Origin of the sequence: Alloalcanivorax marinus, assembly GCF_016906305.1 — a bacterium.
Taxonomy (GTDB): Bacteria; Pseudomonadota; Gammaproteobacteria; order Pseudomonadales; family Alcanivoracaceae; genus Alloalcanivorax; species Alloalcanivorax marinus.
In genome coordinates, this window is record NZ_JADDOL010000010.1 from 1 (window position 1) to 112,593 (window position 112,593).

Annotated in this window: 114 protein-coding genes (1 of these 114 only partly in view); 25 read left to right on the forward strand and 89 right to left on the reverse strand. The window is 64.8% G+C overall.

What is annotated here, in order from left to right; translation table 11 throughout:
* Positions 1-262: 262 nt before the first annotated feature.
* The 4 genes from IM760_RS10095 to ilvC form a co-directional block, all read right to left on the reverse strand.
* Positions 263-862 carry a protein-methionine-sulfoxide reductase heme-binding subunit MsrQ gene (locus IM760_RS10095; protein WP_204428861.1) on the reverse strand — a complete coding sequence of 200 codons (600 nt, stop codon included), beginning with the start codon at positions 860-862 and terminating at the stop codon, positions 263-265.
* A complete protein-coding gene (msrP, locus tag IM760_RS10100; RefSeq protein WP_204428863.1) occupies positions 862-1,857 on the reverse strand; it encodes a protein-methionine-sulfoxide reductase catalytic subunit MsrP in 996 nt (331 codons plus the stop codon). Before msrP ends, IM760_RS10095 begins: the two co-directional genes overlap by 1 nt.
* A gap of 68 nt (positions 1,858-1,925) precedes the next feature.
* A complete protein-coding gene (gene pssA, locus IM760_RS10105) occupies positions 1,926-2,726 on the reverse strand; it encodes a CDP-diacylglycerol--serine O-phosphatidyltransferase (protein ID WP_204428865.1) in 801 nt (266 codons plus the stop codon).
* Positions 2,727-2,838: 112 nt separating this feature from the next.
* Positions 2,839-3,855 (reverse strand): ketol-acid reductoisomerase, encoded by a 1,017-nt coding sequence (gene ilvC, locus IM760_RS10110; protein WP_138770868.1) that lies wholly within the window; start codon positions 3,853-3,855, stop codon positions 2,839-2,841.
* 124 nt (positions 3,856-3,979) lie between these two features.
* On the opposite strand from ilvC, the gene ilvY reads away from it, so the two are divergent.
* Positions 3,980-4,864, forward strand: a complete 885-nt coding sequence (gene ilvY, locus IM760_RS10115) for an HTH-type transcriptional activator IlvY (RefSeq protein ID WP_204428867.1) — start codon at positions 3,980-3,982, stop codon at positions 4,862-4,864.
* A gap of 9 nt (positions 4,865-4,873) precedes the next feature.
* Here ilvY and IM760_RS10120 read toward each other — a convergent pair whose 3' ends face one another.
* From IM760_RS10120 to IM760_RS10175, 12 genes are all read right to left on the reverse strand, one after another.
* On the reverse strand, positions 4,874-5,668 hold the full coding sequence (locus tag IM760_RS10120) for a formyl transferase (protein WP_204428869.1): 795 nt from the start codon (positions 5,666-5,668) through the stop codon (positions 4,874-4,876).
* Positions 5,665-6,264: a sugar transferase gene (locus IM760_RS10125; RefSeq protein ID WP_204428871.1), complete on the reverse strand. Its 600-nt coding sequence runs from the start codon at positions 6,262-6,264 to the stop codon at positions 5,665-5,667. The genes IM760_RS10120 and IM760_RS10125 overlap by 4 nt, the downstream gene beginning before the upstream one ends.
* Positions 6,257-7,522 carry a glycosyltransferase family 4 protein gene (locus tag IM760_RS10130; protein ID WP_204428873.1) on the reverse strand — a complete coding sequence of 422 codons (1,266 nt, stop codon included), beginning with the start codon at positions 7,520-7,522 and terminating at the stop codon, positions 6,257-6,259. The genes IM760_RS10125 and IM760_RS10130 overlap by 8 nt, the downstream gene beginning before the upstream one ends.
* Entirely contained in the window at positions 7,519-9,396 is a 1,878-nt protein-coding gene (locus IM760_RS10135; RefSeq protein ID WP_204428875.1) for a heparinase II/III domain-containing protein, read from the reverse strand. Before IM760_RS10135 ends, IM760_RS10130 begins: the two co-directional genes overlap by 4 nt.
* Entirely contained in the window at positions 9,393-10,361 is a 969-nt protein-coding gene (locus tag IM760_RS10140; RefSeq protein ID WP_204428877.1) for a sulfotransferase family protein, read from the reverse strand. The genes IM760_RS10135 and IM760_RS10140 overlap by 4 nt, the downstream gene beginning before the upstream one ends.
* Positions 10,362-10,382: 21 nt before the next feature.
* On the reverse strand, positions 10,383-11,696 hold the full coding sequence (locus tag IM760_RS10145; protein ID WP_204428884.1) for a lipopolysaccharide biosynthesis protein: 1,314 nt from the start codon (positions 11,694-11,696) through the stop codon (positions 10,383-10,385).
* 25 nt (positions 11,697-11,721) lie between these two features.
* A complete protein-coding gene (wecC, locus tag IM760_RS10150; RefSeq protein WP_204428886.1) occupies positions 11,722-13,020 on the reverse strand; it encodes a UDP-N-acetyl-D-mannosamine dehydrogenase in 1,299 nt (432 codons plus the stop codon).
* Between the two features lie 18 nt (positions 13,021-13,038).
* Entirely contained in the window at positions 13,039-15,153 is a 2,115-nt protein-coding gene (locus IM760_RS10155) for a bi-domain-containing oxidoreductase (RefSeq protein ID WP_204428888.1), read from the reverse strand.
* Positions 15,150-16,211: a glycosyltransferase gene (locus tag IM760_RS10160; RefSeq protein WP_204428890.1), complete on the reverse strand. Its 1,062-nt coding sequence runs from the start codon at positions 16,209-16,211 to the stop codon at positions 15,150-15,152. The genes IM760_RS10155 and IM760_RS10160 overlap by 4 nt, the downstream gene beginning before the upstream one ends.
* A gap of 56 nt (positions 16,212-16,267) precedes the next feature.
* Complete coding sequence (gene wecB / locus IM760_RS10165; protein ID WP_204429072.1) at positions 16,268-17,338, reverse strand: non-hydrolyzing UDP-N-acetylglucosamine 2-epimerase; 1,071 nt, start codon at positions 17,336-17,338, stop codon at positions 16,268-16,270.
* 184 nt (positions 17,339-17,522) lie between these two features.
* On the reverse strand, positions 17,523-18,014 hold the full coding sequence (gene ilvN, locus IM760_RS10170; RefSeq protein WP_138770860.1) for an acetolactate synthase small subunit: 492 nt from the start codon (positions 18,012-18,014) through the stop codon (positions 17,523-17,525).
* Positions 18,014-19,738: an acetolactate synthase 3 large subunit gene (locus IM760_RS10175; protein WP_204428891.1), complete on the reverse strand. Its 1,725-nt coding sequence runs from the start codon at positions 19,736-19,738 to the stop codon at positions 18,014-18,016. Before IM760_RS10175 ends, ilvN begins: the two co-directional genes overlap by 1 nt.
* A 446-nt stretch (positions 19,739-20,184) precedes the next feature.
* On the opposite strand from IM760_RS10175, the gene IM760_RS10180 reads away from it, so the two are divergent.
* Positions 20,185-20,655, forward strand: a complete 471-nt coding sequence (locus IM760_RS10180) for a DUF4124 domain-containing protein (RefSeq protein ID WP_204428892.1) — start codon at positions 20,185-20,187, stop codon at positions 20,653-20,655.
* A 6-nt stretch (positions 20,656-20,661) separates the two neighbouring features.
* The gene (locus IM760_RS10185; RefSeq protein ID WP_204428893.1) at positions 20,662-21,795 is read left to right on the forward strand and encodes a sterol desaturase family protein; all 1,134 of its coding nucleotides are present in this window, start codon (positions 20,662-20,664) and stop codon (positions 21,793-21,795) included.
* Between the two features lie 78 nt (positions 21,796-21,873).
* Here IM760_RS10185 and clpB read toward each other — a convergent pair whose 3' ends face one another.
* The 3 genes from clpB to rluD all read right to left on the reverse strand — a co-directional run bounded on the left by clpB (position 21,874) and on the right by rluD (position 26,343).
* Positions 21,874-24,480, reverse strand: a complete 2,607-nt coding sequence (gene clpB / locus IM760_RS10190) for an ATP-dependent chaperone ClpB (RefSeq protein ID WP_204428894.1) — start codon at positions 24,478-24,480, stop codon at positions 21,874-21,876.
* A gap of 145 nt (positions 24,481-24,625) precedes the next feature.
* On the reverse strand, positions 24,626-25,375 hold the full coding sequence (pgeF, locus tag IM760_RS10195; RefSeq protein ID WP_204428901.1) for a peptidoglycan editing factor PgeF: 750 nt from the start codon (positions 25,373-25,375) through the stop codon (positions 24,626-24,628).
* Complete coding sequence (rluD, locus tag IM760_RS10200; protein WP_204428902.1) at positions 25,372-26,343, reverse strand: 23S rRNA pseudouridine(1911/1915/1917) synthase RluD; 972 nt, start codon at positions 26,341-26,343, stop codon at positions 25,372-25,374. The genes pgeF and rluD overlap by 4 nt, the downstream gene beginning before the upstream one ends.
* 57 nt (positions 26,344-26,400) lie before the next feature.
* On the opposite strand from rluD, the gene IM760_RS10205 reads away from it, so the two are divergent.
* A complete protein-coding gene (locus IM760_RS10205; protein WP_204428904.1) occupies positions 26,401-27,219 on the forward strand; it encodes an outer membrane protein assembly factor BamD in 819 nt (272 codons plus the stop codon).
* Here IM760_RS10205 and IM760_RS10210 read toward each other — a convergent pair whose 3' ends face one another.
* Positions 27,220-28,845: an NAD+ synthase gene (locus IM760_RS10210; RefSeq protein WP_204428906.1), complete on the reverse strand. Its 1,626-nt coding sequence runs from the start codon at positions 28,843-28,845 to the stop codon at positions 27,220-27,222.
* 92 nt (positions 28,846-28,937) lie between these two features.
* Here IM760_RS10210 and IM760_RS10215 point away from each other — a divergent pair, with 92 nt between their 5' ends.
* The 3 genes from IM760_RS10215 to IM760_RS10225 are packed head-to-tail and all read left to right on the forward strand — an operon-like array spanning position 28,938 to position 32,132.
* On the forward strand, positions 28,938-29,201 hold the full coding sequence (locus IM760_RS10215) for a PP0621 family protein (protein WP_204428907.1): 264 nt from the start codon (positions 28,938-28,940) through the stop codon (positions 29,199-29,201).
* On the forward strand, positions 29,191-30,738 hold the full coding sequence (locus IM760_RS10220; protein ID WP_204428908.1) for a sensor histidine kinase: 1,548 nt from the start codon (positions 29,191-29,193) through the stop codon (positions 30,736-30,738). Before IM760_RS10215 ends, IM760_RS10220 begins: the two co-directional genes overlap by 11 nt.
* Positions 30,739-30,740: 2 nt before the next feature.
* Complete coding sequence (locus IM760_RS10225; RefSeq protein WP_204428909.1) at positions 30,741-32,132, forward strand: sigma-54-dependent transcriptional regulator; 1,392 nt, start codon at positions 30,741-30,743, stop codon at positions 32,130-32,132.
* Here the strand turns inward: IM760_RS10225 and IM760_RS10230 are convergent.
* Positions 32,096-33,181 (reverse strand): NAD(P)/FAD-dependent oxidoreductase, encoded by a 1,086-nt coding sequence (locus IM760_RS10230; protein WP_204428910.1) that lies wholly within the window; start codon positions 33,179-33,181, stop codon positions 32,096-32,098. The genes IM760_RS10225 and IM760_RS10230 overlap by 37 nt on opposite strands.
* Before the next feature lie 207 nt (positions 33,182-33,388).
* Between IM760_RS10230 and IM760_RS10235 the strand changes: the two genes are divergently transcribed.
* Complete coding sequence (locus tag IM760_RS10235) at positions 33,389-33,883, forward strand: GspH/FimT family pseudopilin (RefSeq protein WP_204428911.1); 495 nt, start codon at positions 33,389-33,391, stop codon at positions 33,881-33,883.
* Positions 33,884-33,887: 4 nt separating this feature from the next.
* Here IM760_RS10235 and IM760_RS10240 read toward each other — a convergent pair whose 3' ends face one another.
* The 12 genes from IM760_RS10240 to murJ all read right to left on the reverse strand — a co-directional run bounded on the left by IM760_RS10240 (position 33,888) and on the right by murJ (position 47,184).
* Positions 33,888-34,319: a type IV pilin protein gene (locus IM760_RS10240; protein WP_204428912.1), complete on the reverse strand. Its 432-nt coding sequence runs from the start codon at positions 34,317-34,319 to the stop codon at positions 33,888-33,890.
* Positions 34,316-37,282 carry a pilus assembly protein gene (locus IM760_RS10245; RefSeq protein WP_204428913.1) on the reverse strand — a complete coding sequence of 989 codons (2,967 nt, stop codon included), beginning with the start codon at positions 37,280-37,282 and terminating at the stop codon, positions 34,316-34,318. The genes IM760_RS10240 and IM760_RS10245 overlap by 4 nt, the downstream gene beginning before the upstream one ends.
* 11 nt (positions 37,283-37,293) lie before the next feature.
* Positions 37,294-37,839 (reverse strand): pilus assembly PilX family protein, encoded by a 546-nt coding sequence (locus tag IM760_RS10250; RefSeq protein WP_204428915.1) that lies wholly within the window; start codon positions 37,837-37,839, stop codon positions 37,294-37,296.
* Entirely contained in the window at positions 37,836-38,585 is a 750-nt protein-coding gene (locus IM760_RS10255; protein ID WP_204429073.1) for a PilW family protein, read from the reverse strand. The genes IM760_RS10250 and IM760_RS10255 overlap by 4 nt, the downstream gene beginning before the upstream one ends.
* Entirely contained in the window at positions 38,582-39,085 is a 504-nt protein-coding gene (pilV, locus tag IM760_RS10260) for a type IV pilus modification protein PilV (RefSeq protein WP_239549745.1), read from the reverse strand. Before pilV ends, IM760_RS10255 begins: the two co-directional genes overlap by 4 nt.
* A gap of 31 nt (positions 39,086-39,116) precedes the next feature.
* On the reverse strand, positions 39,117-39,581 hold the full coding sequence (locus tag IM760_RS10265) for a GspH/FimT family pseudopilin (RefSeq protein ID WP_338021392.1): 465 nt from the start codon (positions 39,579-39,581) through the stop codon (positions 39,117-39,119).
* Positions 39,582-39,757: 176 nt separating this feature from the next.
* The gene (ispH, locus tag IM760_RS10270; RefSeq protein WP_204428928.1) at positions 39,758-40,693 is read right to left on the reverse strand and encodes a 4-hydroxy-3-methylbut-2-enyl diphosphate reductase; all 936 of its coding nucleotides are present in this window, start codon (positions 40,691-40,693) and stop codon (positions 39,758-39,760) included.
* A 99-nt stretch (positions 40,694-40,792) separates the two neighbouring features.
* Positions 40,793-41,263, reverse strand: a complete 471-nt coding sequence (locus tag IM760_RS10275) for an FKBP-type peptidyl-prolyl cis-trans isomerase (protein WP_204428929.1) — start codon at positions 41,261-41,263, stop codon at positions 40,793-40,795.
* The gene (gene lspA / locus IM760_RS10280) at positions 41,256-41,798 is read right to left on the reverse strand and encodes a signal peptidase II (protein WP_204428930.1); all 543 of its coding nucleotides are present in this window, start codon (positions 41,796-41,798) and stop codon (positions 41,256-41,258) included. Before lspA ends, IM760_RS10275 begins: the two co-directional genes overlap by 8 nt.
* Positions 41,791-44,604: an isoleucine--tRNA ligase gene (gene ileS, locus IM760_RS10285; protein WP_204428938.1), complete on the reverse strand. Its 2,814-nt coding sequence runs from the start codon at positions 44,602-44,604 to the stop codon at positions 41,791-41,793. The genes lspA and ileS overlap by 8 nt, the downstream gene beginning before the upstream one ends.
* Positions 44,601-45,539 carry a bifunctional riboflavin kinase/FAD synthetase gene (gene ribF, locus IM760_RS10290; RefSeq protein ID WP_204428939.1) on the reverse strand — a complete coding sequence of 313 codons (939 nt, stop codon included), beginning with the start codon at positions 45,537-45,539 and terminating at the stop codon, positions 44,601-44,603. Before ribF ends, ileS begins: the two co-directional genes overlap by 4 nt.
* Before the next feature lie 70 nt (positions 45,540-45,609).
* Positions 45,610-47,184, reverse strand: a complete 1,575-nt coding sequence (gene murJ / locus IM760_RS10295) for a murein biosynthesis integral membrane protein MurJ (RefSeq protein WP_204428940.1) — start codon at positions 47,182-47,184, stop codon at positions 45,610-45,612.
* A gap of 273 nt (positions 47,185-47,457) precedes the next feature.
* On the opposite strand from murJ, the gene rpsT reads away from it, so the two are divergent.
* Positions 47,458-47,724 carry a 30S ribosomal protein S20 gene (gene rpsT / locus IM760_RS10300; RefSeq protein WP_138770834.1) on the forward strand — a complete coding sequence of 89 codons (267 nt, stop codon included), beginning with the start codon at positions 47,458-47,460 and terminating at the stop codon, positions 47,722-47,724.
* Positions 47,725-47,818: 94 nt separating this feature from the next.
* Here rpsT and proB read toward each other — a convergent pair whose 3' ends face one another.
* The 4 genes from proB to rplU form a co-directional block, all read right to left on the reverse strand.
* Complete coding sequence (proB, locus tag IM760_RS10305) at positions 47,819-48,919, reverse strand: glutamate 5-kinase (RefSeq protein ID WP_239549746.1); 1,101 nt, start codon at positions 48,917-48,919, stop codon at positions 47,819-47,821.
* Positions 48,909-50,090 carry an Obg family GTPase CgtA gene (gene cgtA, locus IM760_RS10310; RefSeq protein ID WP_204428941.1) on the reverse strand — a complete coding sequence of 394 codons (1,182 nt, stop codon included), beginning with the start codon at positions 50,088-50,090 and terminating at the stop codon, positions 48,909-48,911. The genes proB and cgtA overlap by 11 nt, the downstream gene beginning before the upstream one ends.
* Positions 50,091-50,193: 103 nt before the next feature.
* Positions 50,194-50,454, reverse strand: coding sequence for a 50S ribosomal protein L27 (gene rpmA / locus IM760_RS10315; protein WP_203105717.1), 261 nt, complete (start codon positions 50,452-50,454; stop codon positions 50,194-50,196).
* Positions 50,455-50,481: 27 nt separating this feature from the next.
* A complete protein-coding gene (rplU, locus tag IM760_RS10320; RefSeq protein ID WP_203105718.1) occupies positions 50,482-50,793 on the reverse strand; it encodes a 50S ribosomal protein L21 in 312 nt (103 codons plus the stop codon).
* Positions 50,794-51,019: 226 nt separating this feature from the next.
* Here rplU and IM760_RS10325 point away from each other — a divergent pair, with 226 nt between their 5' ends.
* Together IM760_RS10325 and IM760_RS10330 are read left to right on the forward strand one after the other, a co-directional pair.
* On the forward strand, positions 51,020-51,991 hold the full coding sequence (locus IM760_RS10325) for a polyprenyl synthetase family protein (RefSeq protein WP_204428942.1): 972 nt from the start codon (positions 51,020-51,022) through the stop codon (positions 51,989-51,991).
* Positions 51,992-52,025: 34 nt separating this feature from the next.
* The gene (locus IM760_RS10330; RefSeq protein WP_204428943.1) at positions 52,026-52,619 is read left to right on the forward strand and encodes a YajG family lipoprotein; all 594 of its coding nucleotides are present in this window, start codon (positions 52,026-52,028) and stop codon (positions 52,617-52,619) included.
* Positions 52,620-52,637: 18 nt separating this feature from the next.
* Here IM760_RS10330 and IM760_RS10335 read toward each other — a convergent pair whose 3' ends face one another.
* Positions 52,638-52,826, reverse strand: a complete 189-nt coding sequence (locus tag IM760_RS10335) for a CPXCG motif-containing cysteine-rich protein (RefSeq protein ID WP_204428944.1) — start codon at positions 52,824-52,826, stop codon at positions 52,638-52,640.
* Positions 52,827-52,839: 13 nt separating this feature from the next.
* Complete coding sequence (locus tag IM760_RS10340; RefSeq protein ID WP_204428946.1) at positions 52,840-53,241, reverse strand: HIT domain-containing protein; 402 nt, start codon at positions 53,239-53,241, stop codon at positions 52,840-52,842.
* A 212-nt stretch (positions 53,242-53,453) separates the two neighbouring features.
* Between IM760_RS10340 and IM760_RS10345 the strand changes: the two genes are divergently transcribed.
* Entirely contained in the window at positions 53,454-53,843 is a 390-nt protein-coding gene (locus IM760_RS10345; protein ID WP_204428948.1) for an MAPEG family protein, read from the forward strand.
* On the opposite strand, the gene IM760_RS10350 is transcribed toward IM760_RS10345, so the two are convergent.
* The gene (locus IM760_RS10350) at positions 53,834-54,847 is read right to left on the reverse strand and encodes an AraC family transcriptional regulator (protein WP_204428950.1); all 1,014 of its coding nucleotides are present in this window, start codon (positions 54,845-54,847) and stop codon (positions 53,834-53,836) included. The two genes, IM760_RS10345 and IM760_RS10350, sit on opposite strands and share 10 nt — an antisense overlap.
* Positions 54,848-55,152: 305 nt before the next feature.
* On the opposite strand from IM760_RS10350, the gene IM760_RS10355 reads away from it, so the two are divergent.
* Complete coding sequence (locus tag IM760_RS10355) at positions 55,153-55,353, forward strand: hypothetical protein (RefSeq protein ID WP_204429077.1); 201 nt, start codon at positions 55,153-55,155, stop codon at positions 55,351-55,353.
* A 65-nt stretch (positions 55,354-55,418) separates the two neighbouring features.
* Here IM760_RS10355 and IM760_RS10360 read toward each other — a convergent pair whose 3' ends face one another.
* Entirely contained in the window at positions 55,419-55,799 is a 381-nt protein-coding gene (locus IM760_RS10360; RefSeq protein ID WP_204428952.1) for a hypothetical protein, read from the reverse strand.
* A gap of 291 nt (positions 55,800-56,090) precedes the next feature.
* Here IM760_RS10360 and IM760_RS10365 point away from each other — a divergent pair, with 291 nt between their 5' ends.
* Together IM760_RS10365 and IM760_RS10370 are read left to right on the forward strand one after the other, a co-directional pair.
* A complete protein-coding gene (locus tag IM760_RS10365; RefSeq protein WP_204428954.1) occupies positions 56,091-56,516 on the forward strand; it encodes a hypothetical protein in 426 nt (141 codons plus the stop codon).
* Positions 56,517-56,626: 110 nt separating this feature from the next.
* Entirely contained in the window at positions 56,627-57,949 is a 1,323-nt protein-coding gene (locus IM760_RS10370) for an ABC1 kinase family protein (RefSeq protein ID WP_204428955.1), read from the forward strand.
* An 81-nt stretch (positions 57,950-58,030) separates the two neighbouring features.
* On the opposite strand, the gene IM760_RS10375 is transcribed toward IM760_RS10370, so the two are convergent.
* Positions 58,031-58,582: a porin family protein gene (locus IM760_RS10375; protein ID WP_204428956.1), complete on the reverse strand. Its 552-nt coding sequence runs from the start codon at positions 58,580-58,582 to the stop codon at positions 58,031-58,033.
* Positions 58,583-58,716: 134 nt separating this feature from the next.
* On the opposite strand from IM760_RS10375, the gene IM760_RS10380 reads away from it, so the two are divergent.
* Positions 58,717-61,137, forward strand: coding sequence for a hybrid sensor histidine kinase/response regulator (locus tag IM760_RS10380; protein WP_204428957.1), 2,421 nt, complete (start codon positions 58,717-58,719; stop codon positions 61,135-61,137).
* Here the strand turns inward: IM760_RS10380 and IM760_RS10385 are convergent.
* The 4 genes from IM760_RS10385 to IM760_RS10400 all read right to left on the reverse strand — a co-directional run bounded on the left by IM760_RS10385 (position 61,103) and on the right by IM760_RS10400 (position 64,517).
* Complete coding sequence (locus IM760_RS10385; protein ID WP_204428963.1) at positions 61,103-62,458, reverse strand: VWA domain-containing protein; 1,356 nt, start codon at positions 62,456-62,458, stop codon at positions 61,103-61,105. The two genes, IM760_RS10380 and IM760_RS10385, sit on opposite strands and share 35 nt — an antisense overlap.
* Positions 62,459-62,461: 3 nt before the next feature.
* On the reverse strand, positions 62,462-63,391 hold the full coding sequence (locus tag IM760_RS10390; RefSeq protein ID WP_204428965.1) for an AAA family ATPase: 930 nt from the start codon (positions 63,389-63,391) through the stop codon (positions 62,462-62,464).
* A 25-nt stretch (positions 63,392-63,416) separates the two neighbouring features.
* On the reverse strand, positions 63,417-63,767 hold the full coding sequence (locus IM760_RS10395) for a putative quinol monooxygenase (protein WP_204428967.1): 351 nt from the start codon (positions 63,765-63,767) through the stop codon (positions 63,417-63,419).
* Positions 63,768-63,830: 63 nt separating this feature from the next.
* Positions 63,831-64,517, reverse strand: coding sequence for a nitroreductase (locus tag IM760_RS10400; protein WP_204428969.1), 687 nt, complete (start codon positions 64,515-64,517; stop codon positions 63,831-63,833).
* A 180-nt stretch (positions 64,518-64,697) separates the two neighbouring features.
* Between IM760_RS10400 and IM760_RS10405 the strand changes: the two genes are divergently transcribed.
* Entirely contained in the window at positions 64,698-66,704 is a 2,007-nt protein-coding gene (locus tag IM760_RS10405; protein ID WP_204428971.1) for an SDR family oxidoreductase, read from the forward strand.
* Positions 66,705-66,834: 130 nt separating this feature from the next.
* Here IM760_RS10405 and IM760_RS10410 read toward each other — a convergent pair whose 3' ends face one another.
* On the reverse strand, positions 66,835-67,830 hold the full coding sequence (locus IM760_RS10410) for an alpha/beta fold hydrolase (RefSeq protein WP_204428973.1): 996 nt from the start codon (positions 67,828-67,830) through the stop codon (positions 66,835-66,837).
* 95 nt (positions 67,831-67,925) lie between these two features.
* Here IM760_RS10410 and IM760_RS10415 point away from each other — a divergent pair, with 95 nt between their 5' ends.
* Positions 67,926-69,449 (forward strand): adenylate/guanylate cyclase domain-containing protein, encoded by a 1,524-nt coding sequence (locus IM760_RS10415; RefSeq protein ID WP_262730212.1) that lies wholly within the window; start codon positions 67,926-67,928, stop codon positions 69,447-69,449.
* The gene (locus IM760_RS10420; protein WP_204428975.1) at positions 69,436-70,476 is read left to right on the forward strand and encodes a tetratricopeptide repeat protein; all 1,041 of its coding nucleotides are present in this window, start codon (positions 69,436-69,438) and stop codon (positions 70,474-70,476) included. The genes IM760_RS10415 and IM760_RS10420 overlap by 14 nt, the downstream gene beginning before the upstream one ends.
* A gap of 48 nt (positions 70,477-70,524) precedes the next feature.
* Here IM760_RS10420 and gspD read toward each other — a convergent pair whose 3' ends face one another.
* From gspD to IM760_RS10445, 5 genes are all read right to left on the reverse strand, one after another.
* Positions 70,525-72,672 carry a type II secretion system secretin GspD gene (gene gspD / locus IM760_RS10425; protein WP_204428977.1) on the reverse strand — a complete coding sequence of 716 codons (2,148 nt, stop codon included), beginning with the start codon at positions 72,670-72,672 and terminating at the stop codon, positions 70,525-70,527.
* A 7-nt stretch (positions 72,673-72,679) separates the two neighbouring features.
* Positions 72,680-73,483 carry a type II secretion system protein GspC gene (gspC, locus tag IM760_RS10430; RefSeq protein ID WP_228233839.1) on the reverse strand — a complete coding sequence of 268 codons (804 nt, stop codon included), beginning with the start codon at positions 73,481-73,483 and terminating at the stop codon, positions 72,680-72,682.
* Positions 73,484-73,643: 160 nt separating this feature from the next.
* The gene (gene gspN, locus IM760_RS10435) at positions 73,644-74,366 is read right to left on the reverse strand and encodes a type II secretion system protein N (protein ID WP_204428987.1); all 723 of its coding nucleotides are present in this window, start codon (positions 74,364-74,366) and stop codon (positions 73,644-73,646) included.
* A 15-nt stretch (positions 74,367-74,381) separates the two neighbouring features.
* On the reverse strand, positions 74,382-74,909 hold the full coding sequence (gene ssb / locus IM760_RS10440; protein ID WP_204428989.1) for a single-stranded DNA-binding protein: 528 nt from the start codon (positions 74,907-74,909) through the stop codon (positions 74,382-74,384).
* A gap of 105 nt (positions 74,910-75,014) precedes the next feature.
* Positions 75,015-76,388 (reverse strand): MFS transporter, encoded by a 1,374-nt coding sequence (locus IM760_RS10445; RefSeq protein WP_204428991.1) that lies wholly within the window; start codon positions 76,386-76,388, stop codon positions 75,015-75,017.
* Between the two features lie 183 nt (positions 76,389-76,571).
* On the opposite strand from IM760_RS10445, the gene IM760_RS10450 reads away from it, so the two are divergent.
* The 3 genes from IM760_RS10450 (at position 76,572) to IM760_RS10460 (ending at position 80,679) form a co-directional block, all read left to right on the forward strand.
* Positions 76,572-77,219, forward strand: a complete 648-nt coding sequence (locus IM760_RS10450; RefSeq protein WP_204428993.1) for a LuxR C-terminal-related transcriptional regulator — start codon at positions 76,572-76,574, stop codon at positions 77,217-77,219.
* A 134-nt stretch (positions 77,220-77,353) separates the two neighbouring features.
* Positions 77,354-80,233: an excinuclease ABC subunit UvrA gene (uvrA, locus tag IM760_RS10455; RefSeq protein ID WP_204428999.1), complete on the forward strand. Its 2,880-nt coding sequence runs from the start codon at positions 77,354-77,356 to the stop codon at positions 80,231-80,233.
* A gap of 68 nt (positions 80,234-80,301) precedes the next feature.
* A complete protein-coding gene (locus IM760_RS10460) occupies positions 80,302-80,679 on the forward strand; it encodes a hypothetical protein (RefSeq protein WP_204429000.1) in 378 nt (125 codons plus the stop codon).
* Positions 80,680-80,692: 13 nt separating this feature from the next.
* On the opposite strand, the gene IM760_RS10465 is transcribed toward IM760_RS10460, so the two are convergent.
* From IM760_RS10465 to dauA, 3 genes are all read right to left on the reverse strand, one after another.
* Positions 80,693-81,160 carry a GyrI-like domain-containing protein gene (locus IM760_RS10465; protein WP_204429001.1) on the reverse strand — a complete coding sequence of 156 codons (468 nt, stop codon included), beginning with the start codon at positions 81,158-81,160 and terminating at the stop codon, positions 80,693-80,695.
* A 64-nt stretch (positions 81,161-81,224) separates the two neighbouring features.
* The gene (locus IM760_RS10470; RefSeq protein WP_204429002.1) at positions 81,225-81,761 is read right to left on the reverse strand and encodes a ferritin-like domain-containing protein; all 537 of its coding nucleotides are present in this window, start codon (positions 81,759-81,761) and stop codon (positions 81,225-81,227) included.
* A gap of 112 nt (positions 81,762-81,873) precedes the next feature.
* Positions 81,874-83,586, reverse strand: a complete 1,713-nt coding sequence (gene dauA, locus IM760_RS10475) for a C4-dicarboxylic acid transporter DauA (protein WP_204429007.1) — start codon at positions 83,584-83,586, stop codon at positions 81,874-81,876.
* A 135-nt stretch (positions 83,587-83,721) separates the two neighbouring features.
* Between dauA and IM760_RS10480 the strand changes: the two genes are divergently transcribed.
* From IM760_RS10480 to ahpF, 3 genes are all read left to right on the forward strand, one after another.
* Positions 83,722-83,922 (forward strand): CopG family transcriptional regulator, encoded by a 201-nt coding sequence (locus IM760_RS10480; RefSeq protein WP_204429009.1) that lies wholly within the window; start codon positions 83,722-83,724, stop codon positions 83,920-83,922.
* A 121-nt stretch (positions 83,923-84,043) separates the two neighbouring features.
* On the forward strand, positions 84,044-84,607 hold the full coding sequence (gene ahpC, locus IM760_RS10485) for an alkyl hydroperoxide reductase subunit C (protein ID WP_204429010.1): 564 nt from the start codon (positions 84,044-84,046) through the stop codon (positions 84,605-84,607).
* A 92-nt stretch (positions 84,608-84,699) separates the two neighbouring features.
* Positions 84,700-86,274 carry an alkyl hydroperoxide reductase subunit F gene (gene ahpF, locus IM760_RS10490; RefSeq protein WP_204429011.1) on the forward strand — a complete coding sequence of 525 codons (1,575 nt, stop codon included), beginning with the start codon at positions 84,700-84,702 and terminating at the stop codon, positions 86,272-86,274.
* A 198-nt stretch (positions 86,275-86,472) separates the two neighbouring features.
* Here ahpF and rplQ read toward each other — a convergent pair whose 3' ends face one another.
* From rplQ to rpoB, 34 genes are all read right to left on the reverse strand, one after another.
* The gene (gene rplQ / locus IM760_RS10495; RefSeq protein WP_204429012.1) at positions 86,473-86,856 is read right to left on the reverse strand and encodes a 50S ribosomal protein L17; all 384 of its coding nucleotides are present in this window, start codon (positions 86,854-86,856) and stop codon (positions 86,473-86,475) included.
* A 20-nt stretch (positions 86,857-86,876) separates the two neighbouring features.
* Positions 86,877-87,884 (reverse strand): DNA-directed RNA polymerase subunit alpha, encoded by a 1,008-nt coding sequence (locus tag IM760_RS10500; protein WP_204429013.1) that lies wholly within the window; start codon positions 87,882-87,884, stop codon positions 86,877-86,879.
* Between the two features lie 20 nt (positions 87,885-87,904).
* The gene (gene rpsD / locus IM760_RS10505) at positions 87,905-88,531 is read right to left on the reverse strand and encodes a 30S ribosomal protein S4 (protein ID WP_204429016.1); all 627 of its coding nucleotides are present in this window, start codon (positions 88,529-88,531) and stop codon (positions 87,905-87,907) included.
* Positions 88,532-88,547: 16 nt separating this feature from the next.
* Positions 88,548-88,946, reverse strand: a complete 399-nt coding sequence (gene rpsK, locus IM760_RS10510; RefSeq protein WP_014996090.1) for a 30S ribosomal protein S11 — start codon at positions 88,944-88,946, stop codon at positions 88,548-88,550.
* A gap of 22 nt (positions 88,947-88,968) precedes the next feature.
* Positions 88,969-89,325, reverse strand: coding sequence for a 30S ribosomal protein S13 (gene rpsM / locus IM760_RS10515; RefSeq protein ID WP_138770794.1), 357 nt, complete (start codon positions 89,323-89,325; stop codon positions 88,969-88,971).
* A gap of 124 nt (positions 89,326-89,449) precedes the next feature.
* On the reverse strand, positions 89,450-89,566 hold the full coding sequence (rpmJ, locus tag IM760_RS10520; RefSeq protein WP_008928865.1) for a 50S ribosomal protein L36: 117 nt from the start codon (positions 89,564-89,566) through the stop codon (positions 89,450-89,452).
* 36 nt (positions 89,567-89,602) lie between these two features.
* Entirely contained in the window at positions 89,603-90,982 is a 1,380-nt protein-coding gene (gene secY, locus IM760_RS10525) for a preprotein translocase subunit SecY (protein WP_204429017.1), read from the reverse strand.
* An 11-nt stretch (positions 90,983-90,993) separates the two neighbouring features.
* A complete protein-coding gene (gene rplO / locus IM760_RS10530; RefSeq protein WP_204429018.1) occupies positions 90,994-91,428 on the reverse strand; it encodes a 50S ribosomal protein L15 in 435 nt (144 codons plus the stop codon).
* 3 nt (positions 91,429-91,431) lie between these two features.
* The gene (gene rpmD, locus IM760_RS10535; RefSeq protein ID WP_203101496.1) at positions 91,432-91,614 is read right to left on the reverse strand and encodes a 50S ribosomal protein L30; all 183 of its coding nucleotides are present in this window, start codon (positions 91,612-91,614) and stop codon (positions 91,432-91,434) included.
* 24 nt (positions 91,615-91,638) lie between these two features.
* Positions 91,639-92,136 (reverse strand): 30S ribosomal protein S5, encoded by a 498-nt coding sequence (gene rpsE, locus IM760_RS10540; protein WP_067612765.1) that lies wholly within the window; start codon positions 92,134-92,136, stop codon positions 91,639-91,641.
* Positions 92,137-92,148: 12 nt separating this feature from the next.
* A complete protein-coding gene (gene rplR / locus IM760_RS10545; protein ID WP_204429019.1) occupies positions 92,149-92,499 on the reverse strand; it encodes a 50S ribosomal protein L18 in 351 nt (116 codons plus the stop codon).
* Between the two features lie 17 nt (positions 92,500-92,516).
* Entirely contained in the window at positions 92,517-93,050 is a 534-nt protein-coding gene (rplF, locus tag IM760_RS10550) for a 50S ribosomal protein L6 (protein WP_204429020.1), read from the reverse strand.
* A gap of 31 nt (positions 93,051-93,081) precedes the next feature.
* Positions 93,082-93,474 (reverse strand): 30S ribosomal protein S8, encoded by a 393-nt coding sequence (gene rpsH / locus IM760_RS10555; protein WP_204429028.1) that lies wholly within the window; start codon positions 93,472-93,474, stop codon positions 93,082-93,084.
* A gap of 26 nt (positions 93,475-93,500) precedes the next feature.
* A complete protein-coding gene (gene rpsN / locus IM760_RS10560) occupies positions 93,501-93,806 on the reverse strand; it encodes a 30S ribosomal protein S14 (protein ID WP_161385833.1) in 306 nt (101 codons plus the stop codon).
* An 11-nt stretch (positions 93,807-93,817) separates the two neighbouring features.
* Positions 93,818-94,357 carry a 50S ribosomal protein L5 gene (gene rplE / locus IM760_RS10565; RefSeq protein WP_204429033.1) on the reverse strand — a complete coding sequence of 180 codons (540 nt, stop codon included), beginning with the start codon at positions 94,355-94,357 and terminating at the stop codon, positions 93,818-93,820.
* 13 nt (positions 94,358-94,370) lie between these two features.
* Positions 94,371-94,685 carry a 50S ribosomal protein L24 gene (gene rplX, locus IM760_RS10570; RefSeq protein WP_138770785.1) on the reverse strand — a complete coding sequence of 105 codons (315 nt, stop codon included), beginning with the start codon at positions 94,683-94,685 and terminating at the stop codon, positions 94,371-94,373.
* 15 nt (positions 94,686-94,700) lie between these two features.
* On the reverse strand, positions 94,701-95,069 hold the full coding sequence (gene rplN / locus IM760_RS10575; protein WP_138770784.1) for a 50S ribosomal protein L14: 369 nt from the start codon (positions 95,067-95,069) through the stop codon (positions 94,701-94,703).
* A gap of 49 nt (positions 95,070-95,118) precedes the next feature.
* Complete coding sequence (gene rpsQ, locus IM760_RS10580; RefSeq protein WP_204429034.1) at positions 95,119-95,388, reverse strand: 30S ribosomal protein S17; 270 nt, start codon at positions 95,386-95,388, stop codon at positions 95,119-95,121.
* 2 nt (positions 95,389-95,390) lie between these two features.
* Positions 95,391-95,582, reverse strand: coding sequence for a 50S ribosomal protein L29 (rpmC, locus tag IM760_RS10585; protein WP_138770782.1), 192 nt, complete (start codon positions 95,580-95,582; stop codon positions 95,391-95,393).
* A gap of 3 nt (positions 95,583-95,585) precedes the next feature.
* Positions 95,586-95,999, reverse strand: coding sequence for a 50S ribosomal protein L16 (gene rplP, locus IM760_RS10590; RefSeq protein WP_138770781.1), 414 nt, complete (start codon positions 95,997-95,999; stop codon positions 95,586-95,588).
* A 13-nt stretch (positions 96,000-96,012) separates the two neighbouring features.
* Positions 96,013-96,708, reverse strand: coding sequence for a 30S ribosomal protein S3 (gene rpsC, locus IM760_RS10595; RefSeq protein WP_138770780.1), 696 nt, complete (start codon positions 96,706-96,708; stop codon positions 96,013-96,015).
* 4 nt (positions 96,709-96,712) lie between these two features.
* The gene (rplV, locus tag IM760_RS10600) at positions 96,713-97,057 is read right to left on the reverse strand and encodes a 50S ribosomal protein L22 (protein ID WP_161385826.1); all 345 of its coding nucleotides are present in this window, start codon (positions 97,055-97,057) and stop codon (positions 96,713-96,715) included.
* 10 nt (positions 97,058-97,067) lie between these two features.
* Complete coding sequence (gene rpsS, locus IM760_RS10605; protein WP_204429035.1) at positions 97,068-97,343, reverse strand: 30S ribosomal protein S19; 276 nt, start codon at positions 97,341-97,343, stop codon at positions 97,068-97,070.
* A 22-nt stretch (positions 97,344-97,365) separates the two neighbouring features.
* On the reverse strand, positions 97,366-98,190 hold the full coding sequence (gene rplB / locus IM760_RS10610) for a 50S ribosomal protein L2 (RefSeq protein ID WP_204429039.1): 825 nt from the start codon (positions 98,188-98,190) through the stop codon (positions 97,366-97,368).
* 19 nt (positions 98,191-98,209) lie between these two features.
* The gene (gene rplW / locus IM760_RS10615; protein ID WP_204429041.1) at positions 98,210-98,506 is read right to left on the reverse strand and encodes a 50S ribosomal protein L23; all 297 of its coding nucleotides are present in this window, start codon (positions 98,504-98,506) and stop codon (positions 98,210-98,212) included.
* Positions 98,503-99,105, reverse strand: a complete 603-nt coding sequence (rplD, locus tag IM760_RS10620) for a 50S ribosomal protein L4 (RefSeq protein WP_204429043.1) — start codon at positions 99,103-99,105, stop codon at positions 98,503-98,505. Before rplD ends, rplW begins: the two co-directional genes overlap by 4 nt.
* 14 nt (positions 99,106-99,119) lie before the next feature.
* Complete coding sequence (rplC, locus tag IM760_RS10625) at positions 99,120-99,755, reverse strand: 50S ribosomal protein L3 (protein WP_204429045.1); 636 nt, start codon at positions 99,753-99,755, stop codon at positions 99,120-99,122.
* Positions 99,756-99,826: 71 nt separating this feature from the next.
* Complete coding sequence (gene rpsJ / locus IM760_RS10630) at positions 99,827-100,138, reverse strand: 30S ribosomal protein S10 (RefSeq protein WP_067612426.1); 312 nt, start codon at positions 100,136-100,138, stop codon at positions 99,827-99,829.
* A gap of 213 nt (positions 100,139-100,351) precedes the next feature.
* Positions 100,352-101,545: an elongation factor Tu gene (tuf, locus tag IM760_RS10635; RefSeq protein WP_204429047.1), complete on the reverse strand. Its 1,194-nt coding sequence runs from the start codon at positions 101,543-101,545 to the stop codon at positions 100,352-100,354.
* 32 nt (positions 101,546-101,577) lie between these two features.
* Positions 101,578-103,677: an elongation factor G gene (fusA, locus tag IM760_RS10640; protein WP_204429049.1), complete on the reverse strand. Its 2,100-nt coding sequence runs from the start codon at positions 103,675-103,677 to the stop codon at positions 101,578-101,580.
* A 78-nt stretch (positions 103,678-103,755) separates the two neighbouring features.
* Positions 103,756-104,226: a 30S ribosomal protein S7 gene (gene rpsG / locus IM760_RS10645; RefSeq protein ID WP_138770772.1), complete on the reverse strand. Its 471-nt coding sequence runs from the start codon at positions 104,224-104,226 to the stop codon at positions 103,756-103,758.
* Positions 104,227-104,348: 122 nt separating this feature from the next.
* A complete protein-coding gene (gene rpsL / locus IM760_RS10650; RefSeq protein WP_067606428.1) occupies positions 104,349-104,723 on the reverse strand; it encodes a 30S ribosomal protein S12 in 375 nt (124 codons plus the stop codon).
* Positions 104,724-104,893: 170 nt separating this feature from the next.
* A complete protein-coding gene (gene rpoC / locus IM760_RS10655; protein ID WP_204429051.1) occupies positions 104,894-109,093 on the reverse strand; it encodes a DNA-directed RNA polymerase subunit beta' in 4,200 nt (1,399 codons plus the stop codon).
* A gap of 103 nt (positions 109,094-109,196) precedes the next feature.
* A protein-coding gene (gene rpoB, locus IM760_RS10660) for a DNA-directed RNA polymerase subunit beta (RefSeq protein WP_204429053.1) crosses the window boundary here: on the reverse strand, positions 109,197-112,593 show its 3' portion. The gene runs 746 nt beyond the window's last position; the window shows 3,397 of its 4,143 coding nt (coding positions 747-4,143); its start codon lies off the right edge, out of view; its stop codon occupies positions 109,197-109,199.

Consider the following 112,593-nt stretch of genomic DNA (forward strand, 5'->3'; position numbering starts at 1 on the left):
TTGACTTGTTCAAAGCCGATGTCTATTGAGACATCCAACTCCGAACAGGTCCCACGCGTTTGCTTGCCTGATTGTTAAAGAACGTTTGGAAGCGCTTGGCTTCCCGACCCGGCCGCTGCTGCTTGGCTGCGTCCGCCGTCGTTGTGGGAGCGCATTCTAGGGATTTGCGGAGAGCCGTCAACACTTTTTTCATCACGGATTCATCAAATGGTCAGAACTTGATCATGACGATGAAAAAAGCATCTTTCCAGGCCCAAACCGCTCATTTTCCAGGCAAAAACCGTCCGCGCAGCCGGTAGGCCACCAGCACCAGCGCCACCGCCAGAAACGCCAGTGATTCACCGAAACCGGATTTCTGCACCCAGAACTGATGAACCAGCGCCAACGGCAGGGCCAGAAAGATCAGCCTGTGCAATTTCACCCACCGCTGCCCCATCCTGCGGCGCGCCTTGCGGGTGCTGGTCAGCGCCAGCGGCCACAGCGCCAGCCAGGCAGCGGCGCCGACGATGATATAGGGGCGCTTGCTCAGTTCGGTGGCCAGCCGCCCCGGATCCCAGCCCAGAATCAGCGTGGCCCAGGCCAGGAAGTGCAGACTGGCGTAGATAAACATCCACAATCCGAAGGTGCGTCGCCAGATCACCAGGGCGGGAACATTGAGCAAGCGCGCCGCCGGGCGCATGGTCAGGCACACCAGCAACAGCACCAGAGCCCACCAGCCCAGGGCATTGACCAGCGCCGCCACCGGATCCGGGCCGCTGGCGCCGGTGAGGCCCTGCCACAGCACCCAGGCCAGGGGCAGCGCCCCCAGGGGCCAGGCGATCCAGGTCCAGGCCTTCGGGCTCCTGCCCTTACCCGCCGCCATCAGTAGTTCTTTCTCAGGTCCATGCCCTTGTACAGGCCGGCCACCTGATCGTAGCCATTGAACAGCTCGGTGGGTTGCCAGTTCGGATTGAACAGGGAGTTGGGCAGGCGCCGCTCCCGGGACTGGGACCAGCGCGGGTGATCCACTTCCGGGTTCACGTTGGCGTAGAAACCGTATTCCCTCGGCGCCAGCAGATTCCAGGTGGTCTCCGGGCGCTTCTCGGTGAATTCGATGCGCACGATCGATTTGATCGACTTGAAGCCGTACTTCCAGGGCACCACCAGCCGCATCGGCGCGCCGTTCTGGTTGGGCAACGTGCGCCCGTACAGGCCGATGGCCATCAGGGTCAGCGGATGCATGGCCTCGTCCAGGCGCAGGCCTTCCCGGTAGGGAAAATCGATGCCGGTGAACGGCGAGTCCACGCCGGGCATCTGCTTGGGATCGGCCAGGGTGGTGAAGGCCACGTAGCGGGCCTTGCTGGTGGGCTGCAGTTTCTTGAGCAGCGACGCCATCGGGATCCCCACCCAGGGAATCACCATGGACCAGGCCTCCACGCAGCGCAGCCGGTAGATACGCTCTTCCACCGGCAGCCCCTTGAGCAGATCTTCCAGGTCGAAGGTGCCGGTGCGCTCGGCGGCGCCGGCCACGGTGACCTGCCAGGGGTGGGTTTTCAGGCCACCGGCGTGGGCCGCCGGGTCGTCCTTGCCGGTGCCGAACTCGTAGAAGTTGTTGTAGTGGGTGACGTCGTCGAAGGGAGTGAGCTTCTCGTCGGTGCGCGGCTCACCGGCTTTGGCGCCGGACACCTGCTGGCGCAACCAGGCCGGGCGCGAGCCGTCCTCGGCGGCCGGGTCCACGGTGCGCGCCCAGGCCGGGGTGGCGGCGAACAGGCCGGCCAGCCCGCCCAGAATCATCAGCTCACGGCGCTTGAGATAAACGGATTCCGGGGTGATTTCGGAGCTTTTCGGGTCATTTCGGTGGCGTTTTCGAATCAGCACGGTTCGATCTCCTGTTCGGCCACTCGGCGGGAGCGGCGAATCCGTTAGAGAGGCGAACCGCGCTTTTGTTACACGGACTTCTTGCGCAGCCGCCAGAGATTCAGCAGCAGACCGGTGACCACATAGACCACGGCCACGGTCAGCAGCACCAGCGGCGGGTCCAGGAATACGATGGCGAATGCCACGATCACGCCCAGCAGCACCTTGAAGGGCACCCGCCCAATATGAAACTCCTTGAACGAGTGGTAGCGCACCGAGGACACCATCAGCAGACCGGCGCCGGCTACCGTGAAGGCTACCAGCCAGGAGATGTCGTTTCCGTCAACGCCACGGCTGGCGCCCAGCCACACCAGGGTGGCCACCAGGCCAGCGCCGGTGGGGCTGGGCAGCCCGATAAAGAAGCGCTTGTCGGTGCTCTCCGCCTGCACATTGAAACGGGCCAGCCGCAGGGCGGCACAGGCCAGGTAGATGAAGGCGGCCATCCAGCCGAACTTGCCCAGCTCGGACAGGCCCCAGGAGTAGGCCACCAACCCCGGCGCCACGCCGAAGGCCACGCAGTCCGACAGCGAGTCGTACTCCGCGCCGAACTTGCTCTGGGTGTTGGTGAGGCGCGCCACGCCACCATCCAGACCATCGAGAATACCGGCCACGATAATGCCCACCGCGGCCGCCTCGAACAGGCCGTTCATGGCCGCGACGATGGCGTAGAAGCCGGCGAACAGGGCGCCGGTGGTGAACAGGTTGGGCAGCAGGTACACCCCCTTGTGGCGGGCGCCGGTGCGTTCGGCTTCCACCACCTCGAAGGCGTCGGGCGCGCGGTCACCGGTCTCGGGGGAACGGTCCTGGGGACGGTCTTGATGCTCGGCCATGGTTGCTCACGGTTATGGGCGTTGCCGCTAGTCTACCCCAGGCACCGGACGCAAAAAACGCGCCCGGGGGCGCGTTTTTGCAAAGCTTGAGGCCGCCAAGGGGCGGCGCGCTTCAGTTCTTGGACTTGTCGACGATCTGATTGGCCTGGATCCAGGGCATCATGTTACGCAGACGCTCGCCCACCTGCTCGATGGGGTGCTCGGCGTTCTGACGACGGCGGGCGGTCATGCTCGGGTAGTTGAGGCCGCCTTCGCTGATGAACATCTTCGCGTATTCGCCGCTCTGAATGCGCTTGAGCGCGTTGCGCATGGCTTCGCGGGACTGCTCGTTGATGATCTCCTTGCCGGTGGTGTATTCACCGAACTCGGCGTTGTTGGAGATCGAGTAGTTCATGTTGGCGATGCCGCCTTCGTACATCAGGTCGACGATCAGCTTGAGCTCGTGCAGACACTCGAAGTAGGCCATTTCCGGCGCGTAGCCGGCTTCCACCAGGGTCTCGAAACCGGCTTTCACCAGCTCCACGGTGCCGCCACACAGAACCGCCTGTTCGCCGAACAGGTCGGTTTCGGTCTCGTCCTTGAAGGTGGTTTCGATGATGCCGGTACGGCCGCCGCCGATGCCGCAGGCGTAGGACAGCGCCAGGTCCTTGGCCTGACCGGAGGCGTCCTGGAAGATCGCGATCAGATCAGGAATACCACCACCACGGGTGAACTCCGTGCGCACGGTGTGGCCGGGTGCCTTGGGCGCCACCATGATCACGTCCAGGTCCTTGCGCGGCACGATCTGGTTGTAGTGGATGCAGAAGCCGTGGGCGAAGGCCAGGGTGGCGCCCTGCTTCAGGTTCGGCTCGATCTCGTTCTGGTAGATGGCGGACTGGTTCTCGTCCGGGGCCAGCACCATTACCACGTCGGCGGCTTTTACCGCTTCCGGCACGCTCTTCACGGTGAGGCCGGCGCCTTCCGCCTTGGCCGCGGAGGAAGAGCCTTCACGCAGTGCCACCACGACGTCGACACCGGATTCCTTCAGGTTGTTGGCGTGGGCGTGGCCCTGGGAACCGTAGCCGATGATGGCCACTTTCTTGCCCTGGATGAGGGAAAGGTCACAATCCTTATCGTAGTAGACTTGCATGGTGTTGCCCCGAATGCTGGTGAATGAATTCTGGTGATTACCAAGGGCCCACACCTTAGGCCATGCCCGGCGTTGCGTAAAATGATATATTCGCAACACAGCATGCCGGATTTCGGAACGCCCCATGGACACCCGCCCCCTTCGCCTGTTTCTCGCCCTGGCCGAGACCCTGCACTTCGGCCGCGCCGGCGACCGCTGCCACATGAGTCCATCGGCGGTGAGCCGCACCATCCGCCAGTTGGAGGACGAGCTGGGCGTGGCCCTGTTTCTGCGCGATAACCGCAGCGTGCGCCTGACCCGCGAGGGGCGCCGCTTCCAGGACTACGCGCGGGAAGCCCTGGCCCAGTGGGACAGCCTGCGACACTCCATGCAGGAGGCCGGCCGGGTGCTGCACGGAGAGCTCAGCCTGTATTGCTCGGTGACCGCCAGCTACAGCTTTCTCTACGACATCCTCAGCCGCTTCCGCACCGACTACCCGGGCATCGAAATCAAGCTGCACACCGGCGACCCGGCCCACGCCCAGGACCGGGTGCTCACCGGCCGCGAGGACATCGCCATCGGCGCCCGCCCGGACGGCGCCCTGCCCCGCGGCATGGCGTTCCGCCCGATTCTGCGCTCGCCGCTGCTGTTCATCGCGCCCAGCGATCAGCCGGAGCTGGCCGCCTCGCTGTCCGGCGCGGCGCGGCCGGAGGCCTGGCGCGACGTACCCATGATTCTGTCGGAACAGGGCCTGTCCCGGCAGCGCCTGGATCAGTGGTTCCGTGTCCTGGGGGTGGCGCCCCGCATTTACGCCCAGGTGAGCGGCAACGAGGCCATCGTCAGCATGGTGAGTCTGGGCTTCGGGGTGGGCGTGGCGCCGCGCATCGTGCTCGAACGCAGCCCGCTGGCGGAGCGCACCCGTGCCCTGCAGGTGACGCCCGCCCTGGCGGATTATGAAGTGGGGCTGTTCACGCGCGAGAAGCGCCTTACCGATCCGGTGATCCAGGCGTTCTGGTCGCAGCTGCGCTGAACCGGCGGCTCAGGACGGATCGGTGAACAGATTGCTGCTGGACGGGTCCGCCAGGGACTGCAGGATGGCGCGGCTGACCAGGGTGCATTTGACCCCGTTGACCATCCGGTAGGCGCCGTCGTAGGGCGGGAACCAGAAGGCGCGGATCTTGCGCTCCACGTCGTCGCCGTCGCGCACCTCTTTCATCGCTTCCATCTCCGCCCGGCTCACATAGCGACCGCCGTGGTTGGGGGTGGTGGGCAACGGCGACGAGTCCGCCAGCAGGCGCTCGGTGACCGCCTGGAAGCCCGCCAGCAGCTGCGGCTGGGACTTGGCTTCCAGGCTGCGCGCGGTTTCGTGGTCCCGGTCCACCGGGAAGGTGCGCACCTCGATGATCGCGCCGGTATCAATGTCCTCGTCCACATAGTGGGCGGTCACCGCCCACTCGGGCCGGTCCTCGAGAATCGCCAGGTTATAGCCGGCGGTGCCCTTGTACTCCGGCAGCGGCGCCGGGTGGAAATTCACCACGCCCCGCGCGCAGCGCTCCAGCAGCGGCCGGCGGATCTTCTGCCAGTAGAGCATGGACAGGCCCAGGTCCACTTGTAGATCGCCGGCGGCCACCTTCGCCTCCATGTTGTCCCGGTCGAGAATCGGCACGCCGGCGGCGCGGGCCACGTCGCTGGTGGGCGACACGGACAGATGACTGTCGGTGATCACCCCCACCACCTGAACGTCGTCGCGGGCCAGCAGCCAGCGCAGCGCCTCGGCGGCCACCGGCTTGCGGCCCATGAACAGTACCCGGATTCTGGAAGCGTCATGGGTCATGGTTCATCGTTCCCCTGAAAATAATCGGTGGTGGCGTGCCCGTCCTTGGCGACGCCGTCCCGTTTGAGGACGGCGCCCACGGTGCGCGCCAGGATACGCAGGTCCAGCCACAGGCTGCGATGGTCCACGTACCACACGTCGAGATCGAATTTTTCCTGCCAGGAGATGTTGTTGCGGCCGTTCACCTGGGCCCAGCCGGTGACCCCGGGGCGCACCTCATGGCGGCGGCGCTGGTGGGCGTTGTACAGCGGCAGATAGCTCATCAGCAGCGGACGCGGGCCCACCAGGCTCATGTCGCCACGCAGCACGTTGATCAGTTCCGGCAGTTCGTCCAGGCTGCTGTCACGCAGAAAGCGGCCGAACGGCACCAGCCGTTCCGCGTCCGGCAGCAACTCCCCGTTGCCGTCGCGAGCGTCGGTCATGGTGCGGAACTTCATCATCTGGAAGGGCTTGCCGTGCAGCCCGGGGCGGGTCTGGCGAAACAGCACCGGCGCCCCCAGCTTGACCCGCACCAGCGCGGCCAGCGCCAGCAGCACCGGCGACAGCACCAGCAGGGCGCCGCCGGCGACCACCACATCCAGCGAACGTTTAATCATGGCCGCTCTCCTCCGCCGGCCGCGCCGGCGCCCGGCCTTCCACCAGCCAGCCCACGAAGTCACGGCCCAGGGCGTCCCGGTCAAAGCGACGCCGCGCCAATGCCAGGGCCGCCTCGCCGCGGGCGGCCAGGGCGGCGCGGTCGTCGGCGGCGGCTTCCAGAGCGTCGGCGAAGGCCGCCGGGTCGTCCGGCGGCACCGCGAACCCGCAACCGCTGGCCTCGATCATGGACGCCAACCAGCCCGGGTAGTTGTTCAGCACCGGCAGGCCGGCGGAAATATAGTCAAAAAACTTGTTCGGCGAGGTGCCGTAGTAGAAGGCCGGCACATTGGCGAGAATCTGCATGCCCAGATCGGCGGCGGCCATCAGCCCGGCCAGATCCGCCTTGCCCACCGGGTCATGGAACACCATGGCGCCGCCCTGGGCGGCATCCAGCTTTTCCCGGCGCGCCCGCTCCAGCAGGGCCGGCTTGCGCATGCCCTGCCCTACCAGCACCAGCTTGATGTCGTGGCGGCCCCGGCGGCGCAGTTCGGCGGCGGCGTCCAGCACCGCGTCCAGCCCGTTGGCCAGACCATGGGTGCCGGTGAAAATCGCCATCAGGTCCGCTTCGCCCACGCCCTCCGGTCGCCAGGGCGAGCCGGCGTTGCCGAAAATGCGGAAGTCACAGCCATTGGGAATCATGGCGATGCGCTCGTCGGCGATGCCGCGCCGGCGGATGCCTTCCGCCATGCCCGGCGACAGCGCCACCAGCCGCTGGGCGGAATGGTAGGAGGTCCACTCCAGCCCGCTCATCAGCGTCAGCACCAGGGGATTGCGGATCACCCCCATGGCCTTGGGCAGCTCCGGCCACAGATCACGCACCTCGAACACGAACGTCTTGCCGCGCAGCCAGCGCGCCACGATGCCCGGCAGGCCCGCGGTCAGCGGCGTGCTGGTGGCGAACACCACGTCGTAACGGCGGGTCAGCGCCACCGCCACGCTGCGCAGCGCGAACAGGAGAAACAGCCCGGCCCGCTTCAGGAAGCTGTCGGCGTTGGCATAGGCCAGATCGAACTCCAGCACCTGGATGCCATCCACCGTGCCTTCCCGGCGCCCCCGCCGGAACGGCCCGTCCAGGCCGGTTTGCCCGCCGTGGTAGGAGCCGCACACCATGGTCACCTGATGGCCGGCGTCGATCAGCCGCCGGGCCATCTCGTAGGACCGGGTGCCGGCGGACCCGCTGGGGGTGGAAAAATGCTGGTGAAAATACAGAACCTTCATTCCGGAAACGCCCACTCCGTGGTCAAGGTGCCCGCCTCGCCGATTTCGATTTCCAGCACCGGCAGCGGGCTTTTGCGACTGTAATAACGGGACTCCCAGCCTTCCACCAGGCGCCGCTCCCGGATCGGCACGGTGGCGCTGACCGTCAGGGTTCGCGGACCGCACACCAGGGTCTCATCATCCTGCCAGCGCCACTCGCCCGGGGGCAGGCGCCAGCGCAGCACCGCCCGCGCGCGGAAGCCGGCCACCCGGTCCTGCACGGTCAGGCGGTTCGGCGCCACCCGTACCTGGCGGTGGTGCTCCGCCCCCCGCCAGTCCCGATAGCCGGCGGCCATGGTCACGCAGCCGGACCCGGCGTCGTCCGGCCCCGCCACCGCTTCCGCGCTTGGCCAGGCGCCAAACAGAAAACGGCCCAGGCGCGGCATCTGGTCGCGGTCGTCGAACTGCACGGTATTGTGCGCGGCGACGCCGGGAAAATACCGGTTCCAGTCCGGCCCGTCATCCGCCGGCGGGTTATAGCTATAGGTGCCGGCGTCACGCAGCAGGTTCTTGCCGTGCAACCACAGGTCCAAATGGAGCAGATCGCTCTGCGCCGGCCGGAAACGGAAACGGGGATAGCGGAGCAGCGCCAGCACCCCGCCGGTGCGCGCCACCAGATAGCCGCCGTCCGCGTAGCGGGCGCTGCGGCCCCACGGCTGGTGGCGGGCCGGTAGCGGCAGATCCAGCCAGGCCAGCACCTCGTCCGCCGCCGGGCAATCGGTGTAGGCACGGGCGTCGGCGAACAGCGCGGTGGCCAGTTGCACGGACGGGCGAAAATCCCGGTAGTCGCTGTCGGTGAGCGGCAGGAAACGGGCGCCGTCGTTGGCGCCCAGATTGGGCGCATCGCCGTTGAGCGGGTCGGTCAGATTGCCGAGCCAGGCGGTGGCGGCCCGGGCGCGCCGCAGAAAGCGGTCGGAAAACGGCCGGCGCCCCAGCGCCCGGCGCCAGCGCTCGGCCATGCTCAGGGTATCCAGCAACACGCGATGGTAGGTCACCGAGTGCTGGCTGAAACTGCCGTCCTCACCGATCAGGCGCGCCGCCCGGTTTTCCAGCCAGCGCCGCCCGCGCCGCTCCCAGGCGGCGCCGCCCGGCAGCCCCAGGTCCGCCAGCCAGCTGCCGCCCACGAACAGGGCGGCGGCCTCGGAGGTGCCGTGATTGTTGTCCTGGGCCAGGGCGTAATGAAGCGTGGGCGCGATGCGGGTCAGGTGCGCCGAGATCAGCGCCGCCAGGCCCGGCTCCGGTGTCTCCACCTGCCCCAGCAGCAGCGCCGCCATGGCCAGATGCAGCACCCGGATCGACGCCTCCTGGCCGCACTTCCAGTTGGGCCCCAGCCAGGGCGGATTGGCCCGGGCCGCGTCCGTCAGCCAGTGGTTGAGTCGCGCCAGGGCTTCCTCGCGCCGTTCCTGGTCCGGCGCCGCCAGCGCCTGCTGGGCGGCGGCCAGCACCCAGTCGTAGCGGGACGCTTCCCAGACACCCTTGATGTCGCCCACGCCCGCGTCGAAATCACCGATCCGCCACCAGGGCCGGCGCGGATCCGGCACCGCCTGGCCGCTGATCAGGCTGCGCGACCAATCCGGCGGCGCGGCCATGGCTCCCTCCCAGGGCGCCACCCGCAGACCAAACGCCTCCGGCCACGCATACCAGCCCTCCCGCGGCGTGCGCTCCGGACGCAACCGCTCCGGCACCCGGAAAAACGGCCCGGACACCGCCGCCGGCGGCCGCCGCACCGCCCGGTTCAGCCCGACGCGCAGGCTGAGCCGGTACAGCAGTACCCGGGCGATATTGACGGGCCCAAGGCGCCAGGCGGTACGCAAAAGCAGTGCCGGAGGGCTCACCGATACCCCATCCTTTGGTTCAACCAACCGGCGTAACGATCAAACTCAGCCAGATCCGCACTACTGAGTTGTTCCCTCCAGCGCTCGTCGAATCTGATCCGGGTGATGCCCTCACGATCCAGGCGCGCGGGGTTACCGCTGATGTTGTGTTTTCCATCCTTGCTTTCCATCGCCTGGTCAGCGCATTGTTCTGGCAAGCCGACGAATTCACAAAGACGCCTCAGCGTCGCGACGGGTTCGGTGGCCAGATCTTCGTATCGCAAAGTCAGTGTGTGTTCAGATTTGATCGTCAACAACATCCCGAGCCTGTAAAACAGGCGGCGACGCCATTCACGCGCGTAGTGAGCGACAGACCGGGGTATGCGGCGTTGATAGGACGCCACGATGGCGCGACCGTCACGGACCAGGTGAACCACACGAAGGGATTGCCCTTCTCCCATCGCTGACTGAGTCATATAGAGCGCTTTCATTCGCAACGGTGATTTCGACGAATCCACAATCACCCTGGAGCCGGTCTGCTCTTCCAGCGCCAGAAAAACACGCCAGCTACGCAGGGTTGCCAGCCAGGCGTCAGCGACATGGGAGTTGAACCGCGCGACTCGGAACAGACGCGAGGATCCCAGCAACAACAGTAGCGGCAGCAAAAAGCCTGCATAAAACCTCTGGCCGAGATTTCCCAAATGCGTTTTGTAATCGGCCCAGAAAGAGCGCCGACTTTCGCCCTCACGTCCTTCTCTGGTTCTCAAACGATCACACACCGGGCCCCACAACGAGCATTCGTTGATGTCCGCGCCACAGGTGCAAATCTGTTCCGCGTCGTCGGAGGAAGCCCAGCGGGCAATTCGCTCGATTTCGCCCGTGGAGATTGCTCCCTCCATGTTGCCGACCAGAGTATCCAGCAAGGTTGTGCCCGAATGACCATGGGCAACGATGTACAAAATAGTCGCGTGATTGGTGCTGGCCAAGGTGGCCTCCCATCATTGGATTCAGCAACCCCCCGGCTTGACGCCGAGGGCGGGTAACGGATTGGGTAGCGGCAAGGTCCAGACTCCCAGGCGTCGCCAGACGTACCAGACCGCCAATAGATTCTGGGCCACCAGAGTGATGGCCAAGGCGAGAGCGGCGCCAAAGGCGCCAAAACCAGGAATCAGTACGAGGAACAGTGTCAGGCTCAAGGTGGCACAGATCAAGCTGATGTTACGCATAAGCTTTTCATGTCCCGACATATTAAGAACGAAGCCCACCGAGCCACAAAGGACGTTCACCAACTGCGCCAGGGCGATAAGTCGCAACAGCGACGCGGCGCCGGCAAACCCCTCGCCAAGCCATGTCAGGACCCATTCGGGAACGAGCATTAGCACAACCAACAGAGGCGCCGCCAGTAATGTGCCGAACAGCGCCCCTTGTCGGGCCAGACGACCAAGTCCCGTCAAGTCGCCGCGATGATACAGCGCCGCGAAACGAGGGGGGAAAACCGCATTAAGCGCGACCAGAACAAAGCTGACGGCGGTTCCCAGTTGCTGGGCGGCCCGGAACAATCCCAACTCTGCACTGGCGAGCAACCAACCTGCCAATAGCACACCGAGGACCGACTGCATTAGCATCGCCAGGTTGGTGAAAAAGAACGCCTGACCGGTAGCGAAGAAAGCACGTGGCGTCAGGGCGGCCGGCCCGGCCTTTCTCTCCGCCCCGCCCCGCACCCAGACCATTAGAGGCCAGAACGCCAACATCAGTAACCCCCAAGCGGCCAGTGCGTAGGCGCCGCCAAGGGCCGTTAAACCTTGGCGTGGCCACCATGCTTGCAAACTCCACAGCACCACTACCGTTGCAAGCGCAATGCCTCCGTTTTCCAACAAAGAGGCCAGCGCCGGTCTGTGCAGCCCTTTAAACAGTCCCGCCAGCACGAAAGCAAGTGTAAAAGGGGGCAGTGCCAAGGCGATCCCTGGAAGGACCTGGTCCAGACCAGGAGCATCGAAAAAGAAGGTGAGTGGTGTTCGCAGTAAAACCAGGCTCAGCGCCGCAACAACACTGGCAATCGATGCGGTCTGTAGAGCCCAGCGCAAATAGCGGCGAAGATGCGGGTCACCAGGATCACGTCCCGCATATCTCATCAGCGCCCCGCCTAGCCCGTATCGGGCCAGCGTGGCAAGACCGAGCAGCAGACTCTGCGCGAGAGCCAACACGCCAACACCAGCAGGCCCGTACCATCTTCCAACCAGCGCCATGAGCAACAATGAGCCCAGCACCGCCGCGCCACGAGCGACAAATGTACGAATCAGTGCGGGGCCGAGACGACTCATCGTCGAAACACCATTCAAACGGCGATTATGCAGAGGGGCTGGACCAAAGGCCGCAGGTATCAATTACCGTACGCCCTTCAAGAGCGGCACGATCAATGGCGACGAAAGAACGATGCGCCACCAACGCCACCAGGATGTCCGCATCAGCGAGCGCGGCCTCAATATTGACCAACTGTGCTCTCATACCACTCAAAGTGTCCGGCAACGCTTTGATGTTGGGCTCGACCGCGAGCACCTTCCCGGGATGGTCGCAAGCGACTTTTTCGACGATATCCAGAGCCGGGCTCTCGCGCAGATCATCGATATCCGGTTTGAAAGCCAACCCGAAAAACGCAATTGACAGATCGGCGGCACGAGCATCGGGCCGGCATTGTAATGCCCCCGCCACGGCCACTTTAATTTTTTCCACCACCCAGTCCGGCTTGCCGCTATTGACGTTGCGAGCCGCCCGGATCAAACGCGCCTGATCAGGAGTCTGACTGACGATGAACCACGGATCGACCGCGATACAGTGCCCCCCCACTCCTGGGCCGGGTTGCAGAATATTCACTCGGGGGTGGCGATTAGCGAGCTTTATCAATTCCCAGACGTTGATATCGAGCCGTTCGGCGATGATCGATAGCTCATTCGCGAAAGCGATGTTCACATCCCTGAAGGCATTCTCTGTGAGCTTGGCCATTTCCGCCGTGCGGGCGGTCGTCAAAAGGCATTCACCGCGAACAAAATGTTGATACAAATCCCGTGCCGCACGCGCACAGGCCGGCGTCATACCTCCGATGATACGATCATTCTCAATCAACTCATGCATGATGCGTCCGGGAAGAACCCTTTCCGGACAATGCGCCACCCGGATGTCCGCGGCTTCTCCGGCATTCTGCGGAAAGCTAAGATCCGGTCTCGCCCCGGCCAGCCATTCCGCCAATTGCTCCGTCGCGCCAACCGGAGAGGTGGACTCGAGAATCACAAGATCACCGCGTTTCAGAACCGGTGCCACCGACTCCGCCGCAGCTTGAATGTAACTCAGATCAGGGTCAGGCACCGCGTCCGGATCGGCTTGGCGTTTAAACGGCGTGGGTACGGCGATCAGAAACGCGTCCGCCTGTTCTGGCTCTGTCGTGGCACGGAGGTAACCTTCCTTGACAGCCGCATGTACGGCGATATCCAGCTCTGGTTCGACGATATGAATTTCTCCGCGGTTGATGGTCTCCACCGCCTTCCGGTTCACATCCACACCGACTACATTGACGCGACGACCGGCGAAGACGGCCGCGGTCGGCAAGCCAATGTATCCGAGCCCCACCACACACACCGTATTGAATATCATCGAAGTCAAATCCTCACTTTATCCAAGCTGAACTTGCTGCGCAGCTTCCAATGTCACACGCGACACCTCAAACAATTCCTGAACAGGAACAGGTGCCTCTCCTCCCTGCTGCACCGCCCGCATAAATGCGGATGCACAGGCTTTTTGGCCCTTATCCTGTCGCCACAGCTTCTGGCCGCCGATTCCGGACCAGCCGAAAGCACGGAGCTTACGAAAATTATCAAGGCTCAAAATCCGGCCATTGGAAAAAACCTCGATCCTCTCTTTCGGATAGCGCGCGTGCCCGTTGGTAACATAATGCAGCGTACCGATAGAGCCATTCTCAAACGTCAAGGTAAGAACGACATTGTCTCCATCGCCACCACGTGCGACTACCCCGTCTATCGGCGCGCCGGCGAGATGCCGCATCAGGTCGATAAAATGACACCCCTCGCCGACCAGCCGCCCGCCACCCATCCGCGGATCACGCGTCCAATGACCATCGGGCAATTCGCCGGCATTGACGGTACATATCAGGGTACAGGGCGCACTTTGCCCGGCCAGGAGCTTCTTCATCGTCTGAATATGGGGAGCGAATCGCCGGTTGAAGCCCACCATAAGCTGGCGAGGCTCTCCATCGGCCAGGCCGGCATTCCATACCGACTCGATATCGGCCAGTTGCTCCATGGTCAAAGCCAAGGGCTTTTCGACAAAGACGTGCTTCCCGGCGCTCAGGGCTCTCGTAACCAGCTCCGCATGACTGTCGTGGCGTGTCGCCACCACCACAACGTTAGTCGCGGGATCATGCAGCAATCGTTCGATATCGGAAGAAGCGGAGGCGAAACCAGACGTTTTGCCGTGGATCACACTACTGAGACCGCCGGAATTCACCAACGATGAGAACTGCGCACCCGCCTCACGAAAAGCCGGAATCAGAACCCGTGATGCATAATTTCCCGCCCCGATAAAACCGACCACCGGTTGACCTGGCTGAAAACTCGGTGACGGTTTCAATGAAACAGTAGTCTCGGCGCGCTCTCCGACCGTGCTCGGGTCGTATTCCAGCAACAATCCTAATGCTGAGCGGGCCTCGGTGAGCGTGCGGTAGGCTTCCGCCGCCTGTTCAAAAGGGAACCGGTGACTGATTAGCGGCGAAACGTCCAGTCGCCCTTCGGCCAGCATCGCCAGCACCGCTTCAAAATTCCGCTGTTCTGTCCACCGCACCAGCCCATAGGGATAGTCCTGGCCTTTCTCTTCATAATCCGAATCGTAGCGCCCGGGGCCATAGGAACAGGAGACTTGAAAGGAGAGCTCTTTCTCGTAGAAATCAGCCCGATTAAGCTCCAGGCCGGTCACACCGACGAGAACAATGCGCCCCCGTTGACGGCACATGCGGGCCGCCTGCGTAACAGGGTCGCTGGAGCGGGAAGAGGCGGTAATCAGTACGCCATCCACGCCACGGCCATCGCTAACGCGCAATCCCGCGCGAACCGGATCATCGATCGTCGGATTGCAAATCTCCGCACCGAATTGACGGGCAAGAGTCAGCTTCTCATCATCCAGGTCCACCGCCAGAACCCGACAACCTTGTGCGCGAAGTAGCTGTACGGTCAGCAATCCGATCAAGCCGGCCCCGATCACCACGAAGATTTCGCCCAGGGTTGGGACGGCCAGACGCATTCCCTGGAGCCCGATACTCGCAACCACCGTGAAGGCGGCCTGTTCGTCGGTCACCGAATCCGGGATTCGAGCGCACAGTCGTCTTCCAACTCTGACGAGATCGGCGTGCGGTCCGTTCGAAACAATACGGTCACCTGGACGGATATCTTCGATACCACTGCCTACCGAGGTGACCAGTCCCACGTTGCTGTAGCCTAAAGGCAGGGGTTCGCCAAGCTTGGAGCGTACCGCCTCCACGGTGGCGGCGATGCCATCGGTGGCCGCCTTCTCCAGCACCATTCTGACTTTCTCGGGCTGCTGGCGAGCCTTTTCCAGGTAGGAAGCGCGCCCGAAATCGACGAGCATGCGTTCGGTGCCGGCGGAAATCAGTGAACAACGCGTTTCGCTGATCACGGTGCCAGCCTTCAGGGACGGCGCCGGAGCCTCCGTCACCTGGGTGCCGCCCTTGTTGAGGTCCTGGAGAATCTGCTTCATGGCGTATCGGGCTCCTGAGGCAATCGAGCGGCGTGCAGGTCGCCCGCCAACTTTGCCTGTTCATCCGTGTAAGCGTATACGGACATTGGCAGGGCGCGACTGTTGGCCGCCCATTGAGAGATTGCTTCCGGAGCCAGCCCGGCAATCGCGGCCACCGCTTGATCCGGTTTAACGCAATCAAGAACGAGACCGATGCGCAAGGAGGCAACCGCTTGCCCGTCATTACTACCAGCCCGGGTAATGAGCGGGCGCCCAAAAGCGCAGGCCTCATAAAACCGATTGGTTCGCGCCCAGCGAAGATTCCAATCATCATCCTGGATGGGGGCATAACATGCCCAAACCATATCCACGGAGCCGTACAACCGAGGCAGGTCGGCCGGAGACTGATAGGAGCCTTCCACTTCAATATTGCCGCGCGCTTTCAACTCGTTAAGGACGCCTTCCGGCAACATGCTGTACCCCGCCACCCGGATGTGGACCCGCTCACCCAATCCATCGGCGATTGCCATCAGCGCATGGGCTGACCAAACACACCGGAGCAACCCGAAATAACCGATACGGAGAAGGTCACGCGACAACGGCACCGCTGGCACGGATTCGGGTGTGAAATCGATCTTGTTTTCAATGATGTGGTGGGGAAAAGTCTCTCCCAACCATTGGCGATAGTAGATCCCGTAGAAATCCGGCGCGGTGAACACCGCCCCGCGGGCATATCGCACCAGCCAGCGATCCAGCGTGCGAAAGAGCTTTCCCGACAAGCGTGGATCGGTCTGGATATCCCTCACGTCACCGATTTCGAGAAAACAAGGCAGACTACGCCCCATCAGGGCCAAGCGCGTCAGCATCAACGTGTCGAGACCGAAACAGTACACCGCATCCGCACCCCGCAGGCGTCGCTTTAGTAGCGCGCGCGCACGCAGATATACCCACAAGCGGTAAAGATAACGGCCGTGGGGAATGCGGCCGATAATCTCTGTCGGACAATCGGCTGGCCGCCCCTTGTGATAAGGGCGCTCGAAAGCCAGGGCGGTAACCTGCATGCCCTCGGCTTTCAGCATTGATATACGTTTGGCGTATCGCGGGTGACCGGTAACCGGCAATAAACAGACGACGTTCATAAGTCCGCCAGAAAGTCGGCGATGCGGCGGGCGGCCTGGCCATCGCCGTAGGGGTTATGGGCCAGGCTCATGGCCCGCCAGGCGGCGGCGTCGGTGAGCAGGCGGTCGGTCTCATCGAAGATCGCCGTCTCGTCGGTGCCCACCAGCTTCACGGTGCCGGCGTCCAGGGCGTCCGGCCGCTCGGTGGTGTCGCGCATCACCAGCACCGGTTTGCCCAGGGATGGGGCCTCTTCCTGGATGCCGCCGGAGTCGGTGAGGATGACCCGGGCGTTGCTCATCAGCCAGACGAACGGCAGGTAGTCCTGGGGCGCGATCAGATGCACGTTGTCGCGCCGGCCCAGCAAGCGCTTCACCGGCTCCTGCACATTGGGGTTCAGGTGCACCGGGTAAACGAAATCGGTGCCGGGATGGGCGTCCGCCAGCCGCGCCACCGCCCGGCAGATGCGTTCGAAACCGCCGCCGAAGCTTTCCCGCCGGTGGCCGGTGATCAGCACCATCGGTCGCGCCAGCCCGAACGGCAGTCGCTCGCCCAGTTCCGCGCGGAGCGCTTCGTCCTGGTCCAGGCGCGCCTTCACCCACAGCAGCGCGTCGATGACGGTATTGCCGGTGGTCAGAATGGACGCCGGCGCCACGCCCTCGGCCAGCAGCGCGTCACGGGCGGTGTGGGTGGGGGCGAAGTGAGCCCGGGCCAGCACGCCGGTGAGTTTGCGGTTGGCCTCTTCCGGCCAAGGGGACAGCAGGTTGCCGGTGCGCAGCCCCGCTTCCACATGGCCCACCGGGATCTTCTCGTAGAACGCCGCCAGGGTGGCGGCCAGGGTGGTGGTGGTGTCGCCGTGCACCAGCACCATGTCCGGTTGCTCGGCGCGCAGCACCGGGCCCAGACCGAGCAGGATGCGGGAGGTGATCTGATGCAGGTCCTGGCCCGGCGCCATGATGTCCAGATCATGGTCCGGCCGGATGTGGAACAGGGACAGCACCTGGTCCAGCATCTCGCGATGCTGGGCGGTGACGCAGACCCGGCTTTCAAAGCGGTCGTCCGCCGCCAGCGCCTTCACCACCGGCGCCATCTTGATCGCTTCCGGTCGGGTGCCGAACACGCAGAGAATCTGTTTTACGCCCACTGACTGAATCCTTTTGTCTCCCCCCGCGCGGGAGGATGCATTGTAGCCAGATACGACGAACCCCGCACGGGGCAGGGTTCGTCGAAGGCTGGCACGCCCGGCGGACCGGGCGGGGTACGCCGGAAAGGGCTCAGAGACTGAGCACCTTCTCGCCACGGGAAATACCGGACACCCCGGAGCGCACCACTTCCAGCACCTGGGTCTCGCCGATGGCGGCGATGAACGCCTCCAGCTTGTCCGTGGTACCGGTGAGCTGCACCGTGTAGACGGTGGCCGTGACGTCCACGATCTGGCCACGGAAGATGTCCACCGTGCGTTTCACCTCGGCGCGCTGGGCGCCGGTGGCTTTCACCTTCATGAGCATGATTTCACGCTCGATGTGGGCGCCTTCGGTGAGATCCACCAGTTTCACCACCTCGATCAGCTTGTTGAGGTGCTTGGTGATCTGCTCGATCTTCTTCTCGTCGCCGGTGGTGGTCATGGTCAGGCGCGACAGGGTCTCGTCCTCGGTGGGCGCCACCGTCAGGGTCTCGATGTTGTAGCCGCGCTGGGAGAACAGACCCACCACCCGGGACAGGGCGCCGGGCTCGTTTTCCATCAGAATCGAAATGATACGTCGCATCAGGTCCGCTCCGTCTTGCTCAGCCACATGTCACGCATGGACCCGTCGGCGATATGCATCGGGTACACGTGCTCGGTGGGATCCACATAGATGTCCATGAACACCAGGCGGTCCTTCAGCGCGAAGGCTTCCTCCATGGCGCCGTCCAGATCCTCCAACTTCTCCACCAGCATGCCCACGTGACCGTAGGACTCGGCCAGCTTGACGAAGTCCGGCAGCGATTCCATGTAGGACTGGCTGTGACGGCCGCCGTACTGCATGTCCTGCCACTGACGGACCATGCCCAGGGCCTGGTTGTTGATGTTGATGATCTTGATCGGCAGACCGTACTGCAGACAGGTGGACAGCTCCTGAATGTTCATCTGGATGGAGCCTTCACCGGTGACACAGGCCACCACCGCGTCCGGGTGGGCGAACTGCACGCCCATGGCCGCCGGCAGGCCGAAGCCCATGGTCCCCAGGCCGCCGGAGTTGATCCACTGGCGCGGGCGATCGTAGAGATAGTGCTGGGCGGCGAACATCTGATGCTGGCCCACGTCGGAGGTGACATAGGCCTCCCCCTTGGTGGCCTTGTAGAGCGCCTGCACCACCTGCTGAGGCTTCATCGGGCCCTGCTCATTGGTTTCGTAACGCAGGCCGTGCACTTTCCGCCAGCCGGCGATTTCCTGCCACCAGCGCTCCAGGCTCTTGGTATCGGTGCCCACCTCGCCCTGCTCGTCGAGCATGGTCAGCATCTCTTCCAGGACCTGTTTGACCGGACCGACGATGGGAATGTGCGCGGCCACGTTCTTGGAGATGCTGGCCGGGTCGATGTCGATATGGATGATCTTGGCGCCGGGGCAGAATTTCCGAGCGTCGTTGGTGACGCGGTCGTCCAGGCGGGCACCGGCGACCAGAATCACGTCCGCGTTGTGCATCGCCATGTTGGCTTCGTAGGTGCCGTGCATGCCCAGCATGCCCAGGAACTGCTCATCGGAGCCCGGGTAGGCGCCCAGCCCCATCAGCGTATTGGTCACCGGGAAGTTGAGCTTGCGCGCCAGGGCGGTGAGCGCCTGGCTGGCTTCGCCCTGCACCACGCCGCCACCGGCGTAGAGCACCGGGCGCTTGGCCTTGAGCAGCTCGTCCACGGCCTTGCGGATCTGACCGGAATGCCCGCGGGTCACCGGCGCGTAGGAACGCATCTTCACCTTCTTCGGATACTCATAGGGGAAGGTGTTGTGCGGCGCCGTGTGGTCCTTGGGAATGTCCACCAGTACCGGGCCGGGCCGGCCGGTGTTGGCGATATAGAACGCCTTTTTGATCATCTCCGGAATCTGACGCGGGTCGCGCACCATGAAGCTGTGCTTCACGATCGGCCGGGACAGGCCCACCATGTCGGTTTCCTGGAAGGCGTCGTCGCCGATCCAGTCGGAACGGACCTGGCCGGACAACACCACCATCGGGATGGAATCCATGAAGGCGGTGGCGATGCCGGTAATGGCATTGGTCGCGCCGGGACCGGAGGTCACCAGCACCACGCCGGGCTTGCCGGTGGACCGGGCGTAGCCGTCGGCGGCGTGGGTGGCCGCCTGCTCATGGCGCACCAGAATATGATTGACCGTGTCCTGCTGGAACAGCGCGTCGTAAATGTGCAGTACAGCCCCTCCGGGATAGCCGAAGATGTACTCCACCCCCTCGTCCTGCAGAGCGCGGACCACCATTTCCGCGCCGGATAACATTTCCACGTTGGTTACCTCGAATCACAAATAGCATTCACTCCGCCGGCGGACGGCGGAACGGGAGTGTTGCCTGGGTACGTCAGGTACCCCATAACCTGCGGGGAGAACGCCGTACTTGGGCGTTCCGGGTCCGCGTGGAGGTGGCCGACGGCGGACACAGGTCGGGAAGCTCGGAGGGGAGCGCCTGGCCGCGCCCGAACCTCGAGAGATTCCACTGGCGGGACAAGCGTGCAGTAGATGCTGCGTTAGGACGCCGCGGTAACGACGCCCCGGGTCCCGGCCACACAGGCGCCGGTAAGCGTCTGCGGGTTCCGATCTCCGGAAAGGGCTTAATATTGTCAGAAATGCGGCCGTTTTCAAACCCCCGCGGGGCGCTTCGGTTGCACAATAACGGGACCCGGGGGCATGCTTCTCCGGGCATCCGAAGGGGTTTTCGAGGGGACCGATTCACCATGAACACCGTCCGTGCATTGCTCGCCGCCGTCCTGGTGGTGCTGGCCGCGCCGGCCCTGGGGGCCAAATACTACAAATGGGTGGACGAAAACGGCGTCACCCACTACGACACCCAACCGCCGCGGGGCACCTCCGCCGAGGAGGTGCGCACCCACCGCTCAGCCAGCTCCGACCAGCCCGAAGCCCTGGAACGCCTGCGTGAACAGCGCGAAGCGGCGGCCCGCGCCGACGAGGCGGCCCGGCAACAACAGGCCCGTCAGCAGCGCGCGGCGGAGCAGCCCGACCAGGCCCGCCAGGAAGAGTGCGAGCAGTATCGCCGCAATCTGGAGACCCTGCAGAACAAGCCGGTGGTGCGGGTCAAGAACCCGGACAGCGGCGAAATGGAAGTGATCGACCAGGAACGCCGCGCGCAAATGCTGGAGCGCACCCGCGCCGCGGTGGCGTTCTGCGACGGTCGCCCGGCACCGTAAACCGCCATGAGCCGATATCTGCGCGAGCGCTTCGAAGACGTGGATCTGACCCCCGGCCAGGGTCGGATCAGCGCCACCCTGGCGGTGGCCCTGGGCAGCCTGGCGCTGCTGGCCAGCTTCTGCTTCCTGTTTCCCCAATGGTTCACCACCCCGGAATTCCGCGGCTTCTACAACGCCGGCCTGCTGCGCGGGATACTGTTCGCGGGCATCGGGGTGGCCTTCGTGTCCGGCCTGGTCAGCGTCTGGCGGCATCCGGATACCCGCTACGGCCTGGCGGGCATGGTGCTGGCCTGCATGGCCGCCCTGCTCGGCTCCGGGCGCCTCAATGTGCCGGCGGTGGAGGGGCGCAGCCTGTACGCCGGGCTCGATTATTTCGTGCTCACCCTGCTGGTGCTGGCGCTGGTGTTCATACCCCTGGAGCGACTGTATCCCAAGGATCGGCGCCAGCGCGTGCTGCGCCGGGGCTGGATCACCGATATGAAGTATTTCCTGTTCAGCCACGTGGGCGTGCAGCTGATCAGCTTCTTCACCGTGATCCCGATCCAGGTGTTCCTGCACGACCATGTGCACGCGGGCTTCCAGCAATGGGTGGCGGCGCAGCCGTTATGGCTGCAATTCATCGAAATCCTGGTGGTGGTGGACCTGGCCAGCTACTGGATACACCGGGCCTTCCATGAAGTGCCCTGGCTGTGGAAGTTCCATGCCGTGCACCATTCCAGCGAGCAACTGGACTGGATGGCGTCGTCCCGGCTGCACCTGGTGGAGATCATCGCCAACCGTTTCGCCGGCTACCTGCCGATTTTTCTGTTCGGCTTCGCGCCGTCGGCGGTGTACGCCTACCTGGTGTTCATTTCCTTCCATGCCATTTTCATCCACGCCAATGTGCGTTTCCGCTTCCCCGGGGTGCGCTGGGTGATCGCCACGCCGGAATTCCACCACTGGCATCATTCCTCCGAAGACGACGCGGTGGACAAGAATTACGCCGCCTTTCTGCCGGTCTACGACAAGCTGTTCGGCACCCTGTTCATGCCGGACCGGCTGGCCGCCCGCTACGGCACCCGGGCCAGCACGCAAGTGCCGGAAGGCGTGGTGCGGCAGTTCTCGTTCCCGTTCCGCCGCGACAAAGCGCCCCGGCCCTGATCCCCGCTTGCTGTGCGGGAGCGACCAAAAAAAAGGGCCGGATAATCCGGCCCTCTTCGCACCCGGGGGGCGATGGCGTCAGGCTTTGCTGAAGCTGAGCTTGCCGTCGGCCACGTCCACCCGGATGGTGTCGCCCTGGCCGAACTCGCCCTTGAGCAAGGCCTGGGCCAGCGGGTTCTCCAGCTGAGACTGGATGGCGCGCTTCAGGGGCCGGGCGCCGTAGACCGGGTCGAAGCCCGCTTCCACCAGCTTGTCCAGGGCCGCGTCGGACAGCTCCAGGCCCATGTCCCGCTCCACCAGCCGTTTGCGCAGGTAGTCCAGCTGAATGGCGGCAATGCCCTTGAGTTGGCCCTGGCCGAGCGGGTGGAACACCACCGTCTCGTCCACCCGGTTGATGAACTCAGGGCGGAAGTGGGTGGCCACCACCTCCATGACCGCGTCCTTCATGGCGTCGTAATCCTTCTCCTTATCACCGGATTCGACACCGGCGAGACGCTGGATCAGATCCGACCCCAGGTTGGAGGTCATCACCACCACCGTGTTGCGGAAGTCCACGGTACGGCCCTGGCCATCCGTGAGGCGACCGTCCTCCAACACCTGCAGCAGCACGTTGAACACGTCCGGGTGGGCTTTCTCCACCTCGTCCAGCAGCACCACCGAGTAGGGCTTGCGGCGTACCGCCTCGGTCAGATAACCGCCCTCCTCGTAACCGACATAGCCCGGGGGCGCGCCGATCAGCCGGGCCACGGAGTGCTTCTCCATGAACTCGGACATGTCGATGCGCACCATGGCTTCCTCGGTGTCGAACAGGAAGCCGGCCAGCGCCTTGCAAAGCTCGGTCTTGCCCACCCCGGTGGGGCCCAGGAACAGGAAACTGCCGTTGGGCCGGTTGGGATCCGCCAGGCCGGCGCGGGAACGGCGCACGGCGTTGGCCACGGCGGTGACCGCCTCGTCCTGGCCGATCACCCGCTTGTGCAGCTCGTCTTCCATGCGCAGCAGCTTGTCGCGCTCGCCTTCCAGCATCTTCGATACCGGAATGCCGGTCCATTTGGAGACCACTTCGGCGACCTCCTCCTCGGACACCTTGTTGCGCAGCAGCTTGGTCTCCACCGGGCCGGCGGCCTCCTCGCGTTCCTGGGCCTGGCGCACCTTGGTTTCCAGATCCGGAATCACGCCGTACTGCAGCTCGGACATGCGGTTCAGGTCGCCGGCACGGCGCGCCTGCTCCATGTCCACCCGGGCCTGTTCCAGTTCCGCTTTGTACTGCTGGGCGCCCTGCAGGGCCGCCTTTTCGGCGTTCCAGATTTCCTCCAGGTCGGCGTATTCCTTCTCCAGGCCCTCGATGTCCTCCTCCAGCTTTTCCAGGCGCTTGCGGCTGGCCTCGTCGGATTCCTTGCGCAGGGCCTCCCGTTCCATCTTCAACTGGATCAGGCGCCGGTCCAGCCGGTCCATTTCCTCCGGCTTGGAGTCGATTTCCATGCGGATGCGGCTGGCCGCTTCGTCCACCAGGTCGATGGCCTTGTCCGGCAGCTGCCGGTCGGTGATATAGCGGTGGCTGAGCTTGGCGGCGGCGATGATGGCCCCGTCGGTGATGTCCACGCCGTGGTGCACCTCGTAGCGCTCCTTGAGGCCACGCAGAATGGCGATGGTGTCCTCCACCGAGGGTTCGTCCACCAGCACTTTCTGGAAGCGCCGCTCCAGGGCCGCGTCCTTCTCGATGTGCTGCCGGTATTCATCCAGGGTGGTGGCGCCCACGCAGTGCAATTCGCCACGGGCCAGAGCCGGCTTGAGCATATTGCCGGCGTCCATGGCACCGTCCGCCTTGCCGGCGCCGACCATGGTGTGCAGCTCATCGATAAACAGGATGACGCGGCCTTCCTGCTTGGACAGCTCGTTGAGCACCGCCTTGAGGCGCTCCTCGAACTCGCCCCGGTATTTGGCGCCGGCGATCAGCGCCGCCATGTCCAGGGACAGCACGCGCTTGTCCTTGAGGCCTTCCGGCACCTCACCGTTGACGATGCGCTGGGCCAGGCCCTCGACGATGGCGGTCTTGCCCACGCCGGGCTCGCCAATCAGCACCGGGTTGTTCTTGGTACGGCGCTGCAGCACCTGGATGGTACGGCGGATTTCGTCGTCCCGGCCGATCACCGGATCCAGCTTGCCGCTTTCCGCCCGCTCGGTGAGATCGGTGGTGTACTTTTTCAGCGCTTCCATCTTGTCCTCGGCGTTGGGGTCGTTGACCGACTCGCCGCCGCGCACTTCCTGGATCTTGTCCGCCAGCACCTTCTTTTTGACGCCGGCGTTCTTCATCAGCTTGCCGACCTCGCCGTTGTCCTCGCAGGCCGCCAGCAGCACCGCCTCGGTGGAGATGTACTGGTCACCGCGCTGCTGCGCCTCGCGATCCGCCAGGTTCAGCAGACGGGCCAGGTTCTGCGACAGCTGCACATCGCCGGTGAACTGGCCCACGGTGGGCACCTTGTCCAGCGCCATTTTCAGGGCGGTGATCACGTCCGCCGGGCGGGCGCCGGCCTTTTCCAGCAACGGCGCGGCCACGCCGCCCTGTTGCTGCAGCAGGGCCAGCAGCAGGTGCACCGGCTCGATGGCGGCGTGGCTCTGCCCCACCGCCAGGGATTGGGCTTCGCCAATGGCTTCCTGAAGACGGGAAGTCAGTTTGTCCATTCTCATTCGACTGCTCCTCTTGCGCGCCGGGGCGGCCCCGCGATCGGCGACCGGCCCTCGGCCGACTGTTCAAAAACTGATCTTAAAATGCGGTCTTACGTGAAGGTTTCAAGAGGCAGGACGGCAGGATATTGATCGGGGTCAAAAACGATCAGGCGGGCGCCAGCCAGATCAGACTGGCGAAGCGGCCGGTCTGACCTTCGGCCCGGTAGGAATAGAAATGGCGAAGATCCGACGCGGTGCAATGGTCACCGCCGGCCACGTCCTGCACGCCGGCGGCGTTGAGGGCCAGGGTGGCGGCGTGGGTCAGGGAAAAGCGCCAATGACCGGGCTGGCTGTCGCGCCGGAAGGCACCGCCGTACTCCGGCCCCAGATTGAGAAACGCCCGGTGCACGTCCTCCCCCACCTGGTAGGCGCGGGCGGATATCGCCGGGCCCAGCCAGGCGGCCAGCGGCTCGCCGTCCGGGGCCAGGGTGCGCACCGCCCGGCCCAGTATGCCGGCGTGCAGACCGCGCCAGCCGGCGTGCACCGCCGCCACCGCGCTGCCGTCGGCGCGCGCCAGCAGCACCGGCAGGCAATCCGCGGTGAGCACCGCGCAGGGCCAGCCGGAGTGCCCGGTCCAGACGCCGTCGGCCCGGTTGTCCGGGTCGCCGGCGGCGATCAGGCGGTCGCCGTGCACCTGGTTCAGCCAGGCCGGTGGATGGTCCGTGCCCAGCAGCTTGTGCACATGGCGGCGGGCCTGCTCCACCCGGGCCGCCTCGTCACCGCAGTTCATGCCCAGATTGAACCCGTGCCAGGGCGGCGGCGAATGGCGGCCCAGCCGGGTGGTGACCAGAGTGCGTACCCGCGGGTGGGGGCGCCACTCCGGGTGCAGCCACTGGCTGATGTCGGGCAGGGTCATGGGGTCTCCCGATCCGCCTCCAGGGCCTGGATCAGTGCTTGGAAATCCGCCGGCAGGGGCGCCTCGAACTCCAGGTATTCGCCGCTGGCCGGGTGCACCAGCCCCAGTTTGCGGGCGTGCAGGGCCTGGCGGGGGAAGCGGCGCAGGGCCTCGCGCAATTGTTCGCTGGCGCCGGCGGGCAGCTTGAGACGCCCACCGTACAACGGATCGCCCACCAGCGGATAGCGGCGATGGGCCAGGTGCACGCGGATCTGGTGGGTGCGGCCGGTTTCCAGACGCACCTGAACCCGGGTGTGCGCCCGGTAGCGGTCCAGCACCCGGTAGTGCGTAACCGCGTTCTTGCCACCGTGCTCCAGCACCGCCTGCCGTTTCCGGTCCACCGGATGGCGGCCCATGGGGGCATCGACAGTGCCGCCGCCGGTCATCACCCCCACCGCCACCGCCTCGTACTCCCGGTACAGGCTCTTGTCCTGGAGCTGGGCCACCAGGCCGGTGTGCGCCTCCACCGAGCGTGCCACCACCATCAGGCCGGTGGTGTCCCGGTCCAGCCGGTGCACGATGCCCGCCCGGGGCAGGCTGGAAAGACGCTCGTCCAGATGCAGCAGGCCGTTGAGCAGGGTGCCGTCGGCGTGGCCGGCGGCCGGGTGCACCACCAGACCCGACGGCTTGTTGATGACGATCAGGTCCTCATCCTGGTAGACCACCGGCAGTTCGATGGCCTGGGGGCGGTCCTCGATCTCCGGCGCCAGCTCCACCGCCAGGGTCAGCGCCTCGCCGCCGAGCAGCTTGTCCTTGGGTTTGGCCGGGCGCCCGTTCACGGTAAGCGCGCCGTCCTTGATCCAGCCCTGCAGGCGCGATCGGGAGAAGCCGTCGAACAGTTCCGCGGCGGCCTGATCCAGCCTCGACCCGGCGTACTGCTCGCCCACCTGCTCGGTGCGCTGAATTTTCTCGCCGCCAAGATGTCCCATAGTCCGACCTGTGATTACAATAGGCGCACCATTGTACCCCGTCGTACCGAGGAAAAAATGCCGAGACTGATATGGCCGCTGCTGGCCGCCCTGTTGTTGGGCGCCTGCGCCAGCAAGCCGGAGGAAAGCCCGGAACGCACCGAGGCCGCCCAGTATCGCGAGGCGCAGAGCGCCATGGACGCCAACAACTACCTGACCGCCATCGACCGGCTCAAGGAACTGGAGGCCCGCTTTCCCTATGGTCGCTACGCCGAGCAGGCGCAGCTGGACCTGATCTACGCCCACTTCCGGTCCCAGGAATACCCGGAAACGGTGGTCGCCGCCCAGCGCTTCATGCGCAGCTACCCGGCCCATCCGAGCCTGGACTACGCGCTGTACATGCGCGGGCTGGCCAATTTCTACATGGAGCGCAGCTTCTTCGACTCCTTCATGACCACGGACAAATCCGCCCGCGACCTGACCAGCGCCACCGATGCCTTCGAGGACTTCGAGCGGCTGGTGACGCGCTTCCCGGACAGCGATTACGCCCCGGACGCGCGCACCCGCATGGTCTTCATCCGCAATGAAATGGCCCGCCACGAGCTGCACGTGGCCCGCTACTATGCCCGCCGTGGCGCCTACATCGCCGCCATCAACCGGGCCCAGTACGTGGTGCAGCATTATCAGCGCACGCCGCTGGTGCCGGAGGCGCTGGCGGTGATGACCGCCGGTTACGAACGTCTGGATCAGCCCGAGCTGGCCGCCAAGAGTCGGCGGGTGCTGCAGGAAAACTACCCGGACAGCGAGTATCTGGACGACGACGGCCAGGTGGATCTGGCCTGGTGGCCCCGCGAGGGCAAGGGCCTGATGAGCCTGCTGACCTTCGACCTGCTCTGATCAGTCCCCGGGCCGCCAGCCGTTGGTGATCGGGTAACGCCGGTCCTTGCCAAAGGCGCGGCGGCTCACCCGGGGGCCCACCGCCGCCTGGCGGCGCTTGTACTCGTTGCGGTCGGTGAGCTTGACCACCCGGTACACGGTCTCCCGGTCGAAGCCATCGCGAATCACCGCTTCGGCGCTCATGTCCTGCTCCACATAGCGCTCCAGGATGGCGTCCAGCTCGTCGTAGCCGGGCAGTGAATCCGCGTCCACCTGATCCGGGGCCAGCTCCGCCGACGGCGGCCGGGTAATCACTCGCTCCGGAATGATCTCGCTGCCGGCCTTCTGATTGCGCCAACGGGCGATGCGGTACACCGAGGTCTTGAACACGTCCTTGAGCACCGAGAAGCCGCCGGCCATGTCGCCGTACAGGGTGGCGTAGCCCACCGCCATCTCGCTCTTGTTGCCGGTGGTGAGCACCACCGAGCCACCCTTGTTGGACAACGCCATCAGCAGCACGCCGCGGCAGCGGGCCTGCAGGTTTTCCTCGGTGGTATCGGTGGCCAGCCCGGCGAACGGTTCCTCGAGAATCTCCATGAACCCGTTGAAGGCGGATTCGATGGGCAATACCCGGTAGTGCACCCGCAGGGCACGGGCCTGCTGTTCGGCGTCTTCCATGCTCATCTGCGCGGTATAGCGGAACGGCATCATCACCGCTTCCACCCGTTCCGGACCCAGCGCGTCCACCGCCACCGCCAGGGTCAGCGCCGAATCGATGCCGCCTGACAGGCCCAGCAGCGCGCCCTTGAAACCGTTTTTGTTCACGTAGTCGCGGGTCGCCAGCACCAGGGCCCGGTACAGGCTTTCGTCCGCTTCCGGCAACGGCAGCATTTCGCCGCGCAGCTTCAGGCCGCCGCTTTCGTGGGCCAGGTCCACCGGCACCAGCGCCTCCTCGAAGCTGGCGCCCTGCACCTGCAGCCGGCCGTCGCCGTCGACCACGAAGGACGACCCGTCGAACACCAGTTCGTCCTGGCCGCCGATCAGATTGCAGTACAGCACCGGCAGGCCGGTTTCCCGGGCGCGCGCCTGCACCTGCTCGATGCGTTCGTCCTGCTTGCCGGCCCGGAACGGCGAGGCGTTCAGGTTGAGCACGCAGGTGGCGCCGGCCTCGGCGGCCCGCGCTGCCGGCTGCGGGAACCAGATGTCCTCGCAGATGGTGAGCGCCAGCCGCTCGCCGCCCAGCTCGAACACGCAGGGCTGGTCGCCGGCCTGGAAATAGCGCTTCTCGTCGAACACCCGGTAATTGGGCAGGCATTGCTTGAAGTACTCGTGACGGGGCCGGCTGTCGCCGGGGAACAGCACGCCGGCGGCATTGCGGCGCACGCCGTTGCGCACCGCCGGATAGCCGATCACCACCGGCACCTCGATCTCCGCGCCGATGGCGGCCAACGCCTCGTCGATGCGGGTATTGAGGCTGGGGCGCAGCAGCAGATCTTCCGGGGGATACCCGGTCAGCATCAACTCGGGGAACACCACCAGCTCCGCGCCCAGCAGATTGCGTGCTTCCCGGGTGGCGCTCACCACCGCCCGCGCGTTGCCTTCGATGTCGCCGACCAGCGGGTTCCGCTGGGCCATTACGAGTCGCATAGTACCGCCTTTTCTCCGTGGAGCGGTGATTGTACTCTGTAGCCGCCCGCCCTTCACAGATGAGAGCCGGTCGGGTATCAGGGGAGATCCATATGGGGTTGATTCGGCTGCTGATTCTGGCGGCGGTGGTGTATATCGGCTGGCTGCTGGTCAAGCGCCTGCTGCGCGCGTCCGGCGGTGGCGGTCCGGGCGGCAACGGACGGCGCCGCGCCGACGCGCCGCCACGCAGCGAGCGCATGGTCAAATGCCGGCAATGCGGCGTGCACGTGCCGGAAGGCGAGGCCTTTTCGCATCGGCATTTGACGTTCTGCAGCCAGGAGCACCAGCGGCTGTATCTGGAACGGCATGAACGCTAACTGGACGCCCGCGCGCATCTACAATCTCTACCGCATCGTCATCGCCGTGGTGCTGCTGGCGTCGTTCTATCTGAGCGACCGGATGATCGGGCAGCACCTGCCGTGGCTGTTCGAAACCACCGTCACCGCTTATCTGATTCTGACCCTGGCGTCTTCCGCCGCCGATTACGCCCACACCCTGCGCAAGCCCGCCTGGACCCAACCGCTGGCCCTGGTCATCGATGTGCTGGTGCTGGGTTTGGTGGTGCATTCCAATGGCGGCCTGGAGGGCGGCCTGGCGGTATTGCTGCTGGTCAACGTGGCCGCCGGCAACATTCTGCTGCGTGGCCGCCTGGGCTTTCTGATCGCCGCGCTGGCCACCCTCACCGCCATGTTCGAGCAGTTCTATTTCGCCACCCAGACCGGTGACCGGGACCCCTTCCAACTGACCGAGGCAGGCCTGCTGGGTATTGCCTTCTTCATGGTGTCACTGATCATCCAGCAGATCGCCAGCCGCCTGGAGCGCAGTGAAGTAATCGCCGCCCGGCAACGGGTGGCGATCCAGCGTCTGGAAGCCTTGAATCAGCAGATCGTGGCGCGCATGCGCACCGGGGTGATGGTGTTCGACGACGACCACCGGGTGCTGCAATCGAATCCCTCGGCGGACGGCTACTTCGCCCGGGCCATGGCTGGCCAGCACCTGCCCAAGGCTCTGGTGGAGCACCACCAGCGCTGGCGGGGCGCGCCCCATCTGGTACCGGCGCCCCTGCGCCTGTCCCGGCAGTCGCCGGAGGTGAACGCCCGCTTCGCCGATCTGGATACCGGCCACGAGGCCCTGACCCTGGTGTTCCTGGAGGACACCGCGCGCATCGCCCAGGAAGCCCAGCAGTTGAATCTGGCGTCCCTGGGGCGCCTGTCCGCCACCCTGGCCCATGAAATCCGTAACCCCCTGAGCGCCATCAGCCAGGCCGCCGAACTGCTCGACGAGGACGGCGCCAGCGCCGAGGACGCCCGCCTGCTGACCATCATCCGCAACCATGTGCAGAGGGTGAACGGCATTATCAGCGACGTGCTGGACCTGTCCCGGCGCCCCCGGGGGCAAGCCGCCCGCTTCCCCGTGGCCACCGCCCTGGCGGAACTCGCCGCCGGCTGGCACCAGCGCGGCATCGCCGGCGACCGGCTGCGGGTCGAGCACGGCGACGACACCCTGGAGATCCGCTTCGACCGCAGCCAGTTCCTGCAGGTGGTGGACAACCTGATCGGCAACGCCTTCGCCCACGGCGGCGAAACCTGCCAGGTCATCGTCACCTACGGCCAGCACCCGCGAACCGGCCTGCCCTGGGTGGCGGTGCGCGATGACGGGCCGGGGGTGTCGGAGGCCGCCGCCGCTCATCTGTTCGAACCCTTCTACACCACCAGCGACCGGGGCAACGGGCTGGGGCTGTATGTCTGCCGCCAGCTGTGCGAGGCCAACCAGGCCACCCTGGACCATGAGCCCGCCCGCCCGGGGGCGCGCTTTGTGATAACCTGTGCCCACCCGGATCGGCAGTTTCAATAACGATGAAAAAGAACACGCCTCGCGTTTTGGTAGTGGATGACGAAGCGGACCTGCGGGAACTGCTCGTCATCACCTTGGGAAGAATGAAGCTGGATGCCACCGCCGCGGCCTCGCTGGACGAGGGCCGGCGCCTGCTCGACGGCGGCGCCTTCGACCTGTGTCTCACCGACATGAATCTGGGCGACGGCACCGGCCTTGAACTGATCCGCCACGCCGCCGCCCGGGCCCCGCGGATGCCGGTGGCGGTGATCACCGCCTACGGCAATATGGAAGTGGCCACCGAGGCCATGAAACTGGGCGCCTACGACTTCATCGCCAAACCGGTGGCCCTGGACCGGCTGCGTCAGTTGATCGAGGACGGCCTGGGCATCAGCCGCGCCGCCGACGACGAGGACGGCGATCACGGAGAAGACGGCCTGATCGGCCAGGGCCCCGCCATGCGCGGCCTGAAGGAGCAGATTCGCAAGTTGGCGCGCAGCCAGGCGCCGATCTACATCAGCGGCGAGTCCGGCAGCGGCAAGGAACGGGTGGCCCGGCTGATCCACGCTTTGGGCCCACGCCGGGAAAAGCCGTTCGTGGCGGTCAACTGCGGCGCCATTCCCTCCGAATTGATGGAAAGCGAGTTCTTCGGCCACCGCAAGGGCAGCTTCACCGGCGCCGTGGAGGACCGCAAGGGCCTGTTCCGCGAGGCCGACGGCGGCACCCTGTTCCTCGACGAAGTGGCCGACCTGCCCCTGCACATGCAGGTGAAACTGCTGCGCGCCATCCAGGAGAAAACCGTGCGCCCGGTGGGCGAGTCGCGGGAGGTGGCGGTCAACCTGCGCATTCTCTGCGCCACCCACCGGGACCTGGGCGCGGAAATGACCGCCGGCCGCTTTCGCCAGGACCTCTACTACCGACTCAATGTGATCGAGGCCCATGTGCCACCGCTGCGCGAGCGCCCCGAGGATGTACCCGCCCTGGTGGAACATGTGCTCAAGCGCCTCGGCGAGGCCTGGGAAACGTCGCCGCCGGCGGTCAGCGATGCCGCCATGGCGGCCCTTGCCGACTACGACTTCCCGGGCAATGTGCGTGAACTGGAAAACATTCTGGAGCGCGCCATGACCCTGTGCGAGGACCGGCGCATCGAACCGGAGCACCTGCATTTGCCGGACGGCGGCGGCGCGGCGGTGGAGCAAGGCGGGCCGGTGGCGGGCCGCCACCCTCAGCTACCGCTGGAGGAGTACCTGCAGGAAATCGAGAAGCAGGAAATTCTGCGCGCCCTGGACGCCACCCACTGGAATCGCACCGCCGCCGCCAAGAAACTCGGCATGACGTTTCGCTCCCTGCGCTACCGGCTGAAAAAGCTGGAGCTGGATCAGGACGACGAAGCCGACGACGGCTCGAACGCGTAATCCGCCGGGTCCAGCAAGGGGCTTTCCCCGCACATCAGCTGCGCCAGCAGCTCGGCGCTGGCCGGCGCCGACACCAGCCCATTGCGGTGATGACCCACGGCGGCGAACACGCCCCGGGTCCCAGGCACCTCGCCCAGCCAGGGCCAGTCCCGCGCGCTGCCGGGGCGCACCCCGGCCCAGTGATGGTCCGGCCGGCGCGCCGCCAGCATCGGCAAAATCCCCGCCGCCATGGTTTCCAGCGTTCGCCGGCCTTCCGCCGTGGGCGAGGTGGAGGCATCGCCCTTGCGCAACGTGGAGCCCGCCAGCACCGCCCCGTCGGCACGGGGAATCAGATAACCCTGCTCGGTGAGGATAGTCGACGGCACCTGGCCCGGCGCCAGTCGATACAGCAGCATTTCCCCCTTGGCGGGAAACAGCGGCACCGTTACCCCCAAAGCGTCGAGCAGATCCGGGCTCCAGGCGCCGGCGCTGATCAGCAGGGTCGAGGCCCGCCGCCGCTCGCCGTTGTCGAGCCGCACCTCTCCACCCCGCTCACCGGGCCACACCGCCGTGGCCCGGGCCTCGATCCGGGTCACGCCACGTTCCCGCAACCCGGCATGCAACGCTTTCAGCATGCGTGGATTGCGGATGTTTCCGATCTCCGGGAACCACAGCCCCTGGCCGGCGCGACCATCCGGCAGATGCGCGCTCAGGGGGGCGGCCAGGCAGCGCTGATCGTGGGCCCGCGCCCAGGCCAGGCCGCGCTCCGCCTCGGCGCCATCCGCTTCCACCCACAGCCCGCTTTCGCACAGATCCGACGGATCCAGACCGTTGCCCGCCAGTCTTCGCACCAGCTCACGATAGCGCCGCGGGCCGTCCAGGGTGAGCCGGTTCATCGGTTCCGGATAACGCCAGTGATAGAGCGGCGACAGAATGCCACCGCCGGCCCAGGACGCCGGCGGGTGCCGCCGCGGCACGTCCAGCAGCGTCACCCGGCGCCCCCGGTCCGCCAGCTCCAGGGCGCTGAGCGAGCCGACGATGCCGCCGCCAATGATCAGGACGTCGTCCATCGGGGCGTCCACCGTTAGTACATCGACCATAGTGCTGTGTGGTGTTTGGCTGACAGAAAGGGAAGCAACGGTAACACAGGGCGCCCGCCGGCGGGCACGTAAACTGAAACCGGATATTGGGCAAACCGCCCTCGCCTTGCGACGGATCAAGAACCGGCAGGATGCCGACCCGGGCGCACGGCGAAGCCACAGCCGGGAGGCAACGACATGGAAGTCAAAGGATTCACGCTGGTGGAGTGTCTGACCGCCATGCTGGTGGCGGCCATTCTGGTCGGCGCCGGGCATTACATGGGCGCCGAGTGGATGCCCGCTCAGCGGGTGGTCGCCGCCAGCAACGGCGTACTGGGCTTGATGCACCGGGCCCGGGCGGAGGCGTTTACCCGGGGGCCGCTGCTGCTTTGCGACGGCCACAGCCGTTGTGAGCGCTTCGATACCACCGACCGGCTGCTGCTGGCCACCGACCGGGACGACGACGGCCACGTCACCGACGGCGAGGTACTGGAACGGCTGCGTCTGCCCCCCGGCACCACCCTGGAATGGCGGCGCTTCCGGGGCGAGGCGCTACGCTACGGTCGCCGTGGCAACCTCTACTACCAGAATGGCCATTTCCTGATCTGCAACCGTCGCCAGGCCCGCCGCATCGTGATGACGGTGATGGGCACCGCGCGCATCGAACCGGACGACGGCGGTCGCTGCCCGTGACCGGTCAGCGTTTTCCCCAGGCCGGCGAGGAGCCCAGCGTACAGGTACTGCCCTTGCTGAAGCAGGTACGCCCCTCGCTGTCCAGCCTCAGCTGGCCGTCTCCGCTCTGCGGCCCCTTCGGCGTGGCCACCACGTTGTAGCGCTGGTTGTTGTCGGTCACGTTGACGACCACGGTGTAGTAGTCGTTATTGGCCAGATCCGGCGCCAGGCTGCCCAGGGCGCCGCCGGCGTCCTTGTAGGAAAAACGGCGCGCCCGGTAACTCTCCAGGGACGCGGCCAGATCCATCAGCTTGCCCTGGTACTCGGAGCGTCGGGTTTCGCGCACCTGGTTGGTGTACGAGGGGTAGGCGATGGCAGCCAGAATCGCCACGATCACCACCACGATCATCAGCTCGATCAGCGTGAAACCCCGGCTGCGTGCGGCGGCCTGTGTCATTGTTCCGTCTCCTGAGCCGGCGGGAAGTATTCGTTGGCGTCGTTCTTCTTCATCGGGTACCAGCGCTGCTTGCGGAACATGGCGTACTGCAGGTCGACGCCGCCAGGGCACTCCAGACCGGTGCAGAACTGAACCTCGCCATCGCCGGGGCCACTGCCGTCACCGCCACCGCCACCGCCACTTCCTTCGAAAATGGGAATGATGCTGGGCGGAATGGTGGAGGAATCCAGTTCCTCGCCATCCCAGCTACCGCCATCGCCGTCACCACCGGAGACGTCGCCATCGTTGGTGAACGAGCGCGCCTCGCCGGTGAGCAGATCCGCCCGGTAAGCGTAGGCGTTGCCGTAGCGGACCACGCAGGGATCCGCGTCCTGATCCACATCCGAGGGTTTGTAGGTGGTGAACATGACACTGCCCTGGAAAATGGTCGGTGACGACATGACCTTTTCGCCGGACCGGCGGAACGCTACCCGCCAGCCATCGCCGGAGCCGTCCAGGGTGGGCGGGCTGGTGCCGGCCACATTGGGCAGGTCACTGAGCGTGACCACATTGGCGGGCTGGCTGGTGCCGCGGAAATTATGGTCGGCGACCAGGAAGAAGCCTTCGTCGGTGTTTTCGTCCAGAGGGTGGGCCCGGTAGCCGGACCCGATGGCCACATAGAGCGTTTCGCTCAGGCCGCTGCGCTGGTAGCCCACCGCCGGGGCCTCGTAGAAGCGACGGTGATCCTGGGCGCCGGTCCCACCCAGGCTGGCGAGCCGCACCACGCCCTCCACCAGATCCGAGTCGCTGTCGCCGGTGTTGTCCAGATTGATGCGGAACAGCTGGCCGCCCAGGTCACCGAAATAGAGGAAGTCGGCCAGCCCGTCCAGGTTCAGGTCCACCACCGCGATACCCCCGGGCACGCCCCACTTCATGTCCGACACCTGGTGGGTGGCGTTGTCCGAGCCCACCGACCACAGCAGGTCCCCGTTCATGGCATCCACCATGTACACGGCATTGCCCAGATCATCCTTGTTGGCGCGGCTGCCGGCGGTGTCGTGGTCGTCCGGGCTGTAGCCGCCACCGAATACCAGCACCGGTTTGATGGTATCGCCCACCTTCACCCGGGTCAGGGTCGGCGTGGACCAGCTCTGCCCCAGCCGGGCGAAGCCGCTGTCCGGGTCGGCGTCGTCGCTGTCGGCCATCCAACCGCCGCGGATACGCCATTCCAATCTGGGGTTATCGATGTCGGAGACGTCCAGGGCATAGTAATTGCTGCCGCCCCGGCGCATGCCGCCGTAGATATACACATCGTCGGCATCACCGTTGCTCTTGGCGGTACGGTAGGCCACCCAACTGCCATCCATCCCGTACAGGCTGCGGATATTGTCCTCACTGAGCGGCGGCGAGCGCACCAGGTCATAGGCCTGCTTGAGCATCTCGTCCGGCATGAAGGCGAACTTCTCGTCACCATTGTCGGTATCAATGGCGTGCAGCATGCCGCCGTTGGTGGAGACGAACACATAATTGGTCTGGTCGTCGGCATCGGTGCCGTCGCTGTCCACCTCGTAGTTCACCAGCAGCGGCACGCTGTGCATGGGGTCCGCCCACAGGGTCAGCAGCGCGGCATAGACCTCTTCCTTGGTGTCGTAAGCCGGCACCGCGCCGTGATCGGGAATGCCGAAATCGCTTTCGTCCATATCCTCGAGGCGATCTTCGTCCAGGGTGTAGGAGCCGTTGCCGTTCACGTTGCCGATTACCAGCTTGCGGCCGGAAAGCTCCGCCCGGGCACCGCCCTTGCGCACATCCGGGCCATCCGGCTCGCCGTCGGTCCAGTAGCTTTTCGAGGTCTCACGGAAATAACCGGTATCCGAATCCACCGCCCGGTTGCCGTTGGCGTCCACCACCTTGCCATCGTCCAGCCGGTAACGCTTCAGGTTGCCGGGCCAGACCGAGGTCTTCTCCGGCTTGAACATGGCGTAGTAGAGCTGGTCCAGGTGCTCCAGCCGGTTGTTCTGGTTCACCGATACGCCCGGGGAAGTAATGGTCTGGGAATCCTCGGCGATCAGATTGAGAATGTCGTTGAACTCAGCGGCCAGTTCGTCGGCGTTGTCCGCCAGGCGCACGGTGTCGGTGCCGCCATTACTGGCCACGTTATTCATATTGGTGACCTGGCTTGAGCCGGCGCCCACGCCGAACGCCACCTGCCAGGTACGCACCGACCGGCCCTTGCTGTTGCGGTCATCGTCCATCAACCAGCGGGCCAGATCCGCCTGGCAGGAGTAGGAGCCGTTGCACCAGCCACCCGCCAGGTTGCGCACGCTGGAGTAATCGGAATCCTGGGTGGGGTCCCCGTCGGTCATCACGATGATGTGGTTGGTCTCGCACTGGTTGTCCATGTTCATGGGCGAGCTGTACTGCGAGGCGGTGTAGCACTGATTGCCGTAACAGGTGATATTCACGGAGCGACGGGGATCATTCTGCAACGCTTCTCCGCGCTTGGCGTAATCGGACGGGGAAAGGCCCATCATGTAGCGGGCCATTTCCGAGTACGCCTCCATGGTGGGCGTATTGGACGTGCCCTGCAGTCCGTTGACCAGGTTCTTCACTTCCTGCCGCGCCGTGGTATCCATATCACTGACCGGATAGAAGACATAGCCGCCGTAGCCATTGCTGTCGTAGCCGCCGTTGAACTTGCCGACACCGATACGCACGCCGTCGCTGAGGCCGTCCACCACCTGGGTAAACGCCTGCTTCAACTGATACATCTTGGTATCGGATCGGGAACAATCCCGGCTGCCCCGGGGCCGGTCGCACATACTCCCGGAGGTATCGATCAGGAACAGCACATTGGCGGTCTGTTCGTTGGACTCGTTGCTGGCGTCGGCCTGGGCGAAATAGATTTCCGTGTCATCCGCGTAGAGGCAGGTGGGCGCCATCAGGACGGCACCGAACAAACACAAGAAGGCCACGATTCTGTTCATGCTCCCCCCGATCATTCCTGACCAATGTTGTTGAAGTCCGAGGACGCCACCATGCCGCGCTTCAGCGCCTGCTGAAGATGGTGGTCATCCACCTCGAACTGTTCGATTTCCGAGTCGCCCATGATTTCGAAGGTATAGTCGACGATCATGCTACCGGAACCGGTCATGCTGACCTGCCCGCCGGACACCGGCTGCATGCCTTTTTGCCGGGTGCGGGAACCGGCCTGAACCAGCCCTCGGGAATCCATGCGATCGTTGTTCTGGCACGCCGAGAGGCTGACGCCGGAGGCGGTCAGACAACGCTGCATCACCTGCCCATTCAAAAACGGCTGCAACTCCGCGCTGCTCATGGTGTACAGATAACCGAAGGCGTCTTCCACGGCGGATTCCGCGCCCTCGAAGGACATGGCGTCCACCTGGGTGCCGGTGGAAATCTTGGAGCTGAACATGCTGGTCTTCATGGCGGTGATGCCCATCAGGGACACGATCACCAGGATCATCAGCGCCACCAGCAGCGCCACGCCGCGCTGGCGGCGGGCGGTATCCAGGTATTTCATATCTCATTCCAGCGGTAGTTGCGGATCGCCACGGTGGTCTGGAACTGGCGGCGCAGCGTGCGACCGGCCTCCACCGTTTCCTCGTGGTCAAGCAGGTAGAAGGTCTGTTCCTGCTCGGTGCCGTCCATGCTGTTCAGGGGTTTTTCCAGCAGCATCGCCACCTTCACCGCCACCACCGGCGAGGTACCGATGTCGTCGGCGGTGACGTAACGGGCGGGGAACGCCACACTGTCCACCGTCTGGTCGATGCCGTAGAGCACCTGAAAGCTGCGCACGCCCTGCAGCAGGATCACGTCGTCGGCGGCCAGATTGCCCCGGCATTTCAGGTTGCCGTCATCGTCCACCCAGTAGCTGTTGATGATCTCGGTGATCGCCGTCGGCGTCAGGGTCTTGCCGGTGCAGTCCGCATCGCCGTGGTAACTGATGGTGAGCCGATCGCTGCCGGCACCGCCTTCCGCCGCCACCGGCATATTGTCGAAGGCGCTGGTGACGATGCCGGCCAGTTCGGTGGCCGCCACCTGATCGCTCATATAGCCGGTCAGCTTCAGGTCCTGGCTGATAAAGCGCATGGCCAGCTGACCCTGTTCCTGGGCCTCGCTCATCGCCTGCTGCAAGGCGAAGGTGCGCTGGTTGGTGGAGAACAGGGACACGGCGGCGGCGGTGATCAGCAGGCCGAGCACCATGGCCACCATCAATTCGATCAGGCTGAAGCCGTGCATCCCCTGGCGTTTCCCTTGCGCTTTCATCGCGCCACCTCCATCACCACGCACTGGCTGCCTTCATCGGCGTTGACCTCACCGTTGCGCACGCACTCGCCAATGTCCTGTTCGCGCCAGGCCACCACCACGCATTGGGTGGGGCCGGAGGCGGCGGCACAGGGTTGCATGCGGATACGACCGGCGGGCAGCAGCACCCCCGCCTGCCACTCCAATTGTTCGATGTCCCAGGACGCCATGTCGTCGCTGTCGCAGGCCGCGTCGAAGCAATCAGAGGGCGGCGCGTCACCGAAGGCGGCGGTATCGCCGCTCCATTGATCCGGGTCCATGTAGGTGTCGCGGGCGGCGCCGTTGGCCAGCACCCGCTCCAGGGCGTCGCGGGCCAGGGCGGTGGCCTGGGAGCGGGTCTGGGCGGTTTCCGCGCCTTTCAGGGCGCTCAACTGCAGCCCCGCGTAGCCCAGCACGCCGATGGCGAGCACCAGCAAGGCAACCAGGATTTCCACCATGCCCACCCCGGTTTGGTATCGCATACCACTGTCCATTCCCCCTGGACCTCCTTGCTTACCCACAGGTGATCACCGCATTGTCGATCACGCCGAAGCGGCCGACCCGGATGCGCCGGCCACTTTCCCCGCTGCGATCATCACAGACTTCAAATTCCACTTCCGAGGCGATCAGGCCGGAGGGCAGGAATTCGATCTCGTCGTCCGCCGAGGTCACGGTGACCGTGCCGGCGGGCAGGAAACGCTGATCGCCTTCGCTATCGTCGCCGTCGTAGAACACTTCCCAGCCGTCGTTCCAGGAACTGCCCAGATGACGCAGCACCACCGGCTTGCGCCGGTTCACGGCCTGGGCGCGGGCGGTGTTGATGGCGGTGACCAGGTCAGCGGCACTGGATCGCAGAGCGTTATTGGCGGTGACCGACTGAAACGACGGCACCGCGATGGCCAGCAGCACCGCCGCCAGACCGATCGCCAGCATCAGTTCGATGATGGTGAAGCCCCGCTGTTCAGGTAGGTCGATCACCCCGACACTCCGTTCCCGCATTATGGTGATGACACTGTATCAATTGTAAAACCGCGGGCAACGGGACTTGGACGAGCGGTGCGTTCACCGCTCCGAGCGGCGGAAACCGTGAGCGTAAGGTGATCCAGTTCATGGTTTGGGGCGGATTTCCCCGAGGGTGGGACGCCCCGGGGGCCTCAGCCTCGCAGGGCGCGGGGCATGGAAAAGCGGATATTTTCCTCACGGCCGGGGATTTCATGGGCCTCCTGGCCGCCCAGATCACGCAGACGGGCGACGACCTGATGAACCAGTTCTTCCGGAGCACTGGCCCCCGCGGTAACGCCCACGGACCGTTTTCCGTCCAGCCAGGCGGGATCGATCATGGTGGGATCGTCCAGCAGATGGGCCTGGGTGCCGCAGCGCTCGGCCAGTTCGCGCAGGCGGTTGGAGTTGGAGCTGTTCACCGACCCCACCACCAGCACCAGGTCGCACTCCAGCGCCAGCTGGCGCACCGCGTCCTGCCGGTTGGTGGTGGCGTAGCAGATGTCCTCGCGCTTGGGCCCGAGAATATTGGGGAAACGCGCGCGCAGGGCATCGATGATGCGGGCGGTGTCGTCCACGCTGAGGGTGGTCTGGGTGACGAACGCCAGATTGTCCGGGTCGGTCACGGCCAGGTCGGCCACATCCTTTTCGTCCTCGACAAGGTACATGCGGCCGCCCCGGGAGGTGTCGTACTGGCCCATGGTGCCTTCCACTTCCGGGTGGCCCTCGTGGCCGATCAGGATCGCTTCGCGCCCCTCGCGCGCGTAGCGGATCACCTCCATATGCACCTTGGTAACCAGCGGACAGGTGGCGTCGAACACCCGCAGGCCGCGGCGTTCGGCCTCGTCCTGCACCGCCTTGGAGACCCCGTGGGCGCTGAAAATCACGATGGCGTCATCGGGCACTTCGTGGAGTTCCTCCACGAACACCGCGCCGCGTTCGCGCAGGCCATCCACCACATAGCGGTTGTGCACCACCTCATGGCGCACGTGCACCGGCGGCCCGAACACGTCCAGGGCGCGGTTGACGATTTCGATGGCACGGTCCACGCCGGCGCAGAAGCCGCGGGGATTGGCGAGACGGATTTCCATAGAAACGGCCTGATTGGGAGACGTTTAGCGCTTGCCGGGACAGGGAGCAGCGATGCCCACATTGTCTCCGATCCGCCGGCGGGAAGCCAAGCGGAGCGACTATGAACTGAATTTCACCGCCTGTTCGGGGGCGTCGTGCTCAACGGCCACGATTTCCACCTGAAAGGTGAGCTCGCGGCCGGCCAGGGGGTGATTGAAATCCACCGTCACCCAGTCCTGATCCAGGCCGGTGACCACGCCGGGCAGCTCGGCGCCGGCGGCGTCGGCGAAGTTCATCACCGTGCCCGGCTCCAGCTCCTCGGCGGCGAAGGTAGCCCGCTTGAAATGCTGCACATTCTGCTCGTTGTACTCGCCGAAACCGGACTCGGCGTCGATAAAGACACTGCGCTTGTCACCCGGGCGCAGGCCCAGGATGGCCTTTTCGAAGCCCGGCAGCAGCGACCCATCGCCCCAGGCGAAGGTGGCCGGCTTGCCGTCGAAGGTGCTGTCCAGCTCGGTGCCGTCCATCAGATGCACCGAGAAATGCAGCGTGACGCGGGTTTGCGGGCCGACCCGCAGGTCGTCAGTCATGGGCGCGACGCCCTCCCAGCAACATGTCGAGAATGATCAGTATGGCACCCAAGGTGATGGCGCTGTCGGCGATATTAAAGGCCGGGAAGTGATAATTTCCCCAATAGAAATCGAGAAAATCCACCACATGGCCGAGCACCACCCGGTCGTAGAGGTTGCCCAACGCGCCACCAAGAATCAGCGCCAGGGCCGCGCCCTGCATGCGCTCGGTGCGGAGTTTGCGCAGCCAGCCCAGGATCAGCACCGCGGCGATCAGGGCCACCACGGCGAAGAACCAGCGCTGCCAGCCGCCGGCACCGGCCAGAAAACTGAAGGCGGCGCCGGTGTTGTAGGCCAGGGTCAGATTGAACACCGGCAGGATCTCCAGGCGCTCGTACAGCTCGAAACGGGCCACGATCCAATGCTTGGTGAGCTGATCCAGCGCGATCACCAGTACCGTCAGCCACAGCCAGTTGAGCTGGCCGGGCAGGCCCCGGGCCGTGGCCACGGCGGAGCCGGCTCCCTGGGGGTCACGCCCTCCCTGGGGGTCACGCATAGTCGCGCTCCTCGCCCGGGCCTTCCACATTGGTCACGCAGCGGCCACAGATGTCCGGGTGCGCCGGGTCCACGCCCACGTCCTCGCGGTGGTGCCAGCAACGGGCGCATTTGGTGTGCGGCGACGGCGCCACCTTCACCTTGAGCCCGGCCACGGCGCTGTCCTCCAGGTCCGCCGGCGCCTCGGCCAGCGGCGCCAGGGTGGCGGTGGAGGTAATGGTCACGAAGCGCAGCTCGTCGCCGAGCCGGGTCAGTTGCTCCCGCAGCGCATCGTCCACGTAAAGCGTGGCGTCGGCGGCCAGATTGGCGCGCAACTCCTTGCGGTTGCGCGCTTCCTCGATGGCCTTGTTGACCGCCTGCTTCACCGCCTGCACCCGTTCCCAGAACGCCAGATCCATGTCCGCGTCCGCCGGCAGGCCGAACAGGCCGTCGAACCAGGTGGTCAGGAACACGGAGTCGGCCCTGTCGCCGGGCAGATGCTCGTGGATTTCCTCGGCGGTGAAGCTGAGGATCGGCGCCATCCAGCGCACCAGCGCCTGGGCGATCAGGTACAGGGCGGTCTGGCAGGAGCGGCGCGCCACCGAGTCCTCGCGGGTGGTGTACTGGCGGTCCTTGATGATGTCCAGATAGAAGCCGCCCAGCTCATTGGCGCAGAAATTGTGCAGCCGCTGGTAGACCTGATGGAACTGGTAACCGTTGTACAGCTCGCGCAGTTCGTCCTGCAGCTGGGCGGCGCGGGCCACCGCCCAGCGGTCCAGGGCCAGCATGCTGTCCGGCGCCACCGCGTTGGCCACCGGATCAAAGCCGTTCAGGTTGGACAGCAGGAAGCGGGCGGTATTGCGGATCCGCCGGTAGCTGTCCGCCACCTGCTTGAAGATGTTCTTGGATACCGTCATTTCGCCACGGTAGTCCGTGGAGGCGATCCACAGGCGCAGGATGTCGGCGCCCAGTTCGTTCCACACTTCCTGCGGAGCGATCACGTTGCCCAGGGACTTGGACATCTTGCGGCCCTGCTCGTCCACGGTGAAACCGTGGGTGAGCACGCCCTTGTAGGGGGCGGCGTCGCGGATCGCGGTGCCGGTGAGCAGCGACGACTGGAACCAGCCCCGGTGCTGGTCGGAGCCTTCCAGGTAAAGGTCCGCCGGCACGGTCAGTTCCGGGCGCTGTTCCAGCACCGAGAAATGGGTGGTGCCGGAATCAAACCACACATCCAGCACATCGGTGACCTTGCTGTAGCGTTCGGCGTCGTCGCCCAGCAGTTCCGCCGGGTCGAGCTGGAACCAGGCCTCGATGCCTTCCTTCTCCACCCGTTGCGCGACTTCCTCGATCAGGCGCGGGGTCTCCGGGTGCGGTTCGGAGGTGGCCTTGTCCACGAACAGGGCGATCGGCACGCCCCAGGTACGCTGCCGCGAAATGCACCAGTCCGGACGGTCGCGCAGCATGCCTTCCATGCGCGCCTGGCCCCAGTCCGGGGTCCAGGTCACCTGCTTCACTTCCTCCCGGGCGCGGGCCAGCAGGCCGCTTTCGCCCAGGCCGATGAACCACTGGGCGGTGGCGCGGAAGATGATCGGCGTCTTGTGCCGCCAGCAGTGCGGGTAGCTGTGGGTGATGCTCTGCTTGGCGATCAGCACGTCGTGTTCCTTGAGCGCCTCGATCACCGGGCCGTTGGCCTTGTTCACGTGCAGGCCGCCGACCACCGGCAGATCGTCGCGGAACACGCCGTTGTCCTGCACCGGGCTGTCCACTTCCAGGCCATAGCGCTTGCCCACCGCGAAGTCGTCCTCACCGTGGCCCGGCGCGGTGTGCACGCAGCCAGTGCCGGCGTCCACGGTGACGTGCTCGCCCAGCACCACCGGCACCACGCGGTCCAGGAACGGATGATTCAGGGACAGGTTTTCCAGCACCTGGCCCTGGAACGGCGACGAACGGTCCACGTTTTCCAGGCCATAGCGCTCGGTGACCGTGTCCGCCAGCGCTTCCGCCACCACCAGCTGCCGGGGGCGGCCGTCCTGCTCGCCGCTGAGCAGCACGTAGTCCACCTCCGGGTGCACCGCCACCGCCTGGTTGGCGGGCAGGGTCCAGGGGGTGGTGGTCCAGATCACCAGCGCCGGGGCGCTGGCGGTGACGCCGGTGCGCGCGGTGAAGTCCGCCGGGTCCACGGCGGCGAAGGCCACGTCGATGGCCGGCGATTTCTTGTCCTGGTATTCCACTTCCGCTTCCGCCAGGGCGGAGGCGCAGTCCAGGCACCAGTGCACCGGCTTGAAGCCCTTGGTCAGCAGGCCCTTGTCCACGATCTTGCCGAGCGCGCGGATGATGTTCGCCTCGGTGTCGAAGTTCATGGTCAGGTAGGGGTTGTCCCAGTCGCCGAACACGCCCAGGCGGATGAAGTCCTGCTTCTGCCCTTCCAGCTGCTCGGCGGCGTAGGCCCGGCACTCCTCGCGGAACGTGCGCGCGTCCACCTTGTGGCCGGCCTTGCCCACCTTCTGCTCCACCTTGTGCTCGATGGGCAGGCCGTGGCAGTCCCAGCCCGGTACGTAGGGCGCGTCGAAGCCTTCGAAGCCGCGCGCCTTGACGATCATGTCCTTGAGCACCTTGTTGATGGAGTGGCCGATATGGATCGAGCCATTGGCGTAGGGCGGGCCATCATGGAGCACGAACTTGGGCCGGCCGGCGGCGGTCTCGCGAATCTTCCGGTACAGATCCTGCTGGCGCCATTGCGCCAGCCGCTCCGGTTCACGGGTGGCCAGACCGGCTTTCATGGGAAAGTCGGTGTGGGGAAGATTCAGCGTCGCCTTGTAGTCCGTCATAGTCCGTCGTCTTGTGCAAAAAAGGCTTTTACCTGCTCCAGGTCCCGCCGCATGGCGGCCTTGAGGTGGTCCAGGCTGTCAAAGTTCGTTTCCGGGCGCACGAAATGGTGAAAATCCACGCTCAGGTGGTCGTCGTACAGGTCGCCGCTGTAGTCCAGCAGGTGCACTTCCAGGCGGTTCTCGCGGCCGTTCACCGCCGGCCGCGTGCCCAGGTTGGCGGCGCCGGGATGGTGCTCCAGCCCGGCGCCGCTGACGCGCACCGCGAACACGCCCTGCAGCGGCGACACCGGCCGCTTCAGGGCCAGGTTCACGGTCGGCATGTCCAGGGTACGGCCGATCTTGTCGCCGTGGCGTACCCGCCCGCTGATGCGGTAGGGGCGGCCCAGCAGCCGCTCCGCCAGCACGAAGTCCCCGGCCTCCAGGGCGGCGCGTACCCGCGTGCTGGAGACCCGCTCGCCGTCCACCTGACAGGTGGGCGTGTCGGTGACCGCGAAGCCGAAGCGCTCGCCGGCCCGGGCCAGGTACTCGAAGTCACCGTCCCGGCCACAGCCGAAGCGGAAGTCGTCGCCCACCACCAGATAATCGATGCCCAGCCCGGCCACCAGCAGATCGCGCACGAACGCCTCGGCGGTGAGGCTGCGAAAACCCTCGGTGAAACGGGCACAGAGTACCTGATCGACGCCCTGGTCGCGCAGCGCGATCAGCTTGTCGCGCAGGCTCATCAAGCGCGCCGGGGCCTGCTCGGGGGTAAAGAACTCCTGGGGCTGGGGTTCGAACAGCATCACCGTGGCGAGCTTGTCACGGGCACGGGCCTCTTCGATCACCTGCGCCAGGATGCGCTGGTGCCCCAGGTGCACGCCATCGAAATTGCCGATGGTGGCCACGCAGCCCCGGTGCGCCGGCCTCAGATTGTGAATGCCGCGAATCAGTCGCATCCCGCCCTCATAGCCTTCCCGGCCGCGTCCAGCCCGCCGGTCCGGGAGAAAAGAGGGCCGATTATAGAAATCATCGGCGCAGGTGGCGAGGTCTGAGGCCAAGAATCAGCAGCACCAGCAGATAAATCAGCATGCCGGCCACCACGATCAGCCCCAGCCAGAGTATCCGCTCGGTCAAGGCCCCTTGCAGCCAGACCCCGGCGAAGCGGGCCAGGAAGTGGATCGCCGCCGCCATGGCGGCCCCGGCCAGCAGCAGCCGCAGCCAATGACGGCCCCAGCCCTCCAGCGGCTGGAACACGCCGGTCCGGCGCAGCCCGAGATACAGCAGCCCGGCATTGAGCCAGGCGGACAGTGAGGTGGCCAGGGCCAGGCCGGCGTGCTGCAGCGGCCAGACCAGCAGCAGGTTGAACACCATGTTGGCGACCATGGCGATGACGCCGATCTTCACCGGCGTTTTGGTGTCCTGACGGGCGAAATAGCCCGGCGCCAGCACCTTGATCAACATGAAAGCCACCAGCCCGGCGCTGTAGGCCCGCAGCGATTCCGCCGAGCGCAGCACGTCGTTGGCGGTGAACTCACCGTGCCGGAACAGGGTGGCCAGCAGCGGCTCGGCGATCACCGCCAGGGCCAGGGCGGCGGGCACGCCGATCAGCAGCACCAGGCGCAGGGCCCAGTCCAGGGTGCGGCGGAAGGCCTGCGGATCGTCGCCGGCGTGCTTGCCGGACAGGCTCGGCAGAATCACCGTGCCGATGGCGATGGCGAACACCCCCAGCGGCAGTTCCGTGAGCCGGTCGGAGTAGTACAGCCAGGTCACCGAGCCGGTCTGCAGCAGCGAAGCCAGCACCGTGTCCAGCAGCAGATTGATCTGACTCACCGACACGCCGAACAGGGCCGGCGCCATCAGCCGCAGAATGCGGCGCACGCCCGGATCGCGCCAGGCCATGCGCGGCACCGGCATCAGGCTCAGGCGGGCCAGAAACGGCAGCTGGAACAGCAACTGGACGATCCCGGCGATCAGCACCCCCCAGGCCAGCGCCACCGCCATGCGGCCTTCGGCGAAGTGCGGGGCCAGATAAAGGGCGCTGCCGATCAGGCTCAGGTTGAGCAGCACCGGCGTGAACGCCGGCACCGCGAAGCGGTTCCAGGTATTAAGGATGGAGCCGGCGAAGGCGGTCAGGGCGATAAAGAACAGGTACGGAAAGGTCAGCCGCAGCATCTCCACCGCCAGCGCCCTTTTATGGGGGTCGTCGCCGAACCCGGGCGCGAACACCCAGATCAGCAGCGGCGCGCCCAGCACGCCCAGCAGGGTGACCAGGGCCAGGGTGCCGCCCAGGGTGCCGGCCACCCGGTCGATCAGCTGTCGGGTGGCGGCCAGGCTGCCCTCGTCCCGGGCGCGGGTGCGGTATTCGCTGAGCACCGGCACGAACGCCTGGTTGAAGGCGCCCTCGGCGAACAGGCGGCGCAGAAAGTTGGGAATGCGGAAGGCCACGAAAAAGGCATCGGTGCCGGCGGAAGCGCCCAGCAGGCGGGCCAGCACCACGTCACGGACCAGGCCCAGCACCCGCGAGAGCAGCGTCATGGCGCTGACCACCAGGGTGGAGGCCAGCAAACCGCCTTTTTTACCTTTCGTCGCCTGCTCGTCCATTCCCGGGTCTCCGTGAAACCGGCCAAGGGTACCCAAAGCACCGGCCGCCCGCCAGCGGCGGGGCCATGGCGCGCCAATCGGGCCGCGGACGACCGGGACCCCGGCCGGACACCGGCTGAATAAACGGTTTATTATTGACTTCTCAGGTACGGATCGGCATCATTGCGCACCTTCAAACCGGCCCACGGGCACTCGTGCGTCCCGGTTTCACCGAATCAAGCAGATTGATACGGCCTTTTCGGGGCCGGTCAGAGACAAGACAGGAGCAGGACCTTGGCTAACTCACCGCAAGCACGCAAACGCGCGCGTCAGGCGGAAACGCGTCGTCAGCACAACGCCGCGATGCGTTCCATGGTGCGTACGTACCTCAAGAAGGTAAATGCGGCCATTGCGTCCGGCGACCAAGGCGCCGCCCAGGAAGCCTTCCAGAAGGCGACCTCGGTGCTGGACAAGGCCACCCGCAAAGGCAAGTTTCACCCGAACAAGGCCGCGCGCCACAAGAGCCGCCTGAACGCCAAGATCAAGGCCATGGCGGCCTGATCCCCCGGCGCACGCGCTCAAAAAAACCGGCCTCTGGCCGGTTTTTTTATGTCTGACGTCTGGCACGCTGTCGCGCTCCAGAGCCCCCCCCCTTCTAGAGCACCACCATATTGTCCCGGTGGATCAGCTCCTCTTCGTTCATGAAACCCAGCACCCCGGCGATCTCGTGGCTCTTCTTGCGGCACAGCCGGCGGGCGTCGGCGGCGTCGTAGTTGATCAGCCCGCAGGCGACACGCTCGCCGTGCTCATCCTCACAGGCCACCATCTCACCCCGGGAAAACTGCCCGAAGACATCCACCACTCCCACCGGCAGCAGACTGGAGCCGGCTTCCCGTAAACGGCGGGCGGCGCCGGCGTCCAGCACCAGCCGGCCGCGCATGCGCAGGTGCCCCGCCAGCCACTGTTTGCGGGCGTTCATGGGCGAGGTGTCCGGCATCAGGGTGGTGCCGGGGGCGTCGCCGGCCAGCAGCTCGGCGAGCACCTCCGGACGACGGCCCGAAGCGATGGTGGTCATCGTCCCGGAGCGCGCCGCCAGGCCGGCGGCGCGCACCTTGGTGGCCATGCCGCCACGCCCCAGGCCGGAACCGCCGCCGCCGGCCATTCGCGCGATGGCCGGGTCGGAAGCCCGCGCCTCGCGGATCAGGGTGGCGGCGGGATTCTGGCGCGGGTCCGCGTCGAACAGCCCCTCCTGGTCGGTGAGGATCACCAGGCGGTCCGCCTCCACCAGGTTGGCCACCAGGGCCGCCAGGGTGTCGTTGTCGCCAAAGCGGATTTCGTCGGTGACCACGGTGTCGTTTTCGTTGACCACCGGCACCACCGCGAAGCCCAGCAGGGTCAGCAGGGTGCTGCGCGCGTTCAGGTAGCGCTTGCGGTCGGACAGGTCATCGTGGGTCAGCAGCACCTGGGCGGTGTGCAGGTCGTGCTTGCGGAAGCAGGACTCCCAGGCCTGCACCAGGCCCATCTGCCCCACCGCCGCGGCGGCCTGCTGCTGGTGGATGGATTCCGGCCGGCGGGCCCAGCCCAGCCGGGTCATGCCCTCGGCGACGGCGCCGGAGGACACCACGATGGGCTCGATGCCGGCGGCCCGCAGCGCCACCATCTGGTCCACCCACACCTGCATCAGATCACGATCCAAGCCGCGTCCGTCATTGGTGAGCAGGGCGCTGCCGATCTTGATCACCCACCTAGCGCTCATAGACGATCTCCACCTCGTGATCGTCGTCGTCATCATCGTCGTCGTTGTCCCGGGCGGCCCGGTTGACGCGCTTGATCTCCTGGATCTTCTCGCGGGCTTCCTGCTCCAGGCGCTCACGCAGGGCGCGCTGCCCGGCGGCGTACTCCGGGTCTTCCTTCTCCCGCTGACGGCGCTCCTCGATGGCGTTCATCAGCGCGTACACCAGCTCCTCGCAGCCCACGCCGGCGGCGGCGGACAGCCGGAACACCGGCCCCTGCCAGCCCAGCTCGGCGACGATCTCGTCCACCCGCTCGGCGGCTTCCTGGTCGGGCAGCAGGTCGATCTTGTTGAACACCAGCCAGCGCTCCTGCTCGGCCAGGGCCGGCGAAAAGCGATCGAGCTCATCGGCGATGGCGTCGATCTGGTCCGCCGGCTCGCCGTCCAGCGGCGCGATGTCCACCACGTGCAGCAGCAGCCGGGTGCGCGCCAGGTGTTTGAGGAAACGGATCCCCAGACCGGCGCCCTCGGCGGCCCCTTCGATCAGACCAGGAATGTCGGCCACCACGAAGCTGCGGTAGCGGTCTGCCTTCACCACCCCCAGATTGGGCACCAGGGTGGTGAACGGATAATCCGCCACCTTGGGCTTGGCGGCGGAGATCGCGCGGATCAGGGTGCTCTTGCCGGCGTTGGGCATGCCCAGCAGGCCCACGTCCGCCAGCACCTTGAGTTCCAGGCGCAGGCGGCGGACCTCCCCGGGGGTGCCGTTGGTGGTCTTGCGCGGCGCCTGATTGACGCTGCTCTTGAAGTGCACGTTGCCCAGGCCGCCGCGGCCGCCCTTGGCCACCATCACCGCCTCACCGTCGCGGGTCAGGTCCGCCAGCACCTCATCGGTGTCCAGGTCCACCACGGTGGTGCCTACCGGCACCTTCAGATAGATATCCTCGGCGGATTTGCCGGTCATCTGCCGGCCCTTGCCGGGCTCGCCGTTACGCGCCTTGTAGCTGCGCTCGTAGCGGTAATCCACCAGGGTGTTCAGGTTGCTGTCGGCCAGCACGTAGACGTGCCCGCCGGCGCCGCCGTCACCGCCGTCCGGGCCGCCGAATTCCACGTACTTTTCGCGCCGGAAACTCAGGCAGCCGTGGCCGCCGTTACCGGCGCGGACATCAATGGTGGCTTCGTCGACGAATTGCATGGGGCGACTCTTCAGAACAGGTGGATGGGTATTCTAGCGCGCCGAGCCATAAAAAAGCCCCGCGGGCCGGGCCTCGCGGGGCTTTTTTGTGATCCCGGAGGGATCAGGCCACGGGCTCGATCACCACGTACTTGCGACCCAGCGGGCCCTTGGTCTCGAACTTCACGCGACCGGCTTCGGTGGCGAAGATGGTGTGGTCCTTGCCCATGCCGGTGTTCACACCGGAATGGAAGCGGGTGCCACGCTGGCGGATGATGATCTCGCCGGCTTTGACTTCCTGACCGCCGAAGCGCTTCACGCCAAGGCGTTTACTTTCGGAGTCGCGGCCGTTACGAGTACTACCACCGGCTTTTTTATGTGCCATGTCTCAATCCTCTTGCTGCGTTGCGGATCAGCCCTGGATCCCGGTGATTTTCACCGCCGTGTACCACTGGCGATGGCCTTGCTGCTTGCGGGAGTGCTTGCGGCGACGGAACTTGACGATCTTCACCTTCTTGTGGCGGCCTTGCTCAACCACCTCGGCGGACACCTTGGCGCCGTCCAGCAGGGGCTGGCCCACCTTCACGTCGTCGCCGTCGGCAACCAGCAGCACCTGATCGAATTCCACGGTCTCGCCGGTGGCCACTTCGATCTTCTCCACGCGCAGGGTATCACCCTCTTCAACGCGGTACTGCTTGCCACCCGTCTTGATGACTGCGTACATCTTGCTTGCTCCGGATAGATCCTCGCGGGCGGGCTCGCTGTGTTGGGCGAGAGCCGCTTTCGGTGCCCGGCGGATGATGAAAAACAGGGTCGCGAAGTGTACGCCAACCCGGCGCCGCGCTCAAGCCCATTTACCGCGGCTTCACGGGCGATGGCTTTTCTTGACTGACCGGGCCCCGCTGCTAGCATTGCCCGCTGTTCACGCCCCCTTTTTTGGATAGCGCTCCATGGATTTCAAGGCCATCAGTTCCGTCGTCGCGGACGACTTCGAGGCGGTGAACCGCTTCATCACCCATCACCTGGACACGGAAGTTCCGCTGATCCGCGAAGTGGGCGAATACATCGTCGATTCCGGCGGCAAACGGCTGCGCCCCCTGGTCGGCCTGCTCAGTGCCCGGGCCTCCGGCTATGCCGGGGAGCAGCACGTGGACGTGGCGGCGGTGATCGAATTTTTGCATACCGCCACCCTGTTGCACGATGACGTGGTGGACGAATCCAGCCTGCGCCGGGGGCGGCCCACGGTGAACGCGGTGTGGGGCAACTCCGCCAGCGTGCTGGTGGGCGACTTCCTGATTTCCCGCGCGCTGCAGCTGATGGTGGCCCTGGAGGACCAGCGCCTGCTGGAGATTCTCTCGCAGAGCACCAATACCATCTCCGAGGGTGAGGTGCTGCAGCTGATCAATACCCGCGACCCGGACACCACCGAAGACAGCTACATGCGGGTGATCCACCATAAGACCGCCAAGATGTTCGAGGCGGCGGCGGAGACCGGCGCGGTACTCGGCGCCCGCACCGAACCCGACCGCTGCGCGGATTTCGCCACCTTCGGCCTGCATCTGGGCATCGCCTTCCAGCTGATCGACGACGTGCTGGACTACCAGGGCGACGTGAGCGCGCTGGGCAAGAACGTGGGCGACGACCTGGCCGAGGGCAAACCCACCCTGCCGCTGATCTACGCCATCCAGCACGGTGCGCCGCAGCACGCCGACCTGATCAAGAACGCCATTCGCACCGGCGGCCTGGACCACCTGCGCGAAATCGTCGAGATCGTGCACGACTGCGGCGGGCTGCGCTATACCATCGACCGCGCCGACGAACACACCGCCCGCGCCCTGGAAGCACTGGCGCCGGTGCCCGGTTCACGTTACAAGGAAGCACTGCAACGTTTGGCGGAGGAATCCCTGCGCCGCACCTATTGAGGCTCCTGTTCCACCACCTGTTATGGAGAATGGCATGAAACAGCTTCTCGTCCTGGTCGCCGCGGCGCTGCTGGTCACCGGTTGCGCGCTCAGCCCGCAGCGGATCCAGATCGAACCCAAACCCCAGGTCACGCCGGCCAACTTCGGCCAGAACAGCCCGGTGCAGGTGATCGCGGTGGATTCCCGGTCGCAGAAGGCGTTCGGCTCCCGCGGCGGCGTCTATAAGGACACGGCACTGGTGATGCCCGCCAACGATGTGCGCGAAGCCATCGAGGAAGCGGTGCGCGGCGGCCTGCAGAGCCTGGGCTATAACGCCTTCAACCCGGGCGGCGACGCCACCACCCTGGAAGTGCGCCTGGAGAAGCTGGACTACGTGCCGGAGGAAGGCTCGGTGGTCAACCGGGTCAATCTGGATCTGGTGCTGCAGGCCGAGGCACGGCGCGGCGATACCACCCACACCGGCACCTACAAGAGCAGCACCCAGCACGACCTGCCGTTCACGCCCAACGCGGAGCGCAACCAGGCCATGGTCAACGAGATTCTCAGCCGCTCCATCGAGCGCCTGCTGAATGACCGGGAAATGCTCGACTTCCTGGCCGGCGACGACTCTCCCCTGCCCTCTCCGTAAGCCGCCCGGGTCGACGACTCAGGGATTTTCCGGATGCGCCGACACGGTCGGCGTCTCCGGGTCCGGCCAGGTCACCGTGAACACCAGTGGCTGGCAGCACACGTGGCAGTCCTCCACGTATTCCTGATCGCCCTGGGACGGGTCCACCAGCGCCTCGAAGTATTCCCAGCAGTGCGGGCATTGCACCGCCACCGGAATCAGTTCCATCAATCGGGTCTCCTCACGGCCGGTCCGCCGGCAGCCGGATTCGCGCCAGCCAGTCCGGTGCCGTCTCCAGGGGGCGCGGCGTGCCCTGCCCCCACACCGGCCCCGGCCAGCATTCGTCTCCCTCGAAACGGGCGATCACGTGCACGTGCAGCTGCGGCACCAGATTGCCGAGGGCGCCCAGGTTGATCTTGTCGGCGCCGGTGACCCGCTCCAGCTCCGCGGCCAGATGATTCACCGTGGCCAGCAGCCGCGCCTGGTCGCCGTCGGGCAGATGGTGCCACTCGCGCAGGCCGTCCCGCTTGGGCACCACGATCAGCCAGGGGAAGCGGCCGTCGCGCATCCAGCGCAGCCAGCACAGGTCGGTTTCGCCCAGCGCGCCGGTGTCGGCGGCGAGACGGGGATGCAGAGAAGCCATAGATCGATCGTCCACCAGATATCCGCAAAAACAGCGCCGCCGCACGGCTGGGCAAGACCGTCGGCGTCCCGTAACATGATACGCAAAAATTAGCGTCCATTCGGCGCCGGGCGCCGTCGCCGGACGCACACTACACGATAAAACACCCGACGAAAAAAGGAACGCCGGTTCGTGACCAGGGAGGGCTGTTCACCTTGCAAAGGGGGAAGGTCATGGAATGGGTCGCGATCATCACCGCGGTGGCGGTGCTGCAATGCGCGCTGTTCAGCTTCGTGGTGGGCCGCGCCCGGGTCAAATACCAGATCCGCGCGCCGGCCATCCAGGGCCATGAACTGTTCGAGCGCTGCCAGCGCGCCCACGGCAATACGGTGGAGCAGCTGGCGCTGTTTCTGCCCGGCCTGTGGCTGTTCGGCTGGTATCTGGAACCGCGCGCCGCCGCCGCCCTGGGCCTGTTGTTCGTGGTCGGGCGTCAGCTCTATTTCAACGCCTATCTGGAGCAACCGCGCCAGCGCGGGCGCGGCTTCCTGCTCGGCTTTCTGGCCACCCTGACGCTTTTGCTCGGCGGGCTGGGCGGCGCGCTGGCTCAGCTGATCTACCGGTAGTCGGAGGGGCTGCGGCCGGTCCAGCGCCGGAACGCCCGGGCGAAGTTGGAGGCATCGGAATAGCCCAGGGCCAGGGCGATCTCGTCCACCGAACGCGGGCTCTGAGTCAGATATTCCACCGCCAGCCCCTTGCGCAGGTCGTCCAGCAGGGTCTGATAGCTGGTGCCCAGCTGTTGCAGCTTGCGCTTCAGGGTCCGCGACGACATGTGCAGCTCCGAGGCCACGTCCTCGACGCCGGGGAAGCCGCCGGAGCCGGCCAGCATGATGCGCCTTACCTGGCCCAGCAGCGCCGGCGGCGCCTTGATCTGTTCCATCTCCTGCTCGCACTGGGCGGCGGCCATCTGCGCCAGGCGCGGGTCGGCGAAACGCAGCCGGCGCTGCAGACGCTCCACCGGAAAGCGCATCTGGCTGTTGGCGCAGTCGAAGTACACCGGCACCGGAATCAGCCCGCGCAGCCGGGAAAAGTAATCCGGCTCCGGGTAGGAAAAGCGCAGTTCGCCCAGAATCTCCACATCGGGGACCAGCTGCATGGCCATGAAGTGGAAACTGGAGAACAGGCTCTCCACCACCAGCGGCGCCAGTTCCCCCAGTGCCAGCATTTCATTGACCTGCAGCACCGCCCACTCCCCCTCGGTGAAGCTTTCCAGCTGAATGATGGTGCTGCGCGTGCGGAAAAACTTCACCGCCAGCTCGATGGCATCCCCCAGGGTGTCGCTGCTCATCGCCGCATAGCCCAGGAAGCCGTGGGAGGACAGCGTCATGGACGCGCCCAGTTCCCAGCCCATCCAGGGCTCCTCGGTGAGCGCCAGGGCGCGGCGCGCGAAGCGGTCGAACACGGCGGCGGTGAGGCGCGCCTTGGGGTCCCGCCAGCACCCGGCTTCGATGGGCAGCCCGGCCAGCGCCCGCTCCTCGCTGACGCCCCGCTTTTCAAGAAACTCCAGCATCAACGCCAGGTATTCGGCGGAGATGGTGTAGTCCTCCGCGCTCATTTTGAGAATCGTCATACTTATTATCCCTTGGCCCAAAATGACCAGCCCGGCGTCACCTTACCCATACCTTTCCCATCAAGGCAAGGGCCGCAGCGCCCTGCCCGGCCCGTCGGCGGCCAGCGGTGGGCGGCGGCGACCGCTCACCGGGGTGACGCTGCGGGTCACATCCTGCCGAGGCACGCCCCGGCCCGCCGCCCCACGCCGGCGGGCCCCGTTCAAGCCATTGATCTTCAAGGATCTTTTCCGCGATACCAGGATGGCACGATTATCGCTTTGGGGACTGTCGCTCAGGCGAAACAGCGCCGGCGGGGGATCGGACCATGAGCAAAATCATCAGACTGGAACAACGGTGCCCGGAAACGGCACTGGACAACCTCAACAGGCTCACCGGGCTGGACTTTCAGAGCTGGCCGGAGTCGTTGCTGGAGATCGGAGAGGACGTGGCCGCCGACAATCTGGAGGCTTCGTCCGAGCGCGAGGGGGGAAAGGCGCCGGCACCCGTGGCCGGCTATGGCCGCTAGCCAGGCGCCAGACAGGGGCGGACCCGTGGGGGAAAACCGGGTCCGCCCCGGGGACCGGTGGCCGGTCAATAATTGGAAATCAGCTTGTCCTGGGGACGCAGGGCGGTGCCCCGGCGCTGCATGTACAGCTCCTCGATCACATAGCGCGTGCCCGGATCCGATAGACGCAGGGATAGCTGGACCTGTTCCACGCTGTCCGTGAAACGCAACCGTACCAATCCGGACAGCAGCGCGCTGCCATCGCCGCCGACCTCGGCGGCGTCCACCAGCACTGCGGGGTGGTTACTGGCGTCCAGGTAGCGGACCACCAACTGCAGCGTACCGGGCTGGCCGGACACCCGGACCCAGGCGGCCACGTTGAATTCCGCGTCCCATTGACGGGCGCGAGCGGGACGTGCGCTCGCCCAGATGCGGTTCGGCACCTTGGCGATCACCTTTTCGATCATAAAGACGTCTCGATTCGGAACTTCGTATTGGACGGCAGCGGCGCCCCGTGGAGCGCCCGCGGCGCCTAAGGAGCGCCCGCGGCGTCCCAAGGAGCGCCCGCGGCGCCCCAAAGAGTGTACGGCCCGACCGTCGGTTCCCGCCACGTCCGACTTGGCGCCGGGCCTGAGCGGCTCGTCACAGCCTGCGGACACCGCTGCTGTCGGATTGTTTGACAAACCCAACCGGACCGGGGCGAGCCGGCGCTTATTATGCCCGCCATCGAAGCGACGGATGTGAAGGAGGATACTCGCATGTCTGACTCAACCTTTCTGAACCGCGCCCGCCAATGGGGCGACAAACTCTACCTGGCCGGCCTGGGAGCCTACAGCAAGGCCGGTGAGAACACGGAAGCGCTGTACGCCCGCTGGGTGGAAACCGGCGGCGACGCCTATGGCGACGAGGCCGAGGGCAAGTCCCGGCTGCTGCTGGCCGGTCGCGGCCTGGTGGAAGACACCCGCGCCCTGCTCAGCGAGGCGCCGCGCAAGCGCCACGCGCTGTACGAAGAGTGTGTCGAAACCGGCAAGCAGGTCCGCGGTGAAGACGCGGAAGACAGCAATGAATTCATCCTGGCCGGCGCCGGCGCGGTGGCGTCCGTGCGCGAGCGCGGCCGCCGCCTGTTCGACGGCTGGGTCAGCGCCGGTGAACAACTGAGTGCCGGCAAGCAGCAGGACGCCTGATTCCTGTTTTTTCTGCCTGCTCTCCTTTGACGGGACCCTGATCGGGTCCCTTTTTTTATTTCCGCCACGGCGCTAGGCTGATCCGGCTTCCCATCGCCAGCGAGCAAACCATGGCCAAACGCCGCGACCGGGCCGCCTCCACCGGCGGCCGATTCTGGAAATTGACGGGCATGACCACCTCCATCGCCACCCGCGTGGCCGGCCAGCAGGTGCGCGGCTGGTTTCAGTCGGACCAGGACCGTCAGGCCAGCCGCGAGGAACTGATGCGCCACATCGGCCGGGAGGTCGCCGCTACCCTCGGGCAGATGAAAGGCGCGGTCATGAAGGTGGGGCAGATCGCGTCGCAAATGCAGGACGTGCTGCCCCGGGAAATCAGTGAGCAACTGGCGGTGCTGCAGAACGCCTCCGCACCCATGCCCTTCCATGTGATCCGGCGACAGCTGGAGAAGGAGTTGGGCGCCCCGGTGACGGAGCGTTTCGCGGACTTCCAGGAAACCCCGTTCGCCGCCGCCTCCATCGGCCAGGTACACCGGGCCATCACCCTGGACGGCGAGCCGGTGGTGGTGAAGGTGCAGTACCCGGCGGTGAAAAGCTCCATCGACTCGGACATGAAGCACCTCAAGCGCATTCTCAAGCTGGGCAGCCTGCTGCGGGTGGACGAGCGCGCCCTGGACGCGGTGTTTCGCGAGATCCGCCAGCAACTGGACGAGGAACTGGATTACCACCGCGAGGCGGAGAATCTGCGCCTGTTCCGCGATTTCCACCGCCCCGATACCGATGTGGTGATCCCGAAGGTGTTCGAGGCCCTGTCCGGCGCCACCGTGCTGACCCTGAGCCTGGAAGAAGGCACCCCGCTGGACCAGGTCAATGACGACAACGGCTTCGACCAGGACCTGCGCAACCGGCTGGGGGAACGTCTGTTCGACCTGCTCGCCCGGCAGATCTTCCAACTGCACGCCGTGCACTGCGACCCGCACCCGGGCAACTTCGCGTTCCGCCCCGACGGCGGCATCGTGTTCTACGATTTCGGCGCCGTGAAGCGGCTGCCGGAGGAAGACGTGGCGTTGATGGCCACGCTGACCGACGCGGCGCTGCAACAGGACTGGGCGAGACTGGATCAGGCGTTGCTGGAGATCGGCGCCCGGCGCGCCGATACCCGGGTCGCCGACAGCTTCTATGACGCCTGGGTGCCGGTGCTGCTGCAGGGCGTCGCCGATACCCCCTACGACTTCGCCACCGCCCGGGTGCACCAGGAGGTGGTGAAGAAAGCCCGGGCCACGCCCTGGGAGGACATGCTCAAGTTCCAGCCCAGCTCCAGGACGCTGCTGGTGCAGCGCGTGGTGGGCGGTCATTACTGGACCTTGAAGAACCTGGGCGTGGCCAGCGCCCTGCGGCCACGGCTGCGGCGTATCCTCGAAGAGCGGGCCGCCTGAGCGGCCCGGCGAACACCGTGGCCCAACCAAAAGCGCCGGCGAAAACGCCGGCGCGGTCGGTGGGTCGGAACGGTCGCGGGGTCAGAACGCGGACCGCAGGCCCACGCTGATGCCGGAAATCTCCTCATCGTCCTGATCGTAGTAGCGCATGTATTCCAGGTTGGCGCCGAACGTATCGGTCAGATTGAAGTCCAGGCCGGCACCGTAGGATTCGCCCTCGTAGTGCTCGTCCTCGTCCACGGAATAATCAATGCCGGCCAGGGTGCCCTGGGCTTTGACGGTGCCTTTCATCTTGCTATAGCCACCGACCACATAGGGGTGCACCGTTTCGGACAGCGGCGCGGACAGCTTCAGATAGGCGCCGTACATGTGGTCCAGATCGAAATCGAGAATGCCCTGGGAGTCATCGTTGACGCCCATGCCACCGCGGGCTTCCACCCCGAGGTAGTCGTTGAACTCGAAGCCGGCACGCACCACCGCCGTGTCCAGTTTGAGGGTATCGGTGTCGTACTGGTCGTTATCGTACTGCACCTGGGTGTAGTTGGCGCCGATGTACGGCCCCGCCGCGAAGGCACCACCGGCGACCAGCGAACAGGACAACACCATCACCTTGCCGAGAATTCTGACCTTCATTTGCGTCTCCTTTTGCTTGAGCGGTCCGGAAGATTTGACCGGAAGGGGTTGGCGTTGCTCCGCAAGGCCCGTTAAATACGGTAAAAGGAGCGTGACAAGAATCACATTCGTACTGCGCCAGGGGGAAAGGGACCATGAGGCGGCTACTTGCAAGACTCGCCCTGGTTACGTTGGCCTGGGCGCTGAGTGTTCCGGGCACCGCCCTGACACTGGATGACACACGGGACTATTACGACGCGGCGCCGTCATTGCGCTGGCTGGACGCCCGGGAGGACCGGCTCGATGCGCAGCAGGCCCTGGCCCTGCTCCGTAACGGCGGCGGGCAGCGCCTTTCCGAAACCTATCCGACGCTGGGTTTCCGGGACGGCGATCAGTGGTTCCTGCTGCCGCTCACCAACCGCGCCGCCGGCGATCTGTGGTACCTGCGCGCCGCCCGCCCCCATCTGGACCGGCTGGACCTGTATCTGTTCGACGAGCAGGGGCGGCGGCTGGCCCACTGGCGCGCCGGGGACCGGGTGCCCTTCGAGCAACGTCCCCTGGCCCACCATCAGCTGGTCTTTCCGCTTACCCTGCCTCCCGGCGAGCCGCGGCTTCTGCTGTTCCAGGCGCACGGCGCCAACGTCATCGACTTTCCGCTGTCGCTGCGCACCCCGGACAATTTCAATCTGTTCGACGGCCGCTGGAACTTCGTCAATGGCTTCTATTTCGGCGCCATGGCCATCATGTGCCTGTTCAACCTGCTGATTTTTCTGTCCATTCGCGAACCCAGCTATCTCTGGTACGTGCTTTACCTGGGGGTCTTCGGGCTCAATCTGTTTGCCCGGGAGGGGCTCGGATTCCGCTGGCTGTGGCCTGACGCGCCGGAGTGGAACCACCTTTGCCTGGCGGTGCTGAACCTGCTGACCCTGGCCTCGGCCATGCTGTTTTCCTGCTCCTTCCTGGAACTGCGGCACCGGGCCCCGGCGCTGAACCGGGGGCTGACGCTGATCGCCGCGGCCCTGGCGCTGATCGCCCCGCTGGCGGTGCTCAACTTCCACTTCTTCATCCAGTTTTCCTCGGCCATCGTGTTCCCCTGGCCATTCATCGCCGCCGGCCTGGCGCTGTGGCAGATCCGCCGGGGCTATCGCCCGGCCCTGTTCTTTCTGATCGCCTTCGCCGCGGTGGCGATCTCCTCCACCATCTACATTCTGAAAACCTTCAATCTGATCCCCGGCCACTGGATGATCGAGAACGCGCTGCAGCTGGGGACCTTCGTCGAGGCGCTGTTATTGTCCCTGGCCCTGGCCCATCGCATGACCACCCTGAAAAGCGAGAACGAACGCATCCAGCGGGAAGCCAACGAGGCCCTGGAGCGGCGCGTGGAGGAGCGCACCCGTGAGCTGAACGCGGCGCTCAGCGCCCGCGGCGAGTTCCTGGCGGTGATCAGCCACGAGATTCGCACGCCGCTGAACAGCATGATCGGTACCGTGGACATATTGCGTGACTCGCCGCTGGACGACAGCCAGCGCCGCCACCTCCATGTGATCGAGCAGTCCGGCGCCACCCTGATCAACCTGATCGACGACGTGCTCGACTACTCCCGCCTGGACGCCGGCAAGATGCCCATCGAGCAAACACCGTTCGACCTGCCCGGGCTGCTTCAGGAGTGCACCGCCCCGTTCGAACAGGCCGCCCGCCGGCAGGCCACCGAGCTGCGCCTCAGCCTGGACCCGTCGCTGGGCGGGTATTGCGTGGGCGACCCGGTGCGCCTGCGACAGATCCTGGTCAATCTGATCAGCAACGCGGTGAAGTTCACCGACGACGGCGCCATCGACGTGAGCGCGCGTCGCGAGGACGCCAACCGGGACTATGTGCTGTTCGAGGTCAGCGATACCGGCATCGGCATCGCCACCGATCAGTTGCCCAAGCTGTTTACCTTTTTCCAGCAGGCCGGCCAGGGCGGGCGACGACGTCACGAGGAAGGGGGCAGCGGGCTGGGACTGGCCATCTGCCGCCAGCTGGCGGAGATCATGGGCGGCGAAATCGGCGTCACCAGCGCGGAGCATCAGGGCTCGCTGTTCTGGTTCCGTCTGCCGTTGCCCCCGGCGGCGGTGGACGAGCGCGCGGCGGCGCCGGCCCCCCTGGAAACCGGGCCCGGCGCCCGATTGCTGATCGTCGACGATAACCACGTCAATCTGCTGGTGGCGGAGGGCCTGTGCCGCAAACTCGGGCACGACTGCGAAACCGCGGAAAGCGGCGCCGAGGCGCTGGCCACCCTGCTGGCCCGGCCGGACGGCTTCGATCTGGTGCTGATGGATTGCGAGATGCCGGATCCGGACGGCTTCGAGACCACCCGGGCCATCCACCGACTGCAACGGGAGGGGCGCCTGCCGGTGATTCCGGTGATCGCCCTGACCGCCCATGCGGTGCCGGAAAAGATCGCCGCCTGCCACGACGCCGGCATGGTCGGCCACATCGCCAAGCCGGTGAACCTGCAGCGGCTCAATCAGGCGCTCAGCGCCGCGCTGCGCGGCATCGTGGCTAGCCGTTCAGATTCCGCAGCAACTCGTCAGTGAAGCGACGCAGGTCATTGAGCGAACCGCAGCGCCGGGCGGCGCGGCAGTACGGCAGGTAGCGGGCCATGATGGCGTCGCCGCTGTTCCAGCGCGACGGCGGCTCCGGGTTGAGCCAGAACACCTGCCGGGCACGGCGGGCGATGTCCGCCAGATGCCGTTCGCCGGCGGGCAGATCGTTGTTGCGGGCGTCACCGAGGATGATCAGCGTGGTCTGCCGGTCGATTTCGCCCCGGCAGGCCGCCTCCAGCTCCTTGAACATGGTGCCGTAGTCGGTGCCGCTGCCGGACACCCGGTCCAGAATGCGCCCCACCGCCACATCCGGCGGGTAGCGCTCGAAGTCGTCGGTGACCTCGTCGAAGCGGGCGGCGAAGGCGAAACTGCGCACCCTGGGCAGCACGTCGGTCATGGCATAGAGAAACTGCAGCAGAAAGCGGGCCGCGTCGCGCACCGAGCTGGACACGTCGCACACCACCAACACCTTGGCGCGGGTGCGCCGCCGCTGACGCCAGTGCAGCTGCACCGGCACCGCGTTATAGCGCAGGCTGGCGGCCAGGGTGCGGCGCGCGTCCAGGGCCCCGCGCCGGGCTTTCTTCTGGCGGCGCTGGTGGGAGCGGGCCAGCCGCCGCGCCATCCGTCGCACCAGCATCTGCACCTGCTGGAATTCGCGCAGTTCGCGGAACGGGGCCGCCTGCATGCTGTGCTCGCGGAGCGCGCGGCCATGGGCGCGGCCGTGCAGATCGTACTGACGGCGAACATGGGCCATGGCCCGCTCGCGTACCCGGCCGCGCCAGTCGCGCAGCGCCTCGGCGCGCTCCCCGTCGCCGGGCCGGGCGGAGGCATCCAGGCGCAGAATCTCGTCGTCCACCGCCCCCATGCCCATGTTCATCAGCAGACGGCGGGCGAACAGCCCCTGCTGGGTGATCACCTGCATGGCGGTGAAGTCGATCTCGGCGGCGGCCTGGGCCAGGGTCTGCTCCAGGCCAGTGTCGCTTTGCGCCACCAGCTCGGCGGCCGGCCCCGACAGGGCCTCCGGGTCGGGCGCCGCCGCCGTGGCCTGCCCGGCGTGGTCCGCATCGGAGCCGTCGTCCTGCTCCGGGTCCGCGCTTTCGAAACGGAAAAAGGCCGCGAAGCAGCGGTCGAAGTCCGGCCGCTCCGCCTGGCTCTTCACCAGCGTCAGCGCCAGGGTTTCGCGGAAGCGGTCCCGGTCGCCGTAGCCCACCAGGGCGGCGGCGCGAAACGCCTCCTCCGCCTCCACCGGAGAGACGCGCACCCCGGCGCCCCGCAGGGCACGCACGAACTCATGCAGGCGCCGGCCGGCCATGGCTCAGCGGGCGCGCCGGGCGCGGAACCAGTGGGGCAGCAGTTCGCGGGCCAGCTCCGCGTCCTGCTCGTTCTTGAGCACCAGCGTCAGGGTCTGCTCCACCAGCTCCGGCTCCAGGCTGTCCGCGTGCAGCAGCACCAGGGCGCGGGCCCAGTCCAGGGTTTCCGACACCGCCGGCAGCTTTTTCATGTCCTGCTCGCGCAGATGCTGGATGAAGTCCACCAGCTGGTCGCGCAGCTGGTCGTCCAGCTCCGGCACCCGCTCCGCCAGAATGCGCCGCTCCAGCGTCGCGTCCGGATAGGGAATGTACAGATGCAGGCAGCGGCGCTTGAGGGCGTCGGACAGCTCACGCTGGTCGTTGCTGGTCAGGAACACCAGCGGCTGATGGCGGGCGCGGACCGTGCCCAGTTCGGGAATCGAAATCTGGAAATCCGACAGCAGCTCCAGCAGAAACGCCTCGAACTCCTGGTCGGCCTTGTCGATCTCGTCGATCAGCAGCACCACCGGCTCGTCGGCGCGCAGCGCCCGCAGCAGCGGCCGGGGCTCCAGGAAGGTGTCGCTGTAGAAGGCCTCGCCCAGGTCACCCAGCCGGCGCATGCTCTCTTCCAGGCTGTCGGTGTCCGCCAGGGTGCCACTGAGCTTGTCCCGCAGCAGCTGGGTGTAGAGCAGTTGCTTGCCGTACTTCCACTCGTACAGGGCCCGGCTCTCGTCCAGGCCCTCGTAGCACTGCAGCCGGATCAGCGGCGCTTCCAGAAAGGCGGCGGCGGCCTTGGCCAGCTCGGTCTTGCCGACCCCCGGCGGGCCCTCGACCAGCACCGGTTTGTGCAGCTGGGCGGCCAGGTATACCGCCAGGGCGGTGCGCGCGTCGCAGATGTAGCCCTGGCGGGCGAAGCTCTGCGTCACGTCGTCGACGGAATCGATGCGTGTTTTCATGGCAGGAACCTGTTCAGAGCGGAGGTCAGTGCAGAACGGTGCCATCCGCCAGGGCGGAGGGCACCGGCCCGGCGGGCGGCTCCTCGCCATCCTCGGTGACGTCGAAGCGCAGGGAGTGCACCTCGCCGTCGATCATGTCCGGAATGCGGTCGAGAAAGTCGTCCAGGTGCTCGGAATCGAAATGGCGCTCCAGGGCGTCCAGGTCGGTCCACTGCTGCCAGAGCATGATCACCCGCGGGGCGTCCGCCTTCACATAGACCTCGTAGGACAGACAGCCCTGCTCGTCCCGTGCCTGCTGCGCCAGCTCCTGCGCCAGGGCCACGGCGCTCTCTCGCAAATTGTCGCGAACCGGAATCAAACCTTTGACAATGACCATACTGCTCGGAAGGGTGAAAAGTGAACCCGGCAGTATAGCACGGATCGGCCCTGCTGGCGCCGCTCACAGGGTGGATCGGAAGGCCACGGAGTCGCCCAGGGGCGCCCGCCCCACCCGGGTGCGGTTGGCGGCCACCGCCTCGTCCTCGTAGCCAAAGCTGATGCCCACCAGGATCGCCGTGGAATCCGGCTCACCAAAGACCTCACGCACGTCGTTGGGGTAATAGCGCATGCTGCCCTGGGCGCAGCTGCCGATGCCATGGGCGGTGAGGGTCAGCATCAGCGACTGGATGTACATGCCCACGTCCAGCGCCACGGTGGGCCCGAAACTGCGTTCCATGCCGATGAACACCACATGGGGCGCGTCGAACAGCTCGAAGTTGCGCAGCTGGGCGCGCAGCCGGCCGGGCTTGTCGTCCCGGGCGATGCCCATGTTGTTGTAGAGCTCCACCGCGCAGTCCACCTGCCGCTGGCGGTAGACGCCCTCGAACTTGCCCGCGTTGGGCTCGAAATCCGGTTCCATGGGCACCCCGGCGGAGACCTTTTCGACCATGCGACGGCGCAGTTCATCGCGCACCTCGCCGGAGGCCACGAACACTTTCCAGGGTTGGATGTTGCAGTTGGACGGCGCCAGCTGGGCCAGCTCGAACACCTCCCTCAGTACCGCCTCGGGCACCGGTTTGTCGAGAAAGCCACGGACCGAGCGGCGGCGGCGCAGAGCGTCCGCCAGGGAAACGGTTTCCGGATTCATGAGCGTCCTTCTTGTTCTACGAAAATGGAATCGGATTCCATCGTAGCGCTTTGCCAGGAAACTACAACCGGCCCGTCGCCCGGGCCCTGGCCCTTTGCGCCCCGAGGGGGCATCATCGAAGCGAGTCTGGACCGCAACCCGAGCGCCGCCAGGGAAGTCGTGATAAAAAGGGGGATTGCCATGAACTACTTCGTCACCGGTGCCACCGGTTTTATCGGCCGCTTTCTGGTCGCCCGTTTGCTCAAGCGGGACAACGCCCGGGTGTTCGCCCTGGTACGCCCCGGCTCGGAATACAAACTGGACGCCATGCGCCGGCGCCTGTGCGTGGAAGAGAGCCGATTGGTGCCGATCAGCGGCGACCTGACCAAGAAGCTTCTCGGCGTCAACAAACGCGACCAGGACGACCTGGTCGGCCAGATCGACCACTTTTTCCATCTCGCCGCCATCTACGATCTGAACGCCGACGAGAACAGCCAGCGCTACATCAACATCGAAGGCACCCGGCAGACCCTCAAGCTGGCCGAGAAATTGGACGCCAAATGCTTCCACCACATGTCCTCGGTGGCCGCCGGCGGCCTCTACGACGGCACCTTCACCGAGGACATGTTCGAGGAGGCGGAGGGCCTGGACGATCCCTACCTGCTGACCAAGCACGAGGCCGAGGCCCTGGTGCGCCAGGAGAGCCGCATCCCGTGGCGCATTTACCGGCCGTCACTGGTGGTGGGGCACTCCCAGACCGGCGAAATGGACAAGATCGACGGCCCCTATTACTTCTTCAAGCTGATCCAGAAGATCAAGGATTTCCTGCCCAACTGGATTCCGCTGGTGGGCCTGGACAGCGGTCACTTCAACATCGTGCCGGTGGACTTCGTCGCCGACGCCCTGGACCACATCGCCCACCGCAAGGACGGCAACGGCCAGTGCTTTCACCTGACCGCCGACCGCAGCTACAACTTCGGCGAGGTGATGGACATCATCGCCAGCGCCGCCCAGGCGCCGCGTATGCCGGTGCGGCTGGACGGCAAGGTGTTCGACGCGGTGCCCGGCTTCGTGCGCAGGGGAGTCAGCGCCCTGACGCCGCGCATGCTGATCAATCAGGCGCTGGAAAACCTGGACATTCCGCCCTCGGTGATCAAATTCCTGGCGTTTCCCACCGAGTACGACAACCAGCGTGCCCGGGCCGCCCTGGAAGGCAGCGGCATCGAGGTGCCGGAGCTGGAAAGCTACATTCAGCAGCTGTGGGATTTCTGGGAGAACCACCTGGATCCGGATCGCGACAGCCGCGAGGACGAGTTGCAGCCGCTGCCGTCCCTGCCCGAGCGGGTGGAGGACAAGATCGTTCTGGTCACCGGCGCCACCTCCGGCATCGGCAAGGCCAGCGCCCTGAAGCTGGCCCGCGCCGGCGCCACCGTGCTGGTGGTGGCGCGCACCCCGGAAAAGCTGGAAGAAACCCTGCACGAGATCAAGCAACTGGGCGGCACCGCCCGCGCCTACCGCTGTGACGTGTCGAACATCGACTCGGTGGACGAACTGGTGGAGAAGGTGCTGGCCGATTACGGCCGGGTGGACATTCTGGTCAATAATGCCGGCCACTCGATCCGCCGCTCGGTGGTGCACTCGTTTTCGCGGTTCCACGACTTCGAGCGCACCATGCAGCTGAACTACTTCGGCGCCCTGCGGCTGATCATGAAACTGATGCCGGGGATGATCGAGCGCGGCTTCGGCCATGTGATCAATATTTCCAGCATCGGCGTGCTTACCAACGCGCCGCGCTTTTCCGCCTATGTGGCCTCCAAGGCCGCGCTGGACTCCTTCACCCGCTGCGCCGCCAGCGAACTGGCCCACCAGGGCATCTACTTCACCACCATCAATATGCCGCTGGTGCGCACGCCGATGATCGCGCCCACCAAGCTCTATAACCACGTGCCCACCATCAGCCCCAACCAGGCCGCGGACATGATCTGCGACGCCATCGTGCGGCGTCCCAAGCGGATCGCCACCAGCCTGGGCGTGCTCGGGCAGGTGATGCATTTCATCACCCCCAAGGTCACCGAGACGATCATGAACACCGGCTACAAGATTTTCTCGGACTCCGCCGCCGCCATGGGCCGCAAGGAAGCCACGCCGAAGAAGATCAGCCGCGAGCAGGCCGCCTTCTCCCGGCTGTTCAAGGGCATTCACTGGTAGAAAATCAGGCAAAAAAAGGCCCCGCCAGGCGGGGCCGATAATCCGGTGTTTTTCCGGAAGCATACGCAGCGGGGCGTTGCCGCCCCACACGCATCATGCCCCGGTCGGGGCCGCCGGCTCTTGATCCAGGTCAGCCCTTGCCGCTGCTTTTGCCCGGGGCGCCGTCCCGCTCCAGCTTTTCATGCAGAAAGTTGAGCAACTCCCGGTTCACCTCCACCGCCTGCTCCATCTGGATCCAGTGGCCGCAGCGGTCGATCATCACCGTGGTCAGGTCGGGCACGTAGTCCGGCATGCGCGCCAGCGCCTTCTGACTGAACAGCACCACCGGGTCCTGCATGCCACCCAGAAACAGGGTGGGCGCCGGTATCGTCCAGGTGTCATCGTCACGGCTTTCCGCCCAGGAGGCGTCCATGGCCCGGTACCAGTTGAGCGCGCCGGTGAAACCGGTCTTGCGGAAGCGGGCCACGTAATAGGCCAGGTCCTCGTCGCGCATCCAGCGCGGCGGCGTGGCCGGCGGCCGCATGGCGGTCAGCACCCGGGTATCGTCCGGCGCCACCCGGAAGTCGTCGATGCCGTCCGCGGAAAGACTGTGGAACATGCGCCGCAGGCTGTCCTCCACATCGGCTTCCAGCTCCTGCTCGGGCAGATCCGGCTGCTGAAAATAGAGCATGTAGAAAAAATGGTCGCCGAACAGCTCGCGCATGGACTCGGTGGGCGGCTTGGGCGCCGGCCCGCCGTAGGGCACGGACAGGCCGGCCACGGCGGCGACCCGATCCGGGTGGCGGCGGGCCACCTGCCAGGCCAGCATGCACCCCCAATCATGGCCCACCAGCACGGCGCGGGGCGCGTCCAGGGCGTCCACCAGGGCGATCACGTCCGCCACCAGCCGCGATTGCCGGTAGGCGTCCACCTCCTTCGGGCCACCGGTCTCGCCGTAGCCGCGCAGATCCGGCGCCACCGCGTGGTAGCCGGACTGCGCCAGGGCCGGCAGCTGGTAGCGCCAGGACGCCCAGCATTCCGGAAAGCCGTGCAGGCAGAGCACCAGGGGGGCACCCGGCTCGCCCGCCTCGGCAACAAAAAAGTCCAGTCCGTTGGCGCGCACACGCCGTTCGCGAATAAAAGCCATGCTGTTGTCGACCTTGTGGTGGTTTCCGCGGGGCCAGTCTGGCAATGTGACACTGCGTAATCCCGCTGACAAGAGAAGCCGTTACGGTAACGTCCGTGAACACTCCCGCAGACAACGACACGCCCCCCGACACGGATGCCAACCGGCCCGGCGGCGCGCTACGACGCCGCTTCGGCGCGCTGATCCGTCCCTATGTGCCGTCCTATTTTCCGGTGGCCTGGAAAATGGGCCTGTCGATTTCCGCCCTGATCCTGGTGGGCATGACCCTGCTGGGCGTGTTCCTGCTCAATGACCAGCTGCAGCGGATGCGGCAACAGGCCGACAGCTTCGGCGCCGCCATCGCCGCCCAGCTGGCTCACACCGCCCGCGAGCCGCTGCTCGCCGAGGACCGGTTTCTGCTCAAGGTGCACATCAACAACCTGGTGCGCAGCGACAGCATCCACGGCGCCGCCCTGTTCGACCGTGACAACACCCCCATCGACCAGGCCGGGGACCTGCCGCCCCGGGCCCTGCCCGTGGATGGCGCCGTGCAGCGCTGGCGCGACCAGGGCGAAGCCATGAGCACCTATTTCGCGCCGGTGACCGTGGAGCAAAACCGGGTGGGCGCGGTGGCGGTGACCCTGTCGGACCGCTCCATCACCGCCGCCCAGCGCCAGGTGCGGGACACCATGATCACCGCCACCCTGGCCATGGGCCTGCTGGCGATCATCGCTTCGTTCCTGATCAGTCGCCGGCTGGCCAAGCCGATTCACAATCTGCTGGCCGCCACCAGCGCCTTGCAGCAGGGCGATTTGAAATACCGCATTCAGGAACGCCGCAACGACGAGATCGGCCACCTGATCGAGGCCTACAACAGCATGGCCCACGACATGCTTGAAAAGGATCAGGTGGAGCGGGTGCTGCAGCGCTTCGTCAGCCCATCGGTGGCGCGCACCATGATGGCCAATCTGGACCAGGTCACGCTGGGTGGCCGCGATGTGGAAGCCACCGTGGTGTTCGCCGATATCGTCGGCTTCACCCGCCTGTCGGAAAGTCTGGCGCCGGAAGCGGTGGCGGACATGCTGAACGTCTACTTCGGCGCCATCACCGCCGCCACCTCCTTCTACCGGGGCACCATCGACAAGTACATGGGCGATTGCGCGATGATCGTGTTCGGGGTCCCCGAGGAAGACTCCGAGCATCTGTTCCATGGCCTGTGCTGCGCGGTGATGATCCAGAGACTGGTGAGCCGGCTCAACGAACAACGGGCCCGGCGCGGTCAGACCACGGTGGAATTCCGTATCGGCATGAACTCCGGCGCCATGCTGGCCGGTAACCTGGGCTCCCGGGACCGCATGCAATACACGGTGGTGGGCGATGCCGTGAACCTGGCCTCGCGGCTGTCGAACATGGCCGGCGCCGGCGAGATCATCGCCGCCGCCGCGCTCATCGACGACCCCAATATCGGTTCCCGGGTGCGTGCCACCGAATACGGGAGCATGCGCGTGCGCGGTCGCAACGAACCGGTGCGGACCTACCGGGTGGACGGTGTCCACGCCCTGTCGGAGACCTTGATGGAACAACGCATCGCCCGCTTTCTCGCCGAATACTATGCGGAGGCCCCCGGTGCCACGTCCTGACCGCCGCGCGGGCCTTACCGTGGCCCTGGGCACGGCGCTGCTGCTGTCCGGCTGTGCCACCTTTCATCCCTTCATGGCGCCGGAACAGCGGGTCGACGCGGCGCTGCGCGAGCATCAGTACCAGCGCGCGCTGGCCATCATCGACCACACCGGCGAGCATCACCCTCAGCACGCGCTGCTCCAGGAGCAGCGCGAGGGCGTGCTGCAGGCCAGCCGGGAGTACCGGCTTCAGGCCCAGGCCCGGGCCGAGGAACTGGCCGACCGGGAACAATGGCGCCAGGCCTTCGACACCCTGAACTCGATTCGCGACCAGGTGGTGGACCCCGCCGCCCTGGACGATCTGCTGGCCAGATTGCGGCTGCGCCACGACCTGCGCCTGCGCGACCTGCTCAACCAGGCCTACCTGGCCGAAGCCGGAGCGCTGCTGCGCACCGACTCCGTGGATGAGGCGCTGGCGCCCTATCCCGACCGGCGCGCCCGGGAAACCCGGGAGTGGCGGACACAACGCCGCGGATTGCTCTACCGCGGGTTGTTGGAGCAGGGCCAGGCCTACGCCGCCGACCAGCAATGGCAGCGGGCGCTCTCCTCCCTGGAAACCGCGCGCCTTCTCTACCCGGACGCACCGGTGCCGGACAACCTGGAAAAAGCCCGGAGGGTGCTGCACAGCGCCCGGGATCAGGCGCGGGACGCCCGTGACCGGGCCCATCGCCAGGAAGCGGTACAGCGGGTGGATCGTTATCGGGAAAGCGGCGAGCTGGCGGACCTGCTGGCCGCGCGCACCTTTCTGCAGCAACACCGCGACGACGAACAGCTTACCCCGTTGCGCAAACAGGTGGACGCCTGGGCGCGCCAGCGCGTCGAGCGCACCCTGGAGCGCGGCGAAGCCCTGTATGTGAAGGGGGACTACCAGGGCGCCTACCGGCTCTGGCAAAGCGTGGCGCCCCTGGACCCGGACAATCCGGAGCTGCTCAAGAAGCTGGAACGGGGTGGCAAGGTGCTGGAGAACCTGCGCTCGCTGGAAAACTGACGCGCGGCCTGAAACGACACCGGCGCCCTGGGGCGCCGGTGCGGTCGATCACTCTTCCTCGGGCCGGCTGGCCGCCGGCGCCTCCCGCTCCGGCAGCGCGCTGTCGGTATCGGTGACCGGGCCGGAGGTGGGCGGCGCGGCGGAATCCTCCACCGACTTGCTCTGCTCCGCCTCATAGGCCCGACGATAGTCGTCGGACACCGGCGAACGGCCCTGGAACAGGCGGTCCGCCCGGGTGGGCAGCGGGAACTTCACTTCACGCACCAGCTCGCCGTCATCGTTGACCCGGAACTGCATGGCGGTGACGCCCATGTATTTCTCGCGGGTCATGTCCACCAGCCGGTCGTTGCTGGCCAGCACCGTCGGTTTGATGAACACCATGAGATTACGCTTGATGTGCTGCTTGCTGGTGGAGCGGAACAGCACGCCCAGCAGCGGGATGTCGCCCAGCAACGGCACCTTGCGCACGGTTTCCTGCACATCGTCGTTGATCAGGCCGCCCAGGGCGATGGTTTCGCCGTCGTCCGCCAGCACCGTGGTGGTGAGCTTGCGTTTGGTGGTGACGATGTCCACCGCCTCGCCGATGGAATCCTTCACCGCCGAGGTTTCCTGCTCCAGTTCCAGCCGCACGGTATCCAGCCCGGCCACATGGGGGGTGACCTTCAGGGTCAGGCCCACGTCCTCGCGCTGGATGGTGGTGAACGGGTTGGACACGCCGGAGCCGGTGCTGGAGGCCTGGCCGGTGACGAACGGCACGTTCTCACCGACGATGATCGAGGCCTCCTGGTTGTCCAGGGTCAGAATGCTGGGCGTGGACAGCAGGTTGGTGTTGGTGGTGGATGCCAGCGCCTGAATCAGCGCGCCCCACTCGATGTCGCCATCGGCGTCGGTCTCGCCGATGCCGGCGGTGATGCCGTCACCCAGGGAGATGTTCGACGGGTCCTCGGTGATCACCGCCTGCAGCAGCGAGTTGATGCTGACGCCGTCGCCGCCGAAGTTGACCGCGCCGATGCCGTTGTTCAGGTCGCCGGCCACGTACTGGAAGCCCAGCGAGCTGGCCTTGTCGCCGGTGACCTCGACGATGGCGGCCTCGATCAGAATCTGGGCGCGACGCACGTCCAGCTGGCTGATCACCGACTGCAGTTCCTTCATCATTTCCGGTTCGGCGCGGATCACCAGGGCGTTCAGCGAGGTGTCGGCCTGGATCGATACCCGGGCGTCGGCGTCGGAGACGGTGCGCGCCGCCGCCGCGCCACCGCTGCCCTCACCGCCCTGCCGCACCGCGGAGGCGCCGGCGGCGAAGTTCTTCAGCAGTTCCGCCATCTGTTCCGCGTCGCCGTGGCTGAGCCGCACCACCTGAACGCCGCCGGCGGCGCTGGAGGGGGTGTCGAGCTGCCGGATCAGAGGGATCAAACGGGCGCGGGTGCCCCGGTCGCCCTTGACGATCAGCCGGTTGGTACGCTCGTCGGCGATCACCGTGGCGCCGCCCTGCAGGCCACGGCGGCGGTTGTTGCCGCCGGCGGCGTCGGCCTTGGTCAGCTCTTCCAGCAGCGCCACCATGTTGCCGGCGAAGGCATGCTGCAGCTGCACGATTTCCAGTTCGTCGCTTTCCGCGTTGTCCAGGCTGCCGATGATGGCGCGCATGCGCTGAATATTGTCCGCATGGTCGCTGATGATCAGCGCGTTGGCGGAGCCCACCGCCGCCAGATGGCCGTACTGGGGCACCAGCGGCCGCAGCACCGGCACCAGCTCTTCCACCGGCGAGTTGTCCACCGTGATCACCTGGGTGATCAGCTCCTCGCCATCCACGCTGCCGGCGTTCTGGGTGAGCGGCAGGTTGCTCTGCTTGGCGGTGGTGTTGGTGACGATCTTGATCACGCCGTTACCGGCCGGTACCGCCGCGTAGCCGTGCACCTGCAACACCGAGAGAAACAGCTCGTAGACCTCGTCGGCGGTGAGCGGCTGGTTGGAAATCACGGTGACGTCCCGGGCCCGCACCCGTGGGTCCACCACGAAGTTCTTGCCGGTCATCTGCGCCACCTGATTGATGAACGCCTGGATATCCGCGTTGCGGATATTCACCGTCCAGGTTTTGCCATCGCCGGTCGCCTCCACCGAGGCCTGTTCCTGGGCATGCACACTGAGCGTGAGGCTGAGTGCCACTACTGCGATTATTGTTTTCAGAGCCGACTTCATAGGCATCTCACGGTGGATAGTTCACGGTAAATTCCTGTTCGCCGCGCTGCACGACAATGACGGCCGACTGGCTTTCCATGTACGACTGCAAAGCGGCCAGATCGCTTTCCTCTGAGCCCAGCGGGTAGCCGTTCACCGACGCCACCACATCCCCGGGCTGCAACCCGACCTGCTCGATCAGCTGCTTGGGGGCGCGGTCGCCGATCTTGTAACCCTCGGTGCCGCCCTCGCTGACCGGTTGCAGGCCGAGCTGACGGATCAGCGCGGTGCGCTGCTGGGCCAGATCGGTCTCCGGGCTGGGCGCCGGGCTGCGCGGCTCCGGTTCGGTCACCTGGGTGACCCCGCCGGCCAGGCCTTTCACTTCATTCAGACGCAGCGTCTCGAAACGCCCCTGGCGCTTGAGAATCACCCGATCCGGATAGATTTCCTCGAGGGTGGCGTTGCCGGGAATGCCATCGCCAATGTGATACAGCTGGGCGTCACCGCCCCGCTCGGCAATGATCGCCGACGATTTGCCACGATCCCGGGTTTGGAAAAGGCCCAGCAGTTCCAGACTCAGCCGCGTCTCCGGGGCGTCCACCGGACGCTGCTCCGCCTGCGGCTCGGCCTGATAGGCGCCGAACAAGCCCCAGCGCTGCACCTGGGAGGAGGACAGCGCGGCGCTCTGCTGGGCACCGCCATTGACGGCGACCCGGCGCAAATCCGAGCCGGGCAACGCATCCTGCGGGCCGTACCAGAGCAGCCAGATGGTCTGAGCGATCAAATAGGCGAGAACCACCACCAACAACAGCGCCAGCACCGTGCGTGCCACCCGCTCCCATCGTTGCCGGTTTCCCCTCCGGGCCCACTGAATCATAAAGTCCTTCAATCCCGCTTATCGTTATCCCGGCCTGTCATTCCATCCGAAACCGGGCGGGTGTCACGGCGCATTCTAGGCGCGCCAGTATGACCCCAATATTATCCGACGAAACTCAGCCGGACTGCCCCAGAGCCAAGGGGCGGCTCATACGAAATACCACATCGGACGGGTCACCGCCCTGACTGACCCCGAGCAATTGGGGCCAGGCCCGGCGCACTTGCACGTTCAGTTTCTGATTATCCAGCCGTGCGTGCACCAATTGTTGTTGCTGCGGCCCGGTGACTTCCAGTTCCGGTGCCCCGTCGACCATGGCCAGGCGCCCGTCCAGGGGCGGCACCTCGGCGGCGCCATCACGACCCCAGGTCACCGTGCCGCCGCTGTAGGTCAGCGTGCCTTTGGCATCGACCACGGCCTGTTCCGCGAGTTCCAGCGTCATCAGGGTCAGATTCACGGTGCCGTCCGCGTTGCCCTGGGGAATCTCGGCGCTGAACGGCGCCACCGGCACCGTGGCCCGCCACTGCTCCAGACGCCAGTCGCCCCAGGCGGCGCCCAGCCAGCCGTCGGCGTTGAGACCGTCGCTTACCATGGACAGTTGCAGGCCGGGCGTCAAACCGTGCCAGTCCAGTGTCCAGGCCAGATCCCCGCTACGGTTGCGCCAGCGCGCCTGCACGCGGCCATCCCACCAGGGGCCGCGGGCCCCGGACAGCACCAGCGGCGCACCGCCGGGACGCAGAGCGGGCAGGCGGTCCACCAGCACCGCCGCCGGCATCAGCACCACCAGGCACACCAACAAACTGATGACGAACACCGCCCCCAGGGCTATCCAGCGCCGCATGACTTCCCCCGGAATTTAGAACGGAATATCGTCGTCGAAATCGTCCGCGGGGCCGCTGAACCCGCCGCCCTGATTGGCCGGCGCCTTCTGCTGACCACCCTGCTGACCGCCACCCTGGCCGGGGCTCTGGTCGTAGTAGTCGTTGCCCTGGTTGCCGTACCCCCCCTGGCCACCGCCCTGGTAGTCGCCACCGCCGCCGGCGCCACCGCGACCATCGAGCATCTGCATCTCGTTGGCGACGATCTCCGTGGTGTAGCGGTCCTGGCCGTCCTGACCCTGCCATTTGCGGGTACGGATGGAACCCTCCACGTACACCTTGGAGCCCTTCTTCAGATACTCACCCGCGATCTCGCCCAGCTTGTTGAAGAACACCACCCGGTGCCATTCCGTGCGCTCCTGCATCTGGCCGCTCTGGCGATCCTTCCAGGTTTCGCTGGTGGCCAGGCGGATATTGGTGACGGCCCCGCCGCTGGGCATGAAACGGGTTTCCGGATCGGCGCCCAGATTGCCGATCAGAATGACTTTGTTGACGCCTCGTGCCATGGCTGTTCGCTCCCTACGTTCGGACGACCACCGGCGACGCGCCGGTGCGGTTATGTATGCAGACCGGATATTGTGCAGCTTTACGCGGCCCGGAGTAACCCCCGGTCAGGACGGCTCCCGAACCTCGCCGGCCAGGGCCTCCAGGGCCTGTTCATCGAGCTCCCGGTTATCGACCTTGAGCAGGGCCAGGCGCTGCTCGGCCACCACCACCGCCTCCAGCACGCCGGGGATGGCGCGCAGCCGGCTGGCCGCCTGGGTCGGGTCCTGCTGGCGGCCCAGGTGCACCACCCGGTTATCCAGCTTGGGCAATTCCCCCATGCCCCAAAGATACAGCAGCCAGACCACCGCCAGGCCGGCACAGCCCAGAAATACCGCCTCGGCCCCCACCCATTGGTAGAGAGCGCCGCCCAACTGGCCACCGATGAACACGCCCAGAAACTGGCTGGTGGAATAGACGCCCATGGCGGTGCCACGGGTGCCGGCCGGCGCCGCCCGCCCCACCAGGGACGGCAACAGGGCTTCCAGCAGGTTGAAGGCCATGAAATAGACGAACAGGGCCAGCACGAAGTGCCACAGAGTCTGCCCGGCCAGGGCCAGCAGCACCTCGGCGACGATCAGCAGGCACACCGCGGCGCGCTTCACCGGCAGGGCCCCGCGCCGCTCGGCGGCGATGATCAGCGGCACCATGGCCAGGAAACTGGTCACCAGCACCGCCAGATACAGCAGGCTGTGCTGGTCCAGGTCCAGCCCGAGGCGGTGCTTGAGCAGCTGCGGCAGCACCACGAACGAGGCGGTCATGGTCAGGTGCAGCACCATGATGCCCAGATCCAGGCGGCGCAGGTTGCGGTCGCCCAGCACCCGGCGGAAACGCAGCCGGGCCGGCAACGGCTCGCTGGCGCGCACCTGGGGCGAGGGCACCGAAAACGCCACGCCCATGGCCAGGGTGCCCAGCACCACGGTGAGCCAGAACAGGCCGCTCAGGCCCAGCCAATGGGCCAGCACCGGCCCCAGGATCAGCGCCAGAATAAAGGAGGCGCCCACCGACATGCCGATCAGCGCCATGGCGCGGGTGCGGTGGCGCTCGCTGACCACGTCGCCGATCAGCGCCATGATCACGCTGGCGATGGCGCCGGCGCCCTGCAGGGCGCGGCCCAGAATCACGCCGTAGATGGTGTCGCTGAGGGCCGCCACCGCGCCGCCGGCGACGAACAACAACAGGCCCGCCAGCAGCAGCGGGCGCCGGCCGAAGCGGTCGGACAGCATGCCGAAGGGAATCTGCAGGATCGCCTGCATCAGCCCGTAGGCGCCGATGGCGGTGCCGATCAACAGGGGCGTGGCGCCTTCCAGCCCGGTGCCGTAAACCGCGAAAACCGGGAGGATCATGAACAGCCCGAACATGCGCAGCGCGAAGATCGCCGCCAGGGAGCCGGTGGTGGTCAGTTCGGTGCGCCGCAGGGCGGCCCGGGAAGCGTCCGTCATGGTCGAGGGTCGGGGCTACGAGAAATGGGCGGGAAGTGTAGCAGATTCCAGGACGGCGGGGTGACGTGCAAATCGCTGTCGATAGTAAATTGAACCCCCGTGGAAGCGGTGATAAATTGATGACTTGATTCAGTTTTTCTTCTTAGCCCCCGGGGACCCCCGGGTTGTGTCATGGACGAATGAATGAACAGTCTGACTGCACAACGAGTGTATGTAGTGGGTGGCCAGCATCTCCAGAATGCGCTGCTGACTGAATTCCTCGATAAAGCCTCGATCCCCGCCATGGCGGTGAAATCCGTGGATCAGGTGGACGAAAACGACCTGGCCGGCGTGGAACAGAACCTGTTCCTGGTGGATTTCCATTCCGTGGATGTCAATCAGGTGATCACCCGGCTGATGGACGTGGACCGCCGTATCGAGAATGAAATCCTCATCGGCGTGTTCAATGTGGACCACGACGACGACCTGACCCGGCTGGCCGGGCTGCCCATGGTCAATGGCGGCTTCCAGCACGATTGCCCCCAGGATCTGCTGACCAAGGGCATCAAGGCCATGTTCAAGGGCGAGCTCTGGTTCCCGCGCAAGGTTTTGCAGCAGTACCTGGTCAAAAGCCGGGCCTTCAACAAGACCTTCGCCCGTAACGAGGTGAACCTGACCGACCGGGAGATCGAGGTGCTCAAGGTAATGGCCACCGGCGCCAAGAATTCCGAGATCGCCAAGGTGCTCAACCTCAGCCCGCACACCATCAAGACCCACATTTACAACATTTTCAAAAAGATCAACGCCTCCAATCGCCTGCAGGCGGTGAACTGGGCCCAGGAAAACCTCTGATCACGGGCTGTCCGGCCCGCCGTCCGGTTCCCCCCGCCGGACGTTCCCGCAGCGTCGACCTTTCTTTTCCCCTTCACGATCTTTCGCCTATACTGCACTGTTCATTTTGACAGTAGCCGAGGGCTCGCCATCTCATGGATACCATCCTGGTTCGGGGCGCGCGCACCCATAACCTGAAAAACGTGGATCTCGACATTCCCCGCGACAAGCTGGTGGTGATCACCGGGCTGTCCGGGTCCGGCAAATCCTCCCTGGCGTTCGATACGCTGTACGCCGAGGGCCAGCGCCGCTATGTGGAGTCGCTGTCCACCTATGCCCGGCAGTTCCTGTCGATGATGGAAAAGCCCGATGTGGACCACATCGAGGGTCTCAGCCCGGCCATTTCCATCGAGCAGAAGTCCACCAGCCACAACCCGCGCTCCACGGTGGGCACCATCACCGAGATTTACGACTATCTGCGGCTGCTGTTCGCGCGGGTGGGTGAGCCCCGCTGCCCCGAACATGGCGCGCCCCTGGCGGCCCAGACCATCAGCCAGATGGTCGATCAGGTGCTGGCCATGGAGGAAGGCAGCAAACTGATGCTGCTGGCACCGGTGGTCCGCGAGAAGAAAGGCGAGCATCTGAACCTGTTCGACGAACTGCGCGCGCAGGGCTTTATCCGCGCCCGGGTGAACGGGCGCATCCACGACCTGGACGAAGCGCCCACCCTGGACAAGAACAAGAAGCACACCATCGAAGTGGTGGTGGACCGCTTCAAGGTCCGTGGCGACCTGCAGAATCGCCTGGCGGAGTCGTTCGAAACCGCTCTCAATCTGGCCGACGACATCGCCGTGGTCGCCCCCATGGAGGGCGACGGCGAGGAAATCACCTTCTCCGCCAAATTCGCCTGCCCCCAGTGCGGCTACTCGATTCCGGAGCTGGAACCGCGGCTGTTTTCGTTCAACAACCCGGCCGGCGCCTGCCCCAGCTGTGACGGCCTGGGCGTGAAGCAGTTCTTCGACGAAGACAAGGTGATCACCAGCGACGAGCTGTCCCTGGCGGAGGGCGCGATCCGCGGCTGGGACCGGCGCAACGTCTATTACTTCCAGATGCTCAATGCCCTGGCCCAGAGCCTGGACTTCGACATGGACCAGCCGTTCAAAAAGCTGCCCAAGGCCACCCGCCGCAAGATTCTCCACGGCACCGGCAAGGACGATGTGGAGTTCCGCTATCTCAACGAGCGCGGCGACATTATCAAGCGCAATCACCCCTTCGAGGGGATTCTGCCGAACATGGAACGCCGCTACCGGGACACCGAATCGGAAGCGGTGCGCGAGGAACTGGCCGGCTACCTGTCCACCTCCACCTGCCCCAGCTGCAACGGCTCCCGGCTGCGCGAGGCGGCCCGCCACGTCTACATCAACGAGACCACCCTGCCCGAGGTGGTGCGGCTGGCGGTGGGCAAGGCGTTCTCCCACTTCGACAGCCTCAAGCTGAGCGGCAGCCGAGGCGAGATCGCCGAGAAGATTCTCAAGGAAATCCGCGACCGGCTGCAGTTTCTGGTCAACGTGGGTCTGGAATACCTGACCCTGGAGCGCAGCGCCGAGACCCTGTCCGGCGGCGAGGCCCAGCGCATCCGGCTGGCCAGCCAGATCGGCGCCGGCCTGGTGGGCGTGATGTACGTGCTCGACGAGCCCTCCATCGGCCTGCACCAGCGCGACAACGAGCGGCTGCTCAATACCCTCACCCGCCTGCGCGACCTGGGCAATACCGTGCTGGTGGTGGAACACGACGAAGACGCCATCCGCACCGCCGACTATGTGATCGATATCGGCCCGGGGGCCGGCGTCCACGGTGGCCGCGTGGTGGCCCAGGGTACCGCCAAACAGGTAGCGGCCAACAAGGCCTCGCTGACCGGCGATTACCTGTCCGGCCGCAAGCGCATCGAGGTACCGGCCCAGCGCCACGAGAACGAGAAGGACCAGTGGCTGACCCTGTTCGGCGCCACCGGCAACAACCTCAAGGGCGACCCGCTGAACGTGCCCCTGGGGCTGTTCACCTGCATCACCGGGGTGTCCGGCTCCGGCAAGTCCACCCTGATCAACCACACCCTTTATCCGCTGGCGGCCACCAAGCTGAACAAGGCCTCCACCCTGAAAGCGGCGCCCCATGAGAAGCTGGAAGGGCTGGAACACCTGGACAAGGTGGTGGACATTGACCAGAGCCCCATCGGCCGCACGCCGCGCTCCAACCCGGCCACCTACACCGGCATTTTCACACCGGTGCGCGAGCTGTTCGCCGGCACCCAGGAAGCGCGGGCCCGGGGCTACAAGCCCGGCCGCTTCAGCTTCAACGTCAAGGGCGGCCGCTGCGAGGCCTGCCAGGGCGACGGCGTGATCAAGGTGGAGATGCACTTCCTACCGGATATCTACGTGCCCTGCGAAGTGTGCGAGGGAAGACGCTACAACCGGGAAACCCTGGAGGTCACCTACAAGGGCAAGAACATCTACGAAGTCCTGGAGATGACCATCGAGGAGGCCCGCGAATTCTTCGACGCGGTGCCGGCGCTGCAGCGCCGCCTGCAGACGCTGCTGGACGTGGGGCTCAGCTACATCAAGCTGGGCCAGGCGGCCACCACCCTGTCCGGTGGCGAGGCCCAGCGCGTCAAGCTGGCCCGGGAGCTGTCCCGGCGGGATACCGGCAGCACCCTGTACATCCTCGACGAACCCACCACCGGCCTGCATTTCCAGGACATCCAGCTTCTGCTGGATGTGCTCAGCCGGCTGCGGGACCACGGCAACACCATCGTGGTGATCGAGCACAATCTCGATGTGATCAAAACCGCCGACTGGCTCATCGACCTGGGCCCGGAAGGCGGCGACGGCGGCGGCCGCATCATCGCCGAGGGCACCCCGGAGCAGGTGGCCGACACCAAGGGCAGCCACACCGGCCGGTTCCTGAAACCCATGCTGGGTACGGCCCAAGGACCCGCCGCCAAGAAGAAAAAAGCGGCGGCCCGCCGCGCCGGGAAATAGCCCCGCCCCCGCTCTGGCACGGAAGCTGCTTGGTTCTTCCGGGTCCGGGACGACGTCATGGAGGGACCATGAGCGGGGGAATCAATGCCCATTGGTTGATGCACTATCGGGTGGTGACGCTGGTGAACCAGTGTCGCCGGCTGATCCGGGATGAATTCGGGGTCAAGCTGACGCTTACCGATCCGCGGCTGCGCGAAGCGCTCAGCGAGTACGCCGGGCGCAGCGGCTCCACGGAACTCAAACGGTTGATCAGGCAGATCGACGAAGAAGCGGGCGACGCGATGCCCGAGGATGAGCCGGTGCACGGCTCCACGGAGCAGCGCCCGGCACGTCGCATGTATCGGGGGCAACCATTGCCCGACCCGCCGGCGGACGCCGGGGCGTCGTCGGAGAGCGGGCCGGAGAAGACGATTATCTACCGGGGCCGCCGGGTACGCGGCGGCTGATCACCGGTGCGTCTTATTTGATCCCCACGTACAGCGTCACGCGGTCCGCTTCATGGACCTCGTAGTCGGTCAGAAAAGTGCGCTGCGGCGCATCTTCCGTCTCAAAGTAGTGCCAGACCTTGCCCCAGATCTCCATGGCGGCGTCGGGTCCGGCGCGGTCCCCATGGAAAACCAGATATTCGCCGGCTTCCAGGGTCAGGGTGGCGAACTCGTCCGGCACCTTGGTTTCGTCGGTCACCTCGACCCCGGCCAGGACGCTGTAATCGCCGTCGGCGCCGTTGTCGTATTCCGTGTAGACGCCGTATACCGGCGAGCCGGCGGCCTTGTCCGGGATCGAATCCGCCAGGCGCTCGTCGTTGAATTTCTCCCACAGCCGGTCCAGCTGTGCATCCTCGGGTTGCAGTTCGCGCTCCTTGTTGGTGCGCACCTGGATGCCCGCCACGGTTTTGCCGTGGCGGCGTTCTCGTTCCGGCTTGATCACTCGGCGTTCCTCCATTGAGTCGTGGTGCCCGGGTTCAGGATTCGGACGGGGTGCGGCCCGGCCCTCAGAGGGCCTCCAGAATCGCCGCCATATCGTCGGCGTGCTCTTCTTCCTGGGCCAGGATCTCTTCCATGATGCGGCGGGTGGTGGGGTCCTTGTCGCCCAGATAGGTGGCGATTTCGCGATAGCTGTCGATGGCGATACGCTCGGCGATCAGGTCTTCCTTCACCATTTCCTTGAGCGTGTCGCCGGCCACGTATTCGGCGTGGCTGCGGCTCTGCAGGCCCTCCGGGGAGAAGTTCGGCTCGCCGCCCAGCTGGACGATGCGCTCCGCCAGCCAGTCGGCGTGCTGCTGCTCCTGCTGGGCGTGCTCGAGAAACTCATCGGCGGCGATTTTCGCGTTCAGGCCGTCCGCCATGTAGTAGTGACGCTTGTAACGCAGGGTGCAGACGATCTCGGTGGCCAGCGCTTCATTGAGCAGCTTGAGCACGGTTTCCCGGTCGGCGGCGTAGCCGGCGGTCACCGCGCCCTGCTCGATATGATTGCGGGCGCGCTCGCGAATGGTCTTTATATCGGTCAGGAACGGTTGTTTTTCACTCATGATTTCTCCCTGCGTGCGTGATCGAAAAGGGGTATGGGGTATCCCCTAGTGATGCCGCTGACGGGGTTGGAAAACAAGAGTCCCAATCGCAAAATCGCGTAAAGCCGGCCCCTCAGGCCGGCGCGCGTAAAGCGTCGTCCAGGGTGGAATGAAAGGTGCAGGCTTCCGGGCGCGATTCCTGGCCGGCGCGGGCCAGGGTCTTGAGCGGCTGGAACTGCAGATCGGCGATCCGCACCCGGGTGCCGGCCTGTTCGCAGCGGGCCAGGAACCCCTGCAGGGCGGCCAGGCCGCCGGCGTCCATCACCGGCACCCCGTCCATATACAGCACCAGCATGCGCCGCTCGCCGGCCAGTTCCGCCAGTTCGGCGAACACCCGGTCGGCGGCGGCGAAGAACAGCGCGCCACTGATCTTGAACACCGCCCAGTCCGCCGGCGGATCATAGGCCTTTACCCGTGCCGAGGCGGTGATGTCGGACACCCGGGTCATGGCGGCGATTTCACGCACGAACAGCACCGACGCCAGCAGCACGCCCACGGTAATGGCCACCACCATGTCCACCAGCACGGTCAGCGCGAAGCAGGTCAGGAACACCAGCACATCGCCCAACGGCGCCCGCCGCACCAACTTCACCGCCTTGGGGGCCTCGCTCATGTTCCAGGCCACCAGCATCAACAGCGCGGCCATGGCGGGCATGGGCAGATAGCCCAACCAGCGGGCCAGGGCGACCATGGCCAGCAACACCACCAGGGCATGCACCATGGCCGCCACCGGCGTTTGCGCGCCGGCCTTGTAGTTGGCGGCGGACCGGGCCAGGGCGGCGGTGGCGGTGATGCCGCCAAACAAGGGCACCACCAGATTGCCGATACCCTGCCCCAGTAACTCACTGTTGGCGCTGTGGCGCCGGCCGGTCATGCCGTCCAATACCACCGCGCAGAGCAGCGACTCGATGGCGCCCAGCATGGCGATGGCGAAGGCGGTGGGCACCAGGCTGATCGCGAGGCTCACCAGCTCGCCCCAGGGCAACGGCTCACCGTGGCGCGCCCAGGGCCAGGCCAGCTCCGGCAGCACCGGCGGAATGCCCTGCCCGCTCAGGCCGTTGTCCAGCACATAATGAAAGCGGGACGCGATGGTGGGCACCTCGGCGCCCAGATGGTTGAACCCCAGCGCCAGCAATGCGCCCACCAGCACCGCCGGCAGATGGGGCGGTAGCGGCGTTTTCAGGCGCGGCCAGGCCAGCAGGGTAAACAGCGTGGCCGCCGCCACCGCCAGACTGGCCGGATCCAGGCCCGGCAGCGCGCCGGCCAGGGCCATCAGCTTGGCCGGGTAGGACTCCGGCAGCGCCTCCAGCGGCAGCCCCAGAAAATCCTTGATCTGCAGGGTGGCGATGACCACCGCGATGCCGGCGGTGAAGCCCAGGGTCACCGGCGGAGGAATGTATTCGATCAGTCGGCCCAGCCGCAGCACCGCCATCGCCACCAGCATCACGCCGGCCATCATGGTGGCCAGCAGCAGGCCGGTGATTCCGTGGCTCTGGGCCACCGGGTAGAGAATCACCACGAAGGCGGCGGTGGGGCCGGAGATGCTGAAACGGGAGCCGCCCAGCAGGGCGATCAGAAAGCCGCCCACGATGGCCGTGTAAAGGCCGTACTGCGGCGCCACCCCGCTGGCGATGGCCAGCGCCATGGACAGCGGGATGGCGATCAGGCCCACGGTCAGACCCGCGACCAGGTCCCGGCCCAGGCGCCGCCGGTCGTAGCCCTCCGCCAGGCTCTCGCGCAGCGCGTGGGCGGGACGCAGGGAAAAAAGGTGCGCTCGATGCGACATGGACGGTCCCGACCCGGTTGAAAAACGACTGGCGGACATTATATTGCAATAAGACCCGAATCATATGTTAATCAAATTAACATCCTGAACTTAACATAGCTTCGGGCGATGACCGCGACCCTGACCGGAGGCACCGTGGAAAGACGCACCGCCCGCCTGACTTTGCTGATCGATCCGCGCAAGAAGGCGATGTTCGAGCAGCTCTGTGCCCGGGAAGACGTGACGCCGTCCCAGAAGGTACGGCAATTCATCCGTGACTACGTTCAGCAGCAGTTGGGCGACGACTGGATGGACGACGCGGAGGCAGCGTTGCGGACCAAGGAGGGCGACGATTGAGGTGAATCCTTCGATAGGAGACACCAATCATGATTATTTCCGCAATCCATTATTAATATCACACCTTCACCCCTATCTTAGGGGGTGTCACGTTGACCACTCTCAAAAGGAGCTTTACGACATGTCTGTAATCAACACCGAAATCAAACCGTTCAAGGCCCAGGCGTTCAAAGACGGCAAGTTCATCGAAGTGAGCGATGCCGACGTCAAAGGCAACTGGGCGGTGTTCTTCTTCTACCCGGCCGACTTCACCTTCGTATGCCCCACCGAGCTGGGTGACGTGGCCGATCACTACGAAGAGTTCCAGAAGATGGGCGTGGAAATCTATTCCGTTTCCACCGACACCCACTTCACCCACAAAGCGTGGCACGACAGCTCCGAAACCATCGGCAAGATCAAGTACACCATGATCGGTGATCCGACCGCGACCATCAGCCGTAACTTCGAAGTGCTGCGTGAGAACGAAGGCCTGGCCAACCGCGGCACCTTCATCGTCGATCCGGACGGCGTGATCCAGGCTCTGGAAATCACCGCCGAAGGCATCGGCCGTGACGCTTCCGACCTGCTGCGCAAAGTGAAAGCGGCACAGTACGTGCGCGCCCATCCGGGCGAAGTGTGCCCCGCCAAATGGAAAGAAGGCGAAGAAACCCTGGCACCGTCCCTGGATCTGGTTGGCAAGATCTGATCACGCTCTGACCGTGTGATCCCGGCCCGGGCCGCGCGCCCGGGCCTTTTCCGCCCCACCCCCCTATTCCTTTCTAGTTCATGGAGACCGGCATGCTGGACGCCAATCTGAAAACCCAATTGCAATCCTACATGGAGCGCATCACGCAACCGTTTGAAATGGTCGCGTCCCTGGACGATGGCGACAAATCCAGGGAACTGTCGGAGCTGCTGCACGAAATCGAAGGCATGTCCGATAAGATCAGCCTGCGCGAAGACGGCGACGACGACCGTAAACCTTCGTTCAGCCTGAACCGTATCGATGGCGACATCAGCCTGCGTTTCGCCGGCATCCCCATGGGCCACGAATTCACGTCGCTGGTACTGGCGCTGCTGCAGGTGGGTGGCCACCCGCCCAAGGCCAGCGACGAGGTGATCGACCAGGTGAAGGCGCTGGACGGCGACTTCCGGTTCGAGACCTATTTCTCCCTGTCCTGCCAGAACTGCCCGGACGTGGTTCAGGCGCTGAATCTGATGGCGGTCCTCAACCCCAACATTCAGCACGTGGCCATCGACGGCGCCCTGTTCCAGGACGAAGTGGAAGCCCGCGAAGTGATGGCGGTGCCCAGTGTATTCCTGAACGGTGAACCGTTCGGCCAGGGCCGCATGGATCTGGAGGAGATCATCGCCAAGCTGGACACCGGTGCCGCCGAGCGTGACGCCGAGAAGCTCAACGCCAAGGACCCGTTTGACGTCCTGGTGGTTGGCGGCGGTCCGGCGGGCGCGGCCAGCGCCATCTATGCCGCCCGCAAGGGCATCCGTACCGGCGTGGCCGCGGAACGCTTTGGCGGCCAGGTGCTGGACACCAATGCCATCGAAAACTTTATCTCGGTGACGGAAACCGACGGGCCGAAGCTGGCCTCCGCGCTGGAAGAGCATGTCCGCAGCTACGAAGTGGACATCATGAATCTGCAGCGCGCCGAGCAGCTGATCCCCGCTTCCCAGGAAGGCGGGCTGCACGAAGTACGCTTCGCGTCCGGCGCCAGCCTGAAGTCGAAAACCCTGGTGCTGGCCACCGGTGCCCGCTGGCGCAAGATCAACGTGCCTGGCGAGAGCGAATATCAGGGCAAGGGCGTGGCCTACTGCCCGCACTGCGACGGCCCGCTCTTCAAGGGCAAGGACGTGGCGGTGATCGGCGGGGGCAACTCCGGCGTGGAAGCGGCCATCGACCTGGCCGGTGTGGTCAAGCATGTGACCCTGCTGGAGTTCGACGACAAGCTGCGCGCGGACGCGGTGCTGCAGAAGAAGCTGCACAGCCTGCCCAATGTGACCGTGCTGGTGAGCGCCCAGACCACCGAGATCACCGGTGAGAACGGCCGCGTCAACGGCCTGGTCTACAAGGACCGCAAGACCGGCGAAGAGCATACCGTGGCTCTGGCGGGTGTGTTCGTGCAGATCGGTCTGCTGCCCAACACCGACTGGCTCAAGGGCAGTGTGGAGTTGACCGCCCACGGTGAAATCATCGTCGATGCGCGGGGCGAAACGTCCGTGCCCGGGGTATTCGCCGCCGGCGACGTGACCACCGTGCCCTACAAGCAGATCGTGATCGCCGTGGGCGAAGGGGCCAAGGCGGCGCTGAGCGCCTTCGATCATCTGATCCGCCATTCGGTCAGCACCGACGCCGCCTGACCGCCGCGTTCCACCGGCAAGAAAAAGCCCGGCCCACTTCGGTGGGCCGGGCTTTTTTTGGTTCATCGTGCTTTGGCGGGACATTGATGCGGGCGGCCGCGGAGAGGCGGGCGGTGCCCATCAGGCAAAACAAAACCCCCGCGCCGTTTCCGGTGCGGGGGTTTTGATTCAGCACGCGGCCGCGAACGGCCGGCGGGCTTATTCGGCTTCGACGGCCTCGCCTTCCGGGCGATCCACCAGCTCGACGTACGCCATCGGGGCGTTGTCGCCGGCACGGAAGCCCATCTTCAGGATGCGCAGGTAGCCGCCGGGGCGGGACTTGTAGCGCGGGCCCAGCTCGTTGAACAGCTTGCCGACCATTTCCTTCGACCGGGTGCGGTCGAACGCCAGCCGACGGTTGGCCACGGAGTCTTCCTTGGCCAGGGTGATCAGGGGCTCGGCCACCCGACGCAGTTCCTTGGCTTTGGGAAGCGTGGTCTTGATCGCTTCGTGTTCAAACAGCGACACCGCCATGTTGCGGAACATGGCCTGACGGTGTGAGCTGTTCCGGTTCAGTTTTCTGCCGCTCTTGCGATGACGCATGGTTCTGTTCCTAAAATCGATTAACGCAACTTGGTGTTGAGCCGGTCATCGTCCCGGAGGCTGACCGGCGGCCAGTTTTCCAGGCGCATGCCCAGCGACAGGCCTTTGGAAGCCAGCACGTCCTTGATCTCGGTGAGGGACTTCTTGCCCAGGTTGGGCGTCTTCAGAAGTTCCACCTCGGTACGCTGTACCAGGTCACCGATGTAGTAGATGTTCTCCGCCTTCAGACAGTTGGCGGAGCGGACGGTCAGCTCCAGATCGTCCACCGGGCGCAGCAGGATCGGATCGATTTCCTCACGTTCCTGCTTGGGTTCCGGCTTGGAATCCTGCTCCAGATCGACGAACACGGCGATCTGTTGCTGAAGAATGGTGGCCGCGCGGCGAATCGCCTCTTCCGGGTCGATGGTGCCGTCGGTTTCCAGATCGATCACCAGCTTGTCCAGGTCGGTGCGCTGCTCCACCCGGGCGGCTTCCACCACATAGGCCACGCGACGTACCGGGCTGTAGCTGGCGTCCAGCTGCAGGCGGCCGATACCACGGGTCTCGTCGTCGTCATTCTGACGGCTGTCGGCGGCTTCGTAGCCACGGCCCTTGCGCACTTTCATGCGCACGCGCAGCTCGGTGTCGCCGGTGATGGTGCAGATCAGGTGATCCGGGTTGACGATTTCCACGCTGTGATCGCGCTGGATATCGTCGGCGGTCACGTCACCGGGACCCTTCTTCACCAGCTCCAGGGTGGCCTCGTCACGATCATCCATCTTCAGGGCCACGCCCTTCAGGTTGAGGAGGATGTTGATCACATCTTCCTGCACACCCTCGATGGAGGAATACTCGTGCTGTACGCCTTCGATCTCCACTTCGGTGATCGCGCAGCCCGGCATGCTGGACAGCAGAATGCGGCGCAGCGAGGTGCCCAGAGTGTGGCCGAAACCACGCTCCAGCGGCTCCAGAACGACCTTGGCGTGGGTCTCGCTGATCGCGTTGACCGCGATCGAGCGGGGCGTGAGAAATTCGTTCACGGCGGTCATAGAGATCCCTCAGGCAGTCGTTACTTGGAGTACAGCTCGACGATCAGGTTTTCGTTGATCTCGGCCGGCAGATCGATGCGCTCCGGGCGGGCCTTGAAGGTACCCTCGAGCTTCTTCTCGTCCACTTCCACCCAGGTCGGGAAGCCGCGTTGCTGAGCCAGCTCCATGGCGTTCTTCACGCGCAGCTGGTTCTTGGACTTCTCACGCACGCTGACCACGTCACCGGGCGCGACCTGATAAGAGGCGATGTTCACGCTCTGACCGTTGACCAGAATGGCGCGGTGGGCCACCAGCTGACGGGCTTCGGAGCGGGTCGCGCCGAAACCGAGGCGGTAAACCACGTTGTCCAGACGGCCTTCCAGCAGCTGCAGCAGCACCTCACCGGTGGCGCCACGGGAACGGGCGGCTTTCTTGTAGTAGCCGCGGAACTGCTTCTCCAGCACGCCGTACATACGACGGACTTTCTGTTTTTCACGAAGCTGCACGCCGTAGTCGGACAGACGACCGGGGCGACGGCCACCGGCGGCCTGGCCCGGGGGCTGTTCCGCCTTGCACTTGGACTCGAGCGGACGGATGCCGCTCTTCAGGAACAGGTCAGTGCCTTCACGACGGGAAAGCTTGCATTTGGGACCGATGTATCTTGCCATCTTGCTCTAACTCCCGTTACACGCGGCGCTTCTTGGGCGGACGACAACCGTTGTGCGGAATCGGCGTCACGTCCTGGATGTGGGTGATTTTGTAGCCACAGGCGTTGAGGGCGCGAATAGAGGACTCGCGGCCCGGGCCGGGGCCCTTCACGCGCACTTCCAGGTTTTTCAGGCCATAGTCCTTGGCGGCATTGCCCGCGTTCTCGGCGGCTACCTGCGCCGCGAACGGGGTGCTCTTGCGAGAACCACGGAAGCCCGCACCACCGGAGGTCGCCCAGGACAGCGCGTTGCCCTGGCGGTCGGTGATGGTGATGATGGTGTTGTTGAAAGAAGCGTGAACGTGCGCGATACCGTCCGCAACGGTCCGCGTTACCTTCTTCCGACGTGCGCCACTGTCTCTTTTCGCTTTAGCCATGTTGCTCAATCCAAATCAGGACTTACTTGCGGATCGGTTTCCGCGGGCCCTTGCGGGTCCGGGCATTGGTTTTGGTACGCTGCCCGCGCAGGGGCAGGCTGCGGCGATGACGGATACCGCGGTTGCAGCCGAGATCCATCAAGCGCTTGATGTTCATGTTGATTTCCCGGCGCAGATCGCCTTCCGTGGAAACCTTGGCCACTTCGGCGCGGATCGCGTCCAGCTGGTCGCCGGACAGATCACGAACCTTGGCCGTCGGGTCGATGCCGGTCTGCTCGCAGATGCTGCGGGCACGGGTGCGGCCGATCCCGAAAATATAGGTGAGGGAAATCACCGTATGCTTGTTGTCCGGGATGTTAACGCCTGCAATACGGGCCATCCGAATATCTCCGATTCACAACGCGGTGGTGCCAGGCTCTGGCGCCGAAAGGCGGAAGAGTCTAGCGTCACACCGACTGAATTTCAACCAAATCCAAGGAAAGAAGTTCTGCCCCGACAGAGCCTTAGCCCTGGCGCTGCTTGTGCCGGGGTTCGGCACTGCAGATCACCATGACGCGACCCTTACGACGGATCACCTTGCAGTTGCGGCAGATCTTCTTCACAGAAGCCTGAACTTTCATCGCACTCGCCTCGTTTTACCGTTGGCCCGCGGGCCGTTAACGCACCAGACCGGTGCCGCCATACCCTTTCAGGTTGGCTTTCTTCATCAACTTTTCGTACTGGGTGGACATCAGGTGCGAGTTGACCTGCGACCAGAAGTCCATCACCACCACCACCACGATCAGCAGGGAGGTGCCGCCCAGATAGAAAGGCACGTTCCAGACCGCCTGCAGGCCCAGGGGCAGCAGACAGACCAGGGTCATGTAGACCGCGCCGATCAGCGTCAGGCGGCCCATCACCGTATCGATATAACGGGCGGACTGCTCACCGGGACGAATGCCGGGGATGTAGGCCCCGGATTTCTTCAGGTTGTCCGCCACGTCTTTCGGATTGAACACCAGCGCCGTGTAGAAGTAGCAAAAGAACACGATCGCCAGGGTAAACAGCAAAATGTACAGCGGCGTGCCAGGCAGCAGAGCGTCACTCACGGTGCGCAGCGTCTGGCCCCACCAGGAGTCCGGATCGCTGGTGCTGAACCACTGGCTGATGGACGCCGGGAACAGCAGGATCGAACTGGCGAAGATGGCCGGAATCACGCCCGCCATGTTCACCTTCAGCGGCAGATGGCTCTGCTGGGCCGCGTAGACCCGGCGGCCTTGCTGGCGCCGCGCGTAGTTCACCGTGATACGCCGCTGACCACGCTCCACGAACACCACGCCGAAGATCACCGCCACCGCCACCAGGAACACCAGCAGCATGGCCAGCAGACTCAGGTCGCCCTGCCGGGCGGACTCGAAGGTCTGCGCCACCGCGCCGGGCAGACCGGCCACGATGGAAGCGAAAATCAGCATCGAGATGCCGTTGCCGATGCCGCGCTCGGTGATCTGCTCACCCAGCCACATCAGGAAAACGGTCCCGGTCACCAGGGTGCTCACCGCCACGAAGTAGAAGCTCGCCACCTGCATGGAGGAAGCCGCTTCCGGCAGCAGGGTGATGCCCTGGCTCTTCAGCCCGGCGACCACGCCGAAGGACTGAATCAGGCCCAGCACCACGGTCAGATACCGGGTGTACTGGGTGATCTTGCGGCGACCCTGCTCCCCTTCCTTGCGCAGTTGCTCAAGGGAAGGCACCACGGCGCTCATCAGCTGGATCACAATGCTCGCGGTGATGTACGGCATGATGCCGAGCGCAAAAATACTCATGCGCTCCAGCGAACCGCCCGAGAACATGTTGAACAGGCCAAGAATGGTATCCCGGTTGTTGTTGAACATCTGTTGCAACGCGTCCGGGTTCATCCCCGGCACCGGAATGTGCGCACCAATGCGGAACACCACCAGGGCGCCCAGCAGAAACGCGATGCGGCGCCCCAGTTCACGGGTGGCGCCGCCGGAGGCCCCGGTGCTGTTCTTCAAAGTTTGTGCACGGTTCTTGGCCATAACCCCGCCTTTTACTCTTCGATTTTACCGCCGGCCTTTTCCACCGCTTCGCGCGCACCTTTGGTGATCGCCACGCCGCGTACGGTGACCGCGCGATCAATGGCGCCACGCAGTACGATCTTGGCGCGCTTCTTGTCGGAGCGAACCACGCCGGCTTTTTTCAGAGTGTCCAGGTCGACCACGTCGCCTTCCACCTTGGCCAGTTCCTCGAGGCGAACCTCGGCGGTGGCCATGGCCAGTTTGGAGGTGAAGCCAAACTTGGGCACGCGGCGCTGCAGCGGCATCTGACCGCCTTCGAAACCGGGCTTCACGGTACCACCGGAACGGGACTTCTGACCTTTGTGGCCACGACCACCGGTCTTGCCCAGACCAGAGCCGATACCACGGCCTACCCGCTTCTCTTGCGGACGGGAACCGTCAGCCGGATGCAGATCATTGAGACGCATCGCTTATTCTCCCTCTACCCGTACCATGTACGCGACTTTGTTGATCATGCCGCGCACCGCAGGCGTGTCTTCGACTTCAACGGTGTGACCGATGCGGCGCAGCCCGAGACCGCGCACACAGGCCTTGTGGCCTTCCAGCCGACCGTTGGTGCTTTTAACCTGGGTTACTTTGATCTTGTCAGCCATGTTTAAGCTTCCGTCTGTGTGCGCTTAGCCGAGAATCTCTTCAACGGACTTGCCACGCTTGGCCGCCACCGATTCCGGGGAGGACATCTGCTTGAGACCGTTGAAGGTCGCCCGCACCACGTTCACCGGATTGGTGGAGCCGTAGCACTTGGCCAGTACGTTCTGCACACCGGCCACTTCCAGCACGGCGCGCATGGCACCGCCGGCAATCACACCGGTACCGTCGTCGGCGGGCTGCATGTAGACCTTGGAGGCCCCATGACGCGCCTTGATCGGGTGCTGGATGGTGGTGCCTTTCAGGTCCACCTGAATCATATTGCGACGGGCCGCTTCCAGGGCTTTCTGGATCGCCGCCGGCACTTCGCGTGCCTTGCCGCGGCCGAAGCCTACCTTGCCCTTACCGTCGCCCACCACGGTCAACGCGGTGAAGCCGAAGATCCGGCCGCCTTTGACCACCTTGGCGACCCGGTTCACCTGAACCAGCTTCTCCTGGAGACCTTCGTTGGGATCAACTTTCGCCATAACCAAGCACCCTTAGAATTCAAGCCCGTTTTCGCGCGCGGCATCGGCCAGCGCCTTGATACGACCGTGGTAACGGAAACCGGAACGGTCAAAGGCGACGCGCTCGATGCCCGCCTCTTTGGCGCGCTTCGCGATCATTTCGCCCACTTTGGCGGCGGCGTCGGCATTGCCGGTCGCCCCACCACGCAGGTCCTTCTCCACCGTGCTCGCCGCAACCAGAACCTGGTCACCGGCCGCGCTGGTAATCTGTGCATAGATATGGCGCGGGGTGCGATGTACGGACAGACGGATCTGGCCGGACTCGCGGATGTTCAGGCGAGTACGTTTGGCCCTGCGCAGACGTGCAACTTTCTTGTCCATCATGGCTCTAGTCTCAACGATTATTTCTTCTTGGCTTCCTTACGGCGCACCTGCTCATCGGCATAGCGCACCCCCTTGCCTTTATAGGGCTCGGGCGGACGGAAACCACGGACATTGGCGGCAACCTGACCCACCAGCTGCTTATCAATGCCCCGGATGACAATTTCGGTCTGGGTCGGGGTCTCGATGGTGATGCCCTCGGGCAGCTGGTAGGCCACCGGATGGGAAAAACCCAGCGTCAGGTTCAGGGTCTTGCCCTGGGCCTGAGCGCGGTAACCCACGCCGTTGAGGACCAGCTTGCGCTCGAAGCCCTCGGACACGCCGGTGACCATGTTGTTGACCAAGGCCCGGGTGGTGCCGGCCAGTGCCCAGGCTTCCTGGGACTCCTCGCGCGGCTTGACGGTGAACACACCGTCGTCCACGGACACTTCCACCAGTTCGTGCACTTCGTGTTCCAGGTTGCCCTTGCCGCCTTTGACGGACACCTTGGCGCCGTCGACTTTCACTTCGACGCCACTGGGCAATTTAACCGGATTCTTCGCTACTCTAGACATTGCTGCACCTAACCCGTCTACACCGTCACCGTCAGGACACTTCGCAGATCAGCTCGCCGCCGACGTTGGCCTGGCGTGCCGCGCGATCGGAAATAATGCCCTGGTTGGTGGACACGACCATCACGCCCAGACCGCCCTTGACCTTGGGAATATCACCGGCGTTCTTGTAAACGCGCAGGCCGGGGCGGCTCACCCGGGCGATCTTCTCGATCACCGGCTGGCCCTCGAAATACCGAAGCTCCACGGTCAGGACCGGCTTCTTGTCGCCAGCCACCGAAAAGCTTTCGATGTAACCTTCTTCCTTCAGTACCTTGGCAATGGCCTCTTTGGTCTTGGAAGAGGGGATTTCCACCTTGCTCTTCCGGGCCATTTGCGCATTGCGGATACGGGTAAACATATCCGCCAGGGTATCTTGCATGCTCATGCCGCAATCGCTCCGCTTTTACTCGATTACCAGCTGGATTTAACCAGACCGGGGACGTCGCCGCGCATCGCCGCTTCGCGCAGCTTGATGCGGCTCAAACCGAACTTACGGTAATAGCCGTGCGGACGACCGGTGATCCGGCAGCGATTACGCTGGCGTACCGGGGAGGAGTCGCGCGGCAGTTTCTGAAGCTGGATCTGAGCATCCCACTTCGCCTCGGGTTCGGCGTTGGGATCCTGGATGATCGCTTTCAGCGCTTCACGCTTGGCGGCGTAACGCTGAACCAGCTTGGCGCGCTTCGCCTCCCGATTTTTCATAGAGACCTTTGCCATGACAAATCCTCTCAGCCCTTCAGCGGGAAGTTGAAGGCGCGCAGCAGCGCGCGTGCTTCGTCGTCGGTCTTCGCCGTGGTGGTGATGGTGATATCCAGACCACGCAGCTTGTCGACCTTGTCGAAATCAATTTCCGGGAACACGATCTGCTCGCGCAGGCCCATGGAATAGTTACCCCGGCCGTCGAAGGACTTGGGGTTCAGACCACGGAAGTCGCGTACCCGCGGGATCGCCACGGACACCAGACGCTCCAGAAACTCGTACATACGACGGTTACGCAGCGTCACCTTGCAGCCGATCGGCCAGCCCTCACGGATCTTGAAACCCGCCACGGACTTGCGTGCCTTGGTAACCAACGGCTTCTGGCCGGCGATCGCGGTCATGTCGGACAAGGCACCTTCGATGGCCTTACGGTCCGAGGCCGCTTCACCCACACCCATGTTCAGGGTGATCTTGGTGATTTTCGGCACTTCCATGACGTTGTCGTAACCGAATTGCTCCTTGAGCTTCGGCACGATCTCTTCGTTGTAAACCTTTTTCAGATCACTCATGGTCCACCTGTCCTCACGCGTCCAGCGGTTCGCCGTTGGACTTGAAGAAACGCACCTTACGGCCGTCCTCGACGCGGAAACCCACGCGGTCCGCCTTCTCGGCCTTGGCATTCCAGATGGCCACGTTGGAAGCGTCGATACCGGCTTCCTGTTCCACGATGCCACCCTGGATTCCGCGGTTAGGATTGGCGCGCACGTGCTTCTTCACCACGTTCACACCGGCCACTACCAGGCGGCCGTTCGGCAGCACGCGTTGTACCTTGCCGCGCTTACCTTTGTCCTTGCCCGCGATTACGATGACTTCATCATCACGCTTGATCTTGAGCATTGCCTTCACCCGCCTTTAAAGAACTTCCGGTGCCAGTGAAATGATCTTCATGAACTGCTCGGTACGCAGTTCACGAGTCACCGGGCCAAAGATCCGGGTACCTACCGGCGCTTTGTTGTTACCCAGCAGCACCGCGGCGTTTTCATCGAAACGAATCACGGAGCCATCCGGGCGACGCACGCCACGACGGGTGCGCACCACCACCGCGGTCATCACGTCACCTTTCTTGACGCGGCCGCGCGGAATCGCTTCCTTTACTGTGACCTTGATGATGTCACCAATGCCTGCATAGCGGCGGTGGGAACCACCCAGCACCTTGATGCACTGCACTCGACGCGCACCGCTGTTATCGGCGACTTCGAGCATGGTTTCGGTCTGAATCATCGCTTACTCTCTCCAACTCCTGCCCTGCAGGCAGCCACAGCAACGTCGGTCAGACCTTGTTGGTCTGTTCCACCACGTTCACCAGCGTCCAGGTCTTACGCTTGGACAGCGGACGGCACTCTTCGATAGTGACCAGGTCGCCTTCGTTGCACTGATTCTCTTCATCATGCGCCATCAACTTCGTGGACCGCTTGATGATCTTGCCATAAATGGGGTGCTGAACCCGGCGCTCCACCAACACGGTGATGGTTTTATCACCCTTGTTGGAGATCACTCTGCCAGTCGCGGTCCGGCGCAGTTGTTCTTTCGCTTCTGCCATGACTAGTTACCCTGCTTCTCTCTCAGAATGGTTTTCACACGTGCGATATCACGGCGAACCTTCCCGAGGTTATGGGTTTGTGAAAGCTGCCCGGATGCCAGCTGCATGCGCTGCTTGAACTGCTGCTCCAGCAACTCGAGCTGCTGGTTCTGCAGCTCTTCAACACTCTTTTCTCTCAGTTCACTCGCTTTCATGGCTTACATCACCGTCCGGGTCACAACGCGGGTGCTGATCGGCAGCTTGGCCGCGGCGAGACGAAACGCTTCACGCGCCACGTCTTCTGAAACACCTTCCATTTCGTAGAGCATGCGGCCCGGCTGAATCTGGGCTACCCAGTACTCCACGTTACCCTTACCTTTACCCATCCGAACCTCGAGGGGCTTCTGGGTAATCGGCTTGTCGGGGAACACGCGAATCCAGATTTTGCCGCCCCGCTTGATATGACGGGTCATGGCACGACGCGCGGCTTCGATCTGGCGAGCGGTGATCCGGCCACGACCGGTGGCCTGCAGGCCCACGGTGCCGAAAGACACCTTGCTGCCCCGCTGTGCCAGGCCGCGGTTACGGCCCTTCTGAACTTTCCGGAATTTGGTACGCTTCGGCTGCAACATCGTTAGTTACCCTTTAACCGCGGCCGCGCTTCTTGGCGCCCTTGGACTGCTGCTTCTGCTCTTCCTGCACCTGCTCCATGCCACCCAGCACTTCGCCGCGGAAGATCCAGACCTTGACGCCGATGGTGCCGTAGGTGGTTTCCGCACGGACGCTGGCGTAGTCGATATCGGCACGCAGCGTGTGCAGGGGAACCCGACCTTCGCGGTACCATTCGGTACGGGCGATCTCGGCGCCGCCCAGACGACCGGACAGCTGCACGCGGATGCCCTCGGCGCCGGCCTTCATGGCGTTCTGCACGGCCCGCTTCATGGCGCGGCGGAACATCACGCGACGCTCCAGCTGACCGGCAATGTTGTCGCCCACCAGACGCGCATCCAGATCGGGCTTGCGCACTTCCTCGATATTGATGTGAACGGGCACACCCATCATGGCGGCCACGTCACGGCGCAGGCGCTCCACATCCTCGCCCTTCTTACCGATCACGATACCGGGACGCGCGGTGGAGATGGTGATCCGAACGTTCTCGGAGGGACGTTCGATTTTCACCCGGCTCACGGACGCGTTCTTCAGTCGCTTGAACAGATACTCACGTACCTGCAGATCGGTAACCAGGCAGTCGGAATAGGTTTTCGGCCCGGCATACCACAGGGAGTTGTGCTCCTTGACGATGCCCAGGCGGATACCGATCGGATGAACTTTCTGACCCATCTGGTTACTCCTGACCTTCCGAGACTTTCACAGTAATGTGGCACGTACGCTTGAGAATGCGATCGGCGCGGCCTTTGGCGCGCGGACGAATACGCTTCATCGTCATGCCCTCATCCACGAAGATCGTGGATACTTTCAGCTCATCCACGTCGGCGCCTTCGTTGTTTTCCGCGTTGGCAATCGCGGACTCCAGCACCTTTTTAACAATCCGGGCCGCCTTTTTGGGGCTGAAGGCGAGAACATTCAACGCCTTCTCCACCTCGAGGCCGCGGATCTGGTCTGCCACCAGCCGGGCCTTTTGAGCCGAAATTCTTGCGCCCCGCAGACGGGCTGCAACTTCAGTCGCCATGGCTGTCACCTTATCGCTTAGCCTTCTTGTCCACGATGTGCCCGCGGTAGGTGCGGGTCAGGGCGAATTCGCCCAGCTTGTGGCCCACCATGTGCTCAGTGACCAATACCGGCACATGCTGACGGCCGTTATGCACCGCGATGGTCAAACCCACCATCTCCGGGATGATCATGGAGCGACGGGACCAGGTTTTGATCGGCTTACGGGAGCCGGCTTCCACCGCTTCTTCCACCTTCTTGAGCAGGTGGTGATCCAGAAACGGACCTTTCTTCAGTGAACGTGGCACAGCCTGAACCTCTCTCTATCCCTTACTTACGACGGTCGCGCACAATCATCTTGGAGGTGCGCTTGTTGGTACGCGTTTTGTGGCCCTTGGTGGGTACGCCCCACGGGGTTACCGGATGACGACCACCGGAAGTGCGGCCTTCACCACCACCGTGCGGGTGATCCACCGGGTTCATCGCCACACCACGTACGGTCGGGCGAACACCCCGCCAGCGCTTGGCGCCGGCCTTACCCAGCGAGCGCAGACTGTGCTCGCTGTTGGAGACTTCACCGATGGTGGCCACACACTCGGCGTGCACCTTGCGCATCTCGCCGGAGCGAAGACGCAGGGTCACATAACCACCATCTTTTGCCAGAACCTGCACCGAAGTACCGGCGGACCGTGCCAGCTGGCCACCCTTGCCAGGCTTCATTTCCACGTTATGAACCGTGGAACCCAGCGGGATGTTGCGCAGCGGCAGGGCATTGCCCACCTTGATCGCCGCGTCTTCACCGGACTGCACCCGGTCGCCGGCCTTGAGGCCCTTGGGCGCCAGGATGTAGCGACGCTCGCCGTCCAGGTACTTGACCAGGGCGATGTGCGCGGAGCGATTGGGATCGTATTCGATCCGCTCGATCACACCCGGCACGCCGTCCTTGTTGCGACGGAAGTCGACACGACGGTACTTCTGCTTGTGACCACCACCTTTATGGCGGGTGGTGATGCGACCGTTGTTGTTACGGCCGCCGTTCTTGCTCTTGGCTTCCAGCAGCGGTGCGTACGGAGCGCCTTTGTAGAGCTCCTCGCTGACCACCTTGACGACAAAGCGGCGGCCCGGGGAAGTCGGCTTGGTTTTTACAATCGCCATGATTCCTTACTCCCTTACCTTACTCTGCGCCCAGGAAATCGATGTCCTGACCTTCCGCCAGCGACACGTAGGCTTTTTTCCAGCCCGCGCGCTTGCCGGAGATGCGGCCGAAGAACTTCTGCTTGCCCTTGACGTTGAGGGTGCGCACGGAGCGAACCTTCACATCAAACAGGCTTTCCACCGCTTTCTTGATTTCCAGCTTGTTGGCGTCTTTCGCGACTTTGAACACGAAAGCGTTGCCCTGCTCGGCCACCATGGTGGCCTTCTCGGAAATATGCGGCGCGAGAAGTACGCTAAAAATACGCTCTTTGTTCATGCCAGCGCCTCCTCAAGCTGTTTCAGAGCCGGCACCGTGATCAGCACTTTCTCGAAGGCGATCAGGCTGACCGGATCCACACCCTTGGCGTCACGAATGTCCACCTTGGGCAGGTTGCGGGCCGCCAGGTACAGATTCTCGTCCACTTCACCGGTGACGATCAGCACGCTGCTCAGCGCCAGATCCTTCAGCTTGGTGGCCACTTCCTTGGTCCGGGGAGCCTCGATGGCGAACTCATCGACCACCACCAGACGCTCCTGGCGCACCAGCTCGGACAGAATGCAACGCAGCGCGCCGCGGTACATCTTGCGATTCACTTTCTGGGAAAAATCGCGGGGCTCGGCTGCGAACGTCTTGCCGCCGCCACGCCACAGCGGGCTGCGAATGGTGCCCGCGCGGGCCCGACCCGTTCCCTTCTGACGCCAGGGTTTGCGACCACCGCCCGCTACCGCGGCGCGATTTTTCTGAGCCTTGGAACCCTGACGGGCACCGGCCAGAAACGCGGTCACAACCTGATGAACCAGAGGCTCGTTGAAGTCCTTGCCGAAGGCGACTTCGGAAACGGTTACGGTACCTCCAGAGGCAGTATTGAGATTCATCCTCTATTCCTCTTTCAGGCCTTCGCCTTCACTGCCGGGCGCACGATCACATCACCACCGGCCGCACCGGGGATGGCACCCTTTACCAGCAACAGATTCTTTTCCGCGTCCACGCGCACGATTTCCAGGTTCTGAACCGTGACACGCTCGGCGCCCAGATGACCGGCCATCTTCTTGCCCTTGAACACCCGCCCCGGGGTCTGGTTCTGACCGATGGAGCCGGGTGCCCGGTGGGACAGAGAGTTACCGTGGGTCGCATCCTGGGTACGGAAATTCCAACGCTTCACGGCACCCGCGAAGCCCTTCCCCTTGGAAGTGCCGGTCACGTCCACGGACTGACCCGCCTCGAAAATCTCCAGGGTGATTTCGGAGCCGGCCTGCAGCTCGCCCGCTTCGGCGCGGAATTCGCCCGCCTTGCGGCCCGCCTGCACGCCCGCCTTGCCGAAATGACCCGCCTGAGGCTTGGTCACCCGGTTGGCCCGGCGCTCACCCACCGTTACCTGCACGGCTTCGTAGCCATCTGTCTCGTCGGTCTTGACCTGACTTACCCGGTTCGGAGTTACCTCGATAACGGTAACCGGAACACTGACACCTTCTTCAGTGAACACCCGGGTCATCCCGCATTTCCGACCGATTACACCAATCGCCATTGTTTACCTCTTTACAACCTGTCGCGGTTGAACCGCCCGTAGTTGTAGGTCTGAGCTGTCTCTCAGGCCAGTTATCCCAGGCTGATCTGCACGTCCACACCAGCAGCCAGGTCCAGCTTCATCAGCGCGTCCACGGTTTTGTCCGTGGGCTCGACGATATCCACCAGCCGCTTGTGAGTGCGGATCTCGTACTGGTCCCGCGCATCTTTATTCACATGCGGAGAGATCAGCACCGTAAACCGTTCTTTGCGCGTCGGCAGGGGAATCGGCCCCTGTACCTGCGCACCCGTCCGTTTTGCCGTATCCACGATCTCCTGGGCGGACTGATCGATCAGTCGATGATCAAAGGCCTTGAGACGGATGCGGATTCTCTGGTTAGCCATAGCTAACAAACTCCAGACTGTTTCGAACCATTCATTAGATGGCAAAAAGCCCGCCCGACCTATCCATCCGGAAGGTGGTGGGTGTCAAAACAAGCCCGGGAACGATGCCCCGGTTGATCGCGCTCTTTAACCGCTTTACCGGCAAAGAGGGCGCAAATTATAGAGACAAAAAAAGGCCGGGGCAAGAGCCCCGACCATTTTTCGTCTGACTATTTACTCGATGACCTTGGACACCACGCCGGCGCCCACGGTACGGCCGCCTTCGCGGACCGCGAAGCGCAGACCTTCTTCCATCGCGATCGGCGCGATCAGCTGAACGGTCATTTGCACGTTGTCGCCCGGCATCACCATTTCGGTGCCTTCCGGCAGGGTGCACGCACCGGTCACGTCCGTGGTACGGAAGTAGAACTGCGGACGGTAGCCGTTGAAGAACGGGGTGTGACGACCACCCTCTTCCTTGCTCAGCACGTACACTTCACCTTCGAACTTGGTGTGCGGAGTGATGGAGCCCGGCTTCGCCAGCACCTGACCACGCTCAACGTCGTCACGCTTGGTGCCGCGCAGCAGCACGCCCACGTTCTCACCCGCGCGGCCTTCGTCCAGCAGCTTGCGGAACATTTCCACGCCGGTACAGGTGGTCTTGGTGGTGTCCTTGATACCAACGATCTCGATCTCGTCGCCCACCTTGATGATGCCACGCTCCACACGACCGGTTACCACGGTACCGCGGCCGGAGATGGAGAACACGTCCTCGATCGGCATCAGGAACGGCTGGTCCACGGCGCGCTCCGGCTCCGGGATGTAGTCGTCCAGGCACTCAACCAGCTTCACTACCGCCGGCATGCCGATGTCGCTGGTGTCGCCTTCCAGCGCCTTCAGCGCGGAACCCTTGATGATCGGGGTGTCGTCGCCCGGGAAGTCGTAGCTGCTCAGCAGCTCACGGATTTCCATCTCAACCAGCTCGAGCAGCTCTTCATCGTCCACCATGTCCGCTTTGTTCAGGAACACGACGATGTAGGGTACGCCCACCTGGCGGGACAGCAGGATGTGCTCGCGGGTCTGCGGCATCGGGCCGTCCGCCGCGCTCACCACCAGGATCGCGCCGTCCATCTGCGCCGCACCGGTGATCATGTTCTTCACGTAGTCGGCGTGGCCGGGGCAGTCAACGTGCGCGTAGTGACGGTTCGGGGAGTCGTACTCCACGTGAGAGGTCGCAATGGTAATACCGCGCTCACGCTCTTCCGGCGCATTGTCGATCTGATCGAACGCGCTCGCGGAACCGGAACCCCAGGTCTCGAAGCACACCCGCGTCAGGGCGGCCGTCAGCGTCGTCTTACCATGGTCAACGTGACCAATGGTGCCTACGTTTACGTGCGGTTTACTACGTTCAAACTTTTCCTTTGCCACGGCTCTATACCTTTAACAAATTAACCGTAAATTTAAGATTTCTTACCGCTGATCACATCGTCGGCGATGTTGCGCGGCGCTTCGGCGTACTTCAGAAACTCCATGGAGTAGCTGGCACGGCCCTGGGACATGGAACGCAGGTCGGTGGCGTAGCCGAACATCTCGGACAGCGGCACCTCGGCGCGGATGATCTTGCCGGACAGCGTGTCTTCCATGCCCTGCACGATACCGCGGCGACGGTTCAGGTCGCCCATCACGTCACCCATGTACTCCTCGGGGGTTACCGCTTCCACCTTCATCATCGGCTCCAGCAGTACCGCGCCGGCTTCCTTGGCGGCGTTCTTCACGGCCAGGGCACCCGCCATGCGGAAGGCGTTCTCGTTGGAGTCCACCTCGTGGTAGGAACCGTCGTAGAGAATCGCTTTCACGCCCAGGATCGGATAACCGGCCAGCACGCCGGCCTGCAGCTGCTCGTCGATACCCTTCTGGACCGCGCCGAAGTATTCCTTCGGAACCACACCACCGTGAATCTGTTCCTCGAACTGGAACTCTTCATCGCGGTCGATGGGCTCGAACTTGACCTTGACGTGACCGTACTGGCCGCGACCACCGGACTGCTTGACGAACTTGCCTTCCACGTCGGCCGGCTTGGTGAAGGTCTCGCGGTACGCCACCTGCGGCGCGCCGATGTTGGCTTCCACCTTGAACTCACGGCGCATGCGGTCCACCAGGATGTCCAGGTGCAGCTCGCCCATGCCGGAGATGATGGTCTGGCCGGTTTCCTCGTCGGTCTTCACACGGAAGGAGGGATCTTCCTGGGCCAGACGCGCCAGGGCCATGCCCATCTTCTCCTGGTCGGCCTTGGATTTCGGCTCCACGGCCACGGAGATCACCGGATCCGGGAATTCCATGCGCTCGAGCACGATCACCTTGTTCAGGTCACACAGGGTGTCACCGGTGGTGACGTCCTTCAGGCCCACGCAGGCGGCGATGTCGCCGGCGCGCACTTCCTTGATCTCTTCGCGGCTGTTGGCGTGCATCTGCAGCAGACGGCCCACGCGCTCTTTCTTCTGCTTCACGGAGTTGTACACGGAGTCGCCGGAATTCAGCACCCCGGAGTACACCCGGATGAAGGTCAGAGAGCCCACGAAGGGGTCGGTGGCGATCTTGAACGCCAGCGCAGAGAACGGCTCCTCGTCGGAGGACACACGGGACTCCACGGTCTCGCCGTCTTCCAGTACGCCCTGGATGGCTTTTACTTCGTCCGGCGCCGGCAGGTATTCCACCACCGCGTCGAGCATGGCCTGCACGCCCTTGTTCTTGAACGCGGAACCACACAGAGCCAGAACGATTTCGTTGGCCAGCACCTGCTGACGCAGGCCCGCCTTGATTTCCTCGTTGGTCAGCTCGCCATTCTCGAGGTACTTCTCCATCAGCTCTTCGGAGGCCTCGGCGGCGGACTCGACCATCTGCTCGCGCAGCTCGTCGCAACGACCCTTGAGCTCTTCAGGAATATCCTTCTGCTCATAGGTCATGCCCATGTCGTTTTCGTTCCAGTAGATCGCCTTCATCCGGATCAGGTCGACCACGCCCTTGAACTCGTCCTCGGCGCCGATGTTCAGCTGAATCGGAACCACCTTGGCACCGAGGCGCTTGCGGATCTGCTCGACCACGCGCTCAAAGTTGGCGCCGGCACGGTCCATCTTGTTGACGAACACGATGCGGGGCACTTCGTATTTGTTGGCCTGGCGCCATACGGTCTCGGACTGCGGCTCAACGCCGGAGGTGCCACAGAACACCACCACGGCACCGTCGAGAACCCGCAGGGAACGTTCCACCTCAATGGTGAAGTCCACGTGCCCGGGGGTGTCGATGATGTTGATGCGGTACTGGTCGTACTGCTGGTCCATGCCCTGCCAGAAGGTGGTGGTAGCGGCGGAGGTAATGGTGATACCACGCTCCTGCTCCTGCTCCATCCAGTCCATGGTCGCGGCACCATCGTGCACCTCACCGATTTTGTGAGACACACCGGTGTAGAAAAGAACGCGCTCGGTGGTCGTGGTCTTGCCCGCGTCCACGTGCGCGCAGATACCAATATTGCGATAACGGTTGAGAGGAGTCTTACGTGCCACGCTGCTAACCTCGATTCACTGAATCCAATACAAAAACCGGCCTGATCGCAGGCCGGTTTACTCGTGCTGCCTTCTGCCTCAGAAGCGGAAGTGGGAGAAGGCCTTGTTGGCCTCGGCCATGCGGTGCACGTCTTCCCGCTTCTTCATGGCGGCGCCCTTGCCTTCCGCCGCGTCCATCACCTCACCGGCGAGACGCTGGGCCATGCTTTTCTCACCCCGCTTGCGGGCGGAGTCCACCAGCCAGCGCATGGCCAGGGCGGTACGGCGGCTCGGACGCACCTCGACCGGCACCTGATAGGTGGCACCACCGACACGGCGGCTCTTCACTTCCACCATCGGGCGGATGTTGTCGAGGGCTTTCTCGAACAGTTCCAGGGGCTCGCCATTCTTGCGCTCAGCCACGGTATCCAGCGCACCGTACACAATGCGCTCGGCCACGGACTTCTTGCCGTCGACCATTACGTGGTTCATGAACTTGGCCAGCAGCTGGCTTCCGAACTTGGGATCCGGCAGGATCTCGCGTTTGGCTACGACGCGTCTTCTTGGCATCGGATGTGTTCCTCATCATGCCCCGCCAGGGCGGGGAAAGCTTCAGGGTTACCCGGGACGAAGCCCGGCCTTACTCATCCCGCCGGGTCGCCAGGCGCCCGGCCGTATGGAAAGGGGTGTATTTACTTCTTCGGCCGCTTGGCGCCGTATTTGGAACGACGCTGCTTGCGATCCTGAACACCGGCGGTGTCCAGCGTGCCACGCACGGTGTGGTAACGCACACCGGGGAGGTCTTTTACACGACCGCCACGGATCAGCACCACGGAGTGCTCCTGCAGGTTATGACCTTCCCCCGGAATATAGGAGGACACTTCATAACCGTTGGTCAGGCGCACCCGGCAAACCTTACGCAGCGCGGAGTTCGGCTTTTTCGGGGTAGTGGTGTACACCCGGGTGCAAACGCCGCGACGCTGCGGGCAGCCCTGCAGGGCGACCGAGTCGCTTTTCTCAACCTTTCTCTTGCGCGGGTTCCGCACAAGCTGGTTTACAGTTGCCATGAAACTACTGCTCCACGCTTACAGTTCTGTGACGAACCTTGCTTTTCGGGTCGTCACCCTTGTGTTCGTTCCATAGCCTTTTCCGGGCTATAGACAGGGGCGACGGATTCTAGGGACCCCCCGGCGCCAAGTCAAGGCGCCGGAGGTCCATGCCCGCTCCGGGGGCCCGGTTACTCCTGGTCGGAGGAACTGAGCGCCTCGGACAGGGCCGCTTCCACTTCGTCCATGGTGGGGCCGTCGCCGCTGGCTTCGGCCCGCTGACGGCGGCGCTCCTCGTGGTAGGCATAGCCGGTACCGGCCGGGATCAGACGCCCCACCACCACGTTTTCCTTGAGGCCGCGCAGGCCGTCTTCCTTGCCGGTCACCGCCGCCTCGGTCAGCACCCGGGTGGTCTCCTGGAAGGAGGCCGCGGAGATGAACGACTCGGTGGCCAGGGACGCCTTGGTGATACCCAGCAGCAGGCGTTCGCCCCGCGCCGGCATCTTGTCGTCGCCGTTGAGGCGCTCGTTCTCTTCCACCAGGCGGGCGTATTCGATCTGCTCGCCCTTGATGAACGGAGAGTCGCCGACCTCGGTGATTTCCACCTTGCGCAGCATCTGACGAATGATCGTCTCGATGTGCTTGTCGTTGATCTTCACGCCCTGCAGGCGGTAGACCTCCTGCACTTCGTTGACGATGTAACGGGCCAGCTCCACCTCACCCATGAGACGCAGGATGTCGTGGGGGTTGAGCGGGCCGTCGGAGACCACCTCGCCCTTCTCCACGTGCTCGCCTTCGAAGATGTTCAGCTGACGCCACTTGGGAATCAGTTCTTCGTAGGTGTCGCCGCCTTCGTCCGGGGTGATTACCAGCCGCACCTTGCCCTTGGTTTCCTTGCCGAAGGAGACGGTACCGCTCTTCTCGGCGAGAATCGCGGCCTCTTTCGGGTTACGGGCCTCGAACAGGTCGGCCACCCGCGGCAGACCACCGGTGATGTCACGGGTCTTGGAGGATTCCTGCGGAATCCGCGCGATCACGTCACCCACCTGGATGTCCGCGCCGTTCTTCAGTGCCGACAGCGCGCCGCCGGGCAGGAAGTAGTTGGCCGGATTGTCCGTGTTGGGCAGCGTTACCGGCTTGCCCTTGGCATCCATCACGCGCACTACCGGGCGCAGGTCCTTACCCGCGGACGGGCGGTCCTGGCTGCTCAGCACCTCGATGTTGGTGAGGCCGGTGAGCTCGTCGGTCTGGTAGTTCACGGAGATGCCTTCCTCCATGTCACCAAACTGCACCTTACCCGCCACCTCGGCGATGATCGGGTGGGTGTGCGGATCCCAGGTGGCGACCACCTGACCGCCGTCCACGCTGTCGCCTTCGTTGACCGTGACCAGGGCACCGTAGGGCATCTTGTAGCGTTCGCGCTCACGGCCCAGGTCGTCGAGAACGGCCAGGTCCGCGGAACGGGAAACGATCACCAGACCGTCCTTGTGCTGCACGTGCTTGGCGTTATGGAACCGCACCTTGCCGCCGTGCTTGATCTGGATGTTGGACACCGCGGTGGCCCGGCTGGCGGCACCACCGATGTGGAAGGTCCGCATGGTCAGCTGGGTACCCGGCTCACCGATGGACTGAGCCGCCATAACGCCCACGGCCTCGCCCACGTTGACCCGGTGACCGCGCGCCAGATCACGACCGTAGCAGGACGAACAGATGCCCCACTTGGTCTTACAGGTGATCGGCGAACGCACCGCGATTTCGTCGATGCCCATGGCCTCGAGTTTTTCCACCCAGACTTCGTCGAGCACCAGGCCAGCCTGGAACACCACTTCGTCGGTGCCCGGGCGCACCAGATCGCGCGCCACGGTACGGCCCAGCACCCGCTCGCGCAGGGGCTCTACGATGTCGCCGCCTTCGATCAGCGGGGTCATCAGCAGACCGTCCTCGGTGCCGCAATCCTGCTCGGTGATCACCAGATCCTGGGCCACGTCCACCAGGCGACGGGTCAGGTAACCGGAGTTCGCGGTCTTCAGTGCGGTATCCGCCAGACCTTTCCGCGCCCCGTGGGTGGAGATGAAGTACTGGAGTACGTTCAGCCCTTCACGGAAGTTGCTGGTGATCGGGGTCTCGATGATCGAGCCGTCCGGCTTGGCCATCAGGCCGCGCATGCCGGCCAGCTGCCGGATCTGCGCCGGGGAACCCCGGGCGCCGGAGTCCGCCATCATGTAGATGGAGTTGAAGGACGCCTGCTCCTCATCCTCGCCCTGCTTGTTGACGACGATTTCCTTGTTCAGGTTGTCCATCATCGCCTTGGCGATCTGGTCGTTGGTGCGCGCCCAGATGTCGACCACCTTGTTGTAGCGCTCACCACGGGTCACCAGACCGGAAGCGAACTGCTCCTCGATCTCGCGCACCTCTTCCTCGGCGGCGGCGATCAGCTTCTCCTTGGCGGCCGGGATCACCATGTCCTCGACGCCGATGGAGGAGCCGGACAGGGTCGCTTCGCGGAAGCCCATGTACATGATCTGGTCGGCGAAGATGCAGGTTTCCTTGGTGCCCAGGATCCGGTAGCAGGTGTTCAGCAGACCGGAAATCGCCTTCTTGGTCATGTTGCGGTTGACCTGATCGAAGCCGATGCCCGCGGGCACGATGTCCCAGATCTTGCAGCGGCCCGGGGTGGTGTCCACCAGCCGGGTGCCTTCCTCGACACGGCCTTCCTGATCCTTGACCACGTCGTACACGCGCACCTTGATGCGGGCGTGCAGATCCACTTCCTTGGTGCCCAGGGCGCGCATCACTTCCTTGGTGTCGGAGAACACGCGGCCTTCGCCCTTGGCGTTGATCTTCTCGCGGCTGATGTAATACAGCCCCAGCACCACGTCCTGGGTCGGCACGATGATCGGTTCACCGTTGGCCGGGGACAGGATGTTGTTGGTGGACATCATCAGCGCGCGCGCTTCCAGCTGCGCTTCCAGGGTCAGCGGCACGTGCACCGCCATCTGGTCACCGTCGAAGTCCGCGTTGAAGGCGGCACACACCAGCGGGTGCAACTGGATCGCCTTGCCCTCGATCAGCACCGGCTCGAACGCCTGGATACCCAGACGGTGCAGGGTCGGCGCCCGGTTCAGCATCACCGGGTGCTCGCGAATCACCTCGGCGAGGATGTCCCACACCTCGGCGGTTTCGCGCTCGACCATCTTCTTGGCCGCCTTGATGGTGGTGGCCAGGCCACGGGCTTCCAGCTTGGCGAAGATGAACGGCTTGAACAGCTCCAGCGCCATCTTCTTCGGCAGACCGGTCTCGTGCAGCTTGAGGGTCGGGCCCACCACGATCACGGAACGACCGGAGTAGTCCACCCGCTTACCGAGCAGGTTCTGACGGAAACGACCCTGCTTGCCCTTGATCATGTCGGCCAGGGACTTCAGCGGGCGCTTGTTGGAACCGGTGATGGCACGGCCGCGACGGCCGTTGTCCAGCAGCGCGTCCACGGACTCCTGCAGCATGCGCTTCTCGTTGCGCACAATGATGTCCGGGGCGTTCAGGTCCAGCAGCCGCTTGAGACGGTTGTTGCGGTTGATCACGCGACGGTACAGATCGTTCAGATCGGAGGTCGCGAACCGGCCGCCGTCCAGGGGCACCAGCGGACGCAGGTCCGGCGGCAGCACCGGCAGCACCGTCATGATCATCCACTCGGGCTCGTTGCCGGAAGCGTGGAACGCCTCCATCAGCTTGAGCCGCTTGGACAGCTTCTTCAGCTTGGTGTCCGAGTTGGTGGCCTCGATTTCCTCGCGCAGGGTGTTGATCTCGTCTTTGAGATCCAGCTCGGTGAGGAGCTGCTGCACCGCTTCCGCGCCCATCTTGGCTTCGAACTCATCGCCGAACTGTTCCAGCGCGTCGAAGTATTCTTCGTCGGTGAGCAGCTGACCGCGCTCCAGGGTGGTCATACCGGGCTCGGTGACCACGAAGGATTCGAAGTACAGCACCCGCTCGATGTCGCGCAGGGTCATGTCCAGCATCAGACCGATGCGGGACGGCAGCGATTTCAGGAACCAGATGTGCGCCACCGGGCTGGCCAGCTCGATGTGGCCCATGCGCTCCCGGCGCACTTTGGAGAGGGTGACCTCCACGCCGCACTTTTCACAGATCACGCCGCGGTGCTTGAGACGCTTGTACTTGCCGCACAGACATTCGTAGTCCTTGATGGGACCAAAAATGCGCGCGCAGAACAGGCCGTCACGCTCCGGCTTGAAGGTGCGGTAGTTGATGGTCTCCGGCTTTTTCACTTCGCCAAAAGACCAGGAACGGATCAGATCCGGCGGCGCCAGACCGATCTTCAGCTTGTCGAACTCCGTGACTTGTCCCTGACTTTTGAGCAGATTCAGCAAGTCTTTCAAGGCCAGTCCTCCGTATGGAGCTTTCGCTCGCGATTCTTTCCTAAACCCGGGTCAGGCGAGGTGCCGCTCCCGGCCCGTGGGGCGGGGAGCGGCGCACTCAGCCTCAGTCGTTTTCCAGCTCGATGTTGATACCGAGCGAACGGATTTCCTTCAGCAGTACGTTGAAGGACTCCGGCATACCCGGATCCATCCGGTGGTCGCCATCGACGATGTTCTTGTAAATGCGCGTACGGCCATTCACATCGTCCGACTTCACGGTGAGCATTTCCTGCAGCGTGTACGCCGCGCCGTAGGCCTCCAGGGCCCACACTTCCATCTCACCGAAGCGCTGACCACCGAACTGCGCCTTACCACCCAGCGGCTGCTGGGTCACCAGGCTGTAGGAGCCGGTGGAGCGGGCGTGCATCTTGTCGTCGACCAGGTGGTTGAGCTTGAGCATGTACATGTAGCCCACGGTCACCTTGCGGTCGAATTTCTCGCCGCTGCGGCCGTCCCACAGCTCGATCTGCCCGGACTTGTCCTGGCCGGCCAGCTCCAGCAACGCCTTGATCTCGAACTCCTTGGCACCGTCGAATACGGCGGTGGCCATGGGCACGCCGGCGCGCAGGTTGCGGGCCAGCTCGATGATGTCCTCGTCGCTGAAGCTGCTCCAGTCCTCGTCGGTGCCGCCGGCGCCGGTCTGGTTGTAGATCTGGTCCAGGAAGTCGCGCACTTCGGCGACCTTGCGTTCCTGGTCCAGCATCTCACCGATGCGCTCGCCCAGCCCCTTGGCGGCCCAGCCCAGGTGGGTCTCGAGAATCTGACCCACGTTCATCCGTGACGGTACACCCAGCGGGTTGAGCACCACGTCCACGGGGACGCCGTTCTCGTCGTAGGGCATGTCCTCTTCCGGCATGATCACGGAGATCACACCTTTGTTACCGTGACGGCCGGCCATCTTGTCACCGGGCTGGATGCGACGCTTGATCGCCAGGTAGACCTTGACCACCTTGAGCACGCCGTGGGACAGGTCGTCGCCGCCGGAGATCTTGGCCTGCTTGTCCTTGTAGCGCTCGTCCTGTTCCTTCTTGTGCTGCTCCAGGTACTGGTGCGCGCGCTCCAACTGCTCGGCCACGTCGTCATCCGCCGGGCGCAGCTCGAACCACTTGTCGCCTTCCAGCTCGTCGAGCACCGCGTCGGTCAGCTCGGTGCCGCGCTTGAGGCCGGCGCCGCCGTTGACCTTCTTGCCCACCATCACGGCGCGCAGACGGTCCTTGATGTCCTGCTCGAGGATCCGGTACTCGTCCTTCAGGTCCTTGCGGAACTTGTCCAGCGCGTCCTGCTCGATCTGCCGGGCACGCTCGTCCTTCTCCACGCCGTCGCGGGTGAACACCTGCACGTCGATGACGGTGCCCTTGACGCCGGAGGAAACCCGCAGCGAGGTGTCCTTCACGTCGGAGGCCTTCTCACCGAAGATGGCACGCAGCAGCTTCTCTTCCGGGGTCAGCTGGGTTTCGCCCTTCGGCGTTACCTTGCCCACCAGAATGTCGCCGGCTTCCACTTCCGCGCCGATATAGACGATGCCGGATTCATCCAGCTTGGCCAGAGCCGCCTCGCCCACGTTGGGGATGTCGGCGGTGATTTCCTCGGCGCCCAGCTTGGTGTCACGGGCAATCGCGGTGAGCTCCTGGATGTGGATGGAGGTAAAGCGATCCTCCTTCACCACCCGCTCGGAGATCAGGATGGAGTCCTCGAAGTTGTAGCCGTTCCAGGGCATGAACGCGACGCGCATGTTCTGGCCCAGGGCCAGTTCGCCCATGTCCACGGACGGGCCGTCGGCCATGATGTCGCGGGCCGCCACCCGGTCACCCACCTTCACCAGCGGACGCTGGTTGATGCAGGTGTTCTGGTTGGAGCGGGTGTACTTGGTGAGGTTGTAGATATCCACACCGGCTTCGCCTTCCACCACCTCGTCGTCGTTCACTTTGACGATGATGCGGGAGGCATCCACCTTGTCGACGATACCGCCACGCTGGGCCACCACGCAGACGCCGGAATCCCGGGCCACGTGACGCTCCATGCCGGTGCCCACCAGGGGCTTCTCGGCGCGCAGGGTCGGCACCGCCTGACGCTGCATGTTGGAACCCATCAGTGCGCGGTTCGCGTCATCGTGCTCCAGGAACGGAATCAGGGACGCGGCCACGGACACCACCTGGCGCGGAGAGACATCCATATGGGTAATGGTGTCCCGCTCCATGACGGTGAACTCGTAGCGGTGACGCACGGTGACGAAGTCTTCCACGAAGCTGCCGTCGTCGTTCATCTTGGCGTCGACCTGGGCGATCACGCACTCCGCTTCCTCGATGGCGGACAGGTATTCGATCTCGTCGGATACCTTGCCGTCGATCACCTTGCGGTACGGCGACTCCAGGAAGCCGTACTCGTTGGTGCGCGCGTAGCTGGCCAGGGAGTTGATCAGGCCGATGTTCGGGCCTTCCGGCGTCTCGATGGGACACACGCGACCGTAGTGGGTCGGGTGCACGTCACGCACTTCGAAGCCGGCGCGCTCACGGGTCAGACCGCCCGGGCCCAACGCGGACACCCGGCGTTTGTGGGTGATCTCGGAGAGCGGGTTGTTCTGGTCCATGAACTGGGACAGCTGGGAGGAGCCGAAGAACTCCTTCACCGCGGCCGCCACCGGTTTGGCGTTGATCAGATCCTGCGGCATCAGGCCTTCGGACTCGGCCAGGCTCAGGCGTTCCTTGACGGCACGCTCCACCCGCACCAGACCCACGCGGAACTGGTTCTCGGCCATCTCGCCCACGGAGCGGATGCGGCGGTTGCCCAGGTGGTCGATGTCGTCGACCACGCCGTTGCCGTTGCGAATGTCCACCAGGGTCTTGAGCACGTCGATGATGTCGGACTGCTCGGCGCCCATCTGCTCGAAGTACTGCTTGCCTTCGTCATCGGTACGGGTGCTGAAGTAGCGACCGTCATAGACGATGCCGGGGCCGGTCACGTCTTCGCGACCCAGGCGGCGGTTGAACTTCATGCGGCCCACGCCGGACAGGTCGTAGCGCTCGTCGGTGAAGAACAGATTGCGGAACAGGTTCTCCGCCGCTTCCTTGGTGGGCGGCTCGCCCGGACGCATCATGCGGTAGATTTCCACCAGCGCCTCGAGCGGGCTGCGGGTGGGATCGGCACGCAGGGTGTCGGCCATGAACGGGCCATGGTCCAGGTCGTTGGTGTACAGCGTCTCGAAGCTGGACACGCCGGCCTTCTCGATTTTCTCGAGGGCGTCGGCGCTCAGCTCGGTGTTGCACTCCACCAGTACCTCGCCGGTTTCCTGGTCGATCACCGACTTGGCCAGGTAACGGCCGTGCAGGTATTCGGCGGGGATTTCCAGATACTCGATGTTGGCTTTTTCCAACTGGCGGATGTGGCGCGCGGTCACGCGGCGGCCGCGTTCCACCACCACTTCATCGCCGGCCAGGATGTCGAAGGTCGCGGTTTCGCCACGC

Excerpts from the sequence above, each read along its gene's own strand:
- IM760_RS10095 (WP_204428861.1), bottom strand. The coding sequence starts at position 862 with ATGGCGGCGGGTAAGGGCAGGAGCCCGAAGGCCTGGACCTGGATCGCC.
- pssA (WP_204428865.1), bottom strand. The coding sequence starts at position 2,726 with ATGGCCGAGCATCAAGACCGTCCCCAGGACCGTTCCCCCGAGACCGGT.
- ilvC (WP_138770868.1), bottom strand. The coding sequence starts at position 3,855 with ATGCAAGTCTACTACGATAAGGATTGTGACCTTTCCCTCATCCAGGGC.
- ilvY (WP_204428867.1), top strand. The coding sequence starts at position 3,980 with ATGGACACCCGCCCCCTTCGCCTGTTTCTCGCCCTGGCCGAGACCCTG.
- IM760_RS10120 (WP_204428869.1), bottom strand. The coding sequence starts at position 5,668 with ATGACCCATGACGCTTCCAGAATCCGGGTACTGTTCATGGGCCGCAAG.
- IM760_RS10125 (WP_204428871.1), bottom strand. The coding sequence starts at position 6,264 with ATGATTAAACGTTCGCTGGATGTGGTGGTCGCCGGCGGCGCCCTGCTG.
- IM760_RS10130 (WP_204428873.1), bottom strand. The coding sequence starts at position 7,522 with ATGAAGGTTCTGTATTTTCACCAGCATTTTTCCACCCCCAGCGGGTCC.
- IM760_RS10145 (WP_204428884.1), bottom strand. The coding sequence starts at position 11,696 with ATGAGTCGTCTCGGCCCCGCACTGATTCGTACATTTGTCGCTCGTGGC.
- wecC (WP_204428886.1), bottom strand. The coding sequence starts at position 13,020 with ATGATATTCAATACGGTGTGTGTGGTGGGGCTCGGATACATTGGCTTG.
- IM760_RS10155 (WP_204428888.1), bottom strand. The coding sequence starts at position 15,153 with ATGAAGCAGATTCTCCAGGACCTCAACAAGGGCGGCACCCAGGTGACG.
- IM760_RS10160 (WP_204428890.1), bottom strand. The coding sequence starts at position 16,211 with ATGCTGAAAGCCGAGGGCATGCAGGTTACCGCCCTGGCTTTCGAGCGC.
- wecB (WP_204429072.1), bottom strand. The coding sequence starts at position 17,338 with ATGGCGCCGGTGGTGAAGGCGCTGGCGGCGGACGACCGCTTTGAAAGC.
- ilvN (WP_138770860.1), bottom strand. The coding sequence starts at position 18,014 with ATGCGACGTATCATTTCGATTCTGATGGAAAACGAGCCCGGCGCCCTG.
- IM760_RS10180 (WP_204428892.1), top strand. The coding sequence starts at position 20,185 with ATGAACACCGTCCGTGCATTGCTCGCCGCCGTCCTGGTGGTGCTGGCC.
- IM760_RS10185 (WP_204428893.1), top strand. The coding sequence starts at position 20,662 with ATGAGCCGATATCTGCGCGAGCGCTTCGAAGACGTGGATCTGACCCCC.
- clpB (WP_204428894.1), bottom strand. The coding sequence starts at position 24,480 with ATGAGAATGGACAAACTGACTTCCCGTCTTCAGGAAGCCATTGGCGAA.
- pgeF (WP_204428901.1), bottom strand. The coding sequence starts at position 25,375 with ATGACCCTGCCCGACATCAGCCAGTGGCTGCACCCGGAGTGGCGCCCC.
- rluD (WP_204428902.1), bottom strand. The coding sequence starts at position 26,343 with ATGGGACATCTTGGCGGCGAGAAAATTCAGCGCACCGAGCAGGTGGGC.
- IM760_RS10205 (WP_204428904.1), top strand. The coding sequence starts at position 26,401 with ATGCCGAGACTGATATGGCCGCTGCTGGCCGCCCTGTTGTTGGGCGCC.
- IM760_RS10210 (WP_204428906.1), bottom strand. The coding sequence starts at position 28,845 with ATGCGACTCGTAATGGCCCAGCGGAACCCGCTGGTCGGCGACATCGAA.
- IM760_RS10215 (WP_204428907.1), top strand. The coding sequence starts at position 28,938 with ATGGGGTTGATTCGGCTGCTGATTCTGGCGGCGGTGGTGTATATCGGC.
- IM760_RS10220 (WP_204428908.1), top strand. The coding sequence starts at position 29,191 with ATGAACGCTAACTGGACGCCCGCGCGCATCTACAATCTCTACCGCATC.
- IM760_RS10225 (WP_204428909.1), top strand. The coding sequence starts at position 30,741 with ATGAAAAAGAACACGCCTCGCGTTTTGGTAGTGGATGACGAAGCGGAC.
- IM760_RS10230 (WP_204428910.1), bottom strand. The coding sequence starts at position 33,181 with ATGGACGACGTCCTGATCATTGGCGGCGGCATCGTCGGCTCGCTCAGC.
- IM760_RS10235 (WP_204428911.1), top strand. The coding sequence starts at position 33,389 with ATGGAAGTCAAAGGATTCACGCTGGTGGAGTGTCTGACCGCCATGCTG.
- IM760_RS10240 (WP_204428912.1), bottom strand. The coding sequence starts at position 34,319 with ATGACACAGGCCGCCGCACGCAGCCGGGGTTTCACGCTGATCGAGCTG.
- IM760_RS10245 (WP_204428913.1), bottom strand. The coding sequence starts at position 37,282 with ATGAACAGAATCGTGGCCTTCTTGTGTTTGTTCGGTGCCGTCCTGATG.
- IM760_RS10250 (WP_204428915.1), bottom strand. The coding sequence starts at position 37,839 with ATGAAATACCTGGATACCGCCCGCCGCCAGCGCGGCGTGGCGCTGCTG.
- IM760_RS10255 (WP_204429073.1), bottom strand. The coding sequence starts at position 38,585 with ATGAAAGCGCAAGGGAAACGCCAGGGGATGCACGGCTTCAGCCTGATC.
- pilV (WP_239549745.1), bottom strand. The coding sequence starts at position 39,085 with ATGCGATACCAAACCGGGGTGGGCATGGTGGAAATCCTGGTTGCCTTG.
- ispH (WP_204428928.1), bottom strand. The coding sequence starts at position 40,693 with ATGGAAATCCGTCTCGCCAATCCCCGCGGCTTCTGCGCCGGCGTGGAC.
- IM760_RS10275 (WP_204428929.1), bottom strand. The coding sequence starts at position 41,263 with ATGACTGACGACCTGCGGGTCGGCCCGCAAACCCGCGTCACGCTGCAT.
- lspA (WP_204428930.1), bottom strand. The coding sequence starts at position 41,798 with ATGCGTGACCCCCAGGGAGGGCGTGACCCCCAGGGAGCCGGCTCCGCC.
- ileS (WP_204428938.1), bottom strand. The coding sequence starts at position 44,604 with ATGACGGACTACAAGGCGACGCTGAATCTTCCCCACACCGACTTTCCC.
- ribF (WP_204428939.1), bottom strand. The coding sequence starts at position 45,539 with ATGCGACTGATTCGCGGCATTCACAATCTGAGGCCGGCGCACCGGGGC.
- murJ (WP_204428940.1), bottom strand. The coding sequence starts at position 47,184 with ATGGACGAGCAGGCGACGAAAGGTAAAAAAGGCGGTTTGCTGGCCTCC.
- proB (WP_239549746.1), bottom strand. The coding sequence starts at position 48,919 with ATGAGCGCTAGGTGGGTGATCAAGATCGGCAGCGCCCTGCTCACCAAT.
- cgtA (WP_204428941.1), bottom strand. The coding sequence starts at position 50,090 with ATGCAATTCGTCGACGAAGCCACCATTGATGTCCGCGCCGGTAACGGC.
- rpmA (WP_203105717.1), bottom strand. The coding sequence starts at position 50,454 with ATGGCACATAAAAAAGCCGGTGGTAGTACTCGTAACGGCCGCGACTCC.
- rplU (WP_203105718.1), bottom strand. The coding sequence starts at position 50,793 with ATGTACGCAGTCATCAAGACGGGTGGCAAGCAGTACCGCGTTGAAGAG.
- IM760_RS10325 (WP_204428942.1), top strand. The coding sequence starts at position 51,020 with ATGGATTTCAAGGCCATCAGTTCCGTCGTCGCGGACGACTTCGAGGCG.
- IM760_RS10330 (WP_204428943.1), top strand. The coding sequence starts at position 52,026 with ATGAAACAGCTTCTCGTCCTGGTCGCCGCGGCGCTGCTGGTCACCGGT.
- IM760_RS10335 (WP_204428944.1), bottom strand. The coding sequence starts at position 52,826 with ATGGAACTGATTCCGGTGGCGGTGCAATGCCCGCACTGCTGGGAATAC.
- IM760_RS10340 (WP_204428946.1), bottom strand. The coding sequence starts at position 53,241 with ATGGCTTCTCTGCATCCCCGTCTCGCCGCCGACACCGGCGCGCTGGGC.
- IM760_RS10345 (WP_204428948.1), top strand. The coding sequence starts at position 53,454 with ATGGAATGGGTCGCGATCATCACCGCGGTGGCGGTGCTGCAATGCGCG.
- IM760_RS10350 (WP_204428950.1), bottom strand. The coding sequence starts at position 54,847 with ATGACGATTCTCAAAATGAGCGCGGAGGACTACACCATCTCCGCCGAA.
- IM760_RS10355 (WP_204429077.1), top strand. The coding sequence starts at position 55,153 with ATGAGCAAAATCATCAGACTGGAACAACGGTGCCCGGAAACGGCACTG.
- IM760_RS10360 (WP_204428952.1), bottom strand. The coding sequence starts at position 55,799 with ATGATCGAAAAGGTGATCGCCAAGGTGCCGAACCGCATCTGGGCGAGC.
- IM760_RS10365 (WP_204428954.1), top strand. The coding sequence starts at position 56,091 with ATGTCTGACTCAACCTTTCTGAACCGCGCCCGCCAATGGGGCGACAAA.
- IM760_RS10370 (WP_204428955.1), top strand. The coding sequence starts at position 56,627 with ATGGCCAAACGCCGCGACCGGGCCGCCTCCACCGGCGGCCGATTCTGG.
- IM760_RS10375 (WP_204428956.1), bottom strand. The coding sequence starts at position 58,582 with ATGAAGGTCAGAATTCTCGGCAAGGTGATGGTGTTGTCCTGTTCGCTG.
- IM760_RS10380 (WP_204428957.1), top strand. The coding sequence starts at position 58,717 with ATGAGGCGGCTACTTGCAAGACTCGCCCTGGTTACGTTGGCCTGGGCG.
- IM760_RS10385 (WP_204428963.1), bottom strand. The coding sequence starts at position 62,458 with ATGGCCGGCCGGCGCCTGCATGAGTTCGTGCGTGCCCTGCGGGGCGCC.
- IM760_RS10390 (WP_204428965.1), bottom strand. The coding sequence starts at position 63,391 with ATGAAAACACGCATCGATTCCGTCGACGACGTGACGCAGAGCTTCGCC.
- IM760_RS10395 (WP_204428967.1), bottom strand. The coding sequence starts at position 63,767 with ATGGTCATTGTCAAAGGTTTGATTCCGGTTCGCGACAATTTGCGAGAG.
- IM760_RS10400 (WP_204428969.1), bottom strand. The coding sequence starts at position 64,517 with ATGAATCCGGAAACCGTTTCCCTGGCGGACGCTCTGCGCCGCCGCCGC.
- IM760_RS10405 (WP_204428971.1), top strand. The coding sequence starts at position 64,698 with ATGAACTACTTCGTCACCGGTGCCACCGGTTTTATCGGCCGCTTTCTG.
- IM760_RS10410 (WP_204428973.1), bottom strand. The coding sequence starts at position 67,830 with ATGGCTTTTATTCGCGAACGGCGTGTGCGCGCCAACGGACTGGACTTT.
- gspD (WP_204428977.1), bottom strand. The coding sequence starts at position 72,672 with ATGAAGTCGGCTCTGAAAACAATAATCGCAGTAGTGGCACTCAGCCTC.
- gspN (WP_204428987.1), bottom strand. The coding sequence starts at position 74,366 with ATGCGGCGCTGGATAGCCCTGGGGGCGGTGTTCGTCATCAGTTTGTTG.
- ssb (WP_204428989.1), bottom strand. The coding sequence starts at position 74,909 with ATGGCACGAGGCGTCAACAAAGTCATTCTGATCGGCAATCTGGGCGCC.
- IM760_RS10445 (WP_204428991.1), bottom strand. The coding sequence starts at position 76,388 with ATGACGGACGCTTCCCGGGCCGCCCTGCGGCGCACCGAACTGACCACC.
- IM760_RS10450 (WP_204428993.1), top strand. The coding sequence starts at position 76,572 with ATGAACAGTCTGACTGCACAACGAGTGTATGTAGTGGGTGGCCAGCAT.
- uvrA (WP_204428999.1), top strand. The coding sequence starts at position 77,354 with ATGGATACCATCCTGGTTCGGGGCGCGCGCACCCATAACCTGAAAAAC.
- IM760_RS10460 (WP_204429000.1), top strand. The coding sequence starts at position 80,302 with ATGAGCGGGGGAATCAATGCCCATTGGTTGATGCACTATCGGGTGGTG.
- IM760_RS10470 (WP_204429002.1), bottom strand. The coding sequence starts at position 81,761 with ATGAGTGAAAAACAACCGTTCCTGACCGATATAAAGACCATTCGCGAG.
- dauA (WP_204429007.1), bottom strand. The coding sequence starts at position 83,586 with ATGTCGCATCGAGCGCACCTTTTTTCCCTGCGTCCCGCCCACGCGCTG.
- ahpC (WP_204429010.1), top strand. The coding sequence starts at position 84,044 with ATGTCTGTAATCAACACCGAAATCAAACCGTTCAAGGCCCAGGCGTTC.
- ahpF (WP_204429011.1), top strand. The coding sequence starts at position 84,700 with ATGCTGGACGCCAATCTGAAAACCCAATTGCAATCCTACATGGAGCGC.
- rplQ (WP_204429012.1), bottom strand. The coding sequence starts at position 86,856 with ATGCGTCATCGCAAGAGCGGCAGAAAACTGAACCGGAACAGCTCACAC.
- IM760_RS10500 (WP_204429013.1), bottom strand. The coding sequence starts at position 87,884 with ATGACCGCCGTGAACGAATTTCTCACGCCCCGCTCGATCGCGGTCAAC.
- rpsD (WP_204429016.1), bottom strand. The coding sequence starts at position 88,531 with ATGGCAAGATACATCGGTCCCAAATGCAAGCTTTCCCGTCGTGAAGGC.
- rpsK (WP_014996090.1), bottom strand. The coding sequence starts at position 88,946 with ATGGCTAAAGCGAAAAGAGACAGTGGCGCACGTCGGAAGAAGGTAACG.
- rpsM (WP_138770794.1), bottom strand. The coding sequence starts at position 89,325 with ATGGCCCGTATTGCAGGCGTTAACATCCCGGACAACAAGCATACGGTG.
- rpmJ (WP_008928865.1), bottom strand. The coding sequence starts at position 89,566 with ATGAAAGTTCAGGCTTCTGTGAAGAAGATCTGCCGCAACTGCAAGGTG.
- secY (WP_204429017.1), bottom strand. The coding sequence starts at position 90,982 with ATGGCCAAGAACCGTGCACAAACTTTGAAGAACAGCACCGGGGCCTCC.
- rplO (WP_204429018.1), bottom strand. The coding sequence starts at position 91,428 with ATGCGTCTCAATGATCTGCATCCGGCTGACGGTTCCCGTCCGCAAGAG.
- rpmD (WP_203101496.1), bottom strand. The coding sequence starts at position 91,614 with ATGGCTGACAAGATCAAAGTAACCCAGGTTAAAAGCACCAACGGTCGG.
- rpsE (WP_067612765.1), bottom strand. The coding sequence starts at position 92,136 with ATGGCGAAAGTTGATCCCAACGAAGGTCTCCAGGAGAAGCTGGTTCAG.
- rplR (WP_204429019.1), bottom strand. The coding sequence starts at position 92,499 with ATGATGGACAAGAAAGTTGCACGTCTGCGCAGGGCCAAACGTACTCGC.
- rplF (WP_204429020.1), bottom strand. The coding sequence starts at position 93,050 with ATGTCTAGAGTAGCGAAGAATCCGGTTAAATTGCCCAGTGGCGTCGAA.
- rpsH (WP_204429028.1), bottom strand. The coding sequence starts at position 93,474 with ATGAGCATGCAAGATACCCTGGCGGATATGTTTACCCGTATCCGCAAT.
- rpsN (WP_161385833.1), bottom strand. The coding sequence starts at position 93,806 with ATGGCAAAGGTCTCTATGAAAAATCGGGAGGCGAAGCGCGCCAAGCTG.
- rplE (WP_204429033.1), bottom strand. The coding sequence starts at position 94,357 with ATGAGTGATCTGAAAAAGGTTTACAACGAAGAGATCGTGCCGAAGCTC.
- rplX (WP_138770785.1), bottom strand. The coding sequence starts at position 94,685 with ATGCTCAAGATCAAGCGTGATGATGAAGTCATCGTAATCGCGGGCAAG.
- rplN (WP_138770784.1), bottom strand. The coding sequence starts at position 95,069 with ATGATTCAGACCGAAACCATGCTCGAAGTCGCCGATAACAGCGGTGCG.
- rpsQ (WP_204429034.1), bottom strand. The coding sequence starts at position 95,388 with ATGGCAGAAGCGAAAGAACAACTGCGCCGGACCGCGACTGGCAGAGTG.
- rpmC (WP_138770782.1), bottom strand. The coding sequence starts at position 95,582 with ATGAAAGCGAGTGAACTGAGAGAAAAGAGTGTTGAAGAGCTGCAGAAC.
- rplP (WP_138770781.1), bottom strand. The coding sequence starts at position 95,999 with ATGTTGCAGCCGAAGCGTACCAAATTCCGGAAAGTTCAGAAGGGCCGT.
- rpsC (WP_138770780.1), bottom strand. The coding sequence starts at position 96,708 with ATGGGTCAGAAAGTTCATCCGATCGGTATCCGCCTGGGCATCGTCAAG.
- rplV (WP_161385826.1), bottom strand. The coding sequence starts at position 97,057 with ATGGCGACTGAAGTTGCAGCCCGTCTGCGGGGCGCAAGAATTTCGGCT.
- rplB (WP_204429039.1), bottom strand. The coding sequence starts at position 98,190 with ATGGCGATTGTAAAAACCAAGCCGACTTCCCCGGGCCGCCGCTTTGTC.
- rplW (WP_204429041.1), bottom strand. The coding sequence starts at position 98,506 with ATGAACAAAGAGCGTATTTTTAGCGTACTTCTCGCGCCGCATATTTCC.
- rplD (WP_204429043.1), bottom strand. The coding sequence starts at position 99,105 with ATGAATCTCAATACTGCCTCTGGAGGTACCGTAACCGTTTCCGAAGTC.
- rplC (WP_204429045.1), bottom strand. The coding sequence starts at position 99,755 with ATGGCGATTGGTGTAATCGGTCGGAAATGCGGGATGACCCGGGTGTTC.
- rpsJ (WP_067612426.1), bottom strand. The coding sequence starts at position 100,138 with ATGGCTAACCAGAGAATCCGCATCCGTCTCAAGGCCTTTGATCATCGA.
- rpsG (WP_138770772.1), bottom strand. The coding sequence starts at position 104,226 with ATGCCAAGAAGACGCGTCGTAGCCAAACGCGAGATCCTGCCGGATCCC.
- rpsL (WP_067606428.1), bottom strand. The coding sequence starts at position 104,723 with ATGGCAACTGTAAACCAGCTTGTGCGGAACCCGCGCAAGAGAAAGGTT.